Consider the following 112292-nt stretch of genomic DNA (forward strand, 5'->3'; position numbering starts at 1 on the left):
CCCCTCTTATGTCACCCCAGGGGGGAACCCCCCTCGGGGTGGGGCCACCCTCGGGGGGAGCTCCCCCCCCCCCCCCCCCCCCCCCCCCCCCCCCCCCGCTTGTAACGCGGGGTTATGTCCACTGCCCCAGCGTTATTTCGCTGTGGTGGTGGGCATAACCCCGCGTTACAAGCGGCGTGAACAGCGCGGCGCGGAGCGGGGCGGCGCCCGGCGCGGAGGCGCGGAGGCGGAGGCGCGGCGGGGGTCAGGCGGCGCGGCGTACGACGAGGTGGGCGAGGCCGTCGAGGGAGTGGCCGAAGCGCGTCTCGGTCAGCGCGTACTCACGCGCCAGCCGCTGCTTGGTGCGCTCGCGCTGTGTTCCCCAGAAGTCCGACCAGACCAGTCGGGACATCCCCAGCCCGAAGCCACAGAGCCAGTCCTCGCGGCGCTTCTCCTGCCAGACGATCTCCTCGATGGGCAGGTCGGAGACCCCGCCGGCATCGCGGCGGCGGTACTTCACGCGGCCGTCGAACTCGAAGACATGGCGCCCCACCCGCAGATCGCAGCGGGCCCAGCCGGTCGGGTCGCGCAGCTCGAACTGCGTCTCGACGGGGCCCAGCCCCAGCTCCTCGAGGAGGTCCCGGCCCAGCGTCTCCCCCGCGGACTCGGCGCCGGGGTTCGCCCTCAGCACCGCCGCCCGGGCCGCCCGCACGTGCGGCCAGCAGCGCATCGGCGCGAGGGCGGCGGCCAGCTGGCCCCGAGTGACTCCCCGATGCAGCGCGGAGTCGCAGGCCACCAGGCCCGCCAGGTAGCCGTGCTCGCGACCGATGTCGACGGCGGTGCGCGCCGCGTCGAGGCAGGCGATGCCGTCGGGGACGACCACCTGCTCCGGGCGGTGCACCGCACCATGGTGCTTCACCCCGTGCTCGGTCCGGGAGCCGCGCACGTCGGGACGGGTGATGTGGACGAGCGGCGCCTCGGGATGCAGAAGCGCCAGGCCCAGCTCGAGTGCGGCCGAGTCGTGGCTGAGGACGTGCGCGGTGAGCATGCTCAGTCCGACGGCGCGCGACTCCAGGCGCCGGCGCCCGACGTACTCGTCCAGCGCCTCCCAGGTCGACCGCTCGGCGTACACGCCTCGGCGCACCGCCACCCACGCCGAGTCCCGACCGCGCACCAGGGCCAACACCTGAGCCGGCGTCAGCCCGGCGTCGAGCGCCTGCCGGTAGGTGATCAGGCCGGAGCCGGCGCGCATCCGCGCCAGGGCGAGTGAGTGCATGCCCCGCACCCTGCCGCCGCCGTACGACGGCCGCTCGCGCCAGCCGGCACCCTGTGGACGACGCCGCCCCGCCCGCCGCCTGTGCACGCCCCACGGCTCGCATGCCCCGGCGCCCGCGAAATGTAACGCGGGGTTATGCCCACCACCGCAGCGTTATTTCGCTGTGGCAGTGGACATAACCCCGCGTTACAGCCGGTCTTTGCGGCGCGGCGCGTGCCGGCGGTGGCCGGCGCGGCCGCGCGCGGAGCCGGTCAGGCGGAGAGGGACGTCCCGGCGGAGCGCAGGTTCTCGCAGGCCTCGACGACGCGGGCGGCCATGCCGGCCTCGGCGGCCTTGCCCCAGGCGCGCGGGTCGTAGGCCTTCTTGTTGCCGACCTCGCCGTCGACCTTCAGCACGCCGTCGTAGTTCTGGAACATGTGGCCGACGACCGGGCGGGTGAAGGCGTACTGGGTGTCGGTGTCGACGTTCATCTTGACGACGCCGTAGTCCACCGCCGCGCCGATCTCCTCGGGCAGCGAGCCGGAGCCGCCGTGGAAGACGAGGTCGAAGGGCTTGGAGCCGGCCTCGAGGCCGAGCTCGGCGACGACGGCCTCCTGGGCGTGCTTGAGGATCTCCGGACGCAGCTTGACGTGGCCGGGCTTGTAGGCGCCGTGCACGTTGCCGAAGGTCAGCGCAGTCATGTAGCGCCCCTTCTCGCCGATGCCGAGCGCCTTGACGGTCGCCAGCGCGTCCTCGGGGGTGGTGTAGAGCTTCTCGTTGATCTCCCCGACGATGCCGTCCTCCTCGCCGCCGACGACGCCGATCTCGATCTCGAGGATGATCCGCGCGGCCGCAGCCTGGGCGAGCAGCTCCTCGGCGATCTGGAGGTTCTCGTCCATCGGCACGGCCGAGCCGTCCCACATGTGCGACTGGAACATCGGCAGCTCGCCGCGCGCCACGCGCTCCTTGGACAGCGCGAGCAGGGGCCGCACGAAGCCGTCGAGCTTGTTCTTGGGGCAGTGGTCGGTGTGCAGCGCGATGTTGATGGGGTAGTTCTTCGCCACCTCCTGCGCGTAGGCCGCGAAGGCGACCGAGCCGGTGACCATGTCCTTGATCGACGGGCCGGAGAGGTACTCGGCACCGCCGGTGGAGATCTGGATGATCCCGTCGGAGCCTGCGTCGGCGAAGCCCTTGAGGGCGGCGTTGAGCGTCTGCGACGACGAGACGTTGATGGCCGGGTAGGCGAAGGCGTTCGCCTTGGCCTTGTCCAGCATCTCGGCATAGACCTCGGGGGTTGCGATGGGCATCTCAGGCTCCTCGGGAATCACTCACAGCACTTCGGACGTCCAGCCCACCCTAGTCGCTCGCCCAGGCCGCGCCAGGGCCGATCGGCCCCCGCCGGCCCGCACCCCGCAGGAGGTCCCCCGCCGATCACCCCCGCCAGGCCGCGTCGCCGGACAGGTCGGCGTACTGGCGGATCCAGCTGTGCATCGCGATCGCCGCCGCCGCGCTGGCGTTGATCGAGCGCGTCGACCCGAACTGCGCGATCGAGAACGTCCCGTCGCACGCCTCGCGCGCGCCCTCGGAGAGCCCCGGGCCCTCCTGGCCGAAGAGGAAGCAGACGCGGCGGGGGACGCTCGCGGTCTCCAGGTGCAGCGAGCCGGGCAGGTTGTCGATGCCCAGCAGCCGTACGTCGCGCTCGGCGAGGTAGGCGCGCAGCTCGGCGGCGCTGTCGTGGTGGCGGATGTGCTGGTAGCGGTCGGTCACCATCGCCCCGCGGCGGTTCCACCGCTTGCGCCCGACGATGTGCACCTCGGCGGCCAGGAACGCGTTGGCGCTGCGCACGATCGTGCCGATGTTGAAGTCGTGCTGCCAGTTCTCGATCGCCACGTGGAAGTCGTGGCGCCGCTGGTCGAGGTCGGCGACGATCGCCTCCATCGTCCAGTACCGGTAGCGGTCCACGACGTTGCGCCGGTCCCCGTGCGCGAGCAGCTCTGGGTCGTACTGCGCCCCCTCGGGCCACGGACCCTGCCACGGCCCCACCCCGACCTCGTCGGGTCCGTGCGGCATCGGGTCGTACGGCGCGCGCTGCTGGTCCACGCCGGCGAGAGTATCGGCTGGGTCACCTGGCCCTTCCCCGGCTACGCTTCAGAGGTGGATGTACTCATGACCCTTCCGATGCTGTTGGGCATGGACTGGATGGACCCCAACTGGCTCCTCGACAAGTTCGGCGCGGAGCTGTTCTGGATCTCGCTGGCGATCGTGTTCGTCGAGTGCGGGCTCTTCTTCCCGTTCCTGCCCGGCGACACGCTGCTCTTCGCGCTGGGCCTGTTCATCGCCACCGAGCGCATCGACCTGTTCCCGGGCACCCCCCTGGTCGAGCTGTCGGTCGCGCTGGTGCTGATGACCGTCGCCGGCTTCCTGGGCAACGTGTCCGGCTACGAGATCGGCCGCGCCATCGGTCCACCGCTCTACGCCCGCAACGGCCGCTTCCTGAAGAAGAAGTACTTCGACCAGACCCAGGTCTTCTTCGACAAGCACGGCAACAAGGCGCTGGTGATCGGTCGCTTCGTGCCGTTCGTGCGGACCTTCATCACCGTGGTGGCCGGCGTGACCCGGATGGAGCGGACCCGGTTCTTCCTGTGGAGCGCCATCGGGGCCGTGCTGTGGGTCCTCTCGATCATGCTGATGGGCTACTTCCTCGGCCGACGCTTCCCGGGGCTGGGCGAGAACATCGACAAGGCGATCATCGTGATCCTCGCCTTCTCGATCATCCCGGTGGTCTGGGAGTGGTGGCGCCACCGCCGTACGGCGAGCAGCCGCGGCGACGACAACGACCACGACGGGCGCCCCGACCTCGACATCGCCGGGTTCGACGCCGGCCCCCGCCGCGAGTCCTGAGCCGGCGGCCCTCAGAGGTCCAGCTCGTCCTTGCCCACCGCGAAGCGGTACTCCAGGCCCTGCGCCTCGACGTTCTCCTTGGCTCCGGTGTCCCGGTCGACGATGACCGCCACCCCGACCACCGTCGCGCCCGCCTCGCGCAGCGCGGCGACCGCCTCCAGCGCGGAGCCGCCCGTGGTGGAGGTGTCGTCGACGGCGAGCACCCGGCGGCCCTGGACGCCCGGGCCCTCGATCAGCTTCTGCAGGCCGTGCACCTTCTGGGACTTGCGGATCACGAAGCAGTCCAGCTCGCGCCCCGCGGCCGCGGCCTGGTGCATCATCGCGGTCGCCACCGGGTCGGCGCCCAGGGTGAGCCCGCCGACGGCGTCGAAGTCCCAGTCTGCGGTGAGCTCGAGCATCACCCGGCCGATCGCCGGCGCCGCCTGCGCGTCCAGGGTGATCCGGCGCATGTCGACGTAGTAGTCGGCCTCCTTGCCCGAGGACAGGATGACCCTGCCCCGCACGATCGCCTTGGCGTTGATCTGGTCGAGCAGGACGTCGCGATCGGTCATGGCCGCGAGCCTAGTGGGTTGCCCCGCCGGCCCCGCGCGGCCTCTCCTCGACCAGGTGGCCGAAGGCGATCAGCCGGTCGTCGGTGTGGAACAGCTCGGCGCAGGTGGTCAGCGTGATCAGCCGCTGGCCGGGGCGCTGGCGCGGCTGCACCTCGCCCTCGTCGGGGTTGCGGGGCAGCGGGTCGATCACCCAGGTCTCGGTGAACGGCACGCTGAGCTCGTCGCCGCTGGAGTCGAGCCGATAGGTGTAGACGGTCTCCCGGGTCTCGACGACCACCCGGTCGCCGGCGCGCAGCCGCGGCAGGTTGGCGAACGGCTCGCCGTGGGTGACCCGATGCCCGGCCAGCGCGAAGTTCCCGACCTCTCCGGGCTGCGCGGTCTCAGGGAAGTGGCCGATGCCCGCGGCCAGCACCTCCTCGGAGGTGCCCTCGAGCACCGGTACCGCCCAGTCCTTGCCGAAGCGTGGGATCCGCAGGATCGCGGAGGCCCGGCCGTCGGCCACCTCGGCGACCTGCTCGCCGGCCTGCCAGTCCTCCTCGAGGGTCCGCACGATGTCGGCGTGCTTGCGCTCGGAGACCCAGCTGGTGCCGTACATCTGCCAGCCCACGTAGCCCAGCGCCCCCGCGCCGGCGACGATCAGCACCACGCCGGCCAGGAGCAGCCAGCGGGAGGCGCGGCTGCGGGGTCGCTTGGTCATGCGGCGATTGTGCCTGCTGCGAGCCCCCGGCGTGGCGACGTCGACCGGACGGGCTCGCTAGCCTCGGGGGATGCGTACCGAGGCGACGAGACTGCAGGGGATCCCGCCGACCGTCTTCTCCGAGATGTCGGCGCTCGCGGCCCGCACCGGGGCGGTCAACCTGGGCCAGGGCTTCCCCGACGTCGACGGACCGCCGGCGGTGATCGAACGGGCCGTCCGCGCGCTGCACGAGGGCGCCAACCAGTACGCCCCGGGCATCGGCGTACCGGCGCTGCGCGAGGCGGTCGCCCGGCACCAGCGGCGCCACTACGGCCTCGACCTCGACCCCGAGCACCAGGTCGTGGTGACCACCGGCGCCACCGAGGGGATCGCGGCGGCGCTGCTGGGCCTGGTCGACCCCGGCGACGAGGTGGTGGTGCTGGAGCCCTACTACGACTCCTACCGGGCGATGATCCAGATGGCCGGCGGCGTACGGCGCCCGGTCACCCTGCGCGCGCCCGACTTCCGCCTGGACGCGGCGGCGCTGGAGGCCGCGGTCGGCGACCGGACCCGGCTGATCCTGCTCAACACCCCGCACAACCCCACCGGCACGGTGCTGACCCGAGCCGAGCTGGAGGCCGTCGCCCGGGTAGCGATCCGCCACGACCTGGTGGTGGTGACCGACGAGGTCTACGAGCACCTGGTCTTCGACGGCCGAGCGCACGTCCCGCTGGCCACCCTGCCGGGGATGTTCGAGCGCACCGTGACGCTCTCCAGCGCCGGGAAGTCGTGGTCGTTCACCGGCTGGAAGGTCGGCTGGGCCACCGGGCCGGCCGAGCTGGTCGGCGCCGTGCTCGGCGCCAAGCAGTGGCTGACCTTCACCTCCGGCTCGCCGTTGCAGCCGGCCGTCGCGCTCGCCCTCGACGAGGAGGGCGACTTCCCGCTCCGGCTGGCCCGCGACCTGCAGGAGCGTCGCGACCTGCTCTGCTCGGGTCTCGCCGAGGCCGGCCTGACGCCGCGGGTGCCGGAGGGGACGTACTTCGCGACCACCGACGTCCGCGAGCTGGGCTGGCCGGACGGGCGGGCCTTCTGCCTGGCTCTGCCCGAGCTGGCCGGCGTGGTCGCGATCCCTACCCAGGGCTTCTACGACGACGCCGAGGCGGGCCGCCACCTGGTGCGCTGGGCCTTCTGCAAGCAGCCGGACCTCATCGCCGAGGGCGTGGCCCGACTGGCGAAGGCCCGGCTGCACCGCTGAGCGGCGACCCCCTGGTCGCGGACGCCTGCGGCGCGGGCCGCGCCGGTCAGCGGCGCGGGGCGGGAGAGGCGGCGAACCAGGCGCGCACCTCGGGTCGCAGCAGCGCGTAGACCGTGGCGCCGGCGGCCACCACCGGCAGCAGCAGGACCAGCGAGGTCAGCGCCCCCAGCAGGCAGAACCCCGCGGTGGCCGACGCGGAGATGATCAGCATCACCCGGGCCCAGCCCTGCCCACGCAGCGCGAGCGCGGCCAGGACCATCGCCGCCAGCGCCCAGAGCACCAGCATGCCGGCCATGAAGTAGGTGGTGTTGACGATCAGCTGCTCGGTGACACCCGCCTGCTCGAAGATCTCGGGGTTGGTGCGGCGCATCTCGTCGAGGATCAGGTCGTGGTCGCCGGCGAGGATGGCGACGCTCGCCAGCGTGAGCAGGATCGACAACACCGAGAACACCCAGGTGAGCACGGCGGCGAGCAGCAGCGGCCGCGGTCGCGGCCCGCGCACCTGAGCGACCGGCTGGCCGTAGGGCTGCTGCGGGGACCAGGCCTGGGGGTCGTGGGCCTGGGGGTCGTGGGCCTGGGGCGCGCCGGGCTGGCCGTACGGCGCCGCGGGCGGCTGCTGGCCGTACGGCGCGGGGTAGGGCCCCGGCTCGTTCGGCGCCTGGGCGGGCGGGGTCCCGAAGCCCGGGTACGGACGCGGCCCCTGCTCACCGGTCGCGTGCGGCGGGGTGCCCCACGGCGCCACGGTGGGCCGCTCGGTCACCGCGCGTCCCTCGACGGGCGGAGCCTGCCGGGCCTCGACGGCAGGCCGGGGCGGCACCGGGCGCGGCTCCCGGCCGGCGAACCAGTCGCGGGCCGGCTGCAGCCAGAGCGCCACCACACCGGCGACGACGACCGACGACATCAGGCCGCCGGCCGCCGCCCCGCTGATCAGGATCGGCAGCGCCAGCACCGTCAGGCCCACCCGGGCGCCGCGGTTGCGCTGCAGCGCGAAGACCCCGAGGATCGCCGCCGCCACCGCGCAGCCGCCGGCGACCAGCATGGTGACGTGCATCAGGTCGAGCACCGCCTCCACACTCATGTCAAGGGTGTCGCCCGGCGACTCGGCGAGGAACTCGGTGACGGCCTCCCGCATCTCCAGCGAGCGGAGCTGGGACATCGACTGGAAGACCGACACCAGCAGGAAGACCGAGGCCAGGACCACGGCCCATCCGGCGACCGTGACCTGTCGGGGGCGGGGCAGGGGCTTGACGTCACTCACGTCGTCATTCCATCACGCGCGTCCCAATCGCCTCAGACGCCCGCCTTGTCGGTGCTCACCAGCGGGCGCAGCACCAACTCATGCCCGCTCTCGGCGAGGTCGACGCCGACCGAGCCACCGTCGTTGACCTCGCCGGCGATCAGCATCCGGGCCAGCGGGTCGCCGATCGCCGTCTGGATCAGCCGGCGCAGCGGACGGGCGCCGTACGCGGGGTCGTAGCCGGTGTCGGCCAGCCAGGTCCGCGCCTGGTCGCTGACGCTGATCGTGATCCGCCGGACCGCGAGCCGCTTCTCCAGCAGCGCCAGCTGCAGGTCGACGATGTGGGTCAGCTCGTCCTTGGTCAGCGAGTCGAAGAGGACCACCTCGTCGAGGCGGTTGAGGAACTCCGGCTTGAACGAGGAGCGGACCACCGCCATCACCGAGGAGCGCTTGGCCTCCGGGTCCATCAGCGGGTCGACGAGGAACTGCGAGCCCAGGTTGCTGGTCAGGATCAGCAGCGTGTTGCGGAAGTCGACGGTGCGGCCCTGGCCGTCGGTGAGCCGGCCGTCGTCGAGCACCTGCAGCAGGATGTCGAAGACCTCGGGGTGCGCCTTCTCGACCTCGTCGAGCAGCACCACGGAGTAGGGCCGGCGACGGACCGCCTCGGTGAGCTGACCGCCCTCGTCGTAGCCGACGTAGCCCGGAGGGGCACCGACCAGACGGGCCACCGAGTGCTTCTCGGAGTACTCGCTCATGTCGATGCGCACGATCGCGCGCTCGTCGTCGAAGAGGAAGTCGGCCAGCGCCTTGGCGAGCTCGGTCTTGCCGGTCCCGGTGGGGCCGAGGAACAGGAAGGAGCCGGTCGGGCGGTTGGGGTCGGCGATGCCCGCGCGCGAGCGCCGCACGGCGTCGCTGACGGCGCTGACGGCGGTGCGCTGGCCGATCAGCCGCTTGCCGATCACCTGCTCCATCTCGAGCAGCTTGGCGGTCTCGCCCTGCAGCATCCGGCCGGTGGGGATGCCGGTCCAGGCCTCCACCACCTCGGCGACCTGCTCGGCGCCGACCTCCTCGCCGACCAGCGGCTCGGTCTCGGGCTTCACCGTGGCGTCGGCCGCGGCGAGCCGCTTCTCCAGCTCGGGGATCCGGCCGTAGTTGATCTCGCTGGCCCCGGCGAGATCACCCTCGCGCACCAGCCGCTCGGCCTCGACCCGCAGCTGGTCGAGCTGGCGGCGCAGCTCGCCCTCGCCCTCCAAGGAGGACTTCTCCAGCTCCCAGCGGTGCTCGAGCGCGCGCAGCTCCTCCTCGCGGTCGGCGAGGTCCGCGACCAGCTTCTCCAGCCGCTCGCGCGAGGCGTCGTCGTGCTCCTTCTCGAGAGCGAAGCGCTCCATCTTCAGCCGGTCGACCTGGCGGCGCAGCTGGTCGATCTCCTCGGGCGAGGACTCGATCTCCATGCGCAACCGCGAGGCCGCCTCGTCGACGAGGTCGATGGCCTTGTCGGGCAGCTGGCGTCCGGAGATGTAGCGGTCCGAGAGCGTCGCGGCCGCGACCAGCGCGGCGTCGGTGATCCGGACGCCGTGGTGGGCCTCGTACTTCTCCTGGATGCCACGCAGGATCTGGATGGTGTCCTCGACGCTGGGCTCGCCCACGAAGACCTGCTGGAAGCGACGCTCCAGGGCGGGGTCCTTCTCGATCCGCTCGCGGTACTCGTCGAGCGTGGTGGCCCCGATCATGTGCAGCTCACCGCGCGCCAGCATCGGCTTGAGCATGTTGCCCGCGTCCATCGCGCCCTCGCCGCTGGCTCCGGCGCCCACGACGGTGTGCAGCTCGTCGATGAACGTGATGATCTGCCCGCCGGCCTCCTTGATCTCCTCCAGGACGGCCTTGAGACGCTCCTCGAACTCGCCGCGGTACTTGGCACCGGCCACCATCGCGGCCAGGTCCAGGCTCAGCACCCGGCGGCCCTTGAGCGAGTCGGGGACGTCGCCGGCGACGACCCGCTGGGCGAGACCCTCGACCACGGCGGTCTTGCCGACGCCGGGCTCGCCGATCAGCACGGGGTTGTTCTTGGTGCGCCGGCTCAGCACCTGCACCACCCGGCGGATCTCGGCGTCGCGGCCGATCACCGGGTCCAGGCGGCCCTCCTCGGCCGCCTGGGTGAGGTCGACGGAGTACTTCTCCAGCGCCTCGTAGGTGGACTCGGCGTCCTGGCTGGTGACCCGGCGGTTGCCGCGTACGGCGGTGAGGCCCTCGCGCAGACCGGCCTCGGTCAGGCCCGCGCCGAGCAGGATCTTCTGCGCCGAGCTCTCGACGCCGGCCAGCGCGATCAGCAGGTGCTCGGTGGCGACGTAGTCGTCCTTCATGCTGGCGGCGAGGTCGATCGCGGAGGCCAGCACCCGGGTCAGCGCGGCGGAGGCGCCGGGCTGCTGCACGGTGGCCCCGCTGGCCTTGGGCAGCGCGTCGCGCTGGGCCGCGGCCTCGCGGACCAGGGCCGGCGCGTCGACGCCGGCCTTGGCGACCATGTTCGCCGGGGTGCCGCCCTCCTGCAGCAACAGCGCCACCAGCAGGTGGATCGGCTCGGTGGTGGTGTTGCCGGCCGTGGTCGCCGAGACCTGCGCGGCCTCGATCGCCTCACGGCTGCGGGTGGTGAACTTGTCGGCTCCGAACTGGCTCATGCTGGTCACTCCTGGCTCATGAACACGGCTTGGTGAAGGCGTGCAATGCTGTTGTTCTGTTACCGAAACATCAGCAAACCTGAGTGTATTCCACTCAACTCTGGAAGGCGCAGAACTCGTTGCCCTCCGGATCGGCCAGCACCATCCAGCCGATCTCCTCGTCCAGCGCGCGGAGCACTCGGGCGCCCTGCCAGCCGTCGCGGCCCGCCGTCAGCGCAGCCAGGTCCGGCGTGGTGAGGTCCAGGTGGATCCGGTTCTTCACGGTCTTGGGCTCGGGGACCGCCACGAAGACGATGCACTCGAACGGCGCACCCGGGATGTCCTCGACCCAGCCCCAGCCGGTCTCCGCGTCATGCCCGCCGCTCGCCCCGAGCAGGGTGGCCCACCACTGCGACTGGGCGATCGGGTCGGCGCAGTCGATGACGATCTCGTAGAGGCGATGCTCGGGCACCTCCTCGCGCACGAAGACGCACAGCTCCCCGCCCTCGGGGTCGGCCACGATCTTCCACTTGAAGCTGTCCAGGTCCCGCGGGCTCGCGCCGAGCGCCAGCACGTCGTCCACGCTGGCGGCGTGGACGTCCAGGTGCACCCGCTGCTTGACGCTGACCGGCTCGGGGACCCGGTTGATCCACACCGTGTGCTCCGGGCTCGGCCCGGTGAGCAGCACCATCTCGTCGGGTCGCTGCTCGCGGCGCAGCCCCAGGGTCCGGGCCCAGAAGTCACCCATCGCGAGCGGGTCGACCGCGTCGATGCACAGGTCCTTGAACGTGGCGAGAGTCATGCCCGCCAACCTAGGCCACGTCGCCGACGTCCGGGGGCAGCGAGCGCACGGCCCGATCGCCGGCCCGGGCCGCGAGCACCACGGCGACGAGGCACCCCAGGTAGCCGGCGCCCAGCGCGAGCACCGGTATGGCCGGGCTCACGTCCGCGACCTCGACCAGCACCTGCCCGACCGCGCTGAGGGCCGCACCGAGGACCGCCAGCACGCAGGACAGCCGCGCCAGCGGCAGGGCCGCCCGGTGCGCGACCAGCCACGCCCGCTGCGACGACGTCGTCAGCGCCGTCCGGAGGCCCAGCAACGGGTTGACCTCGATGGTGCCGCCCGCGGCGGCGCGGGTGGTGAGGAAGACGACCACCCCGACCATGACGAGCCCGCCCGCACCGATCACGATGCCCGTGGGGTCCATCGCCTCAGCCCCGTTGCGCGCTCAGCCGCGGCGACGCCACAGCACGAGCTCCTGGGAGGGGCGGGCGCCACGGAGCACGGGCAGCTTGTTGACCGGCTGCGCGGCGGAGGTACGACGCGCCGCGTGCGCCGCCCGCAGTGCCTCGTGAGCGCCCTCGAGCTCGGCGCACAGCTCGTCGTTGCGCATCTGGAGGGCGCTGACCTGGTTCTCCAGGTCGAGGATGCGGCGCACCCCCTCGATGCCGATGCCGGCCGCGGTCAGGTCGGCGATCTCGCGCAGCAGCTCGATGTCGCGCTGGGAGTAGCGCCGCCCTCCCCCGCCGGCGCGACCGGGCGTGATCAGCCCGAGCCGCTCGTAGGTGCGCAGGGTCTGGGGATGCAGACCGGTCAGCTCCGCGGCCACGCTGATCACGTAGACCGCCGCGTCGTCGCCGAGGCCGGGCCGGAAGCGGCCCGCGGGACGTGCTCGCCGACCGGCCATCTCAGATCCCCTCGAACAGCCCCGTGCGCAGCGGCTTGCCGGCCGTCGCGGCACGGTAGGCCTCGACCGCCTCGCGGGCGGCCGGGTCGAGCGTGGCCGGCACGTGCACCTCCACGGTGGCCAGCAGGTCGCCCTTGGTGCCGTCGGCACGGGGGGCGCCCTTGCCGCGGACCCGGAAGGTCCGGCCGTTGGGGGTGCCCGGGGGCAGCCTCAGCGTGACCGGGCTGCCGCTGAGCGTCGGGATCTTCACTTCGGCCCCGAGCGCGGCCTCGTCGAAGGAGACCGGCACATCGAGGGTCAGGTTGTCGTCCTTGCGCCCGAAGACGCGGTGCGGGGAGACCTTGACGGTGACGAACAGGTCGCCCGCCGGGCCGCCGTTCTCACCGGCGCCGCCCTTGCCGCGCAGCCGGATCCGCTGGCCGTCCTTGACGCCGGCGGGGATGCGGGCCTGGATGGTCCGCGCCGAGCGGCCCCGCCCGCTGCCCTGACAGGTGGGGCACGGCTCGTCGTAGACGAGCTGGCGGCCACCGCAGGAGGGGCAGGTCTCGTTCATCGTGAACGCGCCCCCGACCGAGGCCGCGACGTAGCCGGCCCCCTCGCACTCGGGGCACACGTGCGGACGGGTGCCCGGCTTGCCGCCGGTGCCGTTGCAGTCGGGGCAGGGCGCGTCGCTGGCCAGGCGCAGCGAGATCGTGACGCCCTCGAGGGCGTCGGTGAAGCTGATCGTCGCGGTGCTCTCCAGGTCCGGGCCCTTCTGCGGGCGCGGGCGGGTCTGGCGGGCCCGGCCGCCGCCTCCGAAGAGGTCGCCGAACATGTCCCCGAACCCGCCACCGGCCCCGGCACCGGTGCCGGCCCGGTCCCGCAGCAGGTCGTTGATGTCGAACCCGCCGCCGCCGGTGCCGCCCCGGTTGAAGCCGCCCGGGAAGCCACCGAAGCCGCCGACTCCGACGCGGCGCACCTCGTCGTACTCCTTGCGCTTCTCGGGATCCCCGATCACGTCGTAGGCCTCGGCGACCGCCTTGAAGCGCTCGTGCTTGGCGCTGTCGCCGGGGTTGGAGTCGGGGTGGTTGGCGCGCGCGAGCTTGCGGTACGCCTTCTTGATCTCGTCGGCGGTGGCGTCCTTGGACACCCCGAGCTCCTTGTAGAAGTCCTTCTTCACCCAGTCCGCATTGGTCACGCGCGCACCTCCTCCCTCGGAATCGTCTTACTCGGCCGTCGGCGCCGCGGCCGGCTGCGACCCGGCGGGCGGGTCGACCACGAGCACCTGCGCGGCGCGCACCACCCGCTCGCCGATCCGGTACCCGGCCTTCGCGACCACCTTGCAGGTGGTCACCGTGACGTCGGGGTCCTCGCCCAGGTGGGACAGGGCCTCGTGGATCGTCGGGTCGAAGGCGTCACCGGGGACGCCGTACTTGACCAGGCCGACGCTCGAGACGATCCGCTCGAGCTGGTCGGCGACGGCCTTGAACCCACCCTCGACCTCGCCGTGCTCGCGGGCGCGGTCGATGGTGTCGAGAACCTCGGTGATCGGCGCCAGCGCGGTGTACGTCGCGTTCTCGCGGATCAGGTCGCGGTCCCGGTCGACGCGGCGCTTGTAGTTGAGGAACTCCGCCTGCAGGCGCTGCAGGTCGGAGGTCAGCTCGACCACCTCGCGCCGGGCACGACTCAGGTCGTCCTCGACCTCCTCGGCCAGCGGCGACTCCGTACCCTCCTGCGCGGTGTCCTGCGCGGGAGCGGTGGCGCCTTCCATCGCGGGGTCCGTAGCGGGGTCGGCAACTGCCTGAGGCCCCGGCTCAGCAACCCCCTGCGGGGAGGGAGCCGCGGTGTCCCGCGACTCCCCCGCCGGGGTGAACTCGTCCTTGGGGGACTGGGTCACTTGGTCTCACCCTCTGTGGTGTCCTCGTCGACGATCTCGGCGTCGACCACGTCGTCGTCGCTCTCGCCCGAGCCGGTCGCCGCACCGCCGGCAGCGGCCTGCTCGGCCTCGGCGGCGGCGTACATCGCGGCGCCCATCTTCTGGCTGGACTCACCGAGCTTGGTGATGCCGGCCTGCAGCTCCTCGTTGCTCGACTCGGCGTTCTCGAGCGTGGCCTTCAGCGCGTCCACGTCGGCCTGGACCTCGGTCTTGACGTCCTCGGGCAGCTTCTCGGCGTTGTCGGCGAGGAACTTCTCGGTCGTGTAGACGAGGCTGTCGGCCTGGTTGCGCAGCTCGACGCTCTCGCGGCGCTTGGCGTCCTCCTCGGCGTACTGCTCGGCCTCGCGGACCATCCGGTCGATCTCGTCCTTGCCGAGCGCGGAGCCACCGGAGATCGTCATCGACTGCTCGCGGCCGGACGCCTGGTCCTTGGCCGAGACGTGCACGATGCCGTTGGCGTCGATGTCGAAGGTGACCTCGATCTTCGGGATGCCGCGGGGAGCCGGGGGCAGGCCGGTCAGCTCGAAGTTCCCGAGCGGCTGGTTCTGCGCCCACATCTGGCGCTCGCCCTGGGCGACCTTGATCTCGACCGAGGGCTGGTTGTCGTCGGCGGTCGTGAAGATCTCGCTGCGCTTGGTGGGGATCGTGGTGTTGCGCTCGATCAGGGTGGTCATCACGCCGCCCTTGGTCTCGATGCCCAGCGACAGCGGGGTGACGTCGAGGAGCAGCACGTCCTTGACCTCGCCCTTGAGCACGCCGGCCTGGAGCGCGGCACCGACGGCCACGACCTCGTCGGGGTTGACGCCCTTGTTGGGCTCCTTGCCGCCGAGCAGCTCCTTGACGACCTCGGTCACCGCGGGCATCCGGGTGGAGCCGCCGACGAGGACCACGTGGTCGATGTTCTTGATCGCCACGCCACCGTCCTTGAGCACCTGCTGGAACGGCTTCTTGGTGCGCTCGAGCAGGTCCGCGGTGAGCTTCTGGAACTCGCTGCGGGTCAGCTTCTCCTCGAAGTGCAGCGGGCCCGACTCGCCGTGGGTGATGTAGGGCAGGTGGATCGTGGTCTCGCTCGAGGACGACAGCTCGATCTTCGCCTTCTCCGCAGCCTCCTGCAGGCGCTGCTTGGCGATCTTGTCGGCCGCGAGGTCGACACCGTGGTTGGCCTTGAACTTCTTGACCATCCACTCCACGACCCGGGCGTCCCAGTCGTCACCACCGAGGTGGTTGTCGCCGGAGGTCGCCTTGACCTCGACGACGCCCTCGCCGATCTCGAGCAGGGACACGTCGAACGTGCCGCCACCGAGGTCGAAGACCAGGATGGTCTGGTCGTCGCCCTTGTCGAGGCCGTAGGCCAGCGCCGCGGCGGTGGGCTCGTTGACGATCCGGCTCACGTTGAGGCCCGCGATCTCGCCGGCCTCCTTGGTGGCCTGGCGCTGCGCGTCGGAGAAGTACGCCGGGACGGTGATGACCGCGTCGGTCACCGGCTCGCCCAGGTAGGCCTCCGCGTCGCGCTTCAGCTTCTGCAGCACGAAGGCGCTGATCTGCTGGGAGGTGAAGGACTTGTCGTCGATCTGGGTCTTCCAGTCGGTGCCCATGTGGCGCTTGACCGAGCGGATCGTCCGGTCGACGTTGGTGACGGCCTGCCGCTTGGCCACCTCGCCGACGAGGACCTCGCCGGACTTCGCGAAGGCGACCACCGACGGGGTGGTGCGGGCGCCTTCGGCGTTTGCGATGACGGTGGGTTCTCCACCCTCGAGGACCGCGACGACGGAGTTCGTCGTACCAAGGTCAATGCCAACCGCGCGTGCCATGGGGATACCTCCGGGTTGCTTCTGGGCTGTCTGCCCGCGTCTGTGCTTCTGGTCTGTGCGTACGTCTGCGTTCAGTTCTGTGGGCCCGATCAGATCGGGCATGGGGCCATCATGCGTCGCTGCGACGAGTCTGGCAAACAAGTTGAGTCGGATCAACTCAAGTTCGTTCACTCGTGCCAACGCAGGGAGGGGGGTGGATGTTCCCCGCAGGCCGCGTGGAGCGCGGATTTCGGGTGCGAGGTGACTCACATCGTCGGGGCGTCGCGGAATAGCCCCGGCCGAGGGTTGTTGGGCTCCTCATGAGCGTTCCCGTCATCACCCTCCATGACCAGACGACCATCCCCCAGCTCGGCTTCGGGGTCTACCAGGTCCCGCCCGAGCAGACCGCCAGCACCGTCGCCTCGGCCCTCGAGGTGGGCTACCGCCACATCGACACCGCCGAGATGTACGGCAACGAGCAGGGCGTCGGCGAGGCCATCGCCGCCTCCGGCATCGCGCGCGACGAGCTCTACGTGACCAGCAAGCTGAACAACAACGTGCACCGCCCCGACGACGCCCGCCGCGCCTTCGACGCCACACTGCAGGCGCTCGGCCTCGACCGGATCGACCTGTTCCTGATCCACTGGCCGCTGCCCACCCAGTACGACGGGGACTTCGTCTCCACCTGGCGCACGCTGGCCGAGTTCGTCGCCGACGGCCGCGCCACCTCCGTGGGCGTGTCCAACTTCCAGCCCGCACACCTGGACCGGATCATCGAGGAGACCGGCGTGATCCCGGTCGTCAACCAGATCGAGGTCCACCCCTACTTCGCCAACGAGGAGGCCCGTGCCGCCTCGATCCGCCACGGCGTCGAGGTCGAGGCGTGGTCGCCGATCGCGCAGGGCAAGGTCCTCGGCGACCCGGTGATCAACGAGATCGCCGCCCGGGTCGGCAAGACCCCGGCCCAGGTGACGCTGCGCTGGCACATCGAGCGCGGCGACATCGTCTTCCCCAAGTCGATGTCCACCGACCGGATGCGGGAGAACTTCGACATCTTCGACTTCACCCTCTCCGCCGACGACGTCGCCGCGATCGCCGCCCTGGACCAGGGCGAGGCCGGCCGCCAGGGCCCCAACCCGGACACGTTCGACTGGATCCCGGCCTGAGCTGACGGCTGCGGTTTCCCCGGTCGGCCGGGGAAGCCTGATGTTGTCGGGCGAAACTTCGGCCGCCCAGTTCAGTAGTTGACAGCGGGCACTACCTCACCGGCCCCACGGGGCGCTGCGGTCACTCCAGTGGCGGGCGCCCTGTGGTCGACCCCGGGCAGCGCGCCGCGGCGTACGACGAGGTGCGGGCGCGAGTGCTCGCCTTCGCAGGGCCGGGGAAGCCCGGCCAGTCAGCGCGATGCCGGCCGGGCGCGGCCCGCCGCCGCGCTGCGCCGTACTGGCCACACGAAACCTGCACTTCCCACACGTTCCTTCGTGTGGGAAGTGCGGGTTTCACGAGTTAACTCGTGGTCCCGCCGGCACCGGGCGCCCCAAACGCGCGCCTCAGCCCCACCGGCCCCACCGGCGCGCGCCTCCGCAGCAGCCGACCCGCGGCCCAGCCTCACTCGACGGTGACGGTGACCTCGTTCGAGGCCAGCTCGCTGTCGGTGTCGACGACGCGGAACCGGTTCTCGCCGGTGCGGCCGGTCTCCACGTACGTCGAGAAGATGCCGCCGCTGACCGAGGCGGTGACGCCGAAGTCGGCCCAGCCGCCGTCCTCGAAGCGTTGCACCTTGAGGATGGCGCCCTCCCCCTTGGGGTAGACGCCGGTGAGGTCGATCTGCTCCATCGGGCCGACCGAGGTCTGGCCGGCCTGGAGGGTGACCGTCTTCTCGGCCGCCTCGGACTCCGACGGCGGCTCCGCGGGCTCCTCGCTGGCCTCGGAGTCGCCGGGGGCGAGCGTGATCAGCGGGCCGGAGGCACGCTCGGTGACCTGCGGCTCGGGCAGGTAGAGCGTCTCCTGGGCCGTGGAGCGTCCGGACGCCGAGCCGTCGCCGCCGACGCCCAGCAGCCGGGAGCCGACGAGCGCGGCCACCCCGGCCACCACGCCGACGACCAGACCGACCGCGACCAGCGCGACCAGGCCGGACAGGACGGGACGGTCTTCATCGGATCGCACGCGCAGGACACCCCCAGGGGAAGACGGACGGCGCCACGGCCGTCACCACCCGCCCATTGTCGGGCACGGGCCACGGAAGGCCAACCGGCGGTCAGCGCGGCGAGCAGATCACCACCGGGATCTCGCGCTCGGTCCAGGACTGGTAGGAGTCGAAGTCGGCGTACAGGTCCACCAGCCGCGGCCACAGCCTGCGCCGCTCCTGCGCGTCGGCGGTCCGGGCACGCACCTCGCGCACCTCGGAGCCGATCTGGATCCGGGCGTCGGGGCAGGCCTCCAGGTTGCGGTACCACTGCGGATGCTGGGGCAGCCCGCCCTGCGAGGCGACGACCACCACGTCGGGCCCGTCCAGCAGGTAGAGCAGCGGGGTCGTGTACGTCGTGCCCGAGCGGCGCCCGACGTGCTCGAGCAGGCAGACCGGGACCGGGCGGCGCAGCGCCGAGCCGATCCGCCACCGGGCGCCGACCCTGCCGCCGGTGCGTCGGTAGAGCGCGACGTGGGCCCGCCCGGCGTACTTCATCACCTTCGGCACCAGCGGCGAGTCGAGCCCTCCGGGGCGCGGCTTGGCCTGCCCGCTCATCACATCCCCCTCTTCCAGACCAGCTCCTCGTGCAGCCGACGGCTGCGCCAGCCGCGCTCGGTGCGCACCATCTCGTGGTGGTAGATCCCGCCGAACTCCACCAGCAGCTCGCCGCCGCCGGGCTGGGCCAGCGTCATCGGGTTGTGGAAGTACGCCGCGACCCGCGCCGCGTCGCCGTCGAGGTCGACCTCGCTCTGGCCCAGTGTGTGCATCCGCCGCTCGAAGACCGGCAGGTTCTGCGCCAGCCACGCCTTCACCTCGCGATACCCGCCGGCGATCCCGCCGGACTCGGTGTAGTCGATCGCGGCGTCGTCGGTGAACACCGTGTCGAGGCGGTCCCACTCGCCGGTGTCGATGGCGCGGGTGTAGCGCACCAGCACCTGCTCGATCTCCAGCCGGTCGCCGATCTCCGCCAGGTCCATGGGGCTCCTCGTGCCTCGCCGCAGGGCGTCTTCCGCCCATCGGGAGCACTATGGCAGTGAAGTGGAACACGTTCTAGGGTGCGGGCATGCGATTCACCTACGCCGAGGCGATGACCCGCGTCGAGAACTATGTGCCGCTCGCCCAGGCCGCCGAGGCGGCCGGGTACACGTCGATGACCATCGCGGACAGCCTGATCTATCCGCGCGAGTCCGACTCCACCTACCCCTACACCGACACCGGCGACCGGGAGTTCCTCGAGGACAAGGCGTTCATCGAGACGATGACGCTGGTCACCCACCTGGCCGCGCTGACCAGCACCCTGCGCTTCACGCCGTTCGTGCTGAAGCTGCCGGTGCGCCCGCCGGTGCTGGTCGCCAAGCAGGCCTCCTCGATCGCCTACCTCTCCGGCAACCGCCTCACCCTCGGCGTGGGGCTCTCCCCCTGGCCCGAGGACTTCATCGCGATGGGGGTGCCGTGGGCGCGCCGCGGCAAGCGGATGGACGAGTGCATCGACGTGCTGCGCGGCCTCACCAGCGGCGAGTACTTCGGCTACGACGGCGAGTTCTTCTCCTTCCCCGAGATCAAGCAGTCCCCGGCCCCGACCGAGCCGATCCCGCTGCTCGTCGGCGGCCACAGCGACGCCGCGCTGCGCCGCGCCGTACTCAAGGGCGACGGGTGGATGCACGCCGGCGGCGACGCCGAGGAGCTGGACCGGCTGCTGGCCCGTCTCGCCGAGATCCGCAAGGCCGAGGGCGACACCCGCGAGGACTTCCAGGTGCACGCGATCTCGACCGACTCCTACACCCTCGACGGCATCCGCCGCCTCGAGGACAAGGGCGTCACCGACGCCATCGTCGGCTTCCGGGTGCCCTACATCAAGGGCCAGGACGACCAGCCGGTGAGCAAGAAGGTCGCCCACCTGGAGCGGTTCGCCGAGCAGATCATCGGCCGGCTCTGATGGACGCCGGGGGGCGGCCCGAGGACCTGCGGCTCGACGACCCGGGCATCACCAAGCCCTTCGCCGACGCCGTCGCGCAGGCCGAGGAGCTGATCCGCGGGGCCGACTTCATCCGCACCGAGCAGGACCTGCTGGAGGGCTACGACTACCTGGCCGGGCGGATCCGGATGGCGATCCAGGCGGCCTTCAGCCACGACCCGGGCCGCACCCTCTTCGTCAACGGCACCCACCAGTTCTCCCGCCAGGGCCTCGACAACCCCGATGCCCTGTACTTCCACGCGGTGATCAACGACTCCGCGACGTACGTCGTGCGTGGGCGCCGCGGGACCACCGCCGACCTGTCGTTCCAGGTGATGGCCGGCAACTACACCGCCGAGGACACGCCGGCGGCGCTGGCGGCCTTCGACGAGCGTGAGATCGAGCTCGACGAGGACGGCACCTTCGCGCTCACCTTCGGCCCGGAGCTGGTGCCGGGAGCCGAGCGGCCGCGCAACTACTTCGTCTCCGGGCCCGGCGCCTCGTCGCTGATCGTGCGCGAGGTCTACAACGACTGGGACACCGAGGAGCGCGGCACGCTCTGGATCGAGCGCACCGACCAGCTCGGCGTGCCGGCGCCGCCGCTGACCCGCGCCCGGCTCGCCAAGAAGTACGAGATCGCCGCACGCACGCTCACCGGGACGATCCAGACCTGGTTCATGTTCCCCCAGTTCTTCCAGTACCAGCAGCTGGTCAACACGCTGACGCCGCCGCAGTCCACGCCCGGCGGGCTCACCTCGCAGCGCTCCTCGATCGGGCACTACGAGCTCGCCGACGACGAGGCGCTGGTGATCAGCGTCCCGGCCTGCGCGGACTGCACCTACCAGGGCATCCAGATCGGCTCGGACTGGTACGTCTCCACCGACTACGAGACCCACCAGACCTCGCTGACCAAGGCGCAGGCGCAGACCGACCCCGACCAGGTGATGCGCTTCGTGATCAGCGAGCGCGATCCCGGCGTGGCCAACTGGCTGGAGGCGCTGGGGCACCGCACCGGCGCGATCATGCTGCGCTGGCAGCAGCTCTCCCGCGACCTGGGCCCCGAGGACGGGCCGGTGGTGGAGAGGGTGCGCTTCGACGACCTGCCCAGCGTGCTGCCGTACCACGCGTCGAACCGGATCGGCCCCGAGCAGTACGCCGCCCGGATCGCCGCCCGTCAGCGCGCGGTGGCCCGGCGGATGCTCTCGTGAGCACCTCCCCGCTCGGTGCGGGCCTGCTGCGGGACAAGGTCGTCGTCCTCTCCGGCGTCGGCCCCGGGCTGGGCCGCGCGCTCGGCGAGGAGGCCGCGCGGATGGGCGCCGACCTGGTCCTGGCCAGCCGCACCGAGCGGCGCCTGGAGAAGGCGGCGGCCCGGGTGCGCGAGCTGGGCCGGCGCGCGCTCGTCGTCCCCACCGACATCACCGACGAGACGGCCCGCGCCGCGCTGGTCGACGCCGCGCTGGCTGAGTTCGGCCGGGTGGACTGCCTGGTCAACAACGCCTTCGCGATCCCGCCGATGGACCCGCTCACCACGCTGGGGCTCGACGCGCTGCGCACCGCTCAGGAGACCAACGTCTACGCGCCGCTGCGGCTCTCGGCGCTGTTCGCCGACGCGCTGGCCGCGACCCAGGGCTCGATCGTGATGGTCAACTCCGCGGTCCTGTACCACTCCCAGCCGGAGTTCGCCGGCTACAAGCTCTCCAAGGGCCAGCTCGCCCACGCCGCCTCCGCGCTCGCCACCGAGCTCGGCCCGCGCGGGATCCGGGTCAACTCGATCGCGCCGTCCTACATCTACGAGGACGTCAACAAGGCCTACTTCGACTGGATCGCCGCGGAGACCGGGCGCACCCACGAGGAGGTGTACGCCGAGAAGGCGGCCCCGACCGACCTCAAGCGGCTGGCCACGCCGGTCGAGATCGCCCGCGCCGCGCTGTTCCTCGCCAGCGACCTGGCCAGTGCCGTCACCGGCACCGTGCTCAACGTCGACTGCGGCGAGTTCCACGACCGCTAGCCCCCGCCGGTCCGCACCCCGACCTGCCCCAGCCACCCCCGGAGGAGACATGGCACGCGAACGCGCCGACGTCGGCAGCTACGAGGACATCGCGGCCGCCGCGATCCGCTCCACCGGCCTGGCGGACTTCGGCGGCACCGAGCACGAGGAGGGACTGCGGATCCTCGTCGAGGACCTCAACTCCCCGACTGCCGGGCTGACCGGCGTGGGCAGCTACATGATGCGCGCGCAGGTGAAGGGCGCGCTGGTGGCCCGGCTGCTGTCGCAGTCCGGGTTCGCCCAGCACCCGTCGTACGCCGAAGTGGCGATCGAGCGGCCGATCTTCGTGCTCGGCCTGCCCCGGACCGGCACCACCGCGATGCACCGCCTGCTCACCGCCGACCCGGCCCACCAGGGCATCGAGCTGTGGCTCGCGGAGTTCCCCCAGCCGCGCCCGCCGCGCGCGACGTGGGAGGACAACCCCGTCTACGCCGCGATCAACGCCGGCTACGCCGCCCACAACGCCGAGCACCCCGAGCTGATGGGGATCCACTACATGGACGCCGCCACGGTCGAGGAGTGCTGGAAGATCCTGCGCCAGAGCGGCAAGTCCATCGGCTACGAGTCGGTGGCCCACGTGCCGACGTACGCCGGCTGGCTGGCCCGCCAGGACTGGACCGACGCCTACCAGCGCCACCGCGCCAACCTGCAGCTGATCGGCCTGCACGACACCGCGCGCCGCTGGGTGCTGAAGAACCCCTCGCACCTGGTCGCCCTGGACGCGCTGATGGCCGTCTACCCCGACGCGCTGGTGGTGCAGATGCACCGCGACCCGGTCACCTCGGTGGCCTCGGCCTGCTCGCTGTCGGCGACGTCCGCGGCCGGCTGGTCGACCACGTTCGCCGGCGAGGTGGTCGGCGCCACCCAGCTGGACCTGCTCGCCCGCGAGTTCCACGCCTTCCACGAGGCGCGGCCGGCCTACGACCAGCGGCAGTTCGTCGACGTCGACTACCTCGACTTCGTGGCCGACCCGACCGCGACGGTCCAGGGCATCTACGAGACGTTCGGCCTGGACTACTCACCCGCGGTCGCCGACGCCGTCCGCGCCGCGGACGCCGCCTCGCGCGAGGGCGACCGCAAGCCGGTGCACGCCTACACGCTGGCCGACTACGGGCTCACCGAGGAGCAGGTGCGCGCGGCGTTCGCGCGCTGAGCGCGCCGGGCTCGGCGCTCGGCTCGCGGCTGGGCGCACCTGCGGCAGGCGGTTGTCCACAGGTCCGGAAAGTGAGGCTTGGCGGCACGCCGGATGCTTCCTAGCGTCGTCGGCATGCAAATCGACTACTCCCGGATGCGCGGCGCGGCCCGGCGGCTGTCCGTCCAGCGCGAGGCCGTGCTCGACGAGCTGCCCCTGTCCCGGCCCGACACCGGCGCGACCAGCGCGGAGACCGCGCAGGGCCTGGCCCGGGTGAGCGGCGCCTGCCGGGAGCTGGCCACCCACCTCGCCCGCATCTCCACCGGCGTGGTCGACACCTGCGACGACTTCTGGGCCACCGACGAGCTGCTGGTGGCCCCCGACTTCCGGTGCCGGGTCCCCGATCTCGCCGACGTGGCTCCGGGGGCCGGGCGATGAGCGTGTCCCTACGGGTGGCCGGGGCGCCCGGCGAGTGCCGGCGCACGGCGCGCCAGCTGACCCGCGCCAGTCACGCCGTCGCGGACACCGCCGACCTGCTCCTCCGTGAGCGCGAGCGGTCGGGTCCCGGTCTGGCCGGCGGCTCCGGCGCGGCCTACCGCGCGCGGGTGGCGACCACCGCCGGGGAGGCCGAGCTGCTGTCGCGGTGCGTGGCGGAGCTGGCACACCGGCTGAGCGCGCTGGCCGAGGTGCTCGAGGACGTCGAGGACCGCATCGAGCGCGTCCGCCGCCTGGTCGCCCCCTACGACCTGGTCCGCGGGGACCGGCTCGTGGAGCCGGTGGACCGCGCGGACGAGAGCGCCCGCCTGGTCAGGGAGCGCCGGCTCGCCCACCGCGAGGCGGTCGCCACCGTACGGCGGGCGCGCGCCGACGAGACCGAGGCACAGGACGGCTGGCGAGCGTCGCTGAAGGCCTACGCCATCGAGCTGGGCCAGAGCTCGTGGAACGCGCTGCCCAACGGCACGTTCCTGCCGCCGGTCGAGGACCTCCCCGCCGGCCCGCCGCAGCAGCCCGAGCGGCAGCCCGAGCAGCGGCCCGCACCCGGCCCCGAGCGGGGGCCCGACCGGCCCGAGTCACCGGCCGCCGAGGCGCCGGCGTCCCCAGCGTCGCCGGAGGCGAGGCCGTCCTCCGGGTCACCGGCCGGCGCAGCATCCGACCCGTCCTCCGGGTCCCCGGGCATCGGCGCGTCCGACCCGCCCGCCGAGCGGACCCCGCAGGACCGGCCCGGTGCGCCGGGAGGCGCCCGCCGCTGGCAGCTCGCCTCCGCTGTCGTGTCGGACGCCGGGCCACCGGTCCTCGCCGGCACCACCCTCGTCCTGCCCGTCCCGACCACCCGACCGCCGGGCGCCGACCTCGACGTCCCGCCCCACCTGGAGGTATCCGATGAGCCCTGCCGGCCCGACCCCCGACCCGCCCCCGCCCCCTGACCTGCCGCTGACGCTGCCGCCGGGCTGGGTGCACGGGACCCGGCCCGAGGCGGGGATCCTGCTGGCCGCCTCTCCCCGGCGGCCGGGACCCAGCGGTGTGCGTCCCGGCATCAACCTCGTCGCCGAGCCGGTGACCGTCGGCCTGGAGGACTGGGTGGAGCTGACCCTGCGCGACCTGGGACCGGGGCTGGACCGCTTCGACCTCGAGGACGAGGACGACTACGACGGCGGCTGGCCGGTCGCCTACCGACGCTTCTCCTACGCCTACGAGGGCCACGACCTGGTCTGTGACCTGTGGGCGTGGGTGGCCGACGGCGTCGGGCTGATGCTGACCGGGACGGTGGTGCGCGAGGAGTACCTCGACTACTGCGACCTCTTCGAGGACGTCGCGCTGGGCTGTGACCCGGAGGCGGTGGTGCGCGCCCTGCACGCCGGGCCGCCCCGGCCCACGGCGCGTGCCTCCTAGCCGGGCGTGCCTAGCGCCGGTGCACCCGGATCGGCGCCCCGCGGCGCGGGACGCTGGTGATGTTGCGGACCCGGGGGCGGTCCTCGCCGAGGGTCTCCACGTCGTAGGCGGTGAGCACGGCGCGCAGCACCGCGACCCCCTCCATCAGCGAGAAGCCCGCCCCGATGCAGCGCCGTACGCCGCCTCCGAACGGGATCCAGGTGTGCGGGGCGGGGCTCTGCCCGACGAACCGCTCGGGGCGGAAGGCCTGCGGGTCGGGGTGGCTGTCGGGGCGGGCGTGGCCGAGCAGGATCGAGGGCCCCACCGTCACCCCCGCCGGCAGGTCCCACCCGCCGACACGGGCCGGCGCCGTCAGGTGGCGCACCACCATCGCGATCACCGGGTGCAGCCGCATCGACTCCTTCAGCACCGCCTCCAGGTAGTCGTCGTCGCCCTCGTCGGCCGCCTGCTGGGCGCGCGCCAGCTGACGCGGGTCGCGGCCGAGCTCGTAGAGCGCCCAGGACAGCGCGGTGGCCGTGGTCTCGTGGCCGGCCAGCAGCAGCGTGACCAGCTGGTCGCGCAGCTCGGCGTCGTCGAGCATGTCGCCGGCCTCGTCGCGGACCTGGATCAACCGCGACAGCACGTCGGTGCGCTGCGCGAGATCGCCCTGGCCGCGCCGCTCACCGATCTCGGTGTACATCAGCCGGTCCAGCGCCCGCTGGTTCTCCACGCTGGCCTTCCACGGCCCGATCCGCTGCAGCTGCGGCACCGGCCAGCCGAGCAGGACGATCGGGCTGACGTCGACGGTGCGGTTGACCCGCGGGCGCAGCCCGCGCAGCCGCTCCTCGTCGGTGACGCCGAAGACCACCCGCAGGATCACCTCCAGGGTGAGCGCGTTCATCCGGTCGAGGGAGCGGAACTCCCGCGCGGGCGTCCAGGTGTCGACCTCGGCTCGGGCCAGCTCGCTGACCAGGGCCTGGTAGCCGCGCAGCGCGTGGCCGTTGAAGGCCGGCATCAGCAGCTTGCGGGCCCGCTTGTGCTCGGCGCCGTCCTGCAGGAGCAGCGAGTGCTGCCCCATCACCGGGCCCAGCACCGCGTTGCCCTTGCCCGCGTGGAAGACCGCAGGGTCGCCCGCGAAGATCTCCTTGGCGTGCTCGGGCCCGGTGAACAGCACCAGCGGCTGCCCGCCGGGCAGCAGCCTCACCGCGAAGACGTCACCGTGCTTGCGGTGCATCGCGGGCACGAACTGGTGCCGGAAGCGCACCAGCGCGATGGTCTGCAGCAGCGGCGGCCACGACGGTCCCGGCGGCAGCGCGGAGCGCGGCACCTTCCGCCGCCGTCGCGTCGGGGGCCGGGCCGCGCGGAAGCGCGCGTCGGTGAGCCGGTCCATCTGCTCCTGGGTCATGGCCATGACGCCCTCCTGAGGGGCCGCGTCGGTGGCCCGGGTCACATGCTAGGAGGGCCCCGGCACCCGCGGAAGCGCGCAGCGCGCGCTCGTCTCAGGCCGGGCGGGCCAGCTGGTCGACGGCGGCCGCGAAGACCCCCGGCCAGGCCGCCGCCAGCGGCACCACCCGCCGGCGCAACGCCGGCTGCCGGGTGGCCCCCAGCAGGGTGCGGGTCAGCAGGTCGTGGCGCCGTCCCAGGCGCCGTGCCACCCGCTCGTAGCCCGCCGGACGGTCGGTGACGAGCGCGGCGACGGCGGCCTGGGCCTGGGCCAGGCCCAGCGAGATCCCCTCCCCGGTGAGCGCGTCCACGTACCCCGCGGCGTCCCCGACCAGCAGCACCCGGCCGGCGACCCTGCGCCGGGCCCGCTGGCGCAGCGGGCCGGCGCCGCGGGCGCGCGTCGACTCGGCGCCGGCGAGCCGCTGGGCCAGCGCCGGCAGCTCGACCAGGACGTCCTCGAGACGGCTGCCCCGGGCTCCCAGCACCGCGATGCCCACCAGCCGCTCCCCCACCGGGGTCACGTACGCCTCGGCGGTGGGCGCCCAGTGCACCTCGACGAACGAGGTCCATGGCTCCCGCTCGACGTGGCAGCGCAGGCCGTAGCGCCGGGCGCCGGTGACCGGCACGTCCAGGCCGAGCATCCGGCGCACCGGCGAGTGCAGCCCGTCCGCGGCGACCAGGTGCCGGGCTGCGTCTCCGTCCACCAGCACCCGGTCCCCGACGTCGCGCACCTCCCGCACCGCCACCGGCTCGATCACGACCCCGGCGTCCAGCACCGCCTCGCGCAGCGCCGCGTGCAGCACGGTACGGCGCACGCCGCGCCCCGGCCCGCGCCGGAACGCCGCCTGGGCGCGGTGGTCCGCGTCGAGGTAGCGGATCCCGTCGATGGCGCACCCGGCCGGGTCGACGCCGAGCGCGGCCAGCGCCGCCACCGCCCCGGGCATCAGCCCTTCCCCGCACGCCTTGTCGATCGTGCCGGGGCGGGGCTCGCGGACCACCACGTCGAGTCCCTCCCGCGCGGCGTACAGGGCAGTGGCCAGGCCGACCGGTCCGCCGCCGGCCACGATCAGGTCACGCACGCGCGGCCGGCTGGGGCAGGGTGGCGAGCGCGGCGTCCTCCACCCGGATCCGCACCCGCAGCAGGGCCGCGTTCAGGATGGTGAAGACCAGCGCGGTGATCCAGGCGCCGTGCACCAGCGGCAGCGCCGCGCCCTCCACGACGACCGCGACGTAGTTGGGGTGCCGGAACAGCCGGTAGGGCCCGCCAGCGACCGGGGCGAGCCCGGGCACCACGATCACCCGGGTGTTCCAGCGCCGCCCGAGGGTCGCGATGCACCACCAGCGCAGCGCCTGCGAGGCGAGCACCAGCGCGAGCATCGACCAGGCCAGCACCGGCGCCACCTCGGGACGCCGCAGCCACGCCTCGGCGAGCGCGCCGACGAGGAGCCCCGAGTGCAGCACCACCATCACCGGGTAGTGCCCCTGCCCGGTCTCCCGCCCGCCCCGGGCCAGGCTCCAGGCGGCGTTGCGCTTGGAGACGACCAGCTCGGCGACCCGCTCCAACCCGACCAGCGCCACCAGCACCGTGAACGCGCCCAGCCCGGTCACGCCGCCGCCTCACCGAGCGAGCGGAGCAGCACCAGCTCGGAGCAGAAGCCGGGGCCCATCGCCAGCAGGACGCCGTACGAGTCTGGGCGCGGTGGCCGATCGCGCAGGGTGTCCTCGAGGACGTGCAGCACCGAGGCGGAGGAGAGGTTGCCGATCCGGGCCAGCGACTCCCAGGTCAGCCGGACCGCCTCGCGCGGCACCTCGAGCGCCTGCTCGAGGGCCTCGATCACCTTCGGCCCGCCGGGATGGCAGACCCACCAGCCGATGTCGGCCCGGGTCAGGCCCTGCTCGGCGAGGAAGCCGTCGACGTCCTCGCGCAGGTAGTGGCCGACCACGTCGGGCACCGAGGCGTCGAGCACGATCCTCAGGCCGCCGGAGGTCACGTCGAAGCCCATGGTCCGCTCGGAGTCGGGATAGAGCCGGCTGCGGCTGGCCAGCACCTCGACCGGGCCGCGCGCCGCAGAGTCCCGCCCGCGCCCCCCGCGCGCGACGACCGCCGCGGCGCCGTCGCCGAAGAGCCCGCTGGCCACCAGGTTCGGCACCGACACGTCGTCGCGCTGCACCGTCAGCGAGCACAGCTCGACCGCGACCAGCACCGCCACGTGGTCGGGGTGGCCGACCAGGTAATCGTGCAGCCGGGCGATGCCGGCCGCGCCCGCCACGCAGCCCAGCCCCACCAGGGGCAGCCGCTTCACGTCGGGGCGCAGGCCGATGCCGGCGGCGATGCGCGCCTCCAGGCTGGGTACCGCGAGCCCGGTGACGGTCGCCGAGATCACCAGGTCCACGTCGGTCGGCGTCAGGTCGGCGGCCTTGAGGGCGTCGCTGAGCGCACGCGAGCCGAGCTCGACGGCCGCCTCGATGAAGTGGTCGTTGGCCCGGCCGAAGTCGTCGAGCCCGGCGTAGCTCTCCAGCGGCAGGACCAGGCTGCGGTGCTCGACCCCGGCGTTGGCGTGGAAGCGGCGCAGCAGCCGCTCGTCGAGACCACCCCGGGCGATCACGCCGGCGAAGGCGTCGGTGATCTCCTGCTGGGTGTAGCGGTGCTGCGGGAGGGCCCCGCGGACCGACAGGATCTCCATCTGCTGCTCCTTCAACCGGTGGTTCCCGCGGCGCCCGGGAGGGGCGTGCGGGGGATGAGGCCCGCGAGCAGTCCGCCCGCGAGCCGAGGGGTGATCCGGCCGTCCCCGAGACCGATCTCGACGAGGTCGTCGAAGACGTGTTCGTTGCCGGTGGCGGCACGGATGCCTGCGTCGATCACCACCGGGAGCGTCGCCAGCCGGGAGGCGATCCAGGTGTGGCGCAGATGGCCGCCGAGCAGCGCCCGCACCGCCCGGCGGTGCTCGGCGCCGGCCTGCCGGGGCCGGTCCTGCGCCAGGGTGCGCGCCGCCGTGCGGCCCGCGACGATGCCGGTGGCGACGGCGTAGTAGATGCCTTCGCCGGTCATCGGGTTCACCAGCCCCGCGGCGTCGCCGGCCAGCAGCAGCCGGCCCGCGGGCTGCTGCCAGCGCCAGCCGGACAGCGGGAGGTGGTGGCCCCGCCAGCGGGTCCCGGCCGCCGCCGCGCCGGGCAGCAGCCGTTCCAGCTCGCCGAGGAGCAGGGCCCGCGAGGGCGGCTCGCCGGGGCCCAGGAGCTCGCCGTACCCGACGTTGGAGAGGCCGTCGCCACGATCGAAGGCCCAGGCGTACGACGGCTGGCGGCGCTCGCCGTAGCGGATCACCTGGGTGCCGCGACGCCCCGGCGCGGTGGGGGCGTAGCCGCGCAGGGCGAGCGCGCGGCGGCCGCCGACGGACACCCCGGCGGCGCGGCGGACCACCGAGTGCGCGCCGTCGGCGCCGACCACCACCGGGGCGCTGAAGCCGTCCACCTCCACCCGGTCCAGATGCTGGCGGACGTGGGCGACGCGGTGGCGGCGCAGCACGGCCCCGGCGGCCACCGCGCGCTGGACCAGTCGGGCGTCGAAGACCTCGCGCGGGATGACCCACACCGGCCGGGCCATCGGGCGCGCCACCCGCGCCTCGCGCCGGGCCAACTCGAGGCTCCACAGCGGCGACCAGCCCTCGACGACGTCGCCGGCGCCGACCTGGGCCAGCGCGTCGACGACGTGGGGGGCGATGCCGTCCCCGCAGCACTTGTCGCGCGGGAAGTCGGCGCGGTCCAGCAGCAGCACCCGCAGCGCCGGGTCCTCGGCCAGCGCGGCCAGCGCCGTGGCGCTGCCGGCGGGGCCGGCGCCCACCACGATCAGGTCCCAGGCCGCCGGCGGTGCCGCGCTCATCGGGCCCACCCGAACATCACCACGTCGACCAGCGCGATGCCGAGCGCCGCCCGGAACGGCGCCCGGCCCTCGCCGGTCAGGGCCAGCACCGCGAGGACGGCGACGACGACCAGCGCCCCGACGGCGACCGGCGGCGAGTCCACCGGGGCGCCGGCCACGATCACCACCGAGGCGAGCGCCAGCACGGCGACCGCGATCGGCGCGGTCCAGCGGGCCCCGATCCGGTGCGGCAGCCCGCGGACGCCGGTCGCGGCGTCGTCGTCGAGGTCGGGCAGCACGTTGACCAGGTGCGCCCCCACGCCCAGCAGCGCCCCGGCCAGCGGCATCCAGCCGGGTGGGACGGCGTCGTCCACGGCGAGGCTGACGAAGACCGGCAGCGCCCCGAACGCCACGGCGTAGGGCAGCCAGGACAGCACCGTCGCCTTGGCCCCGAGGTTGTAGACCCAGCCGGCGGCGACGACGAGCAGGTGCACCGAGCCGGCGAGCAGGCCGCAGGCCAGCGAGAGCGGGATCGAGGCGAGCAGGGCCACGGCGCAGGCGGCGCGCACCAGCCGCTCGCCCACGTCGCCGGTGGCGATCGGCTTGTCAGCGCGCCCGACCCGGCGGTCCCGGGCGGCGTCGAGGAGGTCGTTGGACCAGCCGATGGAGAGCTGCCCGGCCGCGACGGCGACGACGACGAGGGCCACCCGCCCCGGGGAGCCGCCGAGCGCGGCCGCGAGCAGGCCGCCCAGCAGGGTGACCGCCGCAGCGGGCCCCGGGTGGGCGGCACGAAGGAGTGCGGCCGAGGCCCGCCTGGCGCTCATCGCCTGGCCGGTACCCCGACCGACCCCGCTCATGTTCGGGCGGCGGGGTCGGGGCTCGGCGAGGTGGTCGCGACGCTGAGCACCTCGTGGCGCGGGGCGACGTTGTCTCGGGTGGCGCCGCAGGTCAGCCGGTGTGCCGGGCCGTCGTCGGTGGTGCGCACCCGCACCGTCCACTCGGCGCCGGTGGCCGCGAAGACCGCCTCGGTCACCGCGTCGGCACGGCGCGAGCGGACCCTGCGGACGTCGTCTGTGCGGGTGAGCCCGAGGCGGCGGCGCAGCGCGATCTCGGCCGCCTGCACCGGCATCGGCAGTCCGGAGCGGCCGCGCAGGTGGTCGAGGTCGAGCTCGCCCACCAGGTGGCCGCCGGCGACGGCGAGCGCCGAGCGCTCGTCGAGCCTGCCGTAGTAGAGGCCCTGCGGCAGCACCAGCAGGTTGGCGGCGAACCGGTCGCCGCCGATGTGGGAGACCTCCCAGGTCTCCTCGGGGTGCGCGCGGGACAGCGCCGCGGCCACCGGGCGGCCCCGCTCGGCGCAGCAGACGTCGTGGCGCCCGTGCGCGCAGACCGCCAGCACGCTCGCGTCGTACGGCGTGAGGCCGGGCGAGCGGCCGGCGCCGAGCGCGTCCAGGTCGAGCTCGAGCAACGCGGAGGGGGCGTCGAGCAGGGCCGTCTCCAGCCACGGGCGCACCGCGTCCGCGTGGGCGGCGAAGACCCGGATCCCGGCGGCGGCGGTGACCCGCCCGGGGCGTCGTACGAGCAGCACGCGCACGCCCGCCTTCCGGGCCCGGCGCTGTAGGCCGGTGCGCACCTGCTCGGGCAGCCGGCAGTCGCGCAGCGCGTCGACCCCCCAGGGGCCGGGGACCTCCACCAGCAGGAAGGCGCGCACCGTCGAGGCGGTGCCGGCGAGGTCCTCGTCGCGCAGCAGGCTGCTGGCCGCGCAGCGGAACGCCGGGTCGGGGCTCACCCGACGACCTCGAGCAGCCCCTCCCGGACCAGACGACGACACAGCACCGACCGCCCGGGCTCGTCGAGGTGGGCGGCGAGGTCGACGGGGCGCAGCTCGGCGCGCGAGCCGATCTCCTCCAGGGCCGGGCGGATCCGGGCGGGCAGGTCGAGGTGGCGGTCGCCGAGCAGCAGCCGGACCCGGTCGTCCGGGGCGTCGAGGAGCACGCAGGGGTGGGCGGCGCGGCGGCGCAGCAGCGTGGTGTCGTCCAGGTCGCGTACGGCGAGGACGTCGCGCAGCCCGTGCGGCAGGCGCGGGCTGCGCCCGGTCAGGAAGCGCTGCACCTCCGCCTCCACGGCGGCGGAGGCGTCGGCGCGCCGTACCCGCTCGGCGAGCTCCTCCAAGCGCGCGGCGAGCTGGTCGCGCAGCTGCTCGGGGTGCTCCAGGTAACCGGCGGGCAGGTGTTCGTCGGGGACCTCGTCGAGCAGCGGCCGGACGGTGCGCCCGACCAGGCCGCGCCAGGTGAGCTGGTTGATGCCGAGGGTGACGTGCAGGGAGGCGCTCTCCTGGGCGCGCGCGGCGTGCGGGGTGCCGGTGGGCAGGTACATGCTCAGCCCGGGCTCGAGGAGGACGTCCTCGACGCCGTCGTCGGTGTGCACCTCCCAGCGCTTGGCCCCGTGGGTCTGGAAGACGAACACGTCGTGGCTGTCGGAGTGCACCGCGAAGCCCTGCGATCCCGGCGGGGTCAGGTAGGCGTTGGCCTGGCACGGGTGGCCCAGCTCGTTCTCCAGCTCGGCCACCAGCCGGGTCAGCGGCGGCCAGTAGCGGTGCAGGCCCTGCAGCACCACGGTGGCGCCCTCGTCGAAGAGCCGCAGCACCTTGCGCGGATCGACCAGCCCGGTCAGCGGCTTCCCGGCGAGGGTGGCGGCGCGGGTGAAGTCGGCCTCGGGCAGCACCCGGCCGTCGCGGGCGAGGCGTACCGCGGGGGTGCGGATCGCGGTCTCGGTGAGCAGGTGGTCGACGTCGTCGAAGGAGAGCAGCTCGACCAGCCGCTGGGGGTCGGTGCGGTGCAGGTGCACCCGTGACGCCCAGACCTTCGTCAGGAAGGTCTGGGCGTCACCGCTCAGCAGGTCGAGCGCGCTCAGGAGTCGGTCCCGTCGGAGTCCGTGCCGTCGGAGTCGGTGCCGTCGGAGTCCTTGGTGTCGCCGTCGGAGGTGTCGGTCGCGTCCCCGTCGGTGCCGTCGGAGTCGGTGCCGTCGGAGTCGGTGCCGTCGGAGTCGCCCCCGTCCGTGCCGTCCGAGTCGCCCCCGTCCGTCCCGTCGGCGTCGGCGGTGTCCCGCCCGTCCGCGTCGGCGGGCCCGGGCATCGACGTGGCCTGGGGGGTGCCCACGGTGCCGCTGGTCATCTCATCGTCGCTCAGTGAACCGGTCATGCGTCCTCCTCTGCTCCCGGCGGAGGTTCCGCCGAGTCGTCGTACGGCAAGTCCCGGGTAACGACCGGATGGCCGCCCGTCAGGACCGACGCCAGCCATTTACCCAAGCCCGGCCGAATAACGCCACCCCTCCGCAGCCACGCCCGCCCGAACCCGCCCCGGGTGGGCGTCAACCCCTCGCCGTTTGGTCCCCAACGGATGCAATCCGGGCGAAATACATGCCGTCTCTGCCCAATCGGCAACCTCACCGCCCACCCCGGCCCGAAACGACGCCGACCCCTCACCGTTTGGTCCCCAACGGACGGAATCCGGGCGAAATACATGCCGTCTCTGCCCAATCGACGCCCCCAACGCCGACCGCCGACCCCACCCCAGCCTCAGCTCCCTCCAGCCCCTCCAGCCGCTCGGGCCGCCCGCTCCACCCGGGCACGCTGGTCCTCCCAGGTCTCACCGTCGGCCAGCCACAGGTTGTCGTTGCCCAGGCGAAGCCCGGCGGTCCCGTCGATCAGCTCGCGGACGATGTCGGCGTGGCCGGCGTGGCGGTGGGTCTCGGCGACCATGTGCAGCAGGATCCGGTGCAGCGTGACCTCGTTGCGGCCCTCGCCCCACCAGGGGACCCGGCCGATCGTGTCGAGGTCGAGCGCCTCGATGGTCGCGTCGGCGTGCGCCCAGGCGCGGTGGTAGAGGTCGACGATCTGCTCGCGCGACTCCTCCGGGGTCGCCCACAGGTCGGCGTTGGGCTCCGCGCCGGGCTCCAGCCAGGGCAGCGGCTCGCCGGAGGGCCGGTCGAAGGTGTCGCCGAAGTACCCGAGTTCGACGCTGGCGAGGTGCTTGACCAGGCCGAGCAGGTTGGTCCCGGTCGGCGTGAGGGGGCGGCGTACGTCGTACTCGGACAGGCCGTCGAGCTTCCACAGCAGCGCCTCGCGCGCTTGCTGAAGGTAGCGATGGAGGTCGGTCTTCGCGCCCTGGTCGGTCATCTGACGACTCTGACGGGGCGCCGCACCGGAGGTCAACCGGCTTCTCGGACGCGGCCGAACGAGCGCGTACGCCGGCGCCCGCCAACCGGCGAGCGCGACGCGGTGGCCACGTGGCGGACGCCGGCTACGCCAGCAGCCCCGTACGACGCGCGATCGCCGCCGCCTCGGTGCGACCCGACGCGCCGAGCTTGGCCAGGATGTGGGAGACGTGCACCGAGACGGTCTTGGTGCTGATGAACAGCTGCTTGCCGATCTCGCCGTTCGTCCGGCCCTCCGCGACCAGAGCGAGGACCTCACGCTCGCGGGTGGTCAGCGGCTCGGTGCCCTGCTCGTGCCCCGGGCCCGCCTCCGCGGGCCGGGGGGTGGATCCGCTGGCGACGAGCTCGTCGAGCAGCGGCCGCGCGCCCAGCGCCTGGGCCGCCTCGCGGGCCAGGTCCGCCGCCTCCCGAGCGGTGGCGGCGTCGCCGGTGGCGCGCAGGATCTCGGCCAGCCGGGCGCGCACCTTGGCGAGCTCGAGGACGTCGCCGTACTCGGTGAAGTGCCGCTCGGTCTCACGCCAGCTCGCCAGCACCTCCGCCGCGTCGGGCGGGTCGACCTGCGCCCGCCAGCGCCAGCGCAGCGCCTCCGCGTTGAGCCGGGCGTGCCAGGCCCAGGTCTCGGGTCCGAACACGATGCCGGACTCGCGCTGGTAGGCGAAGACCCGGCGCCCGTCCTCGACCAGCCGGGCCGCGTCCTTGGCCTGGACCTTGCGCTGCGCGGCGCTCAGCCTCACCGCCGCCGACGAGAGCGCCGCCAACGTGGTCGCGGACAGCCGCAGGCGCGCCTGGAAGCTCTGTCCCCACAGCGGCGCGATCGCCGCGCACACCTCGTCGTAGACGCCCACCGCGGCCACGTGGTCGCCACGCTGCTCGTGCATCTCCAGCTCGGCGCTGCCACCGGTGACGGCGACCAGCCCCTCCACCGCCCAGAAGGGACGCGCCACCCGGGCCAGCTCGAGGGCCGTCACGTCGCCGCGGGCCGCGAGCACGGTGGCCCGCATCGTCGAGAGCATCGCCTCGTACAGCGGCGGCGGGGCCTGGTCGGCGACACCGGTGAGCGCGAGGACCTCGTCCCACCGCCCGGCCGCGCGCAGCACCGAGCCGTGCATGAAGCGGGCCTCGAACGCGTACGGCGCCCACGGGATGCCCGCCGCCGCCCCCCGCTCGGCGGCCCGCTGGAACGCCAGTCGCGCCTCGTCGAACTCGCCGCGGTCCTGGTAGAGCCGCCCGAGCAGGTACAGCGCGCGCAGCTCCGCGTTGACCGCGCCGGCGGCGTGGGCCCGGCCGATGACCTCCTCCACCCCCTCGCGGACCTGGTCGACGGGGCCGTCCTTGTCGATGCCGATCAGCGTGGTGCGCACCTCGGAGGCGAGCCGCGGCATCCCCAGCCGCTCGGTCATCGCGAGCGTCTCCAGGGCGACCTGCCGGGCCTCCTCCCCGTGCCCGCACGCGTCCAGGATCCGGGCGTGGCTGGCCAGCACCCGGGCCCGCGGCTTGTCCGCCACGTCGCTGATCAACCCCACCGCCTCACGCGAGACCGCCAGCGGGTCCTCCTCCCCGTCGAGCATCAGCAGGCACACCGACAGCGCGGCGAGCATCTCCGCGCGTGGTGCCGGCGGCGCGTCGGGCGGCAGCCGGTCCAGCTGCTCGCGGATCACGTTCACCGCCCGCGCCACGTGGCCGGCGGCCATCAGCGCGTCCGAGGTCAGCCGCACCAGCCCGGCGACGTCGCGCTCGCCGGCGTCCCCGGCGCCGGGGTCGGTCAGCAGGACCAGTGCCTGCTCGAAGTGCTGGGCGGCCTCCTCGGGTCCGCCGACACTCATCGCCTCCTCGCCGGCGCGGATGCTCGCGGTCAGCGCGGTGCGCAGGTCCTGGCCCAGGCGGGCATGCCGGGCGAGCTCGGCGGCGCTGCCCGCGGCCCGCTGCTCGCCCAGCGCGGCGGCGTACGCGGCGTGCAGGCGCACCCGTTCCCCGGGCAGCAGGTCGTCGTAGACCGCCTCGCCCAACAGCGCGTGCCGGAAGGCGTAGGCGTCGCCGGAGACCGGTACCAGCACGTTGGTCTCCACGCCCGCGCGCAGCGCCTCCTCCAGCGGCCCCGGAGCCAGCCCGGACGCCGCCGCGAGCAGCTGGTGGGAGACCCGGCGACCGGCGACCGAGGCGGTGCGGACCACCGTGCGCGCCCCGTCCTCGAGCCGGTCCAGGCGCACCAGCAGCACGTCGACGAGGTCCTCGGGCAGTCCACCGCCGCCGCTGGCCCAGGTGGCGCCGACGAGCTCCTCGACGAAGAAGGCGTTGCCCTCCGAGCGGGTCACGATGTCGGCCACGTCGGCCTCGCGGATCGGGTCGGGGTGCAGCTCGTGGACCAGCAGCCGTACGTCGGGCGCGGCCAGCGCCTCGAGCTGGATCCGCTCGACTCCCGCGGTCCGCGACCACTCGGCCACCTGGCGGCGCAGCGGGTGGCGCCGGTGCAGGTCGTCGGAGCGGTACGACGCGACCAGGGCCACCGGGCCGGCGGGGCGCCCGACCCCGCGGGCGAGCAGGAAGCTCAGCAGGTCGCGGGTGGACCGGTCGGCCCAGTGGGTGTCCTCGACGACCAGCAGCAGCGGCGCCTGCAGCGCGGTCTCCTCCAGCAGGGCGTGCACCGCGGGGAAGAGCGCGCCGCGCTCGAGCAGCGCCCCGTCCTCGCCGTCGGAGCCGCTCAGCATCCGCCGGCCGGGCTGCAGCCGAGCCAGCGTCGGGTGCTCGGCGACGACGCGCTCGACGACGCCCGGGATCTCGCGGTGCAGCCGGCCGAGGATCTCCGAGAACGGCAGGTAGGCCACCGCGGAGTCCGCGAAGTCCAGGCAGTGACCGGCGACGACCTGCCAGCCCTGCGTCACGGCGCGGTCGCGCAGCTCGGTCAGCAGCCGGGTCTTGCCGACTCCGGCGTCCCCTCCCAGCAGAACCGCCTGCGCGGTGCTCTGCGCGGTGCCCTGCGCGGACGCACGGATGCCGAGCGTGGAGCTCAACAGCTCCAGCTCGGCATCTCGTCCCACCAGCTTCGAGCTCCGCATCGCCACGGGGTCCATGATGTCGTGCGCGGGTGGGTGCGCGCTTCCGGGTTTCCGCTGAGCGCGGGTCGCGACGAGCGCACCCGCGGCCCGCCGGGCTGGACGGTCGGCGACCGACACCGGCCGGTCAGCCGATGGTGTCGTGGTCGCGGCCCGCCGCGCGGCGGCCCCGCCTGCTGTCCAGCTGCGGGTCACGTCCCGCGCGGCGGCGACGGCGCACCGGCTTCCAGGTCTCGCTGATCCGCTCGGTGCGGTAGTCGATCTCGGCGTTGATGAAGAGGTCGGATCCGTTGAACATCTGCTTCTCCCTGCTTCCGGCCCCGCGTCCTCGGGGCGTGAGAAGACAGTCCCGCGCTGAGGTAGTCGCCCACATCGGACGAGTGCCCTAGCCGGAGCGCCGCGGGTGCCGCCGCGCTACCTCAGAGGCCCCCGCCTCGGGGCCCGACCACCTCAGGGCGCCCCCGGCTCCACACCCCGACCACCAGCGGCACCCCGGGCCGGTAGGCGAGGTGGACGTGGCTGGGCGCGTCGAGCAGCACCAGGTCGGCCGGCGACCCGACCCGCAGCGCCCCCACGTCGTCACGCCCGAGCGCCGCCGCGCCGCCGGCGGTGGCGGCGTGCACCGCCTCCGCGCACGTCATCCCCATCTCCCGCACCGCCAGGGCGATGCAGAACGGCATCGACGTCGTGTACGACGAGCCCGGGTTGCAGTCGCTGGCCAGCGCGACGCGGACGCCGGCATCGAGGAGCCGGCGGGCGTCCGGCCACGGCTGGCGGGTGGAGAACTCCGCACCGGGCAGCAGCGTCGCGACCGTGCCGGCCCCGCGCAGCGCGTCGACGTCGGCGTCGTCGAGGAACGTGCAGTGGTCCACCGCGGTCAGCCCCAGCTCCGCGGCCAGCCGCACGCCGGGGCCGTGGCCGAGCTGGTTGGCGTGCAGCCGGCCGCGCAGCCCGGCGGCCTCCCCCGCGCGCAGCACCGTGCGGGCCTGGTCGGCGTCGAAGGCGCCCTCTTCGCAGAAGACGTCGATCCAGCGGGCGTACGGCGCGCACGCCGCGAGCATCGGGCCGGTCACCAGCTCCACGTAGGCCGCCGGGTCGCTGCCCTCGGGGACCACGTGGGCGCCCAGGAACGTGGTCTCCTCGGTGAACTGGCGCGCCACCGCGAGGCTGCGCGCCTCGTCGCGCACGCTCAGCCCGTAACCGCTCTTGGTCTCGAACGTCGTGGTCCCCTGGCGGCGCATCTCGTGGACCAGCCTCGCCGTGTGCGCGCCGAGCTGCTCGTCGCTGGCCGCCCGGGTGGCGGCGACGGTGTCGCGGATCCCGCCGGCGCGGTACGGCTCACCGGCCATCCGGGCCGCGAACTCCGGCGCCCGGTCGCCGGCGAAGACCAGGTGGCTGTGGCTGTCCACGAAGCCGGGCAGCACCGCGCGTCCGCCCGCGTCGTAGGCCTCGTCGGCGGCGGGCGCCCGCCCGGTCGGCCCGAGCCACACCACCCGGCCGCCCTCGACGACCAGCGCCGCGTCCTGGAGGATCCCCAGCAGCCCCTCGCGCTCGACGTCGTTGGTGACCAGCTCGCGGATGCCGGTCAGAACCGTCGCCGTCACCGGGGCCTCCTCACGCCCACCCCACCCACGCCCACCACCGTGCTCACGCCCACACCGCGGCGACCGCGTCCGCCAGCTCGCGGCCGATCTCGGGCTCGTCGCCGGCGGCGAAGACCACCCGCCCGTCGGCGAGGACCTGGCGCACGTCGGCGGCGCCGGCGGCGAAGACGACGGTCTGCGCGTCGCGCCCGGCCCCGGCGGTGCGCGGCGACGCCGCGTCAAGGGTGACCAGGTCGGCGCGCGCGCCCACCGCGATCCGCCCCGCGTCGGGGAAGCCCAGCGCGAGGTGGCCGTTCGCGGTGGCGAACCCGAGCAGTTCCTCGGCCCGGAAGTGTCCCCGCACGCCCGAGGCGAGCCGCTCGTGCAGCTCCAGCGCGCGCATCTCCTCGCACAGGTCGATCACCGCGTGGCTGTCGGAGCCCAGGCTCAGCGCGCTGCCGGCCTCGTGCAGTCGCCGCGCCGGGCCGAGGCCGTCGCCCAGGTCGCGCTCGGTGGTCGGGCAGGCACAGACCACGGTGCCGCTCTCGCCGAGCAGCCGCACGTCGGCGTCGCTGAGGTGGGTGGCGTGGACGGCGGTGGTGCCCGGCCCGAGCACGCCGGTCTCGGCGAGCAGCGCGGTCGGGGTCATCGCGTGCGCCGCCAGGCAGGCGTCGTTCTCGTCGGGCTGCTCGGAGAGGTGGACGTGCAGCGGAGCGTCCCCGGCCGCCGCGGCGACCTCGGCGAGCTGGGGGCGCGCGACGGCGCGCACCGAGTGGATCGCGGCGCCCACGACGTGGTCGTCGCCCCGCGGGAGGTCGGCCACCCGCTGCGCCCAGGCCGCGGCGTCGCCGTCGCTGAAGCGCAGCTGGACGCCTTCGACGGGCCGGTCGAACCCGGCGGCGAGGTAGCAGGTGTCGAGCAGCGCGATCCGCAGCCCGGCCTCGCGGGCCGCCTCCAGCAGGGCCAGCCCCATCACGTTCGGCTCGTCGTACGGCGTGCCGTCGCGCTGGTGGTGCAGGTAGTGGAACTCGCCCACCGCGGTGATCCCGGCGGCCACCATCTCCCGGTACGTCGCCCGGGCGAGCGCGAAGCAGGTGTCGGGGTCGAGGCGCCGCGCCGCGTCGTACATCTGGGTGCGCCAGGTCCAGAACGACCCGCGGCCCGGCCCGGCGCCGGGCGTCTCGGCGCGCCCGCGCAGCGCCCGGTGGAAGGCGTGGGAGTGGGCATCGGCCAGCCCCGGCAGCGTCAGGCCGGGCAGCCGGACCGGCGGTGCGCCCGTGCCGGCGGCGGTGCCCGGCGGCGCCTGGGGCAGCACCCGGGTGAACCGGCCCGCGGCGATCTCGACCAGCACCTCCGCGCGCATCTCGCCGTCCACCCAGCCGCGCTCCAGCAGGTACGCCGCGTCGCCCGCCCCGGCGCCGCTCACCGGGCGAGCCGTTCCAGCGCGTCGGCCAGCACCGAGACGCCGGCCAGGCAGTCGGCGGCGCTCGCGTGCTCGGCCGGGGCGTGCGAGACGCCGGTGGGGTTGCGCACGAACAGCATCGTGGTCGGGATCCCGGCGGCCGACAGCACGCCGGCGTCGTGGCCGGCGGCGGTGGCGAGCACCGGCAGCCTCGGCTCGTGCCCGGCGCCGATCCGGGCGGCGAGGTCGGGGTCGAAGGTGACCGCAGGGGAGCGCGACTCGGCGGTGACGGTGACCGCGGTGCCGTCGCGGCCGGCCCGGTCGCCGGCCTGCCGGGAGATCGCCGCGGCGAGCTCGGCCAGGGCCGCCTCGTCGGGGCAGCGGGCGTCGAGCCAGGCGGTGACCCGCGAGGCGATGGCGTTGGTGGCGCCGGGCTCGACCTCGACCCGGCCGAAGGTGGCGCGGTGCCCGCCGAGGCGGGCCTGCTTGTTGGCGGCCAGCACGGTCATCGCGTAGGTCAGCATCGGGTCGTGGCGGTCCGCCATCCGGGTCGTGCCGGCGTGGTCACCGGTGCCGGTGAACTCGAAGCGCCACCGCCCGTGCGGCCAGATCCCCTCGGCCAGGCCCACCGGCGCGCCCAGGTCGACCAGCGCCCGGCCCTGCTCGAGGTGCAGCTCGACGAAGCAGTCGACGCCGCCGAGCCACGATGAACCGGTCTCCGGCTCCAGCCCGGCGCCGGCGAGCACCTCGGCCAGTGCGACCCCGTCGCGGTCGCTCAGCTCACGGGCCTCGCTCCAGGCCAACGCCCCGGTGGCCAGCCGCGACCCCAGGCACGGCACACCGAAGCGCGAGCCCTCCTCCTCCACGAACACCGCGACCCCGATCGGGCGCGACGCCGCGACGCCGCGCTCGCGCAGCAGGTCGATCGCAGCCAGCCCGGAGACCACCCCCAGCGCCCCGTCGTAGCCGCCGCCGTCGGGCACCGAGTCCAGGTGCGATCCGGTCAGCACGCCACGCCGCTGCGCCGGGTCGCCGGCCGGGCGCCACCAGGCCACCGTGTTGCCCCACCGGTCGGTCTCCACCTCCAGCCCGCGCGCGGTCGCCTGCGCGACGAACCAGGCGTGCAGCTCGCGTTCGGCGGGGAGGAACGACTCGCGGACGTAGCCCCCGCCGGGTCCCCGCCCCACGGGGGCGACCTCGCGCCACATCTGCTCGAACGTCAAGATCGCCTCCATGGAGTTCAGTGACGTGGTGCGCCGGCGTCGGATGGTGCGACGCTACGACGCGAGCCGTGCGGTCGACCCGCGGATCGTGGACCGGATGCTCGATCATGCCCGACGCGCCCCCAGCGCGGGGTTCAGCCAGGGCTGGGCGTTCCTGCGCCTGGAAACCGCCGAGGACCTCGCCCGCTTCTGGCGCGCCACCAGCCCGGACCCGGCGGCGAGCAACCCCTGGCTGGATGGGATGCGGACCGCGCCGGTGGTGATCGTGGCGCTGGCCCACCGCGAGGCCTACCTGCGCCGCTACGCCGAGCCGGACAAGGGCTGGACCGCCGACGCGGGCGCCGAGACCGACGCCGTGCAGGAGCGCTGGCCGGTGCCCTACTGGGACGTCGACACCGGGATGGCCTCGCTGCTGATCCTGCTGACCGCGGTCGACGAGGGGCTCGGCGCGTGCTTCTTCGGGGTGCCCCCCGAGCGCGTCGACGCCTTCCGCGCCGAGTTCGGGGTGCCGGCGGACCACCACCCGGTCGGCGCGATCACGGTCGGGCACCGGCTGCCCGACACCGGCGCGCCCGGCTCGGCCGCGCGCCGCGCCCGCCGGCCGGTGCAGGACGTCGTGCACCGCGGCCACTGGGGCGCCCGCTGACCGCGCACCGATCCGCGGCGACCGCCCGCTGATCGTGCGAGACGGGAGCGCCCCGCACGCCGTACCGTCCTGCCTGACCCAGCCCAGCCCACCAGGAGGCGCCCGTGCCCGAGCCGGCCCCAGCGATCGCCAAGCTCCAGGCACTGGTGCGGATCCCGACGGTCTCGCACAGCGATCCCGCGCAGGTGGACACGGCCGCCTTCGACGCGTTCCTCGAAGAGCTGGCCCGGCAGTTCCCGCTGCTGCACCAGCGGCTCGAGCTGACCCGGATCCACACCCACGCGCTGCTGTTCCGCTGGCCCGGCGCCGGCGCGGAGCGGCCGGTGGTGCTGATGGCCCACCTGGACGTGGTGCCGGTCGTGGAGAGCGACCCGTGGACCCATCCCCCGTTCGCCGGCGTGCTCGAGGACGGGATCCTGTGGGGCCGCGGCACCCTCGACGACAAGGGCAGCCTGGTCGCGATCTGCGAGGCCGTCGAGCGGCTGCTGGCGCGCGGCTTCACCCCCGCCCAGGACGTGTGGCTCTCCTTCGGCTGCGACGAGGAGGTGTTCGGGGTGGCCGCGCCGATGGCCGTCGACGAGCTGGCGCGCCGCGGGGTGCGGCCGTGGTTCGTGCTCGACGAGGGTGGCGCGGTGGCCGCCGGGGCGTTCCCGGGGATCACGGCGCCGCTGGCGGTGATCGGGGTGACCGAGAAGGGCACCACGTCGCTGGAGCTGCGCGTCGAGGGCCGCGGCGGGCACGCCTCCACCCCGGCCCGGATGGGGCCGACCGCGCGGCTGGCCCGGGCGATCCTCCGCCTGGAGAAGGCGCCGTTCGCCTCGTCCCTGCCCGCCCCGACACTGGAGCTGCTGCGCCGGCTGGCCCCGCACGCGCCGCTGCCGCTGCGCCCGCTGCTGGCCAACGCCGAGCGGCTGCGTCCCGCGCTGACCCGAGCCCTGATCGCGGCCGGGCCGGAGTCGGCCGCGATGACGCGCACCACGATGGCGGTCACCACGCTGTCGGGCTCGCCGGCGATCAACGTCATCGCCGCCACCGCCAAGGCCGGCGTCAACCTGCGGATCATGGTCGGCGAGTCCGTCGCCTCCGCGGTCGAGCACGTCCGCCGCGCGATCGGCGACGACAAGGTCGCCATCGACGTCCTGGAGTCCGGCGAGCCCAGCCCGCTCTCGCCGTACCACGACGAGGCGTTCGCGCTGCTGGAGTCGACGGTCGCCGAGGTCTTCCCCGACGCGGTGCCCACGCCGTACGTGATGATGGCCGCCACCGACTCGCGCCACTTCGCCCGGATCAGCGAGCGGGTCTACCGCTACGCGCCGCTGCGGATGTCGAAGGCGCAGCGCGAGTCCATCCACTCCTACGACGAGCACGTCGGCGTCGACGCGTTCGTCGAGGGCGTGCGCTGGTACCAGCGACTGATCGAGAGGCTCCCGGCATGAGCGGCGTCGACCAGGTCCCCCTGGGCAAGGGAACCCCCCGAGCTGGCGGCACCGTCGTGCCCGGCCTCGCCGCGATCGTCGGGCTGCTGGTCTGCGTGGAGGTCGCCAGCGGGGTGCTGCAGGGCTACTACACGCCGATCTTCTCCGACATCGCCGACCACCTGTCCATCACCGACGCCGACGTCAACTGGTTCGAGGCCGCGCAGCTGATGGTCTCGGCGCTGGTCGTGCCGCTGCTGTCGCGGATGGGCGACCTGGTCGGGCACAAGAAGGTGCTGCTGCTCTCCACCGCGGTCACCGCGCTCGGCTCGTGGATGACCGCGTTCGCGCCGTCGTTCACGACGTTCCTGATCGGCTGGGCGCTGCAGGGCGCGTACGTCGTGTGGCTGCCGCTGGAGGTGGCGATCATCTATCGCCGTACCGCCGGCAGCGGGCACCAGGCGCGGCTGACCCGGCGCTCCGCGGCGATCCTGGTCTTCGCGCTGGAGGCCGCGGTGATCGCCGCCGCGCTGACCAGCGGGGCGCTGGTCGAGGCGACGTCGATGACCGTGCTGCTGGCGCTGCCCGCGGTCGTGGTCACGCTGTGCCTGGTGATGATCTGGTTCGGCATCGAGGACGCCCCCGGCACCGCGACCGGCGGGATCGACGTGCCGGGGCTCGCGCTGATCACGCTGGTGCTCGCCCTGGTGATGGGCGGGCTGGTGCTGGTGCGCCTCGAAGGCGTGGGCAGCGTGCTCCCCTGGCTGCTGATCGCGCTCGGCCTGGCCACGATGGTGCCGTTCGTGCGCTACTCGCTGGCGGTCCCCGAGCCGCTGGTGGACATCCGGGTCTTCTCGGCCCCCGGGCAGTGGCCGGTGCAGCTGACGGCGTTCCTGTTCGGCATGTCGGTGCTCGGCGCCCAGATCCCGCTCTCGACGTTCGCCCGCACCGATCCCGCGGAGGTCGGCTACGGGCTCGGCGCGGACGCGGGGTTCGTCTCCACGCTGATCGGGGTCTACGTCCTGTCGATGGCCCTCGGCGCGCTGTCCCTGCCACTGACCACCCGGCTGTGCGGGGCCCGCAACGCGCTGGTCGCCGCCTCGCTGATGGTCGCGGCGGGCTATGCGCTGTGGCTGCCGTTCCACGACACCACCGCGCAGGCCCTGCTCAACATGGGCGTGGCCGGCTTCGGCTCCGGCGCCCTCGTCGCCGCCCTGCCCGCCGCCGCCGCCGCTGCCGCCCCGGCCGACCGGACCGGCTTCGTGACCGGGATGACCAACGCGACCAAGACCGTCGGCGGCGCGATCGCCTCGTCGATCTTCGCGATCGCGCTGGCCGCCACCGGCTCGCTGGAGGGCCCCGAGGCCGGCCACGCCCCGCTGAGCGGCTACCTCACCGTCTGGTCGGTGTGCGCCGGCGCCGCGCTCCTCGCCGCCCTCGCGCTGCTGCTGGTGCCCCGGCGGGCGTTCTCCGACCCCGCCGAGCTCCCGGTGGCCCCGCCGCTCGCCCCGTAACCCCCGCCCCGCGCCGCCGCGCCCGCGCCGCGCGCCCGTCGCGCCCCCACAGCCGCTTGTAACGCGGGGTTATGCGCACCACCTCAGCGATATTTCGCTGTGGCAGTGGACATAACCCCGCGTTACAAGCCGGCGTGGGCGGGCGGAGGGGTGGGACGGGCTGGGGTGGGTGGGTAGCGTGGACGCCCTGATGGAGCGGCAGCCTGACGAGCGCGACGACCGGCCCGAGGACCTGGCCGGCCCCCGCGAGCGTGCCCGCGACGAGCGCACCGGCGGGGACGCGGCGGCGGCTCGGGTCCAGCACCAGTCGCGGTGGGTCGAGCTGCAGATCCAGCAGGCGATGGAGCGCGGCGAGTTCGACGACCTTCCCGGCTACGGCAAGCCGATCCAGGGCCTCGAGGGCCCGCACGACCCGGACTGGTGGCTCAAGAAGCTCGTGGAGCGCGAGCAGATCAGCGTGCTCCCGCCGGCCCTGCAGATCCGCAAGGACGACGCCGAGCTCGAGACCCGGTTGGACCGGATCACCACCGCCGCAGAGGTACGCCGCGAGGTCGAGGACTTCAACGCCCGGGTCCGCTCGGCGCGCATCCAGCCGCTGGGTGGGCCGCCGATGATCACCAAGGAACGCGAGGTGGCAGCCGAGGTCGACGCCTGGGCCGCGCGCCGCGAGACCCGACGTACGGCGCAGCACGAGGCGCTGGCCCGCGCCGAGCAGGAACGCCGCGACGAGCGCGCCGCCCAGCGCCGCCGTCCCCGCTGGCGCCGTCGCTCCCCCTGACCGCCATCCCTGCCCCCGCCTCTCCCAGGGTCGTGTGCCCGAGCACGCGCCCCACCGCGTCCTCAGGCACACAACCCGGCAGGGCGGCAGACGCGGCGAGCCCGCAAGCCTGTCCACCCGAGACGTGCGTCATACCCGTCGGTAACCGCGCGCTGCTAGCGTCCGGACCCATGCGTAGCGCCAAGGACTTCTTCGCCCCCCTCGCCGTCGGAGCCCCGGCCCCGGTCCGCGAGATTCCCGCCCGCCCGTCCCGGGCGATCCACTTCTTCGACCCCAGCAACGCCAAGATGGCGGCCAAGATCCCGGCCATGGTCGGCACCGTCGACGTGCTGCTGGGCAACCTCGAGGACGCCGTCAAGGCCGACAACAAGGTCGCCGCCCGCGAGGGGCTGGTCAAGATCGCCCAGGACACCGACTTCGGCCCCACCCAGCTGTGGACCCGGATCAACGCCCTGGACTCCCCCTGGGTCCTCGACGACCTGACCACGCTCGTGCCCGCCATCGGCGACAAGCTCGACGTGATCATGGTCCCGAAGGTGCAGGGCGCCGAGGACATCCACTACATCGACCGGATCCTCGCCCAGCTCGAGGCCAAGGCCGGCCTGACCCGGCCGATCCTGGTCCACGCGATCCTCGAGACGGCGCGCGGCGTGGCCAACATCGAGGAGATCTGCGGCGCCTCCCCGCGGATGCAGGGTCTCTCCCTCGGCCCGGCCGACCTGGCCGCGGACCGGCGGATGAAGACCACCCGCGTCGGCGGCGGCCACCCCGGCTACCTGGTCCGCCAGGACCCCCCGCGCGACGCCGACGGCACCGCCCAGATCCAGGCCGAGCGCACGACGTACCAGCAGGACCTGTGGCACTACACGATCGCGCGGATGGTCGACGCCTGCGCGATGCACGGCATCTACCCCTACTACGGCCCGTTCGGTGACATCGCCGACGTGGTCGCCTGCGAGGACCAGTTCCGCAACGCGTTCCTGCTCGGCTGCGTCGGCACCTGGTCGCTGCACCCCAAGCAGATCGCGATCGCCAACCGCGTGTTCAGCCCCAGCGTGGAGGACATCCAGCACGCCCGCCGGGTGGTCGCGGCCATGGGCGACGGCACCGGCGCGGTGATGATCGACGGGAAGATGGAGGACGACGCCTCCCTCAAGCAGTGCCTGGTGATGGTCCGCCTCGCCGAGGAGCTGGCCGCGATCGACCCCGAGCTGAAGAAGCAGTACGACGCGATCCCCGCCGAGAAGCAGGAGGCCTGAGCCATGACCGACGCGACCTTCCGCCCCCGCCGCTCCGTGCTCTACATGCCCTCGTCCAACGAGCGCGCGCTGGAGAAGGCCAAGACGCTGCCGGTCGACGCGCTGATCCTCGACCTCGAGGACGCCGTCGCCCCCGACGCCAAGCCGGCCGCCCGCGAGGCCGCCTGCGCCGCGGTGCGCTCCGGTGAGTACGGGCGGCGCGAGCTCACCATCCGGGTCAACGGCATGGACACCGAGTGGCACGCCGACGACCTCGCTGCCGCGTGCGCGGCCGGGCCCGACTCGATCGTGGTCCCCAAGGTCAACTCCGCCGACGAGGTCCGCACCCTGGTCGCCGCGATGGAGCAGGCCGGCGCCCCCGCGCACACCAAGCTGTGGGCGATGGTCGAGACCCCGGTGGCGATGCTGCACGCCGAGGAGATCGCCGGCGCCTCCGAGCGCCTGACGGTGCTGGTGATGGGCACCAACGACCTCGCCAAGGAGCTGTACGCCGAGCACGTCCCCGGTCGCCAGCCGCTGCTCACCGGGCTCGGTCTGGCGCTGCTCGCCGCGCGCGCCACCGGCAAGGCGATCGTCGACGGCGTCTACAACGACGTGAAGGACGCCGAGGGCTTCCTCGCCGAGTGCCAGCAGGGCCGCGAGATGGGCTTCGACGGCAAGACGCTGATCCACCCCGGCCAGGTCGCCGGCGCCAACGAGGCCTTCGCGCCGTCGGCGAAGGCGGTCGAGGACGCCCGCGGCATCCTGCAGGCGTGGGAGGACGGCAAGGGGTCCGGCGTGGTCACCTACAACGGCCGGATGGTGGAGAACCTGCACGTCGAGTCCGCCCAGCGCACGCTCTCGATCCACGAGGCGATCACCGCGCTGGAGGCAGATCAGGGCTGAGCCGCGAACAGGACCACGACGTCCGGTATCCGGGTCGATTCGGGCCGACTTCGAAATTAGTCGGAATTGGGAGGGTTTGCCCCCGTCCGGACCGGGGCACAGGTCTTGCTCCCAAGGGCGCTCCCCGCGGGCCCTGCCACCCGGCGGGGGCTGGAGCGCTCTGCACGAAAGGAACGTGACACTGTGGTCGCACTCGGCCTGATTCTGCTCATCATCGGCCTCGTCGCCAGCATCTCGGTCCTGACGACGATCGGACTCATCCTGATCGTGGTCGGGCTCATCCTGAACTTCGTGCCCCTGGGTGGCACCCGTCGCCGGGTCTTCTGATCTGGCCAGGCGCCGAGCCGCATCAGGGGCGGCGACCTGGCCCAGCACGACCAGCAACACCGCATCACCAGCAACACCGTCGACGGCGGCCCGGCTCACGCAGCCGGGCCGCCGTTGCCGTCTCTTCGGGTCGCCCGGCTCAGTCGAGGCGGCCCACCGCCACGCGCGCGGCAGCGAGCACGGCCCCGGATCCGACCAGGCCGACACACGCCTCGATCTCCGGCGAGAGCCACCGGTCGGGCCCGGGGCCGGCCACACCCGCCCCGCGCAGCAGGTCCACCACCGCGGCGGTGCCCGCCGCCGGCTCCAGCGGCCGGCGCAGGTCGAGGGCGCGCGCCGCGGTCATCACCTCGAGCGCCACCACCCGGGTCAGTCCGTCCACGGCCCGGCGCAGCTTGCGCGCCGACGACCAGCCCATCGAGACGTGGTCCTCCTGCATCGCGCTGGACGGGATCGAGTCCACCGAGGCGGGCACCGCCAGCCGCTTGAGCTCCGAGACGATCGCCGCCTGCGTGTACTGCGCGATCATCAGCCCGCTGTCCACCCCGGGGTCGTCGGCCAGGAACGGCGCCAGCCCGTGGTTGCGCGCCCGGTCCAGGAAGCGGTCGGTACGCCGCTCGCTGATCGAGGCGACGTCCGCGGCGACGATCGCGAGGAAGTCCAGGGCATGGGCCAGCGGCGCCCCGTGGAAGTTGCCGTTGGACTCGACCCGCCCGTCGAGGACCACGGGGTTGTCGATCGCGCTGGCCAGCTCGCGCTCGGCCACCGTCGCGGCGTACGCCACGGCGTCGCGGGCAGCGCCGTGCACCTGCGGCGAGCAGCGCAGCGAGTAGGCGTCCTGCACCCGGTGACAGTCCGGGCCCTGGTGCGAGGCGAGGATGCCCGAGCCGTGCAGCAGCCGGGTCAGGTTGGCGGCCGAGACCGCCTGCCCGGGGTGGGGCCGCAGCGCCTGGAGCTCGGCGGCGAAGACCCGGTCGGTGCCGAGCTGGGCCTCCACCGACATGGCCGCGGCGACGTCGGCGGTGCGCAGCAGGCCCGTCAGGTCCTCCACGGCGAGCACCAGCATCCCCAGCATCCCGTCGGTGCCGTTGATCAGCGCCAGCCCCTCCTTGGCGGCAAGCTCGACCGGGGTCAGCCCCGCCCCGGCCAGGGCCTGCCCGGCCGGCCTCGGCGTGCCGTCGCCCGCGCGCACCTCTCCCTCGCCGATCAGCGCCAGCGCGCAGTGTGCGAGCGGCGCCAGGTCGCCGGAGCAGCCCAGCGAACCGTGCTCACGCACCACCGGCGTGATGCCCTCGCGCAGCAGGGCCGCCAGCAGCTGCGCGGTCTCGACCCGGACGCCGGTGCGGCCGGTGGCCAGGGTGGAGAGCCGCAGCAGCATCATCGCCCGCACCACCTCGCGCTCGACCTCGGGGCCGGTGCCCGCGGCGTGCGAGCGGACCAGGGAGCGCTGCACGCGCGCGCGGCTCTCGACCGGGACGTGCCGCGTCGCCAGTGCCCCGAACCCGGTCGAGACGCCGTACGCCGGAGTCGGGGCGGCGGCCAGCCGGTCCACCACCTCCCGGGCGTCCCGGATCGCCGTGAGCGCCGCGTCGGTGAGCACCACCGGCGCGCCGTGGCGCGCGACCGCGACGACGTCCTCGGCCCGGATCGGGCCCACCCCGACCTGCACCGGTGCCGGAGCGTGGACCGGTGCCGCAGCGTCGGCCGGACCGGGGGCGGAGGGTGGTGAGGTCATCCGGTCATCCAACTCCGCGTACCCCCGTCCCGCCAGCCCCGCGCCCGGTCGTCACCTCTGGTGCTCGGCGCGGAACGGGCGCACCCTGAGAGATGGGAGGGGCCCGCTCGGGGCTCACCGGTCCAACCGAAGGAGCACCGCCATGAGCATCGTGAGCAGCCGCCCCAGCAGCCGACTGGCCGACATGTTCGACTGGCTGGAGAGTGGCAGCAGCCTGGCCACGCCGTTCTCCACGAAGGACGACCGGTTCGTGCGGGTCGAGAGCTACCGCGAGGACGACACCTACGTGGTGCGCGCGGAGCTGCCGGGCGTCGACCCCGACAAGGACATCGACATCAGCATCGAGGGCGACGTGCTGAGCATCCGCGGCGAACGGCGTGAGGAGAAGCGGGACAAGGGGCACAGCGAGTTCCACTACGGCTCGTTCTCCCGCAGCGTCACGATGCCTCCGGGTACCGACGCGGACGCGATCACCGCGACGTACACCGACGGGGTGCTCCAGGTCCGGATCCCGGTCGCCGAGCCTCAGTCGAAGCAGCGCAAGATCGCGGTCACCCGACCCGAGAGCTGAGCTCGCGTCGCAGCGGTCGGCCCAGGCGGCCGGAGCGGCCCGGGACGATTGGCGCACACCTCACAGCCCGCTGCGTAAGACGGCGGTCGGCCCAGCCTCTCCGAGCGCGTTCACTGGTCGGGTGACAGTCGGTCGGAGCCAGGCGCCGGGGGTGAGCGCTGCGCAGGCGGCGGTGGCCGCCTCATGGCCGCGCCGCTGGCTGATGCTGGCGGCGAGCACGCTGGCGCAGGCGGCCGCCGCGGTGATGATCCACGGGCCGGCCTTCCTGATCCCGGTGCTGCACGACACCCGCTCGATGAGCCTGGCGCAGGCCGGCGTGGTCGCCGCCGCACCGACGGTCGGGGTGATGCTGACGCTGGTGCTGTGGGGGCTGGTCACCGACCGCCGCGGGGAACGCTTCGTGCTGCTCGCCGGGCTGGTCGCGACGGCCGCGGCCGGTGCGCTGGCCGCCCTCGTGCAGAGCACCTGGTTGCTCGGGGCGGCCCTGTTCCTGGCCGGCGCGGCGGCCGCCAGCACCGGGTCGGCCAGCGGCCGGGTGGTGGTGGGCTGGTTCCCGCCGCACCGGCGCGGGCTGGCGATGGGCATCCGGCAGATGGCCCAGCCCGTCGGCGTCGGGATCGCCGCGGTCACCATCGCCGTGCTCGCCGATCGGTACGGCGTCGGCGCGGCGCTGTGGGTGCCCGTCGCCGCCGCGGTGCTGGCCGGGGTCGTGGTGGCTGCGGTGGTGGTCGACCCGCCGCGCCCCGACCACCGGGTCGCCGCGGCCGCGAACCCGTACCGGCAGGACTCCTACCTGGCGCGCATCCACGCCGTCTCGGTGCTGCTCGTGGTCCCGCAGTTCCTGGTGTGGACCTTCGCCCTGGTCTGGCTGGTGCAGGACCGCGGCTGGTCGGCGGCCGCCGCCGGCTCGCTGGTGGCCGCCACCCAGGTGCTCGGCGCCCTGGGCCGGATCGCCGCGGGCCAGCTCTCCGACATGGTGTCGAGCCGGCTGCGTCCGCTGCGCTGGGTCGCGGTCGCCGCGGCGCTCGCGATGGCGCTGCTCGGGCTGAGCGCCGGGCTGGGCTGGGGGGTGGCGGTCGCGTTGATGGTGCTGGCCACGGTGCTCACCGTGGCCGACAACGGCCTGGCCTTCACCGCCGTCGCCGAGCGCTCGGGACCGAGCTGGAGCGGGCGCGCGCTCGGCCTGCAGAACACCGCGCAGTACCTGACCGCCTCCGCCGTGCCGCCGGTGGCCGGGCTCGCGGTCACCCACTGGGGCTACCCGGCGGCGTTCGCGCTGTCCGCGCTCTTCCCGCTCGCCGCGATCGCCCTGGTACCGGTCCGCGAGGAGCGACCGCTGGTGTGAGGCCTCGGGGCGCACGGCGTACTGGCCACACGAAACCCGCACTTCCCACGTGTTGCATCGCGTGGGAAGTGCGGGTTTCACGAGTTAACTCGTGATCGCCACACCCCCCAGGAAACCCGCGCCGCTCACAACCTCAGCGTGCCGGTGACCAGCGTGCGGCTCTCGCCCCCCACCCAGATCCGGCCGCCGGGGTCGCTGCTGACGAGCACCCGGCCGTCGCGGCCCAGCGCCGTGCCCTGTCGTACGACGTAGTCGGGTGGCAGCATGCCGGCGCGGATCAGCCACACCGCGAAGCCGGCGTTCAGCGAGCCGGTGACCGGGTCCTCGGGGACCCCGATGCCGGGCACGAACGCGCGCACCTCGTGGTCGGCCGGGCCACCGGCCGGGTGCGCGCCGATGACGCCGAGGCGCAGGTCGCCCATCGCGACCGGGTCGGGGCGCAACGCGAGCACGTCCGCGGCCGACTCCAGCACCAGCCCGAGCCAGCCGGGGCCGTTGTCGACCCAGCTCGCGGCGCGCACCTTGGACGCGTCGATGCCCAGGGCGGCGACCGCCTGCGCCAGCGTGGCCGGCTCCGGCGGGCCGGAGCGCAGCAGCTCGGGCGCCTCGAAGGCCAGCGTCGCGCCGTCGCGGCGCAGCTCGACCAGGCCGATGCCGCACTCCTGCACGACGCGACCGGTGGCCGCCGGCGTGCCGCCGCGCTCCAGCCAGGCGTGCGCGCTGCCCAGCGTGGGGTGCCCGGCGAACGGCAGCTCGCCGCCGGGCGTGAAGATCCGCAGCCGGTAGTCGGCGCCGTCCGCGACCCCCTGCTCGGTGGGCGGCAGCAGGAAGGTCGTCTCGGACAGGTTGGTCCAGCGCGCGAACGCCGCCATCTGCTCGTCGCTGACCCCGAGCGCCGCGTGCACCACCGCCACCGGGTTGCCGCTCAGCGCCCGCGGGGCGAACACATCGACCTGGGAGAACTCGTACGTCGTCACCGGATTCACCGCAGCCACGCTAGCGACCGATCGGTGCGTCGCCTATCGGCCGTTGCGTCGTTGTGGTCTCCAGAGCGCCCGTGACACCCCTGATGAAAGAGGTCGCCGGATGACCCAGCCCCGCCCCCGCCTTCGGCTGCGTCTGGTCTGGTCGACCGTGACGGCGGTGGCGGTGATCGCCACCGCGATGACGCTGCCCTCGCCGCAGGAGGAGGAGCGGGCCGGCTCGCTGGTGGACCGCTACGAGGCCGCCGTGAGCCTCGACCCGGAGGCGGACCTGTCCGAGGAGACCTCCGCGGCGGTGGACCGGGAGTCCCGTCCCCACGACCACCCGGCCGGGGAGGAGGGCTCCCGCGATGACGGGCACGGGCACGACCACAACGACCCGGCGACCAAGAACTCCGTCTCCCGCGCGGGTGAGGCGACCCGCGAGAGCGCCGACCCGACCTCCGCGGTCCAGGCGCGGCGCAACGCCGACTCGGTCGCCGCCGGGCGCCGTACCCCCGAGCCCACCCTCACCACCGCCGCGGTGCGCGCACCGCGCCGCGCGGTGCCCGAGAGCCGCTACGCGATGGCCGGCGGCTGCTACACCCTGCGCGCCCCGGACGGGCGCTACGTCGCCCGGTCCGGCGAGACGCTGGCGGCGACCGCCTCCGGCCCGGCCCGCGCCGAGCGGTTCACCTTCCAGGCCGTCGACCTCGGCATCTACCTGCTCTACGGCACGAAGCGCGACTTCGTCTCGCGCGCCACCGGGCTCCTGGCCCGCGACGACGACAGCGTCCGGCTGCCCGCCAAGCCCTCGCCCGCCGGCGAGTGGACGGTGCGCAAGCGCGGGGGCGCGTTCACGCTGACCGGTGACCGCGGGGCGCTGACCCGGCGCGCCGACGGCACCCTCGGGCTGGGCGCGCCGACCTCCTTCCGGCTGGCCCGGGCCTCGGGCTGCGCGGCGTACCCGGAGGCCCAGGTGAACGTGACCGGCGCGCCGCACGCCGGCACCTCGACGTTCCAGGAGGTGCGCGGCTACGTCGACGCCCACACCCACGGCATGGCCTACGAATTCCTCGGCGGCAAGCTGCACTGCGGCAAGCCGTGGGACCGCTACGGCGCGGCGTACGCGCTGGTGGACTGCCCCGACCACAAGCTCACCGGCGGCTACGGCACCCTCACCGAGACGATCCTGTCGGGCAAGCCGGCCCACGACACCACCGGCTGGCCGACGTTCAAGGACTGGCCCGCGCCGGACTCGCTGACCCACGAGGGCACCTACCACAAGTGGCTGGAGCGCTCCTGGCGCGGCGGACTGCGGGTCTTCGTGAACCTGCTGACCGAGAACGGCCAGCTGTGCAAGATCTACCCGCTGAAGAAGAACTCCTGCGACGACATGGACTCGGTGCGCCTGCAGGCCAAGCGGATGCGCGAGCTCGAGCGCTACGTCGACGCGCAGTACGGCGGGCCCGGCAAGGGCTGGTACCGCATCGTGACCAGCCCGCGGCAGGCGCGCCGGGTGGCCAACCAGGGCAAGCTCGCCGTGGTGATGGGCATCGAGACCAGCGTGCCGTTCGGCTGCACGTTCAAGGCGACCCCGGTGGTGGGCGACGTGCCGCAGTGCAACGTGGCCGCGATCGACCGCCAGCTCGACGAGATGTGGCGCCTGGGGGTGCGGCAGATGGAGCTGGTCAACAAGTTCGACAACGCGCTGTCCGGGGTGGCCGGCGACGCCGGCGCGACCGGGCTGGCGGTGAACCTGGCCAACTTCCTGGAGACCGGCACCTTCTGGAACATGAAGCACTGCGAGCCGGCCGACGGGGAGACCGCCGACAAGCCGCAGCTGGCGCTGCCCGACATCAGCGCGGGCCAGCAGGACGCGCTCTTCGGCGCGATCGTCGACGTCTCCGGCGTGCTCAACCTCCCGGCGCTGCCGGTCTACGGGACGGCGTCGCACTGCAACCAGCGCGGCCTGACCGACCTCGGCAGCCACCTGATCGACCGGATGGCCGACAAGGGGATGCTGATCGACCCCGACCACATGAGCGTCAAGGCGCGCAAGGCGCTGCTCACCCAGCTGGAGAAGCGCAAGTACCCCGGGGTGCTGTCGAGCCACTCCTGGTCGACCCCGGACGCCTACCCGCGGATCTACAAGCTCGGCGGCTTCGTCGCGCCGTACGCCGGTGACTCGCAGGGCTTCTACGACAAGTGGAAGCGCCACCTCGGCTGGGCCGACAAGCGCTTCTACTTCGGCTTCGGCTTCGGCGCGGACATCAACGGCCTCGGCGCGCAGGGCGACCCGCGCGGCAAGGCGGCGAAGAACCCGGTGACCTACCCCTTCCGCGGCCTGGGCGGGACCCGCATCGACAAGCAGCGCTCGGGCAGCCGGGTCTTCGACGTCAACACCGACGGCGTGGCGCACTACGGGCTCTACCCCGACTGGATCGAGGACCTGCGTCGGATCGGCGGCAGCAAGGACGGCGCGGCGATCACCGAGGACATGGCCCGCGGCGCCGAGGCGTACCTGCAGACCTGGGAGCGCGCCGAGGGCGCGCGCCCCGACTCCTGCCGCAACCCCGGGCTGCGGCGCACCCCGCGGGCGTTCACCCGGGCCGTGCGCAAGGGGATGTCGACCGACCGGGTGATCGCGGCGGTGGGGCAGCCGTACCTGCGGCTGGGCACCACGTTCACCTACTGCGTGCGCCGGTCCTCGGCGGGCGCCAAGGCCGCCGGCGCCAAGATGCGCGTCCAGTTCACGTCCGCGGGCAGGGTGAAAGCGGTCACGCGACGGTAGCCGACAAGTTACCTGTCGGTAGGATCTGCTTCACACAGCTCAGGCACTGACGTGCCGCCACTGGACGCATAGGCTCAGGCCGCTCGCGCCACCGGTGGTGCGAGCGTACGCACAGCCGAGGAGCCGTAGCACATGCAGATCTTCGCCATCGTGGTCTCGCTGGCCATCGCCGCCGTGGGAATCGCCCTCCTGGTGAGGGCGGTCCGCGAGATCATCGGAGTGCTCAAGGTCGGTCAGCCGACGAGTCGCACCGACAACCCGCTCGCTCGCACGGTGACCCTGGTCAAGGAGACCCTGGGTCACACCCGGATGCTGCAGTGGAAGGTGGTGGGCATCGCCCACTGGTTCATCTTCGTCGGGTTCGGCCTGCTCTTCTTCACCCTGCTCACGGCGTTCGGACAGCTCTTCGACGCGCACTTCGTGCTGCCGCTGATCGGGGACTTCTTCCTCTTCGAGTGGCTCACCGAATTCTTCTCGGTGGTGATGCTGTTCGCGATCATCGGCTTCATCGTCTACCGCGCCACCCGACCCAAGGACCGCGTCCGGGGCAAGAGCGGGCGGTTCTACGGCTCGACCATGTGGTGGGGCTACTTCGTCGAGTCGGTCATCCTCGGCGTCGGCCTGTGCATCGTGATCCTGCGCGGCCTCGAGTACGCGATGATCAGCAACAGCGCGCACCCCGAGCACGCCTCGGCGTTCCACTTCCCCTTCACGTTCTGGCTGGGCGAGCTGTTCTCGGGTCTGTCCACCAGCACCCTGGAGAACCTCGTCTACCTGGTCGCGATGCTCAAGATCGTCATCTCCTTCGCCTGGATGATCACGATCTCGCTGAACACCAACATGGGCGTCGCCTGGCACCGGTTCACCGTGTTCTTCAACATCTGGTTCAAGCGCGAGGCCACCGGCGGTACGGCGCTGGGCGCGATGAAGCCGCTCACCTCCGAGGGCAAGGTCGTCACCCTCGACGACATCGAGGAGCTCGACGAGGACTCCGCGCTCGGCGTGGGCCGGATCGAGGACTTCTCCTGGAAGGGCATCCTCGACTTCGCCACCTGCACCGAGTGCGGCCGCTGCCAGTCGCAGTGCCCCGCCTGGAACACCGACAAGCCGCTGTCGCCCAAGCTGCTGATCACCGCGCTGCGTGACCACGCCTACGCCAAGGCGCCGTACTCCCAGGCCGCCGAGGGCGAGCGCGCCGCGCTGCTCGAGGGCAACGACACCCTGACCAAGGAGGTCGAGCGCCCCCTGGTCGGCGAGACCGAGGGCTGGGCGTGGATGCCCGAGGGCGGCGCGGTCATCGACAACGACGTGCTCTGGTCGTGCACCTCGTGCGGCGCCTGCGTCCAGCAGTGCCCCGTCGACATCGAGCACGTCGACCACATCATGGACATGCGGCGCCACCAGATCCTGGTGGAGTCGAACTTCCCGGCCGAGCTCAACGGGCTCTTCAAGGGCCTGGAGAACAAGGGCAACCCGTGGAACATGTCGCCCAACGCCCGCCTGGACTGGGCCAAGGACCTGCCCTTCGACGTCAAGGTCGTCGGTGACGACATCGAGGACCTCGAGTCGGTCGACTGGCTGTTCTGGGTCGGCTGCGCCGGCGCCTACGAGGACCGCGCGAAGAAGACCACCCGCGCGGTGGCCGAGCTGCTCGACATGGCCGGCGTCTCCTTCGGCGTGCTCGGCAACGGCGAGACCTGCACCGGCGACCCGGCGCGCCGCGCCGGCAACGAGTTCGTCTTCCAGGGCCTGGCCCAGCAGAACGTGGAGACGTTCAAGGAGTACAAGGTCAAGAAGGTCGTCTCGACCTGCGCCCACTGCTTCAACACGCTCAAGAACGAGTACAAGGACTTCGGCATCGAGCTCGAGGTCGTCCACCACACCCAGCTGCTCAACCGCCTGGTGCGCGAGGGCAAGCTGACCCCGGTCAAGACCGGCGAGGGCGCCGCCAAGCGCTCGATCACCTACCACGACCCCTGCTACATCGGCCGGCACAACGGCGTCTACACGCCGCCGCGCGAGCTGCTGCAGGTGCTCCCCGGCGCCGAGTACGTCGAGATGGAGCGCAACTCCGAGCGGTCCTTCTGCTGCGGCGCCGGCGGCGCCCGGATGTGGATGGAGGAGAACATCGGCGAGCGGATCAACGTGAACCGCACCGTCGAGGCGGTCGGCACGGGCGCCGACCAGATCGCCGTCGGCTGCCCCTTCTGCCGGGTGATGCTCTCCGACGGCCTGACCGCCCAGCAGGCCAAGGGCGAGGCCCGCGAGGAGGTCGAGGTCCTCGACGTCGCGCAGATGCTGCTCGCGTCGGTGAAGGGCGAGGTCGCCACCCGCGCCAAGCCCGGTACGGCGAAGGCCGCCCCGGCGAAGGCCGCCCCGGCGGCCAAGCAGGCGGCCGACGACGAGGCCACGAAGGCCGAGCCGGAGTCCGGCGACGTCACGCAGAGCGCCAACACCGTCACCGCCACCGAGGACACCGGTCCGGCCGCCAAGGCCTCCGGTGGGTCGTCGCTGTTCGACACCCCGGCCTCCGACGCGGAGCCGACCGGTGACACCGCGGAGAAGAAGCCGGTCAGCTCGGTCGAGAAGTCCGGCGGGTCGCTCTTCGACACGCCCGCCCCCGAGGAGCAGGTCGCGGAGAAGCCCGCCGAGGCGGCCGAGGAGAAGGCGGCCGAGGAGAAGGCGAAGCCGGCCTCCGGCGGATCCCTGTTCGACCTGGGCCCGGCGGAGCCCGAGGCGAACGCCGAGCCGGCCCCCAAGGCCGAGCCGGCACCCCAGGCCGAGCCCGAGCCCGAGGCGAAGGCCGAGCCCGAGGCCAAGGCGGAGCCGGCCGCGAAGGCGGAGCCGGCCGCCGACCTGGGCTCCGGCGGGTCGCTGTTCGACCTGGCGGCTCCCGCCGAGGAGCCGGCGAAGGCCGAGCCCCAGGCGCCCGCCACGAAGGCCGACCCCGCTCCGGCTGAGTCGGCCGAGGCGACCGAGGCCGCTCCGGAGCCGGAGGCAGAGGCGGCGCCGGCGGCGAAGCCCGCCGCTCAGGCGGCTGCCCAGCCGGCGCAGGAGATCCCGACCGGATCGCTGTTCGACCTGGCTGCTCCGGAGCCCACCCCGACCCCGGAGCCCACCCCGGCCCCGGAGCCCACCCCGGCCCCGGAGGCCACCCCCGCGCCGAGCTCCACGGAGGTCGAGGCCCCTGTCGAGGCTGAGCCCGAGCCCGAGCCGGCCGCAGCGGCGCCGGCACCGGCTGCCTCCACGCCGGCCCAGGAGATCCCCGAGGGCGGCTCGCTCTTCGACCTGGTCGCCCCCGAGCCGGTCCCCGCCCCCGCGGCGAAGGCCGAGCCCGAGGCCGTGGCCGAGCCGGTCCCCGCCTCCGCGGCGAAGGCCGAGCCCGAGGCCGTGGCCGAGCCGGCGGCGACGCCGGAGCAGGAGCCTGCCTCCGAGCCCGAGCCGGCCGCCGAGGCCGAGCCCGAGCCGACTCCGGAGCCGAGCCCCGAGCCGGCCGCCGAGGCCGCCCCGGCCCAGGCCCCGGACGGTGCCGCGATCAGCGAGGCCGCCACCCAGGCGGCCGAGTCCGCGGCTCAGACCGGCCAGGTCGAGCCGGAGCAGGCACAGGCAGCCGGCGCGACGGAGGCAGCCGTGGAGACGGCGAGCGCCGAGGGGGCACCCGCGACCGAGGAGCCCGCGCCCACGGCCGCCGCCGAGGAGTCCGAGCAGGCCGAGGAGACCGAGCAGGCCGAGGAGTCCCCCGAGGCCGAGGAGTCCCCCGAGGCCGAGGAGCCGAAGTCCGCTGCGTCCAGCAACGGCGCCGCGCACCAGCCCAAGACCGACGTGGACATCCACGAGACGGGCTCACTCTTCGACCTCTGAGCACCACCGCACCGCACGCAACGGGCCGTCCCTCCTGGAGGGGCGGCCCGTTCTGCATGCCGCCCCCGGCGAGAGCCTGCGCTCAACCGTCCGCGGCGTACGGCGCGAGCGCCCCCGGGTGGTGGAATCCCCGGCCGACCGGGGAAGCCTGAACATGTCGGCCGAAACTTCGCCCGACAGCATCAGTAGTTGACGCCCGCGCACACCCCCTCCGCACCAGAGGACAGCTCTGCCCCTCCGGCCCCAACGCCCAACGCCGCAATCCCGGACGCGTCACAGCAATGTCACCGTGACGCTTGACGTGGTGTCACTTTGATGTCAGCGTGGTGCGCATGGACATCACCCCGTACGTCGAGAGCCTGCGCCGCGACCTCGTCGCGGCCGCCGGGACCGGCAGCGAGGAGACCCGGGCGGCCGCCGAGCGGCTGACGCTGGCCCTCGACCCGGCGGCCCGACTCGCGCTGATGGAGGCGATCAGCCAGGCGGCCGCGGAGATCACCACCGAGATGGCGGCCGGCAGCGTCGACGTCCGGCTGGCCGGGCGCGAGCTCGACTTCGTCGTCCAGTCCGACGACCCGCAGGGGCCCGCCGCACCCAGCCCGGCACCTCCGCCGCCGTCCGCGCCGGCCGCCGAGAGCCTCGAGGACGACGCGGTCGCCCGGATCACCCTGCGCATCCCCGAGTCGGTCAAGGCGCGTGCCGAGGAGCTCGCCGCCCGCTCCGGCCACTCGCTCAACACCTGGCTGGTCAACGTCGTGCGCAGCGCCACCCAGGAGGGCGCCGTCAACGTCGAGATCGACCTGTCCAGCATCCCGTTCTTCGGCAGCGACCCGTTCAAGCCCGGCGGTCGCGGGCCTCGCCGGATGACCGGCTGGCTCTGACCGCTCCCCACCCCACCCGGGAGACCCCCATGAGCACGCACGAATTCGCCACCCCCGAGCCCGTCACCGTCAACGTCGAGCTCGACGCCGGCTCCCTGCACGTCACCGCCGTGGACCCGGCCGAGCCGGCCACCCGCAGCACCGTCACCGTGACCGGACCAGACGCCGACGCCGTCCTGGTCAGCCTTGAGGACGACCGCCTCGACGTCCTGGCGCCGCATCCCCGGATGGGGTTCCTGCGCACCCAGGCCGCCTTCGACGTACACGTCACCGTGCCCGCCGGCAGCCGGCTGATCACCCGGACCGGCAGCGCCGACCTGACCGCCCTCGGCGAGCTGGGCGCGGCACACCTGCGCTCGGGCAGCGGCCGGATCCGCTGCGAGGTGCTGAGTGCCACCTCGCTGGTGGAGACCGGCTCGGGCGACGTCAGCCTCGACGAGGTGCACGGGGAGCTGCGGGTCAAGAGCGGCTCCGGGAGCGTCCAGGTCCGCTACGCCGCGGCCCCGGTGGCCGTCTCGACCGGCTCGGGCGACGTGAGCATCGAGACCAGCACCGGGCCCGCGGCGGTGAAGACCGGCTCGGGCGACCTGCGCGTCGACGACGCGGGCACGGACGTCTCCCTGCGCACCGGCAGCGGCGACCTGGACGTGGCCACACTGCGGCGCGGGCGGCTCACCGTCAAGAGCGCGTCCGGGAGCGTCCGCGTCGGGGTCCCGGGCGGGCTACCGGTCTGGACCGACATCTCGACGATCAGCGGATCGATCCGCTCGGAGCTGCCCGGCGTCGGTGAGCCCGACCCCGACTCCGAGCACGTAGAGCTGCGGGCCAGCACGGTCAGCGGCAACGTCGTACTCACCCAGGCGCGTGCCTGAGGGTCAGGAGCGCATCGCGACGCCGCGGCGCCAGTAGCCCATGAAGGCCACCTGGCAGCGGTCCATCCCGAGCTCCTTGACCAGGTGGCGACGCAGGCCGGTGACGACGCCCGACTCACCGGCGATCCAGGCGTAGAGCCCGTCGTAGCGCGAGCACGGTACGTCCGCGGCAGCCACCACGTCGCCCGAGGACGAGTAGGTCGGCGTCTCCCACAGGTCCGGGTCGGCGTCGGCGGGGATCTCGACGGGACCGTCCACGGGCACGCCGAGGTGGTCCAGCACGGCCTGGTGCAGACGCTCGCCCTGCGGGGCGCCCTCGCGCGGCAGCCACACGACGTTCATCCCCTCGGGGCAACGGACCGGGACCACGTCGCCGGTCAGCGGAACCTCGAGGAAGGCCGTGCCCAGGGTGCCGTCGGGCAGGTCGTCGAGGATGCTGGCCACGGCCGGGACCGCGGTCTCGTCGGCGACGAGCAGCAGCGAGGAGGCGTCGCCCGGGGCGAACTCGATGCCGCCGAACATCTGGCCACGGCGCGGCGCCATCAGCACCAGGCGATCGCCCACCCGTGCGCCGGCGGCCCACAACGAGCCCGGCCCGGTGGCCCCCTCGGCGAGGTGCAGCACGAAGTCGATGACCAGGCGGGTGTCCACGCCGGAGCCGCGGACGGCGCGCACGGTGTAGGTCCGCATGTGGCCGCGGTCCTCCGCCGGGATCGCCTGCCAGGTGCTCCACCAGGACTCGTCGGCGCCCTCGAAGGAGGCGAGCTCGCCGCGCGCGTTGGGGAAGACCAGCTTCACCCGCTGGTCGTAGAGCGGCGTCCCGTCGACGCCGAAGTCGGCGAGGACCGCGCCGCCCAGCTCGATGCGGACGAAGGAGGGCGAAAGGCGCTCGACCGCGACCACCTCGACCTCGTCGAGGATCATCGGCAGGCGGTGCACGGCGGTGGTGGTCATGGGACGCCTTTCACGGGACTAAGGCGAGCCTAACCTCAGCACCCAGGGTCCCGTCAATGGCCGTCCCACCCTGGACGCGGGACGGGTGGCGTGCAGCGCTCAGATGGGCGTGCGGTGGAACGACTGCGCCGAGCGCGACGGCGTCGGTCCCCGCTGCCCCTGGTAGCGCGAGCCGTACGCCGACGAGCCGTAGGGGTGCTGCGCCGGGGAGGTGAGCCGGAAGAAGCACAGCTGCCCGATCTTCATGCCCGGCCAGAGCTTGATCGGCAGGTTGGCGACGTTGGCGAGCTCGAGGGTGACGTGACCCGAGAAGCCGGGGTCGATGAACCCGGCCGTCGAGTGGGTGAGCAGGCCCAGGCGCCCCAGCGACGACTTGCCCTCCAGGCGGGCGGCGATGTCGTCGGGCAGGTCGACCCGCTCGTAGGTCGAGCCGAGCACGAACTCGCCGGGGTGCAGGATGAACGGGTCGTCGCCCTCGGGCTCGACCTCCCGGGTGAGGTCCGGCTGGTCCTCGGCGGGGTCGATGTGGGGGTACTTGTGGTTCTCGAAGACCCGGAAGAACCGGTCGAGCCGCACGTCGATCGACGAGGGCTGCACCATCTCGGGTGCGAAGGGGTCGAGCGCGACCCGCCCGGAGTCGATCTCACTGAGGATGTCACGGTCGGAGAGCAGCACGAGCGCACCTTACCGGCGTACGCCGTCCGGGGCAGCCAGCTGCGCCCGCCAGTGCCGTGCAGCGCCACCCCCGGACGGCACCGGTTGGGTCCACCAAGGAAACTAATGTCATGACGTTCCATCGCTACGTCGCCCTGGGCGACTCCTTCACCGAGGGGGTCGGCGACCCCGACCCGACGCGCCCCAACGGCCTGCGCGGGTGGGCCGACCGGGTGGCCGAGGTGCTGGCCTCGCAGACGCCCGACTTCGGCTATGCGAACCTCGCGATCCGCGGGCGCAAGCTCGACGGCATCATCGCCGAGCAGATCGAGCCCGCGATCGCGCTGAGCCCGGACCTGATCACGATCTACGCCGGCGCCAACGACATCCTGCGACCCAAGGTCGATCTGGACGCGCTGATCGAGCGCTACGACGCGGCGCTGGGCCGCCTCGCCGCGACCGGTGCCCGACTCGTCGTGTGGACCGCCACCGACCCCGGCGGCACCGGGATCTACCGCCCCGTGCGCGGCCGGTTCGCGCTCTACAACGAGCTCGTGCGCGAGGTCGCGGACCGGCACGGGGCGACGCTGCTGGACTACTGGCGGCTGCGCGAGTACCGCGACTGGCGCTACTGGGACGCCGACCGGATGCACATGGGCCCGGCCGGACACCAGCGGATGGCCATCGCCGTCCTCGACACGCTCGGCGTCGAGCACGACCTGGTCCCGCTCCCGCTGAGCGAGGTGCCGGAGTCGACCGGTCGCGAGAAGGTCCGCGAGGACCTGACCTGGGCGCGCACCTTCGCCGCACCGTGGGTCCACCGGCGGATCACCGGGCGCTCCTCGGGCGACACCGTGAGCGCCCGCCACCCGCACCTGGCGCGCGCCGAGCACTTCCTCGGCGAGCGGCTCGAGGCGATGGCCGAGCGCCACGCCGACCCCGGGGTTCCCCAGGGCACCGCTTGATCCGTTAGCATGTGCGCGGCCGGTCATCCGGTCGTGCGGACGTAGCTCAGTTGGTAGAGCGCGACCTTCCCAAGGTCGATGTCGCGAGTTCGAGTCTCGTCGTCCGCTCCACGCACCACATGAGCCGCTGGTCGGCCCGGACACCGGGCTCCGGCGGCTCACTGCATTTCCCTGGCCCATGAATTACACGGTTGTCATTCTCTCGGCGTGTCGCTCTCGTGTTTCTCGTGTGACTGGTGGGAGACTTGACGACTTTTGGGGTCATTGGGGACAGTGGGACAAGTTCCACCTTCCCCCTGCGTTAGGCCTTCCCCCATGTCCCGCCGCACTTCCCTCGCCAGTCCCCGCCGCGGTCTCGTCATCGTCGCCTCCACCCTGACGCTCGCCCTCGCCCTGGTCCCCCTCCTCCCCGACGGCCAGGGCGACCGAGGCGCGATCGCCGCCGCAGCAGCGCCCGCGTCGCCGGCCGCGGCCGACGCCCTGGTCGCGGGGTCGGGCACGGTGACCCCGCAGATGCAGGCGGAGATCGATCGGGTGGTGTCGGCAGGCACGGCCAGCGCCCGCCGCAGCGGCAAGCTCGCACCCGAGCAGCTCGCCGCCGACGCGGTGCGGTGCGCGCAGTTCGAGGGACAGCGCTACTGCCTGAACACCGGCTGGACCACCGAGACCGAGCGCCAGGTCCAGGCCCGCGTCGCGGCCTCGGCGCGCACCGTCGTCAGCCGCGCCGCGCGGGGCCGGAAGCCGGAGAGCACCGGCGACCTCGACGCCCTCGCTCTCGCCCGTCGCGTCGCCTCGATGAGCCCCGCCGCCCGCGCCCGCGCCGAGCGCCGCGAGCTCGTAGCGGCGGCACGCTCGGTCGCCAAGGTCGTGCTGCTGCGCCACCAGGTCCAGGGCGCCCCGCTGCCCGCCGGCTTCCTGGCCCGCCACCCCGAGGTGACCCCCAGCACCGCACCCGGCGTCTCGGCCCGGACCACGGCCGCCGCCGGCCGGGCCAAGGGCATCGCGGACTACCCCGACCGGGCGGTCGTGCTGCGCAATCGAGACACCGCCGAGCAGACCACGACGTACTGGTGCGGCCCGGCCAGCATGCAGATGATCGCCTGGGGCTGGGGCAACTACCGCGGCCAGGGCGCTTGGGCGAGCCGGCTCGGCACCACCCGCAGCGGCACGGCCATCACCGAGATGGTCCGCGTCACGAACGCCGCGACCGGCTGGGACCGCGCCGACCGCGCCGGCACCTACGTGACCCTCAGCATCGCCGGGTGGTCCTTCGAGCAGTGGGCGCTGCTGCAGATGCGCCACATCGCCGACTACCGCGCGCCGGTGATCCTGCACCCGGTGCTGCGCAAGCAGTACTTCCCCTACCTCGACGACGACGCCTCGGGGCACTTCCAGGTGGGCCGCGGCTACCGCAAGGGCAGCGGACCGATCAAGCTGGGCTACTTCGAGCCGTGGAACCAGCAGCGCTTCGACCCCTCCGAGCCCTTCCTGCGCCGAGTGCAGTGGCGCCACGCCTACCGCAGCTACCGGGCCAACCAGGCGCACTTCCAGCAGAACATCGGCGTCTGATGCGGGCTCGTCGCGCCACGGCGCTGGCCGCGCTACTGCTGGTCGTCGGCGCCTGCGGCAGCGACTCCGACCCTGCCTCTGACCCTGCCCCCACCTCCGACCCGGCCCCCGACTCGGGCTCGGCCTCCGGGCCCAGCGGCGGCACCGTCGGCTCCAGCGCCTCCGGGCCCAGCGGCGGCACCGCCGCGGAGCCGGCGACCGCACGAGCGAGCACCGACCTCCTCGACTGGGAGCCGGTCGGCGGATCGATGGAGGACGTGGTGACCACGGGCGGCGACTGGACGCTACGGGTGAACCGGGGCGGGACCCAGGCGAGCCTGCAGGGCCCGAAGCCCACCACGATCCCCGCCGGCAAGGGCCGGCGGATCAGCGAGGCGCTGCTCGACGAGCGGTACGCCGTCGTGGTCGCCCAGGACAAGCTCGAGGAGCGGGCGGCGGTGGCCACGGTGATCGAGCTCGACACCGGTCGGCGCACCGTCCTCGACGACCGCTCCACCCCGCCGACCGTCAACGGCGGCACCTGGGCCCTGGGTCCGGGCGCGACCGGCGGCAGCACGCTCGCGCACGCGACGTACGGCGAGGGCGGCAGCTACTGCCTGGCCCGCGTCGACCTCGGCTCCGGCGACTCGGAGTCGGCCTGGTGCGCCCCGAAGCGGCACGGCTTCACCAACGCCCGGATCACCCCGGCCGGCACCAGCCTGCTCTCCTTCGACGACTCCCGGCCCTCCTGCTTCACGGTGCTCGAGCTGAGCGACCAGGAGGCGACGCCGTTCCCCGACGTGACCGACTGCAAGGGCTGGGACGGGCTGCTCCTCGAGGACGGGCGCGCCTGGTCGGTGGTTCCGAAGGCCAACCAGATCGAGTCGGCGCACTTCTACGCCAGCAACGCGCGGGGCCACTTCGACCTCGGCGCGGGCACCTCCGGCAGCCTGACCTGGTGCGCCGGCGCGGCGTACTTCGCCCAGGACCCGCAGCGCGACGGCGACCCGGCGCGGTTGATGCGCTGGGACGGCGATGAGCTGAGCGTCGTCTACGAGACGCCCGGCGAGCCGGGCCTGGTCGGCGAGCCCCGCTGCGGGGGCGACCGGCTCACGCTCAGCGCGCTCAGCGAGGGCGGCGACGAGCAGGTCAGCGCGCCCGTCGGTTGAGCCGCTCGTAGGCTCTGGGGCGTGGAGTTCACCGGTTTCCCCGTCGCCGCCCTCGACTACTTCGACGACCTGGAGATGGACAACACCCGGTCGTTCTGGGAGAAGCACAAGCAGGTCTACCTCGACTGCGTGCGCGCGCCGATGGTCGCGCTGTGCGCGGCGCTGGCCCCGGAGTTCGGGGAGGCCAAGGTGTTCCGGCCCTACCGCGACGTGCGCTTCGCCAAGGACAAGACGCCCTACAAGGAGCATCAGGGCGCCTTCGTCGCGGTCGGCGAGGCCACCGGCTGGTACGTCCAGCTCTCGGCGCGCGGGGTCTTCAGCGAGGCCGGCTTCTACCGCGCCTCACCCGACCGGCTCGCCGCGATCCGCGCCGCGATGGCCGACGAGCGCACCGGCAGCGAGCTGGCCCGACTGCTCGACGAGCTGCGCGGCCAGGGATTCGAGGTGGGCGGCGACCGGCTCAAGACGTCCCCGCGCGGGTACGACGCCAGCCACCCGCGCATCGAGCTGCTGCGCCACCGCAGCCTCGCAGTGGTGCACCACTACGGCTTCGACGACGTCATCCACTCCCCCGACCTCGTCGACGCGGTCCGCGCGGACTGGCAGGCGCTGCGCCCGCTGGTCGAGTGGCTCACCGCGGCCGCGCGCGACTGAGCCGGCTCACTCCTTGCGGGCGGTGGCCATCGACCGCTCGGGCTCCCAGAAGGCCCGCATCGACGCCACCTGACCCGCGTCGTCGACGGTGTAGACCATCACCAGGTCGGTGTCGACGACCGTGCCGTCGGCGAACCGGGCGGTGATCGTGCCGACGTTCGCGCAGGTGGCGCCGTTGGCGTGGGAGTCGTGGATGGTGAACGTGAACCGCTGGACCGGGGCGATCGCCTTGTCCCAGAAGGCGCGCATCCCCGCGTGCCCCCGGTGTCCGGCGCCCTCGGGGTCGAACCACGACGGCCCGACCGGGTCCTCCACCACGGCGTCCTCGCGGTACGCCGCCAGCCACTCCTCCAGGTCGCCGTGGCAGGCCGCGGAGTACGAGCGCTGTGAGGCGCGCCGGGCCGGGTGCTCGCCGTCGGGCGCGTTCCAGATGACGTCGTCGGAGGTGATCATGGGGGCATCGTAGAGGGCGGCTGAAACGTGTTCTAGTTCCGGCGCTCGCTCGCGACCCCTGCCGCGGTCAGTGCGGCTGCCAGGCGTCCTCGTCGGCGGTACGGGTGGTCACCGCGTCGGGCAGCGCGCGGTCGGCGAGGTGCTGGATGCTGACCTGCTCGAAGACGTCGCGCAGCGAGCGGCGGGCGGCGATCCAGACGTGCTGGAGGACCTCGGCGGACTCGTTGTAGCTGACCGCCTCGGGGCGCAGCCCGTACACCGAGACCAGCGGACCGTCGACGGCGCGGATCACGTCGGCGACCGACACGCTCTGCGCGGGGCGGGCCAGCCGCCAGCCGCCGGACTGGCCGCGCTGCGACACCACGATCCCGGAGCGGCGCAGGTCCGCCAGGATGGCCTGCAGGAAGCCGTGCGGGATGTCCTGGAGGCGGCCGATCTCCTCAGCGCTCACCGGCACCCCGTCGGTGCGCCCTGCCATCTCGATGAGGGCACGCAAGGCGTAGTCGGACTTGGCGGAGACGCGCATGGGGCCAGTCTGTCAGATTTGTCGAGAGGTCCACTCGACTCAGTGGCTCTGGGACCCCGCGGCGCTGCCTCACACCGAGGCGAGCGCCTCCTCTACCGGCTCGGCCTGGCGGGCCAGGCGCTCCTGACGCACCGCCCACACGATGCCGGCCACCCAGGCCATGAACAGGACGACGGCCAGGGCGACGACCTGCTGGCCGGAGGCACCCAGCGTCTCGGCGATCGTCTTGGAGTTGGTGAGGATGATCAGGCCGCCAGCCGCGACGCCGAGCACGCGCGCCGCCAGCTTGCGCACCAGCCAGGCCGCGACGGGCGCCGCCACCACGCCACCGGCGAGCAGCGCGCCGGCGATCGTCCAGTCGATCCCCGAGGAGCCCAGCGCCAGGATGAAGCCCAGCGAGCCGCCCACGGCGACCACGAACTCGGAGGTGTCGATCGAGCCGACCACCTTGCGGGGCTCGAGCCGGCCCGAGGAGAGCAGCGTGGTGGTGCCCACCGGACCCCAGCCGCCGCCGCCGATGGCGTCCAGCGCTCCGCCGACCAGGCCCATCGGAGCCAGGAAGCCCGCGGAGGGGCGGCTCTTGAACTGCGGCCGGCGCCCGCCCAGCGCCAGGAAGCGCCAGATCACGTAAACGCCGAGCACGAGCAGGATGCCGGCCACCCAGGGCTTGGCCGTCCCGCCGTCGATGTTGGACAGGAACGTCGCCCCGGCGAAGGCCCCGACGAAGCCGGGGAAGGCCAGGATCGACACGGTGCGCCAGTCGACGTTGCCGAGCTTGTGGTGGGAGAACCCCGAGACCAGCGAGGTGCCGATCTCGGAGAAGTGCACGGCGGCGGACGCGGCCGCGGGGGCGACCCCGGCCGCGAGCAGCAGCGTGGACGAGGTGACTCCGTACGCCATCCCGAGCGAGCCGTCGATCAACTGAGCCAGCAGGCCCACGAAGGCCAGGACGATCAGCTTGCGCATTGCGGTTCCATCCGGTCTGACGAGGCGTCGACTTCGTCGCTTAAGTACATCGAGTTCATTTCCTTACTGTCTTAGTAGAGTTACTTCCGCCTGGGTTGTCAAATGAGCGCGCCCACCGCCGCCCGACTAGGCTGGTGGCATCGGTCGCGCGCCCCGACCCCTGCTCCCGTGCGTCCGTCCACACGCCCTTGACAACCCCACGGACCGCGAAGGCCCCCGCTTGCTCACGATCGTCGGCGTCCACTTCCTCGTTGCCGCACTCGCGCCACCGCTCATCGGCGCCCTCGGACGCCGCGCCTTCCTGGCCCTCGCCCTGGTGCCCGCCGGGGCCACCGCCTGGGTGCTCGCCCAGGCCGGCGCGGTGCGCGAGGGCGACACACTCGACGAGGTGGTGGGCTGGGTGCCCAGCCTCGGTCTGGACCTCGCCTTCCGGCTCGGGGCCCTGCAGTGGGTGCTGGCGCTGGTGGTCGTCGGGATCGGGGCCCTGGTGCTCGCCTACTGCCGTTGGTACTTCGCCGAGGACGACCCCGGCCTGGGCCGCTTCGCCGGCGTCCTCACCGCGTTCGTCGGGGCGATGCTGGGCCTCGTCCTGGCCGACGATCTGCTCCTGGTCTACGTCTTCTGGGAGCTGACCACCGTCTTCTCCTACCTGCTGATCGGCCACTCCCCCGAGAAGCGCGCCAGCCGTCAGGCCGCGACGGAGGCGCTGATCGTGACGACGCTCGGCGGGCTCGCGATGCTCGTCGGGATGCTGCTGATCGGCAGCGCGGCCGACACCTACCGGATCAGCGAGATCCTCGCCGACCCGCCCAGCGGCACCGCGATCACGGTCGGGGTCCTGCTCGTCCTGGTCGGCGCCCTGAGCAAGTCGGCGCTGGTGCCGTTCCACTTCTGGCTCCCGGCCGCGATGGCGGCCCCGACGCCGGTGAGCGCCTACCTGCACGCCGCCTCGATGGTGAAGGCCGGCGTCTACCTGGTCGCGCTGCTCGCACCCGCCTTCGCCGGCAGCCCGGGCTGGCGCGGCGTCGTACTCACCCTGGGCGTGCTGACCATGCTGGTCGGCGGCTGGCGGGCGCTGCGCCAGATCGACGTCAAGCTGCTGCTCGCCTACGGGACCGTCAGCCAGCTCGGCTTCCTGCTGGTCGTGCTCAGCCTCGGCACCCGCAGCGCGGCGCTGGCCGGGGTCGCGCTGCTGCTCGCCCACGCCCTGTTCAAGGCCACGCTGTTCCTCGTCGTCGGCATCGTCGACCGCAGCACCGGCACCCGCGACCTGCGCGAGCTCTCCGGAGTGGGGCGCACGATGCCGGTGGTGGCCGTCGCCGCCTGCATCGCGGCCGCCTCGATGGCCGGTCTGCCACCCGCGCTGGGCTGGGTCGCCAAGGAGAGCGTGTTCGCGGCGCTCCTCGACGTCGCCCAGAGCAACGGCGACGGCACCGGGCTGTCCAGCCTGGCCGGCTGGGCGCTGCTGGCCGGCGTCTTCGCCGGCTCCGTGCTGACCGTCGCCTACTCCGCCCGCTTCGTGTGGGGCACGTTCGCCACCAAGTCGCGGGTGATGAACCCCGAGCCGACCCCGGCGCAGCCCGTGCCCGCCGGCTTCGCCGCCGCCCCGGTGCTGCTGGCCGGGCTCACCCTCGTGCTGGGCCTGGCCGGCCACCCGCTCACCGAGCAGGAGGCGCCGTACGCCGACACCTTCCCGATGGGCGTCCACGACGCCGAGCTGGCCCTGTGGCACGGCTTCGGGATCCCGCTGGCGATCTCGCTGCTGGCCGTGGCCCTGGGCCTGGCCGCCTTCGCCGGGCGCGGCTCGGTCGCCCGGCTCCAGGCCCGGATGGCCCACGCCTGGAGCGCCGAGCGTGGCTACCGCTGGACCATGCGCAGCGTCGACCGGCTCGCGGTCGAGGTCACCGGTACGACGCAGCGCGGCTCGGTGGCGGCGTACCTGGCGATCATCCTGGTCGCGGTGCTCGTCTTCCCCGGCTGGACGCTGGTGGCGGGGCTGTCCGGAGAGATCGACGTGGTGGCCTGGGACACCCCCGCACAGGCCCTGGTCGCGATCGTGATGGCCGCATCCGCCCTGATGGCGACCCGCTCTCGCCGCCGACTGCGCGCCGTCCTGCTGGTGGGCGTGACCGGCTACGGCACCGCGATGCTGTTCGCGCTGCACGGCGCCCCCGACCTGGCGCTCACCCAGGTGCTGGTGGAGACCGTCTCGGTGGTGGTCTTCGTGCTGGTGCTGCGCCGGCTGCCCGAGTACTTCACCGACCGCCCGCTGAGCCGGAACCGCTTCTGGCGGATGGCGCTGGGCGCCGCGACCGGGATCGCGGTGGCCGGGTTCCTGCTGGTCGCCACCGGAGCCCGCACCGCGATCCCCGTCTCCGCCGAGTTCCCCAAGGAGGCGGTCGACTACGGCGGCGGCAAGAACATCGTCAACGTCATCCTCGTCGACGTCCGCGCCTGGGACACCCTCGGCGAGATCTCGGTGCTGCTCGCGGCCGCCACCGGCGTGGCCAGCCTGATCTTCCTCGACAGCCGCACCTCGGGCATCCGCCGGGTGCACGAGATCCCGCAGCCGCCGACCGTGGAGAAGGTCCCCACCGCGCCCGGACGCCGGGTCTGGCTGCCGGGGCCGCGCACGATGCGCCCGGACCGCCGCTCGATCATCTTCGAGGTCGTCACCCGGCTCGTCTTCCACACGATCATCGTGTTCTCGATCTACCTGCTGCTCGCCGGGCACAACCTCCCCGGCGGCGGCTTCGCCGCCGGCATGGTGACCGGCCTCGCCCTGATCGTGCGCTACCTCGCCGGTGGGCGCTACGAGCTGGACGAGGCAGCGCCGATCGACGCCGGCCGACTGATGGGGGTCGGGCTCGCCGTGTCCGCGCTGGCCGGGCTGGCCCCACTCGCCTTCGGCGGCGCGGTCCTGCAGAGCGCGCTGGTCGACCTGCACATCCCGGTGCTCGGTGACGTGCACCTGGTGACCTCGACCTTCTTCGACGTCGGGGTCTACCTCGTCGTCGTCGGCCTGATCCTCGACCTGCTGCGAGCCCTCGGCTCCCGCATCGACCGCCAGATCCTGCGCGAGGAGCAGGACCGCGCACACACCCAGGAGGTGAGCAGCTGATGGAGGCCAACCTGACCCTGGTGATCACCTCGGCGGCATTGATCGGCTGCGGGGTGTACCTGCTGCTCGAGCGCAGCCTGAGCCGCGTGCTGGTGGGACTGATCCTGATGAGCAACGGCGTGAGCATCGCGTTCCTGGTCTCCGCCGGACCGGCCGGGGACGCCCCGATCGTCGGGGCGGGCGACCCGGGCGACCTGGCCGACCCGCTCCCCCAGGCGATGGTGCTCACCGCCATCGTGATCACGCTGGCGACCACCGCCTTCCTGCTGGCGATGGCCTACCGCAGCTGGCAGCTCAACGCCCACGACGACGTCCAGGACGACGTCGAGGACGCCGCCATCCGCCGGCTCGCCGCCGCCGACGACGCGTCCGACAGCTACGACCTCAGCTCGGCCGGAGAGACCGACGAGCAGCCGCTGGAGGAGGGCGCATGAACGAGATCGTCCCGCTCCCGGTGATCCTGCCCCTGCTGGGCGCCGGCGCGACGCTGGTGCTCTCGCGCCACCCGCAAGGCCAGCGCGCGGTCAGCTTCGCCACCCTGACCGCGGTCGCCGGCATCGCCGCGGTGCTGCTGGTCCAGGCCGACCGGCACGGGCCGCAGGTGATCTGGGTCGGCGGCTGGCCCGAGCCCCTGGGCATCTCCCTGGTCGCCGATCGGCTCTCGGCGCTGATGCTGCTGGTCTCGGCCGTGGTGACGCTGGCCGTGCTCGCCTACTCCCTGGGCCAGGGCATGACCGGCGACGACGAGCGCGAGGCGCCGCTGTCGGTCTACCACCCGACGTTCCTGGTGCTCGTCGCCGGCGTCTCGAACGCGTTCCTGGCCGGCGACCTGTTCAACCTCTTCGTCAGCTTCGAGATGCTGCTGTTCGCCAGCTACGTGCTGCTGACCCTCGGCGGCACCGGGGCCCGGATCCGGGCCGGCACGATCTACGTGGTCGTGAACCTGCTGTCCTCCACGCTGTTCCTGATCTCGCTGGCCACCATCTACGCGGCCACCGGCAGCATGAACCTGGCCCAGCTCGCCGAGCGCATCAGCGACCTCCCCGGCCACGTCAGCCTGATGCTCCAGCTGCTGCTGCTGGTCACGTTCTCGATCAAGGCCGCCATCTTCCCGCTGTCGTTCTGGCTGCCCGACAGCTACCCGACCGCCCCGGCTCCGGTGACCGCGGTGTTCGCCGGCCTGCTCACCAAGGTGGGCGTCTACGCGATCCTGCGGGTGCAGACCCTGCTGTTCCCCGAGAGCCCGCTCACCGACCTGCTGATGTGGGCCGCACTGCTCACCATGGTGGTCGGGATCCTGGGCGCGGTCGCCCAGTCCGACATCAAGCGGATGCTGTCCTTCACGCTGGTCAGCCACATCGGCTACATGATCTTCGGGATCGCGCTGGCCACCGAGGCGGGCCTCTCGGGCGCCATCTTCTACGTCGCCCACCACATCACCATCCAGACCTCGCTCTTCCTGGTGGTGGGCCTGATCGAGCGCCGCGCCGGCAGCACCTCGCTGGTCCGGCTCGGCGGCCTGGCGGCGCTCTCACCGCTGCTCGGGCTGCTGTTCTTCGTCCCGGCGATGAACCTGGCCGGGATCCCGCCGCTGTCGGGCTTCCTGGGCAAGGTGGGCCTGCTCCAGGCCGGCCTCGACACCGGGACCCCGCTGGCGCTGACCCTGGTCGCGGCGGGCACGGTGACCAGCCTGCTGACCCTGTACGCCATCGCCAAGACCTGGGGCCTCGCCTTCTGGCGCACCCCGGAGCAGGCGCACGCGATGGCGCAGGCGCTGCCCGACCCCGGCTTCGACGCGGGCGATCGTCCCCGCCCGGCCACCGCCCTGGAGGCCACCGTGCTCTCGGTGCTCGACCAGAGCAGCGGGCCGATGGTGCGGCACCGCAGCCACATCCACACCGGCGGCGGCACCTTCAACCACTCCGACCTCGAGGCGGCCCGCCGCCTGCGCGACGACGACGAGCCCGACCGCGACCTCTACCAGCTGATCCGCGACGGCGACCAGCCCGACCGGCTGCCGCTGGCGATGGTGCTGCCGACGGCCGGCCTGGTGGCCTTCAGCCTGCTGCTCACCGTCGTCGCCGGCCCGCTCTTCGGGTTCACCGACCGGGCGGCCGAGGACCTGCTGCAGCGCGACATCTACATCGGCGCTGTGCTGGGAGACGGCCGATGAGCCCGGTGATGCGCACGCGCCGCGACGGCAGCGTCAGGCCGGCCCGCTACCGCGCCGTCCAACTCCCGGTGGTGGCCTGGCTGACCTTGGTGTGGCTGGTCCTGTGGGGCGACGTGACCCTGCTGCTGGTCGTCGGCGGGATGCTCGTCGCGGTCGGCGTCTGCCTGCTCTTCCCGCTGCCGCCGGTGCGGATGGGGGTGCGTCCGCGTCCCTGGCCGCTGGCCGTCCTGGTGGCGCGGTTCCTGCGCGACGTCGTCGTGGCCAGCGTCCAGGTCGCCGGCGTGACGCTGCGGCGCGACCAGGTCCTGAGCAACGCCGTCATCGCGGTCTCGCTGCGCACCCCGTCGGACTTCGTGCTCACGGTGGTCGCCGAGATGGTCTCGCTGGTCCCCGGCAGCATCGTGGTCGAGGCCCGACGCTCCACCCACACCCTGTTCCTGCACGTGCTCGACGTGGCCGACCTCGAGGGCGTCGAGCGGTTCCGGGCCAGCGTCCTGGACCTGGAGGCCCGCGTCGTGCACGCCCTCGGCGCGGACCGGGTGCCGCTCCCCCCCACGAAGGAGAACGCCTCGTGACCCTCGTGCTGATCCTCTGCGCCGCGATGCTGGCGGTCGCCGGGTTCCTGCTGGTGATGCGTACGACGATCGGGCCGACGCTGCTGGACCGCACGGTCGCCCTCGACGTGCTGGTGGCGGTGCTGATCTGCTCGGTCGCCCTGGAGGCGGCGTACAACCGGCACACCTACACGCTGCCGATCCTGCTGACGCTGAGCCTGCTCGGCTTCGTCAGCTCGGTGAGCATCGCCCGCTTCACCAAGGGCAGCGACGACATCGAGGCCGAGCAGCGGGACCGGGAGAACCCATGAGCCAGATCGACTGGAGCACCGTCGCGGACGTCGCGGCCGCCGTCTGCCTGCTCACCGGCGCCCTGCTGGCGCTGACCGCGGCGATCGGCGTGCTGCGGCTGCCCGACCTGCTCAGCCGGATGCACGCCGCCACGAAGCCGCAGGTCCTCGGCCTGCTGCTGGTCCTGACCGGCCTGGCCCTGAGGCTGCGCGAGCCCGAGGTGATCGCCTTCCTGGCGCTGGTGGCGCTGATGCAGATGATCACCACCCCGGTGGCCAGCCACATGGTCGGGCGCGCGTCGTTCCGGGCCGGCCAGGTGCGCCACGACCTGCTCGTGGTCGACGAGCTCACCGAGGCCCTGGACCGCCCCGAGGAGCCCCGCGGGGCCCCCTGAGACCTCGCCCCGCGGCGGGGCCTGCGTCACGTTCGGGGGTGATCTGTTGCGCGAACCCGGCCACACGAGGCACCATTAGGTTACTGGCGAGTAGCAGAACTGCTCTGTGCCGTCTCCAGCTGCGGCTCCCGGCCGCACCGAAACACCCAGGACCGGATTCCCGTGACCGGTACCCCGACGCGAAAAGGTGGGTCAGTGAGCCACTACAAGAGCAACCTGCGCGACATCGAGTTCAACCTCTTCGAGGTGTTCGGCCGCGAGGAGATCCTCGGCCAGGGTCCCTTCGCGGAGGTGGACGCCGAGACCGCGCGCGAGGTTCTCGCCGAGGTCGAGCGGCTCTCCCGCGAGGATCTCGCCGCCTCCTACGAGGACAGCGACCGCAACCCTCCGGTGTTCGACCCCAAGACCCACACGGCTCCGGTCCCGGCGTCGTTCAAGAAGAGCTACCGCGCCTGGATGGACGCCGAGTTCTGGCGCCTGCAGATCCGTGAGGAGCTCGGCGGGACCCCGGCCCCCTCGTCGCTGAACTGGGCGATGGGCGAGATGATCCTGGGCTCGAACGCGCCGGTGTGGATGTACGCCGCCGGCGCGCCGTTCGCGGGCGTCATGTACGACAACGGCAACGAGCGCGACAAGCGCGTCGCGCAGTTCATGGTCGAGCGCCAGTGGGGCTGCACGATGGTCCTCACCGAGCCGGACGCCGGCTCCGACGTCGGCGCGGGCCGCGCCAAGGCCGTCCCCAACGAGGACGGCACCTGGAACATCACCGGCGTGAAGCGCTTCATCACCTCCGCCGAGCACGACATGAGCGAGAACATCATGCACCTGGTGCTCGCCCGCCCCGAGGGCGTCGAGGGCGTCGGCGGCCCGGGCACCAAGGGCCTCTCGCTGTTCTGGATGCCCACGCACCACTTCGACCTGGAGACCGGCGAGCTGACCGGCGAGCGCAACGGCGTCTACGTGACCAACGTGGAGCACAAGATGGGGATCAAGGTCTCCAACACCTGCGAGGTCACCTTCGGCGACCCGCAGGTCGGCGGCGGCGAGCCCGCGAAGGGCTGGCTGCTCGGCGAGGTCCACAACGGCATCGCCCAGATGTTCGACGTGATCGAGAACGCCCGGATGATGGTCGGCACCAAGGCCATCGCGACCCTGTCGACCGGCTACCTCAACGCGCTGGAGTACGCCAAGGAGCGCGTCCAGGGTGCCGACCTCACCCAGTCGGCCGACAAGACCGCGCCGCGCGTCACGATCACCCACCACCCCGACGTGCGCCGTTCGCTGATGACCCAGAAGTCCTTCGCGGAGGCGATGCGGGCGCTGGTCCTCTACACCGCCACCTGGCAGGACGACGTCCAGATCGCCGCGCACAAGGGCGAGCGCAACGAGCTCGCCGAGGCGATCAACGACCTGCTGCTCCCGATCGTCAAGGGCTACGGCTCGGAGCGCTCGTGGGTGCTGCTCGGCACGGAGTCGCTGCAGACCTTCGGCGGGTCGGGCTTCCTGCAGGAGTACCCGATCGAGCAGTACGTCCGCGACGCCAAGATCGACACCCTCTACGAGGGCACCACCGCGATCCAGGGCCAGGACCTGTTCTTCCGCAAGATCGTCAAGGACCAGGGCCGCGCGCTGGGCCACATCGCGGGCGAGATCGAGAAGTTCCTCGCCTCCGAGGCGGGCAACGGTCGCCTCAAGGCCGAGCGCGCGCTGCTCGCCACCGCGCTGGAGGACACCAACGCGATCGTCGGCGCGATGATCAACGACCTGATGTCCTCCGACGCCCGCGCCGAGGGCGGCGACCCGCGCAACATCTACAAGGTCGGCCTGAACACCAGCCGCCTGCTGATGGCCCTGGGCGACGTGGTCTGCGCCTGGCTGCTGCTGCGCCAGGCCGAGGTCGCGCTGGCCAAGCTGGCCGGTGACCCCGGCAAGGACAAGGCCTTCTACGAGGGCAAGGTCGCCGCTGCGCAGTTCTTCGCGCAGAGCCTGCTGCCGAAGATCAGCGCCGAGCGCGCCATCGCCGCCGCCACCGACCTGTCGGTGATGGACCTCGACGAGGCTGCGTTCTGATCGACTGAGAGAACGCTCGTGTGAGCGTGCGGGCGCCGAACCCGCGAGCAGGGCCGTCCCGTCGGGGCGGCCCTGCTGTCGTTGGCGCCCAGGTGACCGACAGGTAACTGGAGGTTCCCGTGCACCTGGTGCGTGCGATCCACCAGTTACCTGCGGGTAGGAGGCGCGCCGGGTGCGGCATGGACCGGTCTGCGGCCCGAACGAGAACGAGCCCCCGCCCCGTGAGGGGCGGAGGCTCGTGGTGTCAACGCGTCACCGGAGCGTGTCCGGGCGGCCCCTGGTGGGGGGCAACGTCAGCTCGCTGCTCAGAAGGAGCGGCGACGCTCATGTCCGCGTGAGTCGTTGCGGCCGCCGGAGCGGCCTTCGGGGCGCCGCGCGCCGCCGGCGTACGGCGGGCGACCGCCCGGGGCCGGGCGGCGCGAGGAGGACGAGGACGAGGGCCGCGGCGCGTTGGTGTCGCCGGAGACGGCCAGCGCCTCGGCGGTCATCGGCTGCGGGGCGGTCCGGATGTCGTGGTGACGCACCTGGACGCCGGCGCTGCGCTGCAGGCGCACCAGCTGGTCGACGAACTTCGGCGTCGAGATCGTGATGACGCACCCGCTGCTGCCGGCGCGCGCCGTACGGCCCGAACGGTGCAGGTAGGCCTTCGGGTCGTTGGCCTGGTCGAAGTGGATGACCAGGTCGATGCCGTCCACGTGGATGCCGCGCGCGGCGACGTCGGTGGCGACGACGGCCTGCACCTTGCCCGAGGAGAACTTGTGCAGGTTGCGCTCACGCACGCGCTGCGAGAGGTTGCCGTGCAGGTCGACCGCGTCGACGCCCGCGGCGGTGAGCGCCTCGGCCAGCTCGACGGCACCGTCGCGGGTCCGGGTGAAGAGGATCGTGCGGCCGTTGGCCGTGACCAGCTTGACCGCGGCGTCGACCTTGTCGCGGAAGCCGCCGACGACCATCGTGTGGTGGGTCATCGTGGTGACCGCGCCGGAGTTGGGGTCGAGCTGGTGCACCTTCGGGTCGCGCAGGTGCTTGCGGACCAGGCGGTCGACGTCGCCGTCGAGCGTGGCGGAGAGCAGCATCCGCTGGCTGCCGGCCGGCGTCATCGAGACCAGCTTGTCGATGGCGGGGTAGAAGCCCAGGTCGCACAGGTGGTCGGCCTCGTCGAGGACGGTCATCTGGATGTCGTCGAGCTTGCAGTGGCCCTGCTTGATCAGGTCGTCGAGACGGCCCGGGGTGGCCACGACGATGTCGGCGCGGTTGCGCAGCGCCCGGACCTGGCGGTCGTAGGGCGTGCCGCCGTAGACCGTGGTCATCTTCAGGCTCAGCGAGTTGGCCAGCGGGTTGAGCGCCCGGCTGACCTGCTGGGCCAGCTCGCGGGTCGGGACCACGATGATCGCGCGGGGGAAGTTCGGGCGGCTGCGCTCACCCTCGAGGCGGGCGAGGACGGGCAGGCCGAAGGCGAGGGTCTTGCCCGATCCGGTCTGCGCGCGACCCAGCAGGTCGTGGCCGGCGCGGGCGTCGGGGATCACCGCGGCCTGGACCGAGGTCGGCGCGGTGATGCCCTGCACGGCGAGCGCGGCGATCAGCGCGTCGGGCAGGTCGGAGAAGGCGGTGCTGGCGGTGCTGGCGGCCGTGGTGTCCGGCGCGGGGGAGGAAGAGGGTGCAGCAACTACGGACGCAGACATGCGTGGGAGAACTTTCGCGTGGAGAAGCGCCTGCGCGACGGAGCCACGGCGTGGTCCGGTGAGCCTTGCGAGACGCGTTGTCTCTGGGCACCCGACTCGACTGGTCTTCGCGCGATCGAGAGCTGCGCACCACACCGGGAACAAAGAGAATGAGCGGCCACTCCTCGATCGAGGGGCCACTGGCTTCTCCCTACCCTACGGACCCCACCCCCTGCCCGACGAATCCCCGCCCGCCCCGCAACCCCTTGTAACGCGGGGTTATGTCCACTGCCACAGCGTCATTTCGCTGTGGTGGAGCGCATAACCCCGCGTTACAGCTCGGGGGTGCGCCCGCCCAGCGGGAGGGCGAGCGTGGCGGCGCCGTCGGGAGTGAGGCGGACCGGGACGCCCCAGTCCTGCTGGTGCATGTGGCAGGCCGCGCCGTCGGCGGCGGCTCCGTCGGCCACGACGTCGCAGGAGGCGGCCCGCGCCGCGACGTGCAGTACGCCGTCGCCGACGGCCGGGTCCAGGACCAGGGTGCGGGTCAGGTCGGTGCCGCGCCCGTCGCCCTCGCGGATCAGCGCCGGCGGGGTCGCCGTCACCAGCAGCTGCGAGGGCGGCCCGAACCGGTCGTCGACCTTCTGCCCGGGCGGAGGCGTGAACACGACCGCGAGCTCCAGGCGTGCCCCGACCTCGGTGACCGGCCGCTGCGTCGAGTGCGCGAACCCGTCCACCGCCACCGCGGCCGCGCCCAGCGGCACCCGGGTCAGCGCGTGGGCGCCGGACTCCACGACCACCAGGTGCTCGCCGTCCACGAACGCGCCGCTCGGCTCGACCAGTCCGGTGGCCAGGGTCGTGACCTCCCCGGTGGCCGGGTCGAAGCGGCGCACCGCGCCGTTGTAGGTGTCGCACAGCGCCACGGTGCGATCGGGCAGCACGCTCACCCCGAGCGGATGCTGCAGCAGCGCCTGCGCGGCCGGGCCGTCACGGAAGCCGAAGTCGAACAGGCCCGAGCCGACCGCGGTGTGCACCCGCGGCACACCACCGGTCCCCGGGTCCCCCTCGACCCAGCGCAGCGAGGACGTCTCGCTGTCGGCCAGCCACAGCCGGTCCTCGTCGGCGGCCAGCCCGGAGGTCTGCGCGAACCACGCCTCGGGCAGCGGCCCGTCGAGCAGCCCCTCGTTGGCGGTGCCGCCGGCGACCTCGACGCAGCCGGTGCGCGGGTCGAACGTCCACAGCTGGTGGATGCCGGCCATCGCCACCCAGACCCGCTCCTGCCACCACGCGACGTCCCAGGGGCTCGACAGGCGCGTGGTCGCGTCGCCCTCGAACCACTGCCGCCCGTCCCCGGCGAGCACCCGTACGGCGCCGGTGGCGAGGGTGAGGCCACGCAGCTGGTGGTGCACGGTGTCCGCGACCACGACGTCGTAGCCGACCTCGGCGGCGACGTCCTCGGGCAGCAGGCACAGCCCGTTGGGCTCCGCGAAACCGCCGATGCGGCGCACCACGCGGTCCTCGGCGTCCAGCTCGACCACCTGGTCGTGGCCGGCGTCGGCGACCAGCGTGTGCCCGCCGGGCAGCCGCACCGCCTTGGCCGGGAAGCGCAGCTCGGTCGGCTCCACCACCGGCGCGACGTACGGCGAGTCGCCCGGCTGCAGCGTGCCGCGCTCGCGGTGCTCCGCGACCAACTCGCCGAGCAGCCGGTCGATCGCGTGCACGTGACCCTCGCCGGCGTAGTGCGCCACCACGTAGCCGGTCGGGTCGACGAGCACCAGCGTCGGCCACGCCCGCGCGGTGTAGGCCTGCCAGGTGACGAGCTCGGGGTCGTCGAGCACCGGGTGGTGCACGCCGTACCGCTCGACGGCCTGGGCCAGCGCCACCGGGTCGGCCTCGTGGGCGAACTTCGGCGAGTGCACGCCGACCACGACCAGCTCCTCGGCGTACTTCTCCTCCAGCGGGCGCAGCTCGTCGATCACGTGCAGGCAGTTGACGCAGCAGAACGTCCAGAAGTCCAACAGCACGAACCGCCCGCGCAGGTCGCTCAGGGCGAGCGGGCCGTCGGTGTTCAGCCAGCCGCGGCCGCTCAGCTCGGGGGCGCGGACGCGGGGGCGGGTGCTCATGGGGTCATTCTCCCCGGCCCGCGGCGGACCCCTCCTCGAGGGCGTCCAGGCGCTCCCGGATCGCGCGCAGCTCGCCGAGCATGGCGCCCGGACGGCGGGGTACCAGGGCGCATGGCGCCACCGGTTCGAGCAAGTGTGGCCGCGACCGGCTCCTGGACGGACCCGGACGGCTTCCGCACCCCCGCCGGCGAGGTCCACGCCTGGATCCCCGGCACCAACCAGACACTGTGCGGGCTCTCCCTGCATCGTTCGCAGCTGGCCCGCTTCTCCCACGTCGACTGGGGCGACGCACAGCCCGAGACGGGCCGTGACGCGGACCAGGTCGCGGTGGTGTGCCCCCGCTGCGCCGCGGGCATGGGTCGCCGCCGCGACTCCCGGCCCTGGCGGCGCACCAACCCGCGTCCGTGACGGGTACGGCGGCCGCCACCCGCCGTGCGGGCCTCCCCAGCTGTCCGTGCCCGCCACTAGGGTGTCGCGCATGAGCGAGACGACCCCTGAGTCCCAGCGCCTGGCCGGCCTCGTCGACGTGTGGTGGGACGCCGTGGACGACTTCACTGGACTGCTCGAGCAGCTCTCGCCCGAGCAGTGGCGCGCGCCGACCGACCTGGCCGGCTGGGACGTGCACGCCGTCGCCGCGCACATCGCCCATCTGGAGTCACTGCTCAACGGCGTCGCCGGTGAGCCGGTCGACGTGGGGCGGCCCGCCCACGTGACCAGCGCGATGGGGACCTTCACCGAGCAGGGCGTCGTCGCCCGCCGGGGCCGGACCCCCGACGACCTGATCAACGAGATCCGGGAGATGGCGACCCGTCGGCGCACCGAGCTGCTGGCGAACCCCCCGACCGACCCCGCGGCGCCCGCGCAGTCGCCGTTCGGCGACCTCGGCTGGAGCGTGGACACGCTGCTGCGCAACCGCCCCCTCGACCTGTGGATGCACGAGCAGGACATCCGCCGCGCGGTCGGGCTGCCGGGCAACCTCGACTCGTCCGCGGCGCGGCACACGGCCGACTACCTGGCCGAGAGCATCGGCTTCGTACTGGCCAAGAAGGTGCGTGCGCCGGCCGGTACGACGGTGCTCCTCGCCGTCGAGGGCAGCGAGCCGGTCGCCGCCACGGTCACCGAGCAGGGCCGCGGGGAGCGGCTCGCCTCCGCTCCGGCCGAGCCGACCGTGCGCCTGAAGATGGACCGCGAGACGTTCATCGTGCTCGCCGGTGGCCGCCGGACCCCCGAGCAGGCCGGCGCCGACGAGCGGGTCACCATCGAGGGGGACCACGACCTCGGCAGGCGCATCGTCGCGGCCCTCACGGTGACCCCGTGAGCGTGCGACCCGAGCCCTGGGAGCTCGCGGACATGCCCGACCAGGCCGGGCGGACCATCCTGGTCACCGGGGTCACCAGCGGGCTCGGGCACCACACGGCGCTGGAGCTGGCGCGCCGCGGCGCCCGGGTGGTGCTCGCCGCCCGCGACGAGAGGCGCCTGGCCGAGACCGCGAGCCGGCTCGAGCGTGAGCACCCGGGCGCCGCCCTCGAGCAGCTGGTCGTGGACCTCGCCGACCTGTCCGCGGTGCGCGGCGCCGCCGCCCGGGCGGAGGCGTTCGGGCCGATCGACGTCCTGGTCAACAACGCCGGCGTGATGGGCACCGACTACCAGCGCACCCGGGACGGGTTCGAGCTGCAGATGGGGACCAACCACTTCGGGCCGTTCCTGCTCACCGGGCTGCTGCTGCCCCAGCTGGTGGCCAGCGGCGCCGGCCGCGTCGTCACGGTCTCCTCGCAGATGCACCGCCTCGCCCGCCAGGCGCCCCTCGACGACCCGCGCACGCCCCGCCCGCGCTACCACCGCTGGGTCTCCTACGCCGAGAGCAAGCTCGCGAACCTGCTCTTCACCGCCGAGCTCGATCGGCGCGCCCGCGAGGCCGCCGTCCCGGTGCGGGCGCTGGCCGCCCACCCCGGGTTCGCGGCCACCCACCTGGCCGCCAACGGCCGCTACGGCCGCCCCGCCGGAGGCCGCGCCTCGATCCTCAACGCCACCATCGGCGCGGTCGCCCAGCCGGCGGCCGACGGCGCGCTGCCCACCTTGATGGCGGCGACCGCAGACCTCCCCGGCGGCACCTACTGCGGCCCGGACGGGTTCCAGCAGGGCCGCGGCCGGCCCCGCGTCGTCGAGGGGAACCGCCTCTCGCGCGATCCCGACGCCGCCCGCCGGCTCTGGGAGCTCAGCGAGGACGCGGTCGGGCTGCGCTGGCCGTGAGGCTCAGCCCAGGCAGGCCTGGATCGCGCGCAGGTAGGCCTCGGAGCGGTCCGAGCCGATGATGCCGGGCGCCATCTTGTTCATCGCGTACGCCACGGTCGTGCGCGCGTCGAGATCCATCGCGATCAGCGAGCCGCCCCAGCCGCCCCAGTAGCAGGACCGTCCCTGGGAGACGTAGGGCACGGTCTGGGTCTCGGGCAGCGCGAAGCCGATGCCGAAGCGCAGGTTCACGCCGAGGACCAGGTCGGGCCCGTGGCTCTGCTCGTCGAAGATCAGCTCGAGGGTGTCGGGCGAGAGCAGCCGTACGCCGTCCACGGTGCCGCCGAGCGAGACCGCCCGCAGGATCCGCGCCACCGAGCGGGCGTTGCCGTGGCCGTTGGCCGCCCCGATGTCGGCGCGGCGCCACCCGGGGGTGTTGGCCACGCCCGCCTCGGCGACCGGGCCGGTGAGCGTCTTGAAGGCGGGGCCGTCCAAGTCGATCGCCGAGAAGTCGATCTCCAGCGGCGGGGGCGGCACCACGGCGGCGATGCGGTCCCAGTCCGACTCCGCGGCACCGATCTGGAAGTCGGCCCCCAACGGGCCGGCGATCTCCTCGGCGACGAACGTCTTGAGCGGTCGACCGTCCACCCGGCGGAGCACCTCGCCGACCAGGTGACCCTGGCTCAGCGCGTGGTATCCCGACGCCGTGCCCGGCTCCCACCACGGTGCCTGACCGGCCAGGCGACGCGTCGAGGCCTCCCAGTCGTACATCTCCTCGACCGTGAACGGCGCCTGCCAGCCGGAGACCCCGGAGGTGTGGCTGAGCAGGTGGCGGACCTCGATCAGGTCCTTGCCGTTCTCGGCGAACTCCGGCCAGTACTTCGCCACCGGCGCGTAGGGGTCCAGCTGGCCGCGGTCGACCAGCATCAGCGCGGCCAGCGCGGTCAGGGTCTTGGTGGTCGACCAGACGTTGGTGATCGTGTGCTCGTCCCAGGGGACGCTCCGGGCGACGTCGCGGAAGCCTCCCCAGAGGTCGAGGACCGTGTGGCCGTCGATGTCCACGACCAGGCTCGCGCCCAGCTCGTTGCCCGAGTCCAGCTGGCGGGCGAACTCGTCGCGCACCGGCTCGAACCGGGCGTCGGTCCTGCCGTGCACCTCGGCCATGGCCACACCCTCCTCGCGAAGCGGCGCCGCGCCGCCACCTGGCGCGACCCTAGGCCGCACCGCTCCCCGGCCACCATGGGCGCAGCGCCCAACATCCCCACGGGCCCGCGCCCGCGCCCGCCGTACGCGCCGCGCCGCGCGCGCCGCGCCGCCCGCGCCGTACCCCTCCGGCTGTAACGCGGGGTTATCACCACCACCACAGCGTTAGAGCGCTGTGGTGGATGGCATAACCCCGCGTTACAGCTGGTCGTACGGCGCGGGGCGGGCGGCGCGGGGCGTACGGCGTACGGCGGCGCGCGGCCGGGGTCAGGCGGTGAGGTGGTGGACGTAGCACCAGCGCCAGTCCTCGTCGGGCTCGGCCGACTGCACCACCGGGTGTCCGCTCTCGTGGAAGTGGGCGGTGGCGTGCTGTCCCGAGGAGGAGTCGCAGCACCCGACGTGAGCGCAGGTCAGGCACTGGCGCAGCGCGACCCACACCGTCCCCTCGTCCAGGCAGCGCTGGCAGAAGGGCTCCGCCACGGTCTCGATCGCCGGGTGCGCCCGCAGGTCCGCGCAGGTCTCCCCCGCGACGGAGGGGACCAGGCGGCCGCTGTCCCTGCCGGCGAGCCGCAGGTCCTCGTCCTCGGGCTGGGTGGAGTCGAGGGTGGACTCCTCGACGTCGAGCATCGCCAGCACGTCGTCGATCACCTCGGCCGGGGTCTGCCCGACGTCGCGCACCTCCAGCACCCGTCGCCGCTCGGCCTGGATCATCTCCAGGCGCACCCGCGCGTAGAGCGCACTGGGGCTCTCCTCCCCCGGCTTCGTGGACAGCCGCTCCCAGGCCGCGAAGTTGCGCTGGTCGACGCGCTGCCGGATCAGCTCGCCGACGCCGTGGGGGTCCTCGACGGCCAGCTCTTCGAGGCGGGCCAGTCCCGCCTGGCCGGCCTGCTGCAGCACCGTCGCCCGGGCCAGTGCGTCCTCCATCGGGTCGGGCGCGGGCACCCGCAGCCGGCGGGCCAGCCAGGCCAGGGTGCTGCCCTGGCCGAACAGCGTGCCGGCCACCACGGTGAAGGCGACCAGCAGCAGGATCTCGCGGTGCTCGGTGTCGCCGGGGATCACGAACGCCGCGGCCAGCGTCACCACTCCGCGCATCCCGGCCCAGCCGAGCAGGAAGGTCTGGGCCCACGGCGGGTGGGCGCCGTCGCCACGCTCGAGGGCGTAGCGGGCCGCACAGACCCACACCATCCGCAGCACCACCACGGCGGCGAGGGTGGCCGCGCACAGCAGCGCGATCCGCCCGGCGCCGAGGTCGCTGGCGCCGACGTCCTCGAGGATCCACCTCGCCTGCAGCCCGATCAGCAGGAACACGGTGTTCTCCAGCACGAAGGCGATCGTGCGCCAGGTGACCCGCTCGATGATCCGGGACTGCGCCGTCTGCAGCACCGGGGCGTTGTGCCCCAGCAGCAACCCGGCGATCACCACGGCGATCACCCCGGAGGCCTCCACCCGTTCCGCGACGAGGTACGCCGCGAACGGGGTCACCAGCGAGATCGCCCCGTCCAGCAGCGCGTCCTCGAGCCCGCGGCGTACCCGCGCGACGAGGAGGTAGACCAGCACGCCGATCAGCAGCCCACCGCCGGCGGCGATGAGGAACTCGAAGCCGACCTCCCACAGCTCCACGCCCCCGGCGGCGACGGCGATCGCGGTACGCAGCGCGACCAGGGCGGTGGCGTCGTTGAGCAGCGACTCGCCCTCCAGGATGGTCACCACGCGCCGGGGCAGCCCGATCCGGCGCCCGATGGCGGTCGCCGCCACGGCGTCCGGCGGCGCGACCACGGCGCCCAGCGCCAGCGCCACCGGCCACGAGACCCCCGGCAGCAGCGCGTGCACCACGACGCCGACGCCGAACGTGGTGAAGACGACCAGGCCGACCGAGAGCAGCAGGATCGGGCGGCGGTTGGCCTTGAAGTCCACCAGGGACGTCTGCAGCGCGGCCGCGTAGAGCAGCGGCGGCAGCAGGCCGAGCAGCACCACGTCGTGGCTCAGGTGCAGCTCCGGCACGCCCGGGACGTACGACGCGGCGATGCCACCGGCGATCAGCAGCAGCGGCGCCGGCACGTCCAGGCGCCGGGCGAGACCCGCGCCCAGGAGCACGCCCAGGGCCAGGGCGACGAGGACGAAGGCGATCTCCACATCGACCATCCTGCCCCCGCTCGGCCACGCAGGACCGGCTCCGCGCCCCCGTGAGGGGCCGCGGAGCCGGTCAGCCGAGCGAGGTCAGGCGGCGGTCTGCTGCTCCGCGCGACGCGCCTCCTGGCGCGAGCGCGCGTCCAGGGCACGACGGACCTTGGGCCCGCCGGTGGTCATCTTGTAGAGCTTGGCGAGCTGCTTGGTGGCGTTGGCCGGCTTGGTCTCCGCGAGCCAGCCGTTGGGCAGCGAGAGCCGGACCACCTTGTGCCAGGCCGACGCGACCTGGTTGACCAGCGGCGCCTCGTGGTAGTTCAGGCCGTACTCGTCGAAGATCGCGCGCACCTTCGGCGCCACCTCGGCGTAGCGGTTGCTGGGCAGGTCGGGGAAGAGGTGGTGCTCGATCTGGTGGGAGAGGTTGCCGGTCATCAGGTGCATGGCCTTGGACCCGGAGATGTTGGCCGAGCCGAGCATCTGACGCAGGTACCACTGGCCGCGGGTCTCGTCGGCGGGGATCGACTTCTTCTCGAAGGTCTCCACGCCCTCGGGGAAGTGCCCGCACATGATCACCGAGTGCGACCACAGGTTGCGCACCAGGTTGGCGGTGAAGTTCGCGGCCAGCGTCGGCAGGAACGAGCCGGTCGGGATCGACAGCGCCGGGTGCACCACGTAGTCCTTGGTGGCCTGCTGGCGGATCTTGCGCAGCGTGTTCTTGGCGTTGCGCTTGAACGTCTCGCTGCGCTTCTCCTTGGGGATGCTCAGGTTCTTGCCGAGCTCGAGGTCGTAGGCGGCGATGCCGTACTCGAAGAAGCAGGCGTTGATGAAGTTCCACAGCGGCTGGCCGAGGTACATCGGGTGCCAGCGCTGGTCCTCGTCGACGCGCATGATGCCGTAGCCGAGGTCGTTGTCCTTGCCGACGATGTTGGTGTAGGTGTGGTGGATCTCGTTGTGCGAGTGCTTCCAGCCCTCGGCGGTGGAGGCGTTGTCCCACTCCCAGGTCGTGGAGTGGATCTTCGGGTCACGCATCCAGTCCCACTGGCCGTGCATGACGTTGTGCCCGATCTCCATGTTCTCGAGGATCTTGGCGACGCTGAGCCCGATCGTGCCGGCGATCAGCGCGGGCGGGAAGGACGAGGCGAGCAGCACCGCACGGCTGCCGAGCTCGAGCTTGCGCTGCACGTCGACGACCTTGCGGATGTACGCCGCGTCGCTCTCGCCGCGGGCGTCGAGGATCTCCTGGCGGATCGCGTCGAGCCGGCGGCCGATCTCCTCGATGTCCGCCTCGCTGAGGTGGGCGGTGGGGTTCTCGGGCTTCTTGGTCATCACGGTCATCGGATGTCCTTTCCGTTCGCGGGAGCGGGCGGTGGGGCGGGGGGCAGAGGGGTCAGGGGGGTCAGTGGTTGATCTGGCAGTCGCCGGCGGCGGCGCTGATGCAGGTCTGGATGGGCACGCCCCCGGGGTCGGTCTCGCCGGGGACGGCGACGGTCAGCGCGCCGTTGCGCAGGTCGCGCACGGCGCCCTCCTTCATCGGCAGCACGCAGCCCATGCAGATGCCCATCCGGCAGCCGCTGGGCATCAGCACGCCGGCGCTCTCGGCGGCGTCGAGGATCGGCGTGGTGGCGTCGGCCTCGAGGGTGGTGCCGTCGGCGAAGGTGAGCGTGCCTCCGCCCTCGCCGTCGGTGGGGGTGACGACCACCGGGCGGAAGCGCTCCAGGTGCAGCGGCAGGCCGCGCTCGCCGTGGTGGGCCTCGAGCGCGTCGAGCAGGCCGACCGGCCCGCAGGCGTACGTCGTGCGCTCGGCGAGGTCGGGCACGATGGTGTCGAGGTCGGCGACGTCGAGCATCCCGTCCATGTCGGTGTGCAGCTCGACCAGGCGCAGGCGCCCCTCGGCGGCGTAGCGGCGCAGCTCGTCACCGAAGATCACCTCCGCACGCGTCAGCGCGGAGTGCAGCAGGACGATCTGGTCGGGGTGCGCGGCGCCTCCCGCGGCGGGCACGGCCCGGGAGAAGAGGTTGCGCAGCATCCCGATCACCGGGGTGATGCCCGAGCCGGCGGTGACGAGCAGCAGCTTCGCGGGCAGCGGGTCGGCCAGCACGAAGTCGCCCTGCGCCTGGTCCAGCTGCAGCATCTGCCCGGCCCGGGCGCGGTGCACGAGGTAGGTGGAGACCACGCCGTCGGGGATCGCCTTGACGGTGATGCTGATGCAGCCGTCGGGGCGCGGGCCGTGGGTCAGCGAGTAGGTGCGCCACAGCCGGATCCCGTCCACCTCGGCGCCGACGCGGACGTACTGGCCGGGCACGTGGCCGGCCCAGTCCTTGCCCGGCTTGATCACCAGGGTCGCCGACGAGGACGTCTCCGGGCGGACCTCGACGATCCGCCCGCGCAGCGGGGCGCCCGCGCGCAGCGGGTGGAAGACGTCGAGGACGTCGTCGAGCTCCAGCGGCGTGACCGCGGCATCGGCGACGCGGCGCAACCCGTCGCGCAGGCCGCGCGGCAGCCCCAGCGGGGCGCGACGGAGGGGGACGGCAAGACTCATGGGTTCACTCTCCTGCATCGCCGGGTGTAAAGTCCTGACCAATTCGCGTGAACCGATCGGACTGCCTTGTTCGATCCGAACAATCTTCCGAGAGTTTCCAGGTCGCGGGGAGTCCTAACCTTGACCGAGCATGGTGCCCGTCACACTTCCGGCCCTGCCGTCGGCCGGGTCTCCCGGTTCGGCGTCGCGGCCATCGAGGAGATGCGCGCGAGCCTGCCCGCGGTCGCCGACCGCGCCGTCGAGGCCATCATCTCCGAGGTGCCCAGCTACGCCGGCGCGTTGAGCGGGGACATGGGCTCCACCATCCGCAACGCGGTCCAGCTGGCACTGGGCGGCTTCATCTCCCTGGCCTCGGGGCGTCACGGAGCCGACCCCCGGACCCCGGCCGCCCCGGCCGTCGAGGGCGCCTACCAGCTCGGCCGGGGCGAGGCCCGCTCCGGGCGCTCGATGGAGGCGCTGCTGGCCGCCTACCGGATCGGCGCCCGGGTGTCGTGGCGCGAGATGTCGGGGACGGCGGTGCGCGCGGGGATCGGCGCGGAGACCGTGGCCGACTTCGCCGAGCTCGTCTTCGCCTACATCGACGAGCTCTCCGCCGCGAGCGCCGCCGGCCACACCGACGAGCTGGCCTCCTCGGGCCGGCTGCGCCAGCGGATGGTCGACCGGCTGGTCCGGCTGCTGGTCGACGAGGCCCCCGCCGACGCCCTGCACGCCGCCGCCGAGCGGACCGAGTGGGTGCCGCCGGAGACGCTGACCGTGGTGCTGGTGCCCGAGGACCAGCTGCGCGCCACCCTGCCCGCGCTGGACCCGGCGACGCTGCAGACCGGCGAGGACCTGCCGGGGCTCGGCGACCGGATCCTGCTGCTGGTCCCCGACGCCCACGGCCGGCGTCGCGGCGCCCTGCTGCGCGCCCTGGCCGGGAGCCGGGCGGTGGTCGGCCCGGCGCGCCCCTGGACGTCGGTGCGGGCCTCCTACACCCGGGCCGTGGGCACGGTCGAGCTCGGCATCACCGGTCCCGACGCCGTCGACACCGACGACCACCTGCCCGAGCTGCTGCTGGCCGCCGATCCCGCGCTGCGCGCCGACCTGCGCGCCCGCGCCCTGGCGCCGCTGGAGGGGCTGCGGCCGGCGACCGCGGAGAAGCTCGCCGACACGCTGCGCTCGTGGCTGCTGCACCAGGGCCGCCGCGAGGAGATCGCCGCCGAGCTGTTCGTCCACCCCCAGACCGTCCGCTACCGGGTCGGGCAGCTGCGCGAGCTGTACGGCGAGCGGCTCGAGGATCCGCGCACGCTGCTGGAGCTGACCCTCGCCCTGGCCTGAGGGGGTGCGTCGTACGGTCGGGGCATGGAGCGCACGAGCCGGCTGCTGGCTGCCCTCGTCCTGGCGGCGGCGCTGGGCGCCTGCGGCCAGGGCGGGGACGGCCCACAGGCGGAGCCGAGCCCGGCCGCCGGCGCCGAGGCGTCGCCCGCCGAGGCCGCCCCCGAGTACGCCGCGTACGTCGCGCTGGGCGACTCCTACACCGCCGCGCCGTTCGTGCCGACCACCGAGCTCAGCGGATGCCTGCGCTCCACCGGGAACTACCCCCAGTTGGTGGCGGCCGAGCTCGAGGTGCCCTCGTTCGAGGACCGCAGCTGCAGCGGCGCCGACACCACCCACCTGCTGGCCCCGCAGCCGCTGCTCGGCGGCGCGGCGCCCGCTCAGCTCGACGCCGTCGACGCGGGAACCGACCTGGTCACGCTCGGGATGGGCGGCAACGACTTCGCCGTCTTCACGACGCTGGTCGGCCGGTGCACCTCGCTGCGCGACGTCGACCCGGACGGCACGCCGTGCGCGCAGACGCTCACCCGGGAAGCCGGTGGCCGGGACCCGCTGCTGAGCGCGATGGCCGAGATCCGCGGCCGGCTCGCGGCGGGCGTCCAGGAGATCCGGCGGCGGGCGCCCGAGGCCCGGGTGCTGCTGGTGGGCTACCCCCAGATCGTCCCGGAGTCGGGCACCTGTCCGCGGCTGCTGCCGCTCGCCGACGGCGACTATGCCTACGCCCGCCGGGTCAACGAGCGCCTCGCCGAGACGGTCGCGGACGCCGCGCAGGACGCCGGCGTCGACCACGTCGACGTCTGGGAGGCCAGCGAGGGCCACGACGTCTGCGCCGAGACGCCGTGGGTCGCCGGGGTCGAGAGCGACCCCACCCGCGCGCTGGCGTTCCACCCCTACGCCGTGCAGCAGCAGGCCGTGGCCGGCCTCATCCTCGACCTGCTCTGAGGCTCCCGCCCACCCCGGCCGCTGCCGCCGAGAGGCGGCGGGTCACAGGGTGCTGTGCACGTTGATCCCGGCGACCCAGGTGGCGGCGACCGACATGTGCCGCAGCCGGGCGGCGGCGCGCTCGGCGCCCTCGGGGCCCCCGTCGTCCCCGGCCTCGAGCGGGTCGGCGTCGAGCAGCGCCAGGTCGCCGCGCGAGCCGGGCTGGACGGTGGGCTGACCGTCGACCGAGGCGGCGAGCGCCTCGGCGGCGCTGAGCGCGTGCTCGGGGTGCCAGGCGTCGCGCTCGTCGGCGCTACGGTGCACCGCGGCCGCCATCGCCAGCCACGGGTCCAGCGGCGAGACCGGCGCGTCGGAGCCCATCGCCAGCGTGACGCCGTCGTCGAGCATCCAGCGGAACGCGAAGCACCGCGCGGAGCGCTCCTGCCAGATCTTCTCGGTCAGGTCGCGGTCGTCGAGCAGGTGCGCGGGCTGGATGCTGGCGCGCACGCCCAGCTCGGCCATCCGCCGTACGTCGTCGCGGCCCACCATCTGGGCGTGCTCGATCGAGCCGCGCGCGCCGGTGTCGCCGTACGCCGCCAGCGCCTCGGCGACGGCGGCGTCCCCGATCGCGTGGGTGGCGACCTCGATGCCGGCTGCGTGCGCCCGGGACAGCAGCCCGCGCAGCTCCTCGGGCGAGACGTTGGGCTGCCCGCAGGGGTACTCCAGGCGGTGCGCGTCGGCGTAGGGCTGGCAGCACCACGCGGTCCGGGTGTTCAGCGAGCCGTCGGAGATGATCTTCAGCGGGCCCATCGTCGCCCGGTCGTCGCAGCCGGGGAGGGTGTCGCCGGTGCGCAACCCGGCCGCGATGACCGCGTCCAGGGTGTCGGCGTAGGCGGCCACCCGGACCCGCAGCGGGTCGCAGTCCTGCCCCCAGCGCTCGGCCCACTCCAGCGGCCCCCCGCTGAACTCGAAGTCCACCAGGCCGGTCACCCCGATCGCTGCCGCCGCGTCGAGGGTACGGCGGTAGGCCTGCGGCGAGGTGCCGTCGTTGCCGACCAGCGTGGCCAGCCGGGGATAGACCGCGAACCACTCCGCCTCGCGCACCACCGAGTCCCGCACCGGCAGCGCGAGGTGCATCAGCGCGGTCGTGTTGAGCCAGGCGTGGTGCCCGTCGCCGCTGATCAGCACCACCGCACTGTCGCCGGAGACGGCGTCGAGCTCGGAGACGGTCACCTCCCGCTCCCAGCCCCCGGAGCGATGCCCCCAGCCGATCACCGGCTGGCCGGGGTACTCCGCGACCCGGCGCGCCACCATCCGGGTGGCGTCCTCGGGCGAGCGGGTCCGGGCGAGGTCGAGGCGCTGCGAGGCCAGCGTCCACTGGCCGAGGTGGACGTGGGCGTCCCACAGGCCCGGGATCAGCCAGCGCCCGCCGGCGTCGACCTCCTCCAGGCCCGCCGGACGCGGCAGCTGCGGGCCGACCGCGCGCACCGTGCCGTCCTCGACGAGCACGTCGACGGGGGCGTCGGGGACAGCCACGGCGCCGATCGGCACCAGCCGGGCCTGGCGCAGCAGGAAGCTCGTCATGGGGCTAACGCTAGGCGCGTCGCCGTCCCTGCCCCACCCCGGCCCGGCCGCTACCGTGTCGCCATGACGGCGAGGGCGCGGGGATGACCAGGCGGGCACGGAGCGTCGTCGCGGCGTCCGGGCTCGCCCTGAGCGTCGTCGTGCTGCTCGGCGTGAGCGGCGTCGTGCTCAGCCGCGGGGACCAGCGCGCCGGGGACGAGCCGCGCAGCGACGCGGGCCCGGCCCTGCACCCCGCCCGCGCCCCCGACCTCGCGCTGGCCGAGGACGAGCCGCGCGAGGACAGCCTCTACCCCGAGGTCGGCGACCCTGTCGTGGACGCCCTGCACTACGACCTGAGCCTCGACTGGACCCGCGCCACACGCACCCTCGACGCGGTGGCGCGGGTGCGGTTCCGGGCCACCACGGACGCCGCGTCGTTCCGCCTCGACCTCGGCGAGGCGCTGGAGGTGGCCTCGGTCGAGGTCGACGGCGTGGCTGTCGCGCACCGCCACGACGGCAAGGACCTGCGGGTGCTGGCCCCGGTCTCGCGCGACCGGCGCTACCTGGTGCAGGTGTCCTACTCCGGCTCCCCGCGCCCGGTGCGCGCCCCGACCCGCCGCACCGACTCCGCCCAGGTGGGCTGGCGGACCACGCCCGCCGGCGAGGTGTGGACGATGCAGGAGCCCTTCGGGGCCTACACCTGGTACCCGGTCAACGACCACCCCTCCGACGAGGCGTTCTACGACGTCGAGGTCACCGTCGACGCGCCGTGGGTGGGCGTCAGCAACGGGCTGCTGACCGGCTGGGAGGAGTCCGCGGGGCGCACCAGGACCGGCTGGCAGCTCGACGAGCCGGCCGCGTCGTACGTGGTGACGCTGGCCATCGGCGACCTGGCGGCGACCTCGGCCACCTCCGCGGGCGGGGTGCCGCTGACCTACTGGACCCCGCGCGACGACGTCGCGGCCCGCGCGGCGGTCCAGCACACCGCCCGGGTGCTGGACTGGGTCGAGGAGCGGCTCGGGCCCTACCCGTTCTCCTCGCTCGGCGCGGTCGTGGTGGACGCCGCGAGCGCGATGGAGACGCAGACGCTGATCACGCTGGGCAACACCGACTACGCGCTGTCCACCGCGGTGCTCGTCCACGAGGTGGTGCACCAGTGGTACGGCAACCAGGTCACCCCCGCCGACTGGCGCGACCTGTGGATGAACGAGGGCATGGCGACCTACCTGCAGGGCCTCTGGGAGGCCGAGGAGGAGGGCCGCCCGGTGGACGCGGTGATGGACGAGTGGGCGGCGCTGGAGCCTGGGCTGCGCGAGGAGGCCGGGCCGCCGGGCGACTTCGACCGTGACGCGTTCGGGGCCAGCAACGTCTACTACTCCCCCGCCCTGATGTGGCACGAGCTGCGCGGCCGGCTCGACGACGAGGTGTTCTGGGCGATGGTGCGGGCCTGGCCGCGTGAGCGGGACAACGCCCAGGCCACCCGCGCGGACTACCTGGCCTGGATCGAGGAGGAGACCGGCGAGGAGCTCACCTCGTTCTTCGACGCCTGGCTGCTCGACGAGCGGGCCCCGCTGGCCGGCACCGGCAGGCCGTAGTGCTCGCGCAGCGTGCGCCCGGCGTACTCGCGGCGGAACAGCCCGCGCTGCTGCAGGATCGGCACGACGTGGTCGACGAACACCTCGAGGCCGACCGGCAGCGCCGGCGGCATCACGTTGAACCCGTCGGCCGCACCGCCGGTGAACCACTGCTCGATGGTGTCGGCCACCTGCTCGGGGGTGCCCACGAAGCTGCGGTGGCCGCGGCCGCCGCCCAGGCGCAGCAGCAGCTCGCGCACGGTGAGGTTCTCCCGGCGGGCGAGCCTGACGGCCAGCTCGTAGCGGGTCTTGTTGCCCTCGATGGCGTCGGCGGGACGGATGTCGTCGGGCAGCGGCCCGTCCAGCTTGCCGGGGGCGCCGGGGCGCGGTTGTCTGGAGCCATGCGACTCCTGGTCCTGGGCGGCACCGTCTTCCTCTCCCGCGCCGTCGCGGCCGCCGCCGTACAGCGCGGTCACGACGTGGTCGCGGCCTGCCGGGGCAGCTCCGGCGCGCTGCCGGAGGGGGTGCGGCACGTCGCCCTCGACCGGGTCCGCGACGACGCGTCGGCGCTCGCGGCAATCGGCGAGGTCGACGCGGTCGTCGACGTCGCCCGCAACCCGGCCTGGGTGCGTGCGGCGGTGGCCGCGCTGCCGCGGGCGCACTGGGTGTTCGTCTCCTCGATCAGCGCCTACGCCGACCACGCGACCCCGAACGGACGACCCGGCCTCACCCCGCTGCTGGACCCGATCGACCTGGCCGCCGACGAGGACGCGATGACCTCCCCCGAGCGGTACGGCGCGGCCAAGGTCGCCTGCGAGCGCGCGGTGCTCGCCGGCGCCGCCTCGTCGTTGATCGTCCGCCCGGGCCTGGTCAGCGGCCCCGGCGATCCCTCGGGCCGGTTCAGCTACTGGCCGGCCCGGCTGGCCGACGTCGGGGCGCACCCGGAGGTGCTCGCTCCCGGCTCGCCCGACGACGTGGTCCAGATCGTCGACGTGCACGACCTCGCCGGCTGGATCGTCGACGCCGCCGCGCGTCATACCACCGGGCTCGTCGACGCCGTCGGCCCGCAGCTGACCCGCGCCGAGCTGCTCGCGCAGGTCGCCGCCGGCGTCGGGGTCGAGGCCACCCCGACCTGGGCGTCCCAGGAGTTCCTGCTCGCCCAGCACGTGGAGCCGTGGGCGGGGCCGCGCTCGCTGCCGCTGTGGCTGCCGTTGCCGGAGTACGCCGGGATGCTCGCCCACGACCCGGCCCCGGCCGCGGAGTCCGGCCTGGTCTCCCGACCGGTGGCCGAGGTCGCCCGCGACACCCTCGCCTGGCTGCGCCGTACCCCCGACGCGCCCGTCGCCGGGCTGACCCGGAGCGAGGAGGCCGAGCTGCTGGCGGCGTGGGCGAGGTGGTGAGGCGTGCGTGAGGCTTTCACACGTTAACTCGTGAAATCTGCGCTCCACGGGACCCCTGGGACCTGCGTGGCCCTAGATGCGCGAGGCCGGGAACTGACCACACGAAACCCGTACTTCCCACGTGTTCCTTCATGTGGGAAGTACGGGTTTCACGAGGTAACTCGTGAAACCCGCACCGCGCACCCGCCGACCCCACAGGCACAGGTCTGCCAATCGGCACCCCCACTTTTCACCTGTTGTCGCCAGCGTCAGCGACCGGCGCGGTGCCCTAGCCTGCGGGCATGACCGCCCAGCCCCGCACCCGGCTCACCGCTCGCGACCTGATCGATCTCGTCCTCGACGACGGGTCCTGGACCTCCTGGGACGTCGCGCCGGTACGGGGCGAGCTCTCCGAGGAGTACGCCGCGGAGCTGGCCCGCGCGGCGCAGAAGAGCGGCGCCGACGAGTCGGTGCTGACCGGCGAGGGCCTGCTGCGCGGTCGGCGGGTGGCCGTCGTGCTGGGCGAGTTCGGGTTCCTGGCCGGCTCGATCGGTCGCGCCGCCGCCGACCGGCTGGTCGCCTCGATCGAGCGCGCCACCGCCGAGGGGCTGCCGCTGCTGGCCGCCCCGGTGAGCGGGGGGACCCGGATGCAGGAGGGCACCCCGGCGTTCGTGCAGATGGTCCGGATCACCGCCGCCGTGGCCGCGCACAAGGAGGCGGCTCTGCCCTACCTCGTCTACCTGCGCCACCCCACGACCGGCGGGGTGATGGCCTCGTGGGGATCGCTGGGCCACGTCACGGTCGCCGAGCCCGGCGCGCTGGTCGGCTTCCTCGGGCCGCGGGTCTACGAGGCGCTGTACGGCAAGCCGTTCCCCGCCGGCGTGCAAACCTCGGAGAACCTCTACGCGCACGGCATCATCGACGCGGTGGTGCCGCCGGAGGAGATCGGCGACATCCTCGACCGGGCGCTGCGCATCCTGATGGCCCCGCGCACCGGCATCGCCGCCGTCCCGGCCCCCGCCGACGAGGCGGTCCCCGACGTCGAGACGTGGGACGCCGTCACCCGGTCCCGGCGTCAGGAGCGCCCCGGCGTACGACGCCTGCTGCGCCACGCCGCCACCGACGTCGTACCGCTCAACGGCACCGGCCAGGGCGAGGCCGACCCTGGCCTGCTCATCGCGCTGGCCCGCTTCGGTGACGCGCCGTGTGTGTTCCTGGGCCAGGACCGTCGCGGCCAGACCAAGGACCACCCGATGGGCCCGGAGGCGCTGCGCGAGGCACGGCGCGGGATGCGGCTTGCCTCGGAGCTCGGGCTGCCGCTGGTCACGGTCATCGACACCCAGGGCGCGGCGCTGTCGGTCGACGCCGAGAACGGCGGGCTGGCCGGCGAGATCGCCCGGTGCCTGTCCGACCTGGTCACCCTCGACGCACCCACGCTGTGCCTGATGCTCGGCGAGGGCAACGGCGGGGGCGCGCTCGCGTTCCTCCCCGCCGACCGGGTGATCGCGGCGCAGCACGCCTGGCTCTCCCCGCTGCCGCCCGAGGGGGCCAGCGCGATCGTGCACCGCGACCTCGACCACGCCCCGGAGATGGCCCGCGCGCAGAAGGTCCGCGCGATCGATCTGCACGCACGCGGGATCGTCGACCGGATCGTCGCCGAGCAGCCGGACGCGGCCGACGAGCCGGAGGCGTTCTGCCGGCGCCTCGGTCTGGTGCTCGAGTACGAGCTCGCCGGGCTGCTCGAGCGCGGCGCGGGCACCGCCGAGCAGCGCAGCCAGCGCTACACCTGAGCGATCACCCGAGTCGTCACCCGAGCCGTCACCAGCGGTTGCGGGCCTCCTCGGCCCACCCGACCAGCCCGTCGAGGGCCACGGTGGCGCCGTCGTCGGTGGCGGCCCACCCGCTGAAGTGCCCGAACAGCTGGTGGGTCTCCGCACCGACGACGCCGAGGTTGGTGCGCGAGACCCGCTCGTGGAACGGCGTGAGCGTGGCCTCGACGCGCGGCCCGCGGATGCGCCACGGGCGGGTCCAGTCCTCGCGGTCGTAGTCCCACGCGAGGTCGTCGCCGATCTTGTGCAGCCGGCCGTCGACCAGCAGCGCGTTCTCCGTCGAGCCGGTGCCGTCGGTCCACCGGCCGCCGAGCTGGATGCCGAGCCGGCGCCCCGCGACCAGGCCGCTGCCCGCCGCCCAGTTCCAGGTGATCACGTAGGGCCAGCGCCCCCGGCCGTGGTCGAGTACGGCGAAGGAGTCCTGCGCGTCGACGTCGTGCGCCTGGCCGTCGACGACGATCCGGCCGGTGACCGGGCGGGCGACGTCCTTGACGGTGTACTGGAACAGCCGATCGCTCCAGGGCACCACCACCCCCAGCGCCTCGTGGCCGGGCACGCTCGGCGCCACCAGGTCGACCTGCAGACCCGGCGCCACGGCCAGGATCCTGACGCCGGTGGGCGTCTGCCGGAGCTCGATGTCCAGCCCCGCGCCGCCGCCGCGCGCCGTACCCTCCCCGCAGCGGTCGGCCAGCACCACGCCCCGGGCCAGCGGCACCGTCGCCTCGGCCGTGCGCTCACGCCCGGTGGCGCGCTCGAGCAGGTAGAGGCTGTGCACCCCCGCGTAGTCCAGGGAGGAGACCACCAACCCGAGCACGTGGGTCGGCGTGATCACGCCCCAGTACTCCCAGCGCTTGGTGCGCCCCCACCCACGCAGGTTGGCCCGATGCAGCGGCGTACGGGTCCAGCCGACGGCCGCCGGGTTCAGGCGCCCCGACGGCAGGCACAGGTCGACGGGCTCGGTGATCTCACGCTCTGCGGTGGTGGAGGGCATCTGACTGATCTACCAGAGCGGCGGGCGTCCGGCTGACGAACCCCCGCCGCCCACCCCTCTGCCGTTTGGTCCCCAACGGAGAGAAATCGGCGCGAGAACCCTCCGTTTCTGACCAATCGGCGCCCGCTCCGACGCCGGCAGGACCTCACGTCGCTGAACCCCGCGAAGCAGGCGCCGTTTGGTCCCCAACGGAGGGAAATCCGGCGAATCACCCGCCGCCTCTGACCAATCGACGATGCCCCCGACCGCAGCCCGACCTCCGGCAGCCCCGAGGCCCCACCGCCCCCACCCACCTCAGAACAACAGCGCAGTCCCCGGGTCGTCCAGGATCCCGGCCACGTCGGTGAGGAACCGCGAGCCCTTCTCCCCGTCGATGTGGCGGTGGTCGAAGGCCAGCGCCAGCGTCGTCACCTGCCGTACCGCGATCTCGTCGACGCCGTCGCGCTCGACCACCCAGGGCTGCTTGCGCACGGCTCCGAAGCAGAGGATCGCCGACTCGCCAGGGTTGATGATCGGGGTGCCCGCGTCGACGCCGAAGACGCCCACGTTGGTGATCGTGAACGTCCCGCCACTCATCTCGCCCGGCTGGGTGCGGCCCTCGCGGGCGGTCGACGTGAGCTCGCCGAGCGCTGCGGCCAGGTCGGACAGCGAGAGGTCCTGCGCCTCCTTGACGTTCGGTACGACGAGCCCGCGCGGCGTGGCGGCGGCGATGCCGAGGTTGACGTAGCTGCGATAGACGACCTCCTGGGCGGCCTCGTCCCACCAGGAGTTGATCTCCGGCGTACGGCGCATCGCGAGCATCGCCGCGCGCGCCAGCACCAGCAGCGGCGACACCTTCAGTTCGCGCAGCTCACGGCGCTCGCGCAGCCGTTCGACCAGCTCCATCGTGCGGGTGATGTCGACGGTCACCCACTCGGTGACGTGCGGGGCGGTGAAGGCCGAGCCGACCATCGCGGACGCCATCATCTTCCGCACGCCCTTCACCGGCTCGCGCCACTCGCGCCGCTCACCCACGTCGTACGACGTCGCCGGCGCGGCCCCGGGAGCAGAAGCGGTCGCGGCGGCCTGCTCCACGTCGGCGCGGCTGACCGTGCCGTGCGGTCCGGTCGGGGTCAGCGTGGCGAGGTCGATGCCCAGGTCCTTGGCCAGCTTCCGCACCGGCGGCTTGGCCAGCATCCGGACCGACCCGTCACTGACGCCGCCAGCCCCCGGCGTGTTGGTCGAGGGAGTGACGGGTCGCGCGGGGGTGGGGGGTGGGGCTGGGGTGGGGGTTGGGGCTGGGGTGGGGGGTGGGGCTGGGGTGGCGGGGACGGCGGGCTCGTCGCCCTCGACGACGGCGTCGGACTGGGCGCCGCCGGCGGCGAAGGCGCCCTGGACCTGCATCTGGGTGGCGGCGGCGGCCGGGCTGGAGGGCGAGGCGGAGCCCTTGCGGGCGCGGCGGCGGGCGACGACCTCGCGGGGGCCGTAGCCGACCAGGGTGGGGTTGCCCTCCGGGGGGACGTTGGTGTCGATCGGGTCGGTCGAGGGCCGCGCGGCGGGCTCGCCGATCGCGATGATCGGGGCGCCCACGTCGACGGTCTGGCCCTCCTCGACGAGCAGGGCGGTGACCCGTCCGGCGTACGGCGAGGGCAGCTCGACCAGCGACTTGGCGGTCTCGATCTCGACGACGACGTCGTTGATCGCCACGACGTCGCCGATCTTGACCTTCCAGGAGACGATCTCGGCCTCGATCAGGCCCTCGCCGACGTCGGGCAGCAGGTACTCGGGCATTCAGGCTCTCCTGCTCAGAACTCGAGGGAACGATCGACGGCGTCGAGCACCCGGTCCACGTCGGGGAGGAACGACTCCTCGATCCGGGACGGCGGGTAGGGGGTGTCGAAGCCGCCGACGCGCAGCACCGGGGCCTCCAGGGAGTAGAAGCACTGCTCGGTGATCCGCGCCGAGAGCTCGGCGCCCAGCCCCAGGTTCACGTGCGCCTCGTGGGCGACCACGGCCCGCCCGGTCCGGGTCACCGACTCCAGCACCGGCTCCATGTCCAGCGGCGAGAGCGTGCGCAGGTCGATCACCTCGACCGAGCGGCCCTCGCCGGCGGCGACCTCGGCGGCCTTGAGGCACGTCTTCACCATCGGACCGTAGGACAGCAGGGTCAGGTCGGAGCCGCGGCGCACCACCCGCGAGGTGAACAGCGGGGCGGCGCTGCTGAGGCTCTGCGTCTCGTCCAGGTCGGCCTTGTCGGCGTGGTACTGCCGCTTGGGCTCCAGGAAGATCACCGGGTCGTCGCAGGCGATGGCCTGCTGGATCATCCAGTAGCCGTCGACCGGGTTCGAGCAGGCCACCACCTTGAGCCCCGGGGTGTGCGCGAACTGCGCCTCCGGCGACTCGGAGTGGTGCTCGACCGCGCCGATGCCGCCGCCGAACGGGATCCGGATCACGATCGGCATCGGGACCTTGCCCTGGCTGCGGAAGCACAGCTTGGCGACCTGGCAGACGATCTGGTCGTAGGCGGGGTAGACGAACCCGTCGAACTGGATCTCCACCACCGGGCGGTAGCCGCGCATCGCCAGGCCCACCGCGGTGCCGACGATGCCGGACTCGGCGAGCGGCGAGTCGATCACCCGGTCCTCGCCGAAGTCCTTCTGCAGCCCGTCGGTGATCCGGAAGACGCCGCCGAGCTTGCCGACGTCCTCGCCCATCAGCAGCACCTTGGGGCTGTCCTCCATGGCGCGGCGCAGGCCCAGGTTGAGCCCCCTGGCCAGCGTGATCCGCTGCGTGCTCATCGCAGCGCCTCCTCGGTGCCGTCGCCCTCGAAGCCGTCCAGGTACGCCGCGTACCCGGCCCGCTGCTCGGCCAGCTCGGCGGTCTGCTCGGCGAAGACGTGGTCGAAGATGCTCAGCGGTCCCGGATCCGGCAGCGCCTTGCACCCGTCGCGCAGCCGGGCGCCCAGGTCGTCGGCCTCGTCGCCGACGGCGTCGAAGAACGCGTCGTCGGCCAGCCCGTTGCGGGTCAGGTAGACCTTGACCCGCGCGATCGGGTCCTTGAGCTTCCAGCGCTCCACGTCGTCGCTGACCCGGTAGCGGGTCGGGTCGTCGGTGGTGGTGTGCGCGCCCATCCGGTAGGTGTAGGCCTCGACCAGCGTCGGGCCCTGGCCGTCGCGGGCGCGCTGCAGCGCCGCCTGCGTCACGGCGTACGTCGCGAGCACGTCGTTGCCGTCGACACGGACCCCGGGGAAGCCGAAGCCGAGCGCCCGCTGGTAGAGCGGGATCCGGCTCTGGCGCTCGATGGGCTCCGAGATCGCCCACTGGTTGTTCTGGCAGAAGAACACCACCGGCGCGTTGTAGGAGGCCGCGAAGATGAACGCCTCGTTCACGTCGCCCTGCGAGGAGGCGCCGTCGCCGAAGTGGGCCACCACCGCGGTGTCGCGCTCGGGGTCGCCGGTGCCGACCGCGCCGTCTCGCTGCACCCCCATCGCGTAGCCGGTGGCGTGCAGGGTCTGCGCGCCGATCACGATCGTGTAGAGGCCGAAGTTGTGCTCGGCGGGGTCCCAGCGCCCCTGGTCGACCCCGCGGAACAGGCCCAGCAGGTCGAGCGGGTCGACCCCGCGGCACCAGGCCACGCCGTGCTCGCGGTAGGTCGGGAAGACGAAGTCCTGGGGTCGCAGCGCGCGTCCCGCGCCGATCTGGGCCGCCTCCTGGCCGAGCAGCTGGGCCCAGATCCCGAGCTCGCCGTGGCGCTGCAGGGCGGTGGCCTCGGTGTCGATGCGGCGGGTCAGCACCATGTCGCGGTAGAGCCCGCGGATGGTGGCCGCCTCCTCCTCCGCGCCCAGCCCGGCGCCGAAGGCGAAGTCGGCGTGCTCGACGCGCTCGCCCTCGGGCGTCAGGAGCTGCACCAGCTCCGGTCCACCGTCGTGCTGCGAGGGACCGAAGGCCTCGACCAGGTCCGGGCCGAACGGACGGGTGTGGCTCACGATGCACTCCTTCGGGTCACCGCCGACGGGGTTCCCGTCGCCGGGCGGGAAGCCGGAGTGGCCGACACGGGGGTGGTGTGCCGTCGCACCCGGACCTGACTGCTCCTGCGGGTGAAGCCCACGGCGTGACCCCGTCAGCGTGTGAGCGGGGCCACACCGTGCGCTCAGGGAGAACGTAGCGCTCCGTGCCCGCGCGCGCGAATCCCTCCCGGCGCCCGGCCCCCTACAGTCGGAGGATGACCACACGCATCGTCTCCTCGTCCGCCACCGTCACCGCGCCGCCCGCGACGGTCTTCGAGATCCTGGCCGACCCGCGCCAGCACCCCCGCATCGACGGGTCGGGCACCGTCCGCAAGGTCCACACCGGTCCCGACCGGCTCACCCAGGGCGCCCGCTTCGGGATGGACATGAAGCGGGTCGCGCCCTACAAGATCACCAGCGAGGTCGTGGAGTTCGAGGAGGGCCGCCGCATCGCCTGGCGCCACCCCGGCGGCCACGTGTGGCGCTACGAGCTGGAGCCGGCCGGCGCGGGCACCCGCGTCACCGAGAGCTTCGACTACTCCGGCGTGCCGGGCGCGCAGGCCAAGCTCTACGAGCTGCTCGGCGTCGTGCGGGGCAACCGGCGCGGCATCGAGAAGACCCTGGAGCGGCTCGCCGAGGCCGCCGAGCAGGACGCCCGCTGAGCCGACCCGCTCAGTGGGTCTCGCCGAGGTCCTCGTGCTCGAGGTGGCTCTCGGGCTCGACCTGGAACGTCGCGTGCCGCACGTCGAAGTCGCTGGCCAGGCACGCGCACAGCCGGTCGAGGATGCCGCCCAGGCCGTGCTCGGCCAGCGCCTGGTCGGTGACCGTGACGTGCGCGGACAGGCTGGGCAGCCCGCTGGTGATCGTCCAGGCGTGCAGGTCGTGGACGTCGGTGACGCCCGGCATCGCCAGCAGGTGGGACCGCACCTCCTCCAGCGGTAGGTCCGCCGGGGCGATCTCGAGCAGCACCGTGCCCGCCTCCTTCGCCAGCCGCCAGGCCCGCGGCAGGACCAGCACCGCGATCAGCAGCGAGGCGATCGCGTCGGCGCGCTCGAAGCCGGTGGTGAGGATGACGATCCCGGCCACGATCGCCAGCACCGAGCCCCACAGGTCCGCCAGCACCTCCGCCGCCGCGCCGCGCAGGTTCAGCGAGCCGGTCTCGGAGCGGCTCAGCACCAGCAGCGACACCGCGTTGGCGACCAGGCCGACGGCGGCGAAGGCGACCATCGGCCCGGCGTCCACCGGCTGCGGCTCGGCCAGCCGCGAGATGCCGGCCCAGGCGACGTAGCCGCAGACCCCCAGCAGCACGAGCGCGTTGAGCAGCGCCGCCAGGATCTCGGCGCGGTGGTAGCCGAACGTCGAGCGCGGGCCGGGCCGCAGCGCCGCGACGTACGACGCCCCGAGCGCGAGCACGACCGCGCCGGCGTCGGTGGCCATGTGCCCGGCGTCGGCCAGCAGGGCCAGCGACCCGGTGACCCAGGCGCCCACCAGCTCCACGACCATGACGACGCCGGTGACCAGCAGCACCAGCCGCAGCCGGGCCCGGTCCTCGGCACGGCCGCGCGCGTGGCTCCCGTGCCCGTGCCCGCCGTGCCCGTGCCCAGCTCCCATGGGCTCAGCCTAGGGACGCGCGCCCGTGCTCGCTGGTCCAGCCCGACAGATCGGGACCCTTCGGGACGATCCCGGACGGGTTGATGTCGGTGTGCACCACGTAGTAGTGCGCCTTGATCTGCTCGAAGTCCACGGTCTCCCCGAACCCGGGGGTCTGGAAGAGGTCGCGGGCGTAGCCCCACAGCGCCGGCATCTCGCTCAGCTTCTGGCGGTTGCACTTGAAGTGGCCGTGGTAGACGGGGTCGAAGCGGACCAGCGTGGTGAACAGCCGGACGTCGGCCTCCGTGATCGCCTCGCCCATCAGGTAGCGGCGGGTGGTGAGCCGCTCCTCGAGCCAGTCCAGCGCGGTCCACAGCCGGTCGTAGGCGGCGTCGTAGGCCTCCTGGGAGCCGGCGAACCCACACCGGTAGACGCCGTTGTTGACCTCGGTGAAGATCCGCTGCATCACCTCCTCCATCTCCTCGCGGCAGTCCTCGGGCCACAGGTCGGGCGCGCCGGGCTTGTGGAAGTCGCGCCACTCGAAGAAGAGGTCGTGGGTGATCCACGGGAAGTCGTTGGTGACGACCTTGCCGCTGCTCACCTCGACCATCGCCGGCACGGTGATCCCGCGCGGGTAGTCGGGGTAGCGGGCGAAGTAGGCCTCCTGCAGCCGTTGGATGCCGAGCACCGGGTCGACGCCGCCGGGGTCGAGGTCGAAGGTCCAGCTGCGCGCGTCGTGGGTGGGCCCCGGCGTGCCCAGCGAGATCACGTCCTCGAGCCCGAGCAGGTGGCGCACGATGATCGCCCGGTTGGCCCACGGACATGCGCGCGCCGCGATCAGCCGGTAGCGGCCCGGCTCGACCGGCCAGCCGTCGCGCCCGTCGCGGGTGATCCGGTCCGGGATGTAGTTCATGTCCCGGTCGAAGGCCTTGCCCTTCTCGACGTACGTCGGGGTGTACTCGCTCATGGCCCCATCGTGCCAGCCCCCACCACCTCGTCATTCACAAAGATTCGTTTGCAAAGAAGTATTTGCAAACGAATCTTTGCGATCTACGGTGGTGCCATGCAGCTCTCCTCGATCACCCCCGACGCCACCGCCCTCAAGGCGCTCAGCCACCCGGTCCGGCTGCGGATGCTGGGCCTGCTGCGCTCCGACGGGCCGGCCACCGCCACCACGCTCGCGGCCCGGCTCGGCCTGAACTCGGGCGCGACCTCCTACCACCTGCGCCAGCTCGCCCAGCACGGCTTCGTGGCCGAGGACACCGAGCGCGGCAACGGCCGGGACCGCTGGTGGAAGGCCGCCCACCAGTACACCCGGACCAGCCTGCCCGCCGCGCCCGAGGAGCGCGAGGCCCACGACGCCTTCGCCCAGGCGGTCGCCGTCGTGCACACCGAGACGCTGCAGCGCGCCGTCGAGGAGCGGCCGCTGGTGCCGGCGGAGTGGCAGGACGTCTCCACGCTGAGCGACTGGAGCATCCGACTCACCCCGCGCCGGGCGAAGGCGCTGCTCGAGGCGCTGGACGCGGTGATCGAGGACGTCGAGGAGGAGCCCGAGGAGGAGGGCGCCGCCGACTACACCGTGGTCCTGCACGCGTTCCCCCGGCCCGGACGCATCGCCGCGTCGGGGCCGGTCGCGAGCACGGACGAGAGCACGGACGCGCCATGACGGCCCGGGTGGCGCGCCACCACGTGCCGCTCTACGGATGGCTCACCTCCGAGGCGATCTCGCTGACCGGCACCCGGGTCTCGATGGTCGCGCTCCCCTGGTTCGTGCTCACCACCACCGGCAGCGCCACCCAGACCGGCCTCGTCGTGTTCGCCGAGATGGCTCCGCTGGTGCTGCTCAAGGCGCTCGGCGGACCGATCATCGACCGGCTGGGGCCGCGCCGGGTGAGCATCGGCTGCGACCTGGCCAGCGTGCTGGTGGTCGGGTCGATCCCGCTGCTGCACTCCCTGGGCGCGCTCTCGTTCCCGCTGCTGCTGGTGCTGGTCGCGCTCGCGGGCGCCTTCCGCGGACCCGGCGACGCCGCCAAGCACGCCTACGTGCCGGTGCTGGTGGAGCACTGCGCGGTGCCGATGGAGCGCGCCACCGGGCTCTCCTCGACCGTCGAGCGGACCGCCGGGATGCTCGGCGCCGCCCTCGCCGGCGGGCTGGTGGCCTGGGTCGGGGCCGCCAACGCGCTGATCGTCGACGCGCTGTCGTTCGGGGTCGCCGCGCTGGTGCTGGCGTGGTCCACCCGGCGCGTCGCCCCGCCGCGCCGTACGCCGGAGCCCGGCGCGGGTGCCGACGCAGGCGCGAGTGCGAGTGCCGAGGCAGGCGGCTACTGGACCGACCTGCGCCTGGGCTGGGACTTCCTGCGCCACGACCGGGTGCTGGTGGCGATCTCGGCCATGGTGGCGCTCACCAACCTGCTGGACATGGCCTACTCCGGGCTGCTGGTGCCGGTGTGGGCGAAGGAGTCGGGGGCCGGCGTGGAGATGGTCGGCCTGGTCTTCGCGGTCTTCAGCGGCGCCTCGATCGCCGGCTCGCTGGCCGCGGCGGCCTGGGGCGCGCGGCTGCCTCGCTTCCGCACCTACCTGTTCGCGTTCCTGCTCTGCGGGGCACCCCGGTTCGTGGTGCTCGCCCTGGAGGCTCCGCTGTGGGCGGTGCTGGCGGTCAGCGTCGTCGGCGGTGCGGCCGCCGGCTTCATCAACCCGGTGCTCGGTGCGGTCATCTTCGAGCGGATCCCCTCGCACCTGGTCGGCCGGGTGACCTCGCTGACCACCGCGCTGTGCTACGTCGGGATGCCGTTCGGCGCACTGGTCGCCGGCGTCCTGGTCAGCTGGCTCGGGTTGGGCTGGGCGCTGGTCGCCTGCGGTGCCGCCTACTTCCTGGCCACGATGGCGCCCACGGTCGACCCGGCCTTCCAGGGCATGGACCGGCGTCCGGCGGCGCTCCGCAGCGAGGAGTCGGCGGCGCGCTGAGGTCGTGCCCGGCTCAGCGGGCGAAGCGCCGCGCGACCTCGACCAGCCGGTCGTTGCCCTCGGTCTCGCCGATGCTCGCCCGGACGCCCTCCCCGACGAAGGGGCGGACCGTGATCCCGGCCTCCTCGGCGGCCGCGGCGAACTCGCCGGTGCGCTCGCCCAGCTCCAGCCACACGAAGTTGCCCTGCGCCTCGGGCACGTCCCACCCGGCGGCCGCCAGGGCCTCGACGACCCGGGCCCGCTCGACCACCAGCGCCTCGACCCGGGCGAGCAGCTCCGGCTCCGCCTCGAGCGAGGCGATCGCCGCCGCCTGGGCGACCCCGGAGACGCCGAACGGCAGCGAGACCGCGCGCAGGGCCGCCGCGAGCGGCGCCTGCGCCACGGCGTACCCGACCCGGAACCCGGCCAGCCCGTAGGCCTTGGAGAAGGTGCGGGTGAGCACCACGTTGGGGTGGGCGCGGTAGGTGGCCAGGCCGTCGACGGGGTCGTCCATCCGGACGAACTCGGTGTAGGCCTCGTCGACCACGACCAGCACCCGCGCCGGCACCCGCGCCAGGAAGGCGTCGAGCTCGGCCTGGGTGAGCGAGGGCCCGGTGGGGTTGTTGGGGGTGCAGACCAGGACCACCCGGGTGCGCTCGGTGATCGCCGCGGCCATCGCGTCGAGGTCGTGGCGGCCCTCCGCGGTGACCGGCACCTGCACCGACGTCGCGGCCGAGGCGGCGACCGCGATCGGGTAGGCCTCGAAGGAGCGCCAGGCGTAGACCACCTCGTCGCCGGGGTCGCAGAAGGCGCTCAGCAGCTGGTAGATCAGCGCCACCGAGCCGGTCGCCACCGAGAGGTCCTCGACGGGGACCTCGAGCCGCTCGGCGAGCGCGGCGTACAGCGCGGCGTTGCCCATGTCGGGGTAGCGGTTCATCTCCGCGACGGCCCGGTGTGCCGCCTCGACCACCCCCGGCAGGGGCGGGTAGGGGTTCTCGTTCGAGGAGAGCTTGTACGACGTGAGACCGGGCCGCACGGTGGGCGGACGCCCCGGCACGTAGGCCGGGATCCGCTGCACGTTGGCGCGGGTCCGGGGGGCCTCCTGCGCGGGCTGCTGCTCGGGCGACGTCGGGGCGGACATGCGCCTCAGGCTAGTACCCGGCTCACCTGCGGGGCCGCCAGGTGCGGCGGAACTCCCAGGGCCTGAGCACCAGCGCGAGCACCAGTCCGATCCCGACACCGAGGACGGCGCCGGTGACGTTGTCGATCACGTCGGTGACGTCGCAGGCCCGGTCGAGACGGGCCAGCTCGAGCTGGGTGTACTCGATGCCGGCCGAGTACAGGGCGAGCAGGACCAGCCCGAGCGGGACCAGCACCCAGCCGCTGCGCCAGCGCGCCGCGGTCAGCACCAGCAGGGCACCGGAGGGGACGAAGAGCGCGGTGTTGAGCGTGCGCTGCCCGCCGTCGAAGATCCAGAAGCCTTCCGGGGCGGGTCCGCCGATGTCCCACGAGCAGCCCGGCAGGCGGCCCTCGGGCGAGACCACGTCCGTGGCCGACTCCGCCGGGACCAGCGTGACCAGGGCGATCACCACCAGCGACCACAGCAGGCCCGGCAACGCCCACCCGGTGACCCAGCCGACCCAGCGCTTGAGCAGCAGGGCGAGGAGCGCGAAGAAGAGCCCGGACACGGCGGCGGCGAGCACCATGAACTCGACCCCACCCACCGGCACGCCGCTGGCCGCGGTCACTGTCATGGCGCCTGGCGTCATGGCGGCGAGGCTAGCGTGATGGCCCAGACCACTCAGGCGGCGACCTCCGCCTCGTCGTCCAGCACCGCGGCGGCGATCGGGCCGGGCAGCACGACCTGGCCGCCGGGCACCAGCGGCAGGTCCCGGCCGAGGGTGACGTCGAGGGGGTTGGTCAGGCAGCGGATGGAGCCGCCGCCCTTGTGGAACTCGGACAGGTCCAGCACGACGATCTCGAAGCCCCACTCCTCCAGCTGGGCGCGGACCCGGTCGGGGCAGGCCGGCATCACCACCGTGCGCCCGACCACCACGGAGTTGGCACAGAACGTCAGCGCCTCCTCCTCGGTGAGCACCAGCGGCTCGGGCACCAGGTCCAGCAGGGCCTGCGCGCTCTCCGCGTCGAACGCCGAGGGGCAGACCATCGCCCGGCGCTGGTCGAGCGGGTGGAAGGCGAGGTCGAGGTGGTACATCCCGGGGTGGGTGATCCGCACGCCGCGGACCCGGACGCCGAGGTCGGCGGCCAGGTGCTCGAGGCCGAGCTCGTCGGTGCGGGGGCCGTGGCCGACGACCAGCGCGTCGCCGAACGCGAACGCGTCGCCGGCCTCGAAGTGCGCGCCGACCCCGTCGCGACCGACGTACGACGTGCTCCAGCCACGCTCGGCGAACCACGGCTGAGCGCTGGCGCCCTCCATCCGGCGCTCGGGGAAGCGCATGTGCGACATCACCACGTGGCGCCCGCCGTCCGCCCGGACCACGCCGAGGCCCAGGTTCATCGCGTAGACCATGTCCGGGGCGTCGGCGCGCTGGGCGATCACGTCGACCTCGGCGCCCAGCGCGCGCAGCGTCGCCACCAGCGCGTCCCACTGCCGGCGCGCCAGCGCGGGGTCGGGCTGGTCACGCACGTCCATGAACGGGTTGATCACGTAGTCCACCCGGAAGTAGTCGGGCCGCACCATGGCGTAATGGCGGCCCCAGGCCAGGGCGCCCCGGTCGTGTGCGCGTGCGGTCATGCGTCCCCCTCGGGTCCGAGTGTCGGATTGTCTGACAATCAGACAGGAAGGCTCAGTGTGCTGGTCCCGCGTGCATGTGGCAAGCCGGTGTCGGACAATGTGGGCCCAGCCCATTCGCCGTCCCCGGGGAAGAGAGCCATGACCGAGCAGTTCGGCACGCTTCGCCTGGACCACTCCTCCACGGTCGACCGGGCCGTCGGCGAGCTGCGCCGCGCGGTCTTCGACGGCGAGCTGGCCTCCGGCACGCCGCTGCGCGAGGTGGCGCTGGCCGAGTCGCTGGGCGTGGCGCGCTCCACCGTGCGCGAGGCGCTGGCGATCCTGGTCGCCGAGGGCATCGCCACCCGCGAGCCGCACCGCGGAGTGTCGGTCGCGACGACCCACCCCGACTCCGTGCGCGACGTGATCCGCGCCCGTGCGGTGCTCGAGGGGGCCGGCGTACGGCACTGGCGCGAGGCCGACCCCGAGCACCGCCGCGCGGTCCGCACCACGCTGGAGGCCTACACCGGCGCGGTCCGCGACGGCGCGTCGTACCAGCAGCTCAACGAGCGCCACCTGGCCTTCCACGTCTCGCTGGTGGGCCTGCTCGGCTCGCCGCGGCTGGTGCACATGGCCGACACCCTGGTCACCGAGCTCAAGCTCGCGCTGGCCCAGATCGACCGGATCCGCCGCAACGCCCACGACCAGGCCGACTCGCACACCCAGCTGGTGCTGCTGCTCGAGGCCGACGACGTGGACGGCGCCGCCGCGTACCTCGATCAGCATCTCGCCGACGCCGAGCGGGACATCCTCTGGGCGCTGGGACTCAGCCTAGGATCGGCCACGTGAAGAAGACCCTCCTGTGGCTGGTGACCAATGCGATCGCTCTGGCCGTGGCCGCCTGGCTCCTGGACGGGATCTGGTTCGACGGGCCCTCCTCGGGCCAGGACGAGGTCACCGAGAAGATCGGCCCGCTGCTGCTGGTCGCCCTGATCCTGGGGTTGGTCACGGCCTTCGTGGAGCCGGTGGTGAAGGTCCTCTCACTGCCGTTCATCGTGCTCACCGTGGGGCTGTTCCTGCTGGTGATCAACGCCGCCATGCTCGAGCTGACCTCCTGGATCGCCGGCCAGGTCGGCATCGGCTTCCACGTCGACGGCTTCTGGACCGCGGTGCTCGGCGCGGTGGTGATCACGCTGGTGACGGGCTTCATCGACGTGGCCGTGGACGATGACTGAGCCCGCGCCCGAACGGGCCGGGGCGACGCCGCCCGCGCTGCCCACGCCGCTCGACGGGCCGCCGTACCGGATCGTGCTGGTCTGCCTGGGCAACATCTGCCGCTCCCCGATGGCCGACGTGGTGCTGAGTCAGCGCGTCGCCGAGGCCGGGCTTGCGGACCGGGTGGAGG

At 73.5% G+C, this 112292-nt stretch carries 103 protein-coding genes and 1 tRNA gene (1 of these 104 running past the window's edge); 49 read left to right on the forward strand and 55 right to left on the reverse strand.

Translation table 11 applies throughout. From position 1 onward, the window contains the following. Positions 1-244: 244 nt before the first annotated feature. From AC6EI4_RS16190 to AC6EI4_RS16200, 3 genes are all read right to left on the reverse strand, one after another. The gene (locus tag AC6EI4_RS16190) at positions 245-1255 is read right to left on the reverse strand and encodes a hypothetical protein (protein WP_498452102.1); all 1011 of its coding nucleotides are present in this window, start codon (positions 1253-1255) and stop codon (positions 245-247) included. A 251-nt stretch (positions 1256-1506) separates the two neighbouring features. Further along, positions 1507-2541, reverse strand: a complete 1035-nt coding sequence (gene fbaA, locus AC6EI4_RS16195; protein ID WP_498419439.1) for a class II fructose-bisphosphate aldolase — start codon at positions 2539-2541, stop codon at positions 1507-1509. A gap of 124 nt (positions 2542-2665) precedes the next feature. Beyond that, on the reverse strand, positions 2666-3304 hold the full coding sequence (locus AC6EI4_RS16200; protein ID WP_498420600.1) for a TrmH family RNA methyltransferase: 639 nt from the start codon (positions 3302-3304) through the stop codon (positions 2666-2668). 96 nt (positions 3305-3400) lie between these two features. Here AC6EI4_RS16200 and AC6EI4_RS16205 point away from each other — a divergent pair, with 96 nt between their 5' ends. Beyond that, positions 3401-4135, forward strand: coding sequence for a DedA family protein (locus AC6EI4_RS16205; RefSeq protein ID WP_498452103.1), 735 nt, complete (start codon positions 3401-3403; stop codon positions 4133-4135). Between the two features lie 11 nt (positions 4136-4146). Here the strand turns inward: AC6EI4_RS16205 and pyrE are convergent, their stop codons facing one another. Continuing rightward, the gene (gene pyrE, locus AC6EI4_RS16210) at positions 4147-4686 is read right to left on the reverse strand and encodes an orotate phosphoribosyltransferase (protein ID WP_498419442.1); all 540 of its coding nucleotides are present in this window, start codon (positions 4684-4686) and stop codon (positions 4147-4149) included. Between the two features lie 10 nt (positions 4687-4696). After that, on the reverse strand, positions 4697-5383 hold the full coding sequence (locus AC6EI4_RS16215) for a class E sortase (protein ID WP_498452104.1): 687 nt from the start codon (positions 5381-5383) through the stop codon (positions 4697-4699). 70 nt (positions 5384-5453) lie between these two features. Here AC6EI4_RS16215 and AC6EI4_RS16220 point away from each other — a divergent pair, with 70 nt between their 5' ends. Beyond that, complete coding sequence (locus AC6EI4_RS16220; protein WP_498419446.1) at positions 5454-6617, forward strand: pyridoxal phosphate-dependent aminotransferase; 1164 nt, start codon at positions 5454-5456, stop codon at positions 6615-6617. Positions 6618-6663: 46 nt separating this feature from the next. On the opposite strand, the gene AC6EI4_RS16225 is transcribed toward AC6EI4_RS16220, so the two are convergent. The 8 genes from AC6EI4_RS16225 to dnaK form a co-directional block, all read right to left on the reverse strand. Continuing rightward, complete coding sequence (locus tag AC6EI4_RS16225; protein WP_498419448.1) at positions 6664-7875, reverse strand: hypothetical protein; 1212 nt, start codon at positions 7873-7875, stop codon at positions 6664-6666. A gap of 32 nt (positions 7876-7907) precedes the next feature. Next, on the reverse strand, positions 7908-10526 hold the full coding sequence (gene clpB / locus AC6EI4_RS16230) for an ATP-dependent chaperone ClpB (RefSeq protein WP_498452105.1): 2619 nt from the start codon (positions 10524-10526) through the stop codon (positions 7908-7910). Positions 10527-10620: 94 nt separating this feature from the next. Beyond that, positions 10621-11307: a VOC family protein gene (locus tag AC6EI4_RS16235; RefSeq protein WP_498452106.1), complete on the reverse strand. Its 687-nt coding sequence runs from the start codon at positions 11305-11307 to the stop codon at positions 10621-10623. 10 nt (positions 11308-11317) lie between these two features. After that, a complete protein-coding gene (locus tag AC6EI4_RS16240; RefSeq protein ID WP_498452107.1) occupies positions 11318-11713 on the reverse strand; it encodes an SdpI family protein in 396 nt (131 codons plus the stop codon). Positions 11714-11734: 21 nt separating this feature from the next. Continuing rightward, positions 11735-12193 (reverse strand): heat shock protein transcriptional repressor HspR, encoded by a 459-nt coding sequence (locus AC6EI4_RS16245; protein WP_498419455.1) that lies wholly within the window; start codon positions 12191-12193, stop codon positions 11735-11737. A 1-nt stretch (position 12194) separates the two neighbouring features. Further along, positions 12195-13370, reverse strand: a complete 1176-nt coding sequence (dnaJ, locus tag AC6EI4_RS16250) for a molecular chaperone DnaJ (RefSeq protein ID WP_498452108.1) — start codon at positions 13368-13370, stop codon at positions 12195-12197. A gap of 27 nt (positions 13371-13397) precedes the next feature. Beyond that, a complete protein-coding gene (gene grpE / locus AC6EI4_RS16255) occupies positions 13398-13943 on the reverse strand; it encodes a nucleotide exchange factor GrpE (RefSeq protein WP_498452109.1) in 546 nt (181 codons plus the stop codon). Between the two features lie 122 nt (positions 13944-14065). Continuing rightward, positions 14066-15919 (reverse strand): molecular chaperone DnaK, encoded by a 1854-nt coding sequence (dnaK, locus tag AC6EI4_RS16260; protein ID WP_498419460.1) that lies wholly within the window; start codon positions 15917-15919, stop codon positions 14066-14068. A gap of 299 nt (positions 15920-16218) precedes the next feature. On the opposite strand from dnaK, the gene AC6EI4_RS16265 reads away from it, so the two are divergent. Then, on the forward strand, positions 16219-17064 hold the full coding sequence (locus tag AC6EI4_RS16265) for an aldo/keto reductase (RefSeq protein WP_498419462.1): 846 nt from the start codon (positions 16219-16221) through the stop codon (positions 17062-17064). 442 nt (positions 17065-17506) lie between these two features. Here the strand turns inward: AC6EI4_RS16265 and AC6EI4_RS16270 are convergent, their stop codons facing one another. The 3 genes from AC6EI4_RS16270 to AC6EI4_RS16280 form a co-directional block, all read right to left on the reverse strand. After that, positions 17507-18064 carry a hypothetical protein gene (locus tag AC6EI4_RS16270; protein ID WP_498419464.1) on the reverse strand — a complete coding sequence of 186 codons (558 nt, stop codon included), beginning with the start codon at positions 18062-18064 and terminating at the stop codon, positions 17507-17509. 91 nt (positions 18065-18155) lie between these two features. Then, on the reverse strand, positions 18156-18641 hold the full coding sequence (locus AC6EI4_RS16275; protein ID WP_498419466.1) for a nitroreductase family deazaflavin-dependent oxidoreductase: 486 nt from the start codon (positions 18639-18641) through the stop codon (positions 18156-18158). Continuing rightward, the gene (locus tag AC6EI4_RS16280) at positions 18641-19063 is read right to left on the reverse strand and encodes a nuclear transport factor 2 family protein (RefSeq protein ID WP_498419467.1); all 423 of its coding nucleotides are present in this window, start codon (positions 19061-19063) and stop codon (positions 18641-18643) included. The genes AC6EI4_RS16275 and AC6EI4_RS16280 overlap by 1 nt, the downstream gene beginning before the upstream one ends. An 86-nt stretch (positions 19064-19149) precedes the next feature. Between AC6EI4_RS16280 and AC6EI4_RS16285 the strand changes: the two genes are divergently transcribed. From AC6EI4_RS16285 to AC6EI4_RS16315, 7 genes are all read left to right on the forward strand, one after another. Further along, positions 19150-20022 carry a TIGR03619 family F420-dependent LLM class oxidoreductase gene (locus tag AC6EI4_RS16285; RefSeq protein WP_498419469.1) on the forward strand — a complete coding sequence of 291 codons (873 nt, stop codon included), beginning with the start codon at positions 19150-19152 and terminating at the stop codon, positions 20020-20022. Continuing rightward, positions 20022-21248: a hypothetical protein gene (locus AC6EI4_RS16290; protein WP_498419471.1), complete on the forward strand. Its 1227-nt coding sequence runs from the start codon at positions 20022-20024 to the stop codon at positions 21246-21248. Before AC6EI4_RS16285 ends, AC6EI4_RS16290 begins: the two co-directional genes overlap by 1 nt. Next, positions 21245-22048 (forward strand): SDR family oxidoreductase, encoded by an 804-nt coding sequence (locus AC6EI4_RS16295; protein WP_498419473.1) that lies wholly within the window; start codon positions 21245-21247, stop codon positions 22046-22048. The genes AC6EI4_RS16290 and AC6EI4_RS16295 overlap by 4 nt, the downstream gene beginning before the upstream one ends. Positions 22049-22097: 49 nt before the next feature. Then, positions 22098-23240: a sulfotransferase family protein gene (locus AC6EI4_RS16300; RefSeq protein WP_498419474.1), complete on the forward strand. Its 1143-nt coding sequence runs from the start codon at positions 22098-22100 to the stop codon at positions 23238-23240. Positions 23241-23354: 114 nt separating this feature from the next. Further along, positions 23355-23657: a hypothetical protein gene (locus AC6EI4_RS16305; RefSeq protein ID WP_498419476.1), complete on the forward strand. Its 303-nt coding sequence runs from the start codon at positions 23355-23357 to the stop codon at positions 23655-23657. Further along, positions 23654-24643: a hypothetical protein gene (locus tag AC6EI4_RS16310; RefSeq protein ID WP_498452110.1), complete on the forward strand. Its 990-nt coding sequence runs from the start codon at positions 23654-23656 to the stop codon at positions 24641-24643. The genes AC6EI4_RS16305 and AC6EI4_RS16310 overlap by 4 nt, the downstream gene beginning before the upstream one ends. Beyond that, positions 24600-25109, forward strand: coding sequence for a hypothetical protein (locus AC6EI4_RS16315; RefSeq protein WP_498419480.1), 510 nt, complete (start codon positions 24600-24602; stop codon positions 25107-25109). The genes AC6EI4_RS16310 and AC6EI4_RS16315 overlap by 44 nt, the downstream gene beginning before the upstream one ends. Before the next feature lie 10 nt (positions 25110-25119). On the opposite strand, the gene AC6EI4_RS16320 is transcribed toward AC6EI4_RS16315, so the two are convergent. From AC6EI4_RS16320 to AC6EI4_RS16390, 15 genes are all read right to left on the reverse strand, one after another. Further along, complete coding sequence (locus AC6EI4_RS16320) at positions 25120-26499, reverse strand: cytochrome P450 (protein WP_498419482.1); 1380 nt, start codon at positions 26497-26499, stop codon at positions 25120-25122. Positions 26500-26587: 88 nt separating this feature from the next. After that, the gene (locus tag AC6EI4_RS16325; protein ID WP_498419484.1) at positions 26588-27610 is read right to left on the reverse strand and encodes an FAD-dependent monooxygenase; all 1023 of its coding nucleotides are present in this window, start codon (positions 27608-27610) and stop codon (positions 26588-26590) included. After that, positions 27603-28139, reverse strand: coding sequence for an isoprenylcysteine carboxyl methyltransferase family protein (locus AC6EI4_RS16330; protein WP_498419485.1), 537 nt, complete (start codon positions 28137-28139; stop codon positions 27603-27605). The genes AC6EI4_RS16325 and AC6EI4_RS16330 overlap by 8 nt, the downstream gene beginning before the upstream one ends. Next, positions 28136-29215 carry a type III polyketide synthase gene (locus tag AC6EI4_RS16335; RefSeq protein ID WP_498419486.1) on the reverse strand — a complete coding sequence of 360 codons (1080 nt, stop codon included), beginning with the start codon at positions 29213-29215 and terminating at the stop codon, positions 28136-28138. Before AC6EI4_RS16335 ends, AC6EI4_RS16330 begins: the two co-directional genes overlap by 4 nt. Positions 29216-29226: 11 nt before the next feature. After that, positions 29227-30408: an NAD(P)/FAD-dependent oxidoreductase gene (locus AC6EI4_RS16340; protein ID WP_498419487.1), complete on the reverse strand. Its 1182-nt coding sequence runs from the start codon at positions 30406-30408 to the stop codon at positions 29227-29229. After that, positions 30405-31211 (reverse strand): UbiA family prenyltransferase, encoded by an 807-nt coding sequence (locus AC6EI4_RS16345; protein WP_498419489.1) that lies wholly within the window; start codon positions 31209-31211, stop codon positions 30405-30407. Before AC6EI4_RS16345 ends, AC6EI4_RS16340 begins: the two co-directional genes overlap by 4 nt. Positions 31212-31240: 29 nt before the next feature. Then, the gene (locus AC6EI4_RS16350) at positions 31241-32173 is read right to left on the reverse strand and encodes a ferredoxin family protein (protein ID WP_498419491.1); all 933 of its coding nucleotides are present in this window, start codon (positions 32171-32173) and stop codon (positions 31241-31243) included. After that, entirely contained in the window at positions 32170-33231 is a 1062-nt protein-coding gene (locus AC6EI4_RS16355) for a cupin domain-containing protein (RefSeq protein WP_498452111.1), read from the reverse strand. Before AC6EI4_RS16355 ends, AC6EI4_RS16350 begins: the two co-directional genes overlap by 4 nt. Before the next feature lie 62 nt (positions 33232-33293). Continuing rightward, a complete protein-coding gene (locus AC6EI4_RS16360) occupies positions 33294-33584 on the reverse strand; it encodes a hypothetical protein (protein WP_498452112.1) in 291 nt (96 codons plus the stop codon). Positions 33585-33961: 377 nt separating this feature from the next. Then, entirely contained in the window at positions 33962-34561 is a 600-nt protein-coding gene (locus AC6EI4_RS16365) for a DinB family protein (RefSeq protein ID WP_498452113.1), read from the reverse strand. A 124-nt stretch (positions 34562-34685) separates the two neighbouring features. Continuing rightward, positions 34686-37652: a helix-turn-helix transcriptional regulator gene (locus tag AC6EI4_RS16370; protein ID WP_498452170.1), complete on the reverse strand. Its 2967-nt coding sequence runs from the start codon at positions 37650-37652 to the stop codon at positions 34686-34688. A 124-nt stretch (positions 37653-37776) separates the two neighbouring features. Beyond that, positions 37777-37947, reverse strand: coding sequence for a hypothetical protein (locus AC6EI4_RS16375; RefSeq protein WP_498419497.1), 171 nt, complete (start codon positions 37945-37947; stop codon positions 37777-37779). Positions 37948-38068: 121 nt separating this feature from the next. Then, positions 38069-39253, reverse strand: coding sequence for an imidazolonepropionase (gene hutI, locus AC6EI4_RS16380; RefSeq protein WP_498452114.1), 1185 nt, complete (start codon positions 39251-39253; stop codon positions 38069-38071). 43 nt (positions 39254-39296) lie between these two features. Next, positions 39297-40658, reverse strand: a complete 1362-nt coding sequence (locus AC6EI4_RS16385; protein ID WP_498452115.1) for a formimidoylglutamate deiminase — start codon at positions 40656-40658, stop codon at positions 39297-39299. Beyond that, entirely contained in the window at positions 40655-41869 is a 1215-nt protein-coding gene (locus AC6EI4_RS16390; RefSeq protein ID WP_498452116.1) for an allantoate amidohydrolase, read from the reverse strand. Before AC6EI4_RS16390 ends, AC6EI4_RS16385 begins: the two co-directional genes overlap by 4 nt. Between AC6EI4_RS16390 and AC6EI4_RS16395 the strand changes: the two genes are divergently transcribed. The 7 genes from AC6EI4_RS16395 (at position 41868) to AC6EI4_RS16425 (ending at position 48681) form a co-directional block, all read left to right on the forward strand. After that, on the forward strand, positions 41868-42503 hold the full coding sequence (locus AC6EI4_RS16395) for a nitroreductase family protein (protein ID WP_498452117.1): 636 nt from the start codon (positions 41868-41870) through the stop codon (positions 42501-42503). The two genes, AC6EI4_RS16390 and AC6EI4_RS16395, sit on opposite strands and share 2 nt — an antisense overlap. A gap of 104 nt (positions 42504-42607) precedes the next feature. Continuing rightward, complete coding sequence (locus AC6EI4_RS16400) at positions 42608-43939, forward strand: M20/M25/M40 family metallo-hydrolase (RefSeq protein ID WP_498419506.1); 1332 nt, start codon at positions 42608-42610, stop codon at positions 43937-43939. Continuing rightward, positions 43936-45432 carry an MFS transporter gene (locus AC6EI4_RS16405; protein WP_498452118.1) on the forward strand — a complete coding sequence of 499 codons (1497 nt, stop codon included), beginning with the start codon at positions 43936-43938 and terminating at the stop codon, positions 45430-45432. The genes AC6EI4_RS16400 and AC6EI4_RS16405 overlap by 4 nt, the downstream gene beginning before the upstream one ends. A 190-nt stretch (positions 45433-45622) precedes the next feature. Continuing rightward, positions 45623-46210 carry a DnaJ family domain-containing protein gene (locus AC6EI4_RS16410; protein WP_498452119.1) on the forward strand — a complete coding sequence of 196 codons (588 nt, stop codon included), beginning with the start codon at positions 45623-45625 and terminating at the stop codon, positions 46208-46210. Between the two features lie 170 nt (positions 46211-46380). Next, positions 46381-47469 (forward strand): HpcH/HpaI aldolase/citrate lyase family protein, encoded by a 1089-nt coding sequence (locus AC6EI4_RS16415; RefSeq protein ID WP_498419511.1) that lies wholly within the window; start codon positions 46381-46383, stop codon positions 47467-47469. 3 nt (positions 47470-47472) lie between these two features. Beyond that, entirely contained in the window at positions 47473-48354 is an 882-nt protein-coding gene (locus AC6EI4_RS16420) for an HpcH/HpaI aldolase/citrate lyase family protein (protein ID WP_498452120.1), read from the forward strand. 183 nt (positions 48355-48537) lie between these two features. Beyond that, positions 48538-48681, forward strand: coding sequence for a hypothetical protein (locus AC6EI4_RS16425; RefSeq protein ID WP_498419514.1), 144 nt, complete (start codon positions 48538-48540; stop codon positions 48679-48681). A gap of 139 nt (positions 48682-48820) precedes the next feature. On the opposite strand, the gene hutH is transcribed toward AC6EI4_RS16425, so the two are convergent. Continuing rightward, on the reverse strand, positions 48821-50416 hold the full coding sequence (gene hutH, locus AC6EI4_RS16430; RefSeq protein WP_498452121.1) for a histidine ammonia-lyase: 1596 nt from the start codon (positions 50414-50416) through the stop codon (positions 48821-48823). Positions 50417-50558: 142 nt separating this feature from the next. On the opposite strand from hutH, the gene AC6EI4_RS16435 reads away from it, so the two are divergent. Beyond that, entirely contained in the window at positions 50559-50987 is a 429-nt protein-coding gene (locus tag AC6EI4_RS16435) for an Hsp20/alpha crystallin family protein (protein WP_498419518.1), read from the forward strand. Positions 50988-51138: 151 nt separating this feature from the next. After that, entirely contained in the window at positions 51139-52332 is a 1194-nt protein-coding gene (locus AC6EI4_RS16440; RefSeq protein ID WP_498452122.1) for an MFS transporter, read from the forward strand. Positions 52333-52457: 125 nt separating this feature from the next. Here AC6EI4_RS16440 and AC6EI4_RS16445 read toward each other — a convergent pair whose 3' ends face one another. Continuing rightward, positions 52458-53318, reverse strand: a complete 861-nt coding sequence (locus AC6EI4_RS16445) for a PhzF family phenazine biosynthesis protein (RefSeq protein WP_498452123.1) — start codon at positions 53316-53318, stop codon at positions 52458-52460. 100 nt (positions 53319-53418) lie between these two features. Here AC6EI4_RS16445 and AC6EI4_RS16450 point away from each other — a divergent pair, with 100 nt between their 5' ends. The 4 genes from AC6EI4_RS16450 to AC6EI4_RS16465 all read left to right on the forward strand — a co-directional run bounded on the left by AC6EI4_RS16450 (position 53419) and on the right by AC6EI4_RS16465 (position 61702). Continuing rightward, the gene (locus AC6EI4_RS16450) at positions 53419-56088 is read left to right on the forward strand and encodes a hypothetical protein (protein WP_498452124.1); all 2670 of its coding nucleotides are present in this window, start codon (positions 53419-53421) and stop codon (positions 56086-56088) included. A 132-nt stretch (positions 56089-56220) separates the two neighbouring features. Beyond that, a complete protein-coding gene (locus AC6EI4_RS16455; RefSeq protein ID WP_498452125.1) occupies positions 56221-59949 on the forward strand; it encodes a (Fe-S)-binding protein in 3729 nt (1242 codons plus the stop codon). A 332-nt stretch (positions 59950-60281) separates the two neighbouring features. Then, complete coding sequence (locus AC6EI4_RS16460) at positions 60282-60830, forward strand: toxin-antitoxin system HicB family antitoxin (RefSeq protein WP_498452126.1); 549 nt, start codon at positions 60282-60284, stop codon at positions 60828-60830. Between the two features lie 29 nt (positions 60831-60859). Beyond that, positions 60860-61702, forward strand: coding sequence for a DUF4097 family beta strand repeat-containing protein (locus tag AC6EI4_RS16465; protein ID WP_498452127.1), 843 nt, complete (start codon positions 60860-60862; stop codon positions 61700-61702). A gap of 3 nt (positions 61703-61705) precedes the next feature. Here the strand turns inward: AC6EI4_RS16465 and AC6EI4_RS16470 are convergent, their stop codons facing one another. Together AC6EI4_RS16470 and dcd are read right to left on the reverse strand one after the other, a co-directional pair. Further along, positions 61706-62656 carry a siderophore-interacting protein gene (locus AC6EI4_RS16470; RefSeq protein WP_498419531.1) on the reverse strand — a complete coding sequence of 317 codons (951 nt, stop codon included), beginning with the start codon at positions 62654-62656 and terminating at the stop codon, positions 61706-61708. A 99-nt stretch (positions 62657-62755) separates the two neighbouring features. Beyond that, positions 62756-63331, reverse strand: a complete 576-nt coding sequence (gene dcd / locus AC6EI4_RS16475; RefSeq protein ID WP_498419533.1) for a dCTP deaminase — start codon at positions 63329-63331, stop codon at positions 62756-62758. A gap of 110 nt (positions 63332-63441) precedes the next feature. On the opposite strand from dcd, the gene AC6EI4_RS16480 reads away from it, so the two are divergent. The 5 genes from AC6EI4_RS16480 to AC6EI4_RS16500 all read left to right on the forward strand — a co-directional run bounded on the left by AC6EI4_RS16480 (position 63442) and on the right by AC6EI4_RS16500 (position 67646). Further along, positions 63442-64275 carry an SGNH/GDSL hydrolase family protein gene (locus AC6EI4_RS16480; RefSeq protein WP_498419535.1) on the forward strand — a complete coding sequence of 278 codons (834 nt, stop codon included), beginning with the start codon at positions 63442-63444 and terminating at the stop codon, positions 64273-64275. A 35-nt stretch (positions 64276-64310) separates the two neighbouring features. Further along, positions 64311-64386: transfer RNA gene (locus AC6EI4_RS16485), tRNA-Gly, on the forward strand. A gap of 204 nt (positions 64387-64590) precedes the next feature. Next, complete coding sequence (locus tag AC6EI4_RS16490) at positions 64591-65844, forward strand: C39 family peptidase (RefSeq protein WP_498452128.1); 1254 nt, start codon at positions 64591-64593, stop codon at positions 65842-65844. Next, a complete protein-coding gene (locus AC6EI4_RS16495; RefSeq protein ID WP_498452129.1) occupies positions 65844-66992 on the forward strand; it encodes a hypothetical protein in 1149 nt (382 codons plus the stop codon). Before AC6EI4_RS16490 ends, AC6EI4_RS16495 begins: the two co-directional genes overlap by 1 nt. 21 nt (positions 66993-67013) lie before the next feature. After that, entirely contained in the window at positions 67014-67646 is a 633-nt protein-coding gene (locus AC6EI4_RS16500) for a DUF2461 domain-containing protein (RefSeq protein ID WP_498419675.1), read from the forward strand. A gap of 6 nt (positions 67647-67652) precedes the next feature. On the opposite strand, the gene AC6EI4_RS16505 is transcribed toward AC6EI4_RS16500, so the two are convergent. The 3 genes from AC6EI4_RS16505 to AC6EI4_RS16515 all read right to left on the reverse strand — a co-directional run bounded on the left by AC6EI4_RS16505 (position 67653) and on the right by AC6EI4_RS16515 (position 69591). Next, entirely contained in the window at positions 67653-68099 is a 447-nt protein-coding gene (locus AC6EI4_RS16505) for a nuclear transport factor 2 family protein (RefSeq protein WP_498419677.1), read from the reverse strand. 67 nt (positions 68100-68166) lie between these two features. Then, positions 68167-68625 (reverse strand): RrF2 family transcriptional regulator, encoded by a 459-nt coding sequence (locus AC6EI4_RS16510; RefSeq protein WP_498419679.1) that lies wholly within the window; start codon positions 68623-68625, stop codon positions 68167-68169. A 69-nt stretch (positions 68626-68694) separates the two neighbouring features. Beyond that, a complete protein-coding gene (locus AC6EI4_RS16515; RefSeq protein WP_498452130.1) occupies positions 68695-69591 on the reverse strand; it encodes a sulfite exporter TauE/SafE family protein in 897 nt (298 codons plus the stop codon). Positions 69592-69811: 220 nt separating this feature from the next. Between AC6EI4_RS16515 and AC6EI4_RS16520 the strand changes: the two genes are divergently transcribed. The 7 genes from AC6EI4_RS16520 (at position 69812) to AC6EI4_RS16550 (ending at position 78194) form a co-directional block, all read left to right on the forward strand. After that, entirely contained in the window at positions 69812-72712 is a 2901-nt protein-coding gene (locus AC6EI4_RS16520) for a Na+/H+ antiporter subunit A (protein ID WP_498419683.1), read from the forward strand. After that, entirely contained in the window at positions 72712-73146 is a 435-nt protein-coding gene (locus AC6EI4_RS16525; protein ID WP_498452131.1) for a Na(+)/H(+) antiporter subunit C, read from the forward strand. The genes AC6EI4_RS16520 and AC6EI4_RS16525 overlap by 1 nt, the downstream gene beginning before the upstream one ends. Continuing rightward, positions 73143-74885, forward strand: coding sequence for a Na+/H+ antiporter subunit D (locus AC6EI4_RS16530; RefSeq protein WP_498419687.1), 1743 nt, complete (start codon positions 73143-73145; stop codon positions 74883-74885). The genes AC6EI4_RS16525 and AC6EI4_RS16530 overlap by 4 nt, the downstream gene beginning before the upstream one ends. Next, positions 74882-75460 (forward strand): Na+/H+ antiporter subunit E, encoded by a 579-nt coding sequence (locus AC6EI4_RS16535; protein WP_498419689.1) that lies wholly within the window; start codon positions 74882-74884, stop codon positions 75458-75460. Before AC6EI4_RS16530 ends, AC6EI4_RS16535 begins: the two co-directional genes overlap by 4 nt. Next, positions 75457-75750, forward strand: coding sequence for an MrpF/PhaF family protein (locus tag AC6EI4_RS16540; RefSeq protein ID WP_498452132.1), 294 nt, complete (start codon positions 75457-75459; stop codon positions 75748-75750). The genes AC6EI4_RS16535 and AC6EI4_RS16540 overlap by 4 nt, the downstream gene beginning before the upstream one ends. Then, the gene (gene mnhG / locus AC6EI4_RS16545) at positions 75747-76124 is read left to right on the forward strand and encodes a monovalent cation/H(+) antiporter subunit G (RefSeq protein WP_498419693.1); all 378 of its coding nucleotides are present in this window, start codon (positions 75747-75749) and stop codon (positions 76122-76124) included. The genes AC6EI4_RS16540 and mnhG overlap by 4 nt, the downstream gene beginning before the upstream one ends. A gap of 195 nt (positions 76125-76319) precedes the next feature. Next, a complete protein-coding gene (locus tag AC6EI4_RS16550; protein WP_498419694.1) occupies positions 76320-78194 on the forward strand; it encodes an acyl-CoA dehydrogenase in 1875 nt (624 codons plus the stop codon). A 305-nt stretch (positions 78195-78499) separates the two neighbouring features. On the opposite strand, the gene AC6EI4_RS16555 is transcribed toward AC6EI4_RS16550, so the two are convergent. Both AC6EI4_RS16555 and AC6EI4_RS16560 read right to left on the reverse strand, forming a co-directional pair. Beyond that, positions 78500-79873, reverse strand: a complete 1374-nt coding sequence (locus AC6EI4_RS16555; RefSeq protein WP_498419696.1) for a DEAD/DEAH box helicase — start codon at positions 79871-79873, stop codon at positions 78500-78502. Between the two features lie 311 nt (positions 79874-80184). Beyond that, positions 80185-81972 (reverse strand): NHL domain-containing thioredoxin family protein, encoded by a 1788-nt coding sequence (locus tag AC6EI4_RS16560; RefSeq protein ID WP_498452133.1) that lies wholly within the window; start codon positions 81970-81972, stop codon positions 80185-80187. A 135-nt stretch (positions 81973-82107) separates the two neighbouring features. Between AC6EI4_RS16560 and AC6EI4_RS16565 the strand changes: the two genes are divergently transcribed. From AC6EI4_RS16565 to AC6EI4_RS16575, 3 genes are all read left to right on the forward strand, one after another. Next, positions 82108-82380, forward strand: coding sequence for a hypothetical protein (locus AC6EI4_RS16565; protein ID WP_498419700.1), 273 nt, complete (start codon positions 82108-82110; stop codon positions 82378-82380). A gap of 70 nt (positions 82381-82450) precedes the next feature. Next, the gene (locus tag AC6EI4_RS16570) at positions 82451-83290 is read left to right on the forward strand and encodes a maleylpyruvate isomerase family mycothiol-dependent enzyme (protein ID WP_498452134.1); all 840 of its coding nucleotides are present in this window, start codon (positions 82451-82453) and stop codon (positions 83288-83290) included. Next, positions 83287-84222, forward strand: coding sequence for an oxidoreductase (locus tag AC6EI4_RS16575; protein WP_498452135.1), 936 nt, complete (start codon positions 83287-83289; stop codon positions 84220-84222). The genes AC6EI4_RS16570 and AC6EI4_RS16575 overlap by 4 nt, the downstream gene beginning before the upstream one ends. Positions 84223-84225: 3 nt before the next feature. Here AC6EI4_RS16575 and AC6EI4_RS16580 read toward each other — a convergent pair whose 3' ends face one another. The 4 genes from AC6EI4_RS16580 to AC6EI4_RS16595 all read right to left on the reverse strand — a co-directional run bounded on the left by AC6EI4_RS16580 (position 84226) and on the right by AC6EI4_RS16595 (position 90067). Continuing rightward, the gene (locus tag AC6EI4_RS16580) at positions 84226-85365 is read right to left on the reverse strand and encodes a serine hydrolase domain-containing protein (RefSeq protein ID WP_498419706.1); all 1140 of its coding nucleotides are present in this window, start codon (positions 85363-85365) and stop codon (positions 84226-84228) included. Positions 85366-85671: 306 nt separating this feature from the next. After that, positions 85672-87546, reverse strand: coding sequence for a Na+/H+ antiporter (locus tag AC6EI4_RS16585; RefSeq protein ID WP_498452136.1), 1875 nt, complete (start codon positions 87544-87546; stop codon positions 85672-85674). Between the two features lie 75 nt (positions 87547-87621). Further along, complete coding sequence (locus AC6EI4_RS16590) at positions 87622-88863, reverse strand: fatty acid desaturase family protein (RefSeq protein WP_498419710.1); 1242 nt, start codon at positions 88861-88863, stop codon at positions 87622-87624. Between the two features lie 61 nt (positions 88864-88924). Then, the gene (locus AC6EI4_RS16595; RefSeq protein ID WP_498452137.1) at positions 88925-90067 is read right to left on the reverse strand and encodes a ferredoxin reductase; all 1143 of its coding nucleotides are present in this window, start codon (positions 90065-90067) and stop codon (positions 88925-88927) included. 120 nt (positions 90068-90187) lie between these two features. Here AC6EI4_RS16595 and AC6EI4_RS16600 point away from each other — a divergent pair, with 120 nt between their 5' ends. Together AC6EI4_RS16600 and AC6EI4_RS16605 are read left to right on the forward strand one after the other, a co-directional pair. Continuing rightward, on the forward strand, positions 90188-91384 hold the full coding sequence (locus AC6EI4_RS16600) for a PucR family transcriptional regulator (protein ID WP_498419714.1): 1197 nt from the start codon (positions 90188-90190) through the stop codon (positions 91382-91384). A gap of 24 nt (positions 91385-91408) precedes the next feature. Continuing rightward, complete coding sequence (locus AC6EI4_RS16605) at positions 91409-92323, forward strand: SGNH/GDSL hydrolase family protein (protein ID WP_498452138.1); 915 nt, start codon at positions 91409-91411, stop codon at positions 92321-92323. 42 nt (positions 92324-92365) lie between these two features. Here the strand turns inward: AC6EI4_RS16605 and AC6EI4_RS16610 are convergent, their stop codons facing one another. Next, positions 92366-93886 carry an amidohydrolase gene (locus AC6EI4_RS16610; protein WP_498419718.1) on the reverse strand — a complete coding sequence of 507 codons (1521 nt, stop codon included), beginning with the start codon at positions 93884-93886 and terminating at the stop codon, positions 92366-92368. Between the two features lie 83 nt (positions 93887-93969). Between AC6EI4_RS16610 and AC6EI4_RS16615 the strand changes: the two genes are divergently transcribed. Beyond that, positions 93970-95460, forward strand: a complete 1491-nt coding sequence (locus AC6EI4_RS16615; protein WP_498452139.1) for a M1 family metallopeptidase — start codon at positions 93970-93972, stop codon at positions 95458-95460. Here the strand turns inward: AC6EI4_RS16615 and AC6EI4_RS16620 are convergent. Beyond that, the gene (locus tag AC6EI4_RS16620; RefSeq protein WP_498452140.1) at positions 95355-95915 is read right to left on the reverse strand and encodes a hypothetical protein; all 561 of its coding nucleotides are present in this window, start codon (positions 95913-95915) and stop codon (positions 95355-95357) included. The genes AC6EI4_RS16615 and AC6EI4_RS16620 overlap by 106 nt on opposite strands. Between AC6EI4_RS16620 and AC6EI4_RS16625 the strand changes: the two genes are divergently transcribed. Both AC6EI4_RS16625 and AC6EI4_RS16630 read left to right on the forward strand, forming a co-directional pair. After that, the gene (locus tag AC6EI4_RS16625; RefSeq protein ID WP_498452141.1) at positions 95841-96839 is read left to right on the forward strand and encodes an NAD-dependent epimerase/dehydratase family protein; all 999 of its coding nucleotides are present in this window, start codon (positions 95841-95843) and stop codon (positions 96837-96839) included. The genes AC6EI4_RS16620 and AC6EI4_RS16625 overlap by 75 nt on opposite strands. Before the next feature lie 281 nt (positions 96840-97120). Then, positions 97121-98608: a carboxyl transferase domain-containing protein gene (locus tag AC6EI4_RS16630; protein ID WP_498452142.1), complete on the forward strand. Its 1488-nt coding sequence runs from the start codon at positions 97121-97123 to the stop codon at positions 98606-98608. Between the two features lie 28 nt (positions 98609-98636). Here the strand turns inward: AC6EI4_RS16630 and AC6EI4_RS16635 are convergent, their stop codons facing one another. The 4 genes from AC6EI4_RS16635 to pdhA all read right to left on the reverse strand — a co-directional run bounded on the left by AC6EI4_RS16635 (position 98637) and on the right by pdhA (position 103602). Then, complete coding sequence (locus tag AC6EI4_RS16635) at positions 98637-99638, reverse strand: DUF2804 domain-containing protein (protein WP_498419727.1); 1002 nt, start codon at positions 99636-99638, stop codon at positions 98637-98639. Positions 99639-99932: 294 nt separating this feature from the next. Next, positions 99933-101408 (reverse strand): dihydrolipoamide acetyltransferase family protein, encoded by a 1476-nt coding sequence (locus tag AC6EI4_RS16640; RefSeq protein ID WP_498452143.1) that lies wholly within the window; start codon positions 101406-101408, stop codon positions 99933-99935. 14 nt (positions 101409-101422) lie between these two features. Beyond that, a complete protein-coding gene (locus tag AC6EI4_RS16645) occupies positions 101423-102415 on the reverse strand; it encodes an alpha-ketoacid dehydrogenase subunit beta (RefSeq protein WP_498419731.1) in 993 nt (330 codons plus the stop codon). After that, positions 102412-103602, reverse strand: a complete 1191-nt coding sequence (pdhA, locus tag AC6EI4_RS16650) for a pyruvate dehydrogenase (acetyl-transferring) E1 component subunit alpha (protein ID WP_498419733.1) — start codon at positions 103600-103602, stop codon at positions 102412-102414. Before pdhA ends, AC6EI4_RS16645 begins: the two co-directional genes overlap by 4 nt. A 236-nt stretch (positions 103603-103838) precedes the next feature. Between pdhA and AC6EI4_RS16655 the strand changes: the two genes are divergently transcribed. Continuing rightward, positions 103839-104285 carry an SRPBCC family protein gene (locus tag AC6EI4_RS16655; protein WP_498452144.1) on the forward strand — a complete coding sequence of 149 codons (447 nt, stop codon included), beginning with the start codon at positions 103839-103841 and terminating at the stop codon, positions 104283-104285. A 10-nt stretch (positions 104286-104295) separates the two neighbouring features. Here the strand turns inward: AC6EI4_RS16655 and AC6EI4_RS16660 are convergent, their stop codons facing one another. Continuing rightward, positions 104296-105234, reverse strand: coding sequence for a cation diffusion facilitator family transporter (locus tag AC6EI4_RS16660; protein WP_498452145.1), 939 nt, complete (start codon positions 105232-105234; stop codon positions 104296-104298). Positions 105235-105238: 4 nt separating this feature from the next. Then, complete coding sequence (locus AC6EI4_RS16665) at positions 105239-106180, reverse strand: glutathione S-transferase family protein (protein WP_498452146.1); 942 nt, start codon at positions 106178-106180, stop codon at positions 105239-105241. A gap of 96 nt (positions 106181-106276) precedes the next feature. Here AC6EI4_RS16665 and AC6EI4_RS16670 point away from each other — a divergent pair, with 96 nt between their 5' ends. Next, complete coding sequence (locus AC6EI4_RS16670; RefSeq protein ID WP_498419740.1) at positions 106277-106879, forward strand: helix-turn-helix domain-containing protein; 603 nt, start codon at positions 106277-106279, stop codon at positions 106877-106879. After that, positions 106876-108177 carry an MFS transporter gene (locus AC6EI4_RS16675; protein WP_498452147.1) on the forward strand — a complete coding sequence of 434 codons (1302 nt, stop codon included), beginning with the start codon at positions 106876-106878 and terminating at the stop codon, positions 108175-108177. Before AC6EI4_RS16670 ends, AC6EI4_RS16675 begins: the two co-directional genes overlap by 4 nt. A gap of 13 nt (positions 108178-108190) precedes the next feature. Here the strand turns inward: AC6EI4_RS16675 and hisC are convergent, their stop codons facing one another. The 3 genes from hisC to AC6EI4_RS16690 are packed head-to-tail and all read right to left on the reverse strand — an operon-like array spanning position 108191 to position 110911. Further along, positions 108191-109297: a histidinol-phosphate transaminase gene (gene hisC, locus AC6EI4_RS16680; protein WP_498452148.1), complete on the reverse strand. Its 1107-nt coding sequence runs from the start codon at positions 109295-109297 to the stop codon at positions 108191-108193. A 22-nt stretch (positions 109298-109319) separates the two neighbouring features. Continuing rightward, positions 109320-109925, reverse strand: a complete 606-nt coding sequence (locus AC6EI4_RS16685) for a VanZ family protein (protein WP_498452149.1) — start codon at positions 109923-109925, stop codon at positions 109320-109322. Positions 109926-109957: 32 nt separating this feature from the next. Further along, positions 109958-110911 (reverse strand): dimethylarginine dimethylaminohydrolase family protein, encoded by a 954-nt coding sequence (locus tag AC6EI4_RS16690; protein WP_498452150.1) that lies wholly within the window; start codon positions 110909-110911, stop codon positions 109958-109960. Positions 110912-111049: 138 nt separating this feature from the next. Here AC6EI4_RS16690 and AC6EI4_RS16695 point away from each other — a divergent pair, with 138 nt between their 5' ends. The 3 genes in view from AC6EI4_RS16695 to AC6EI4_RS16705 are tightly spaced (each overlapping or abutting the next) and all read left to right on the forward strand, a layout consistent with a single transcriptional unit that may run on beyond the window. After that, a complete protein-coding gene (locus AC6EI4_RS16695) occupies positions 111050-111736 on the forward strand; it encodes a GntR family transcriptional regulator (protein WP_498419746.1) in 687 nt (228 codons plus the stop codon). Further along, positions 111733-112122 carry a phage holin family protein gene (locus tag AC6EI4_RS16700; RefSeq protein ID WP_498419748.1) on the forward strand — a complete coding sequence of 130 codons (390 nt, stop codon included), beginning with the start codon at positions 111733-111735 and terminating at the stop codon, positions 112120-112122. Before AC6EI4_RS16695 ends, AC6EI4_RS16700 begins: the two co-directional genes overlap by 4 nt. Next, positions 112115-112292, forward strand: partial view of a low molecular weight protein-tyrosine-phosphatase gene (locus AC6EI4_RS16705; RefSeq protein ID WP_498452151.1) — the 5' portion only. Its footprint extends 368 nt past the window's final position; 178 of the gene's 546 nt are visible here — the first part of the coding sequence; the start codon lies at positions 112115-112117; the stop codon falls past the right edge of the window. The genes AC6EI4_RS16700 and AC6EI4_RS16705 overlap by 8 nt, the downstream gene beginning before the upstream one ends.

The sequence above is a fragment of the Nocardioides sp. Z43_10 genome, from assembly GCF_059766615.1.

Coding starts and splice junctions, on each gene's coding strand:
- AC6EI4_RS16415 (WP_498419511.1), top strand. CDS start 46,381: ATGCGTAGCGCCAAGGACTTCTTCGCCCCCCTCGCCGTCGGAGCCCCG.
- AC6EI4_RS16625 (WP_498452141.1), top strand. CDS start 95,841: ATGCGACTCCTGGTCCTGGGCGGCACCGTCTTCCTCTCCCGCGCCGTC.
- fbaA (WP_498419439.1), bottom strand. CDS start 2,541: ATGCCCATCGCAACCCCCGAGGTCTATGCCGAGATGCTGGACAAGGCC.
- AC6EI4_RS16465 (WP_498452127.1), top strand. CDS start 60,860: ATGAGCACGCACGAATTCGCCACCCCCGAGCCCGTCACCGTCAACGTC.
- AC6EI4_RS16645 (WP_498419731.1), bottom strand. CDS start 102,415: ATGAGCACGCAGCGGATCACGCTGGCCAGGGGGCTCAACCTGGGCCTG.
- AC6EI4_RS16530 (WP_498419687.1), top strand. CDS start 73,143: ATGAACGAGATCGTCCCGCTCCCGGTGATCCTGCCCCTGCTGGGCGCC.
- AC6EI4_RS16585 (WP_498452136.1), bottom strand. CDS start 87,546: ATGGTCGATGTGGAGATCGCCTTCGTCCTCGTCGCCCTGGCCCTGGGC.
- AC6EI4_RS16245 (WP_498419455.1), bottom strand. CDS start 12,193: ATGGCCGGTCGGCGAGCACGTCCCGCGGGCCGCTTCCGGCCCGGCCTC.
- AC6EI4_RS16480 (WP_498419535.1), top strand. CDS start 63,442: ATGACGTTCCATCGCTACGTCGCCCTGGGCGACTCCTTCACCGAGGGG.
- AC6EI4_RS16495 (WP_498452129.1), top strand. CDS start 65,844: ATGCGGGCTCGTCGCGCCACGGCGCTGGCCGCGCTACTGCTGGTCGTC.
- AC6EI4_RS16340 (WP_498419487.1), bottom strand. CDS start 30,408: ATGAGCGCGGCACCGCCGGCGGCCTGGGACCTGATCGTGGTGGGCGCC.
- AC6EI4_RS16310 (WP_498452110.1), top strand. CDS start 23,654: ATGAGCGTGTCCCTACGGGTGGCCGGGGCGCCCGGCGAGTGCCGGCGC.
- AC6EI4_RS16525 (WP_498452131.1), top strand. CDS start 72,712: ATGGAGGCCAACCTGACCCTGGTGATCACCTCGGCGGCATTGATCGGC.
- AC6EI4_RS16635 (WP_498419727.1), bottom strand. CDS start 99,638: ATGCCCTCCACCACCGCAGAGCGTGAGATCACCGAGCCCGTCGACCTG.
- AC6EI4_RS16315 (WP_498419480.1), top strand. CDS start 24,600: ATGAGCCCTGCCGGCCCGACCCCCGACCCGCCCCCGCCCCCTGACCTG.
- AC6EI4_RS16610 (WP_498419718.1), bottom strand. CDS start 93,886: ATGACGAGCTTCCTGCTGCGCCAGGCCCGGCTGGTGCCGATCGGCGCC.
- AC6EI4_RS16345 (WP_498419489.1), bottom strand. CDS start 31,211: ATGAGCGCCAGGCGGGCCTCGGCCGCACTCCTTCGTGCCGCCCACCCG.
- AC6EI4_RS16420 (WP_498452120.1), top strand. CDS start 47,473: ATGACCGACGCGACCTTCCGCCCCCGCCGCTCCGTGCTCTACATGCCC.
- AC6EI4_RS16455 (WP_498452125.1), top strand. CDS start 56,221: ATGCAGATCTTCGCCATCGTGGTCTCGCTGGCCATCGCCGCCGTGGGA.
- AC6EI4_RS16240 (WP_498452107.1), bottom strand. CDS start 11,713: ATGGACCCCACGGGCATCGTGATCGGTGCGGGCGGGCTCGTCATGGTC.
- AC6EI4_RS16200 (WP_498420600.1), bottom strand. CDS start 3,304: ATGCCGCACGGACCCGACGAGGTCGGGGTGGGGCCGTGGCAGGGTCCG.
- AC6EI4_RS16615 (WP_498452139.1), top strand. CDS start 93,970: ATGACCAGGCGGGCACGGAGCGTCGTCGCGGCGTCCGGGCTCGCCCTG.
- AC6EI4_RS16275 (WP_498419466.1), bottom strand. CDS start 18,641: ATGAGCGGGCAGGCCAAGCCGCGCCCCGGAGGGCTCGACTCGCCGCTG.
- AC6EI4_RS16555 (WP_498419696.1), bottom strand. CDS start 79,873: ATGTCTGCGTCCGTAGTTGCTGCACCCTCTTCCTCCCCCGCGCCGGAC.
- AC6EI4_RS16410 (WP_498452119.1), top strand. CDS start 45,623: ATGGAGCGGCAGCCTGACGAGCGCGACGACCGGCCCGAGGACCTGGCC.
- pyrE (WP_498419442.1), bottom strand. CDS start 4,686: ATGACCGATCGCGACGTCCTGCTCGACCAGATCAACGCCAAGGCGATC.
- grpE (WP_498452109.1), bottom strand. CDS start 13,943: ATGGAAGGCGCCACCGCTCCCGCGCAGGACACCGCGCAGGAGGGTACG.
- AC6EI4_RS16515 (WP_498452130.1), bottom strand. CDS start 69,591: ATGCGCAAGCTGATCGTCCTGGCCTTCGTGGGCCTGCTGGCTCAGTTG.
- dnaK (WP_498419460.1), bottom strand. CDS start 15,919: ATGGCACGCGCGGTTGGCATTGACCTTGGTACGACGAACTCCGTCGTC.
- AC6EI4_RS16535 (WP_498419689.1), top strand. CDS start 74,882: ATGAGCCCGGTGATGCGCACGCGCCGCGACGGCAGCGTCAGGCCGGCC.
- AC6EI4_RS16190 (WP_498452102.1), bottom strand. CDS start 1,255: ATGCACTCACTCGCCCTGGCGCGGATGCGCGCCGGCTCCGGCCTGATC.
- AC6EI4_RS16675 (WP_498452147.1), top strand. CDS start 106,876: ATGACGGCCCGGGTGGCGCGCCACCACGTGCCGCTCTACGGATGGCTC.
- AC6EI4_RS16405 (WP_498452118.1), top strand. CDS start 43,936: ATGAGCGGCGTCGACCAGGTCCCCCTGGGCAAGGGAACCCCCCGAGCT.
- AC6EI4_RS16685 (WP_498452149.1), bottom strand. CDS start 109,925: ATGACGCCAGGCGCCATGACAGTGACCGCGGCCAGCGGCGTGCCGGTG.
- AC6EI4_RS16560 (WP_498452133.1), bottom strand. CDS start 81,972: ATGAGCACCCGCCCCCGCGTCCGCGCCCCCGAGCTGAGCGGCCGCGGC.
- AC6EI4_RS16595 (WP_498452137.1), bottom strand. CDS start 90,067: ATGAGTCTTGCCGTCCCCCTCCGTCGCGCCCCGCTGGGGCTGCCGCGC.
- AC6EI4_RS16305 (WP_498419476.1), top strand. CDS start 23,355: ATGCAAATCGACTACTCCCGGATGCGCGGCGCGGCCCGGCGGCTGTCC.
- AC6EI4_RS16655 (WP_498452144.1), top strand. CDS start 103,839: ATGACCACACGCATCGTCTCCTCGTCCGCCACCGTCACCGCGCCGCCC.
- AC6EI4_RS16580 (WP_498419706.1), bottom strand. CDS start 85,365: ATGGCCGAGGTGCACGGCAGGACCGACGCCCGGTTCGAGCCGGTGCGC.
- AC6EI4_RS16265 (WP_498419462.1), top strand. CDS start 16,219: ATGAGCGTTCCCGTCATCACCCTCCATGACCAGACGACCATCCCCCAG.
- AC6EI4_RS16505 (WP_498419677.1), bottom strand. CDS start 68,099: ATGATCACCTCCGACGACGTCATCTGGAACGCGCCCGACGGCGAGCAC.
- AC6EI4_RS16510 (WP_498419679.1), bottom strand. CDS start 68,625: ATGCGCGTCTCCGCCAAGTCCGACTACGCCTTGCGTGCCCTCATCGAG.
- AC6EI4_RS16590 (WP_498419710.1), bottom strand. CDS start 88,863: ATGACCGTGATGACCAAGAAGCCCGAGAACCCCACCGCCCACCTCAGC.
- AC6EI4_RS16660 (WP_498452145.1), bottom strand. CDS start 105,234: ATGGGAGCTGGGCACGGGCACGGCGGGCACGGGCACGGGAGCCACGCG.
- AC6EI4_RS16285 (WP_498419469.1), top strand. CDS start 19,150: ATGCGATTCACCTACGCCGAGGCGATGACCCGCGTCGAGAACTATGTG.
- AC6EI4_RS16630 (WP_498452142.1), top strand. CDS start 97,121: ATGACCGCCCAGCCCCGCACCCGGCTCACCGCTCGCGACCTGATCGAT.
- AC6EI4_RS16460 (WP_498452126.1), top strand. CDS start 60,282: ATGGACATCACCCCGTACGTCGAGAGCCTGCGCCGCGACCTCGTCGCG.
- AC6EI4_RS16205 (WP_498452103.1), top strand. CDS start 3,401: ATGACCCTTCCGATGCTGTTGGGCATGGACTGGATGGACCCCAACTGG.
- AC6EI4_RS16695 (WP_498419746.1), top strand. CDS start 111,050: ATGACCGAGCAGTTCGGCACGCTTCGCCTGGACCACTCCTCCACGGTC.
- AC6EI4_RS16450 (WP_498452124.1), top strand. CDS start 53,419: ATGACCCAGCCCCGCCCCCGCCTTCGGCTGCGTCTGGTCTGGTCGACC.
- mnhG (WP_498419693.1), top strand. CDS start 75,747: ATGAGCCAGATCGACTGGAGCACCGTCGCGGACGTCGCGGCCGCCGTC.
- AC6EI4_RS16690 (WP_498452150.1), bottom strand. CDS start 110,911: ATGACCGCACGCGCACACGACCGGGGCGCCCTGGCCTGGGGCCGCCAT.
- AC6EI4_RS16235 (WP_498452106.1), bottom strand. CDS start 11,307: ATGACTCTCGCCACGTTCAAGGACCTGTGCATCGACGCGGTCGACCCG.
- AC6EI4_RS16280 (WP_498419467.1), bottom strand. CDS start 19,063: ATGGACCTGGCGGAGATCGGCGACCGGCTGGAGATCGAGCAGGTGCTG.
- hutH (WP_498452121.1), bottom strand. CDS start 50,416: ATGACCTCACCACCCTCCGCCCCCGGTCCGGCCGACGCTGCGGCACCG.
- AC6EI4_RS16665 (WP_498452146.1), bottom strand. CDS start 106,180: ATGAGCGAGTACACCCCGACGTACGTCGAGAAGGGCAAGGCCTTCGAC.
- hisC (WP_498452148.1), bottom strand. CDS start 109,297: ATGTCCGCCCCGACGTCGCCCGAGCAGCAGCCCGCGCAGGAGGCCCCC.
- AC6EI4_RS16290 (WP_498419471.1), top strand. CDS start 20,022: ATGGACGCCGGGGGGCGGCCCGAGGACCTGCGGCTCGACGACCCGGGC.
- AC6EI4_RS16640 (WP_498452143.1), bottom strand. CDS start 101,408: ATGCCCGAGTACCTGCTGCCCGACGTCGGCGAGGGCCTGATCGAGGCC.
- AC6EI4_RS16670 (WP_498419740.1), top strand. CDS start 106,277: ATGCAGCTCTCCTCGATCACCCCCGACGCCACCGCCCTCAAGGCGCTC.
- AC6EI4_RS16215 (WP_498452104.1), bottom strand. CDS start 5,383: ATGACCAAGCGACCCCGCAGCCGCGCCTCCCGCTGGCTGCTCCTGGCC.
- AC6EI4_RS16390 (WP_498452116.1), bottom strand. CDS start 41,869: ATGGAGGCGATCTTGACGTTCGAGCAGATGTGGCGCGAGGTCGCCCCC.
- AC6EI4_RS16300 (WP_498419474.1), top strand. CDS start 22,098: ATGGCACGCGAACGCGCCGACGTCGGCAGCTACGAGGACATCGCGGCC.
- AC6EI4_RS16605 (WP_498452138.1), top strand. CDS start 91,409: ATGGAGCGCACGAGCCGGCTGCTGGCTGCCCTCGTCCTGGCGGCGGCG.
- AC6EI4_RS16335 (WP_498419486.1), bottom strand. CDS start 29,215: ATGGAGATCCTGTCGGTCCGCGGGGCCCTCCCGCAGCACCGCTACACC.
- AC6EI4_RS16435 (WP_498419518.1), top strand. CDS start 50,559: ATGAGCATCGTGAGCAGCCGCCCCAGCAGCCGACTGGCCGACATGTTC.
- AC6EI4_RS16490 (WP_498452128.1), top strand. CDS start 64,591: ATGTCCCGCCGCACTTCCCTCGCCAGTCCCCGCCGCGGTCTCGTCATC.
- clpB (WP_498452105.1), bottom strand. CDS start 10,526: ATGAGCCAGTTCGGAGCCGACAAGTTCACCACCCGCAGCCGTGAGGCG.
- AC6EI4_RS16570 (WP_498452134.1), top strand. CDS start 82,451: ATGAGCGAGACGACCCCTGAGTCCCAGCGCCTGGCCGGCCTCGTCGAC.
- AC6EI4_RS16370 (WP_498452170.1), bottom strand. CDS start 37,652: ATGCGGAGCTCGAAGCTGGTGGGACGAGATGCCGAGCTGGAGCTGTTG.
- AC6EI4_RS16320 (WP_498419482.1), bottom strand. CDS start 26,499: ATGGCCATGACCCAGGAGCAGATGGACCGGCTCACCGACGCGCGCTTC.
- AC6EI4_RS16365 (WP_498452113.1), bottom strand. CDS start 34,561: ATGACCGACCAGGGCGCGAAGACCGACCTCCATCGCTACCTTCAGCAA.
- AC6EI4_RS16375 (WP_498419497.1), bottom strand. CDS start 37,947: ATGTTCAACGGATCCGACCTCTTCATCAACGCCGAGATCGACTACCGC.
- AC6EI4_RS16395 (WP_498452117.1), top strand. CDS start 41,868: ATGGAGTTCAGTGACGTGGTGCGCCGGCGTCGGATGGTGCGACGCTAC.
- AC6EI4_RS16360 (WP_498452112.1), bottom strand. CDS start 33,584: ATGACCGGTTCACTGAGCGACGATGAGATGACCAGCGGCACCGTGGGC.
- AC6EI4_RS16220 (WP_498419446.1), top strand. CDS start 5,454: ATGCGTACCGAGGCGACGAGACTGCAGGGGATCCCGCCGACCGTCTTC.
- AC6EI4_RS16470 (WP_498419531.1), bottom strand. CDS start 62,656: ATGACCACCACCGCCGTGCACCGCCTGCCGATGATCCTCGACGAGGTC.